The 114,939-nt window shown below is 65.7% G+C and carries 99 protein-coding genes, 3 tRNA genes, 1 pseudogene and 1 riboswitch (2 of these 104 only partly in view); of the genes and pseudogenes, 68 read left to right on the top strand and 35 right to left on the bottom strand.

What is annotated here, in order from left to right; all coding sequences use genetic code 11:
- The 3 genes from Q8Q53_RS16265 to Q8Q53_RS04905 all read left to right on the top strand — a co-directional run.
- Positions 1–125, top strand: the final stretch of a protein-coding gene (locus Q8Q53_RS16265) for a glycine zipper 2TM domain-containing protein (RefSeq protein ID WP_371136507.1). The gene continues 1,252 nt to the left of window position 1, outside the view; the window shows 125 of its 1,377 coding nt (coding positions 1,253–1,377); its start codon lies off the left edge, out of view; it ends in the stop codon at positions 123–125.
- Between the two features lie 293 nt (positions 126–418).
- On the top strand, positions 419–1,444 hold the full coding sequence (locus Q8Q53_RS04910; protein ID WP_305700630.1) for a sensor histidine kinase: 1,026 nt from the start codon (positions 419–421) through the stop codon (positions 1,442–1,444).
- A 148-nt stretch (positions 1,445–1,592) separates the two neighbouring features.
- The gene (locus tag Q8Q53_RS04905; protein ID WP_305700629.1) at positions 1,593–1,988 is read left to right on the top strand and encodes an RcnB family protein; all 396 of its coding nucleotides are present in this window, start codon (positions 1,593–1,595) and stop codon (positions 1,986–1,988) included.
- Here the strand turns inward: Q8Q53_RS04905 and Q8Q53_RS04900 are convergent.
- From Q8Q53_RS04900 to Q8Q53_RS04890, 3 genes are all read right to left on the bottom strand, one after another.
- Positions 1,985–2,767 (bottom strand): sensor histidine kinase, encoded by a 783-nt coding sequence (locus tag Q8Q53_RS04900; RefSeq protein WP_305700628.1) that lies wholly within the window; start codon positions 2,765–2,767, stop codon positions 1,985–1,987. The genes Q8Q53_RS04905 and Q8Q53_RS04900 overlap by 4 nt on opposite strands.
- A 66-nt stretch (positions 2,768–2,833) precedes the next feature.
- Entirely contained in the window at positions 2,834–3,421 is a 588-nt protein-coding gene (locus tag Q8Q53_RS04895) for a sigma-70 family RNA polymerase sigma factor (protein ID WP_305700627.1), read from the bottom strand.
- Between the two features lie 5 nt (positions 3,422–3,426).
- Entirely contained in the window at positions 3,427–3,582 is a 156-nt protein-coding gene (locus Q8Q53_RS04890; protein WP_305700626.1) for a hypothetical protein, read from the bottom strand.
- 154 nt (positions 3,583–3,736) lie between these two features.
- Here Q8Q53_RS04890 and Q8Q53_RS04885 point away from each other — a divergent pair, with 154 nt between their 5' ends.
- From Q8Q53_RS04885 to Q8Q53_RS04875, 3 genes are all read left to right on the top strand, one after another.
- Positions 3,737–4,513: a response regulator gene (locus tag Q8Q53_RS04885; protein WP_305700625.1), complete on the top strand. Its 777-nt coding sequence runs from the start codon at positions 3,737–3,739 to the stop codon at positions 4,511–4,513.
- 142 nt (positions 4,514–4,655) lie between these two features.
- A complete protein-coding gene (locus Q8Q53_RS04880) occupies positions 4,656–6,917 on the top strand; it encodes a TonB-dependent receptor domain-containing protein (RefSeq protein WP_305700624.1) in 2,262 nt (753 codons plus the stop codon).
- Positions 6,918–7,035: 118 nt separating this feature from the next.
- Complete coding sequence (locus Q8Q53_RS04875) at positions 7,036–8,724, top strand: alkaline phosphatase (RefSeq protein ID WP_305700623.1); 1,689 nt, start codon at positions 7,036–7,038, stop codon at positions 8,722–8,724.
- A gap of 212 nt (positions 8,725–8,936) precedes the next feature.
- On the opposite strand, the gene Q8Q53_RS04870 is transcribed toward Q8Q53_RS04875, so the two are convergent.
- Together Q8Q53_RS04870 and Q8Q53_RS04865 are read right to left on the bottom strand one after the other, a co-directional pair.
- Positions 8,937–9,809 carry a tyrosine-type recombinase/integrase gene (locus tag Q8Q53_RS04870; protein ID WP_371136506.1) on the bottom strand — a complete coding sequence of 291 codons (873 nt, stop codon included), beginning with the start codon at positions 9,807–9,809 and terminating at the stop codon, positions 8,937–8,939.
- A 349-nt stretch (positions 9,810–10,158) separates the two neighbouring features.
- A tRNA-Gly gene (locus tag Q8Q53_RS04865) sits at positions 10,159–10,232 on the bottom strand.
- Between the two features lie 72 nt (positions 10,233–10,304).
- Here Q8Q53_RS04865 and Q8Q53_RS04860 point away from each other — a divergent pair.
- Entirely contained in the window at positions 10,305–11,102 is a 798-nt protein-coding gene (locus tag Q8Q53_RS04860; protein ID WP_305700621.1) for an enoyl-CoA hydratase/isomerase family protein, read from the top strand.
- A gap of 34 nt (positions 11,103–11,136) precedes the next feature.
- Here Q8Q53_RS04860 and Q8Q53_RS04855 read toward each other — a convergent pair whose 3' ends face one another.
- The 3 genes from Q8Q53_RS04855 to Q8Q53_RS04845 are packed head-to-tail and all read right to left on the bottom strand — an operon-like array spanning position 11,137 to position 13,650.
- The gene (locus tag Q8Q53_RS04855; protein WP_371136505.1) at positions 11,137–11,913 is read right to left on the bottom strand and encodes an enoyl-CoA hydratase; all 777 of its coding nucleotides are present in this window, start codon (positions 11,911–11,913) and stop codon (positions 11,137–11,139) included.
- Positions 11,914–11,927: 14 nt separating this feature from the next.
- Positions 11,928–12,716, bottom strand: a complete 789-nt coding sequence (locus Q8Q53_RS04850; protein ID WP_305700619.1) for an SDR family NAD(P)-dependent oxidoreductase — start codon at positions 12,714–12,716, stop codon at positions 11,928–11,930.
- Between the two features lies 1 nt (position 12,717).
- Positions 12,718–13,650: a nitronate monooxygenase family protein gene (locus Q8Q53_RS04845; RefSeq protein WP_305700618.1), complete on the bottom strand. Its 933-nt coding sequence runs from the start codon at positions 13,648–13,650 to the stop codon at positions 12,718–12,720.
- 102 nt (positions 13,651–13,752) lie between these two features.
- Here Q8Q53_RS04845 and Q8Q53_RS04840 point away from each other — a divergent pair, with 102 nt between their 5' ends.
- Positions 13,753–14,937, top strand: coding sequence for an acyl-CoA dehydrogenase family protein (locus tag Q8Q53_RS04840; RefSeq protein WP_305700617.1), 1,185 nt, complete (start codon positions 13,753–13,755; stop codon positions 14,935–14,937).
- Positions 14,938–15,056: 119 nt separating this feature from the next.
- Here Q8Q53_RS04840 and Q8Q53_RS04835 read toward each other — a convergent pair whose 3' ends face one another.
- The 3 genes from Q8Q53_RS04835 to Q8Q53_RS04825 form a co-directional block, all read right to left on the bottom strand.
- Positions 15,057–15,659: a 2-hydroxychromene-2-carboxylate isomerase gene (locus Q8Q53_RS04835; RefSeq protein ID WP_305700616.1), complete on the bottom strand. Its 603-nt coding sequence runs from the start codon at positions 15,657–15,659 to the stop codon at positions 15,057–15,059.
- 26 nt (positions 15,660–15,685) lie between these two features.
- Complete coding sequence (locus Q8Q53_RS04830) at positions 15,686–16,132, bottom strand: hotdog fold thioesterase (protein WP_305700615.1); 447 nt, start codon at positions 16,130–16,132, stop codon at positions 15,686–15,688.
- Positions 16,133–16,332: 200 nt separating this feature from the next.
- On the bottom strand, positions 16,333–17,871 hold the full coding sequence (locus Q8Q53_RS04825) for an NAD(P)/FAD-dependent oxidoreductase (protein WP_305700614.1): 1,539 nt from the start codon (positions 17,869–17,871) through the stop codon (positions 16,333–16,335).
- A gap of 225 nt (positions 17,872–18,096) precedes the next feature.
- Between Q8Q53_RS04825 and Q8Q53_RS04820 the strand changes: the two genes are divergently transcribed.
- The 12 genes from Q8Q53_RS04820 (at position 18,097) to Q8Q53_RS04765 (ending at position 30,562) form a co-directional block, all read left to right on the top strand.
- Entirely contained in the window at positions 18,097–18,849 is a 753-nt protein-coding gene (locus tag Q8Q53_RS04820) for a DUF2059 domain-containing protein (RefSeq protein WP_305700613.1), read from the top strand.
- Between the two features lie 79 nt (positions 18,850–18,928).
- Positions 18,929–20,110 carry a lycopene beta-cyclase CrtY gene (gene crtY, locus Q8Q53_RS04815; RefSeq protein WP_305700612.1) on the top strand — a complete coding sequence of 394 codons (1,182 nt, stop codon included), beginning with the start codon at positions 18,929–18,931 and terminating at the stop codon, positions 20,108–20,110.
- Positions 20,107–21,609 carry a phytoene desaturase gene (locus tag Q8Q53_RS04810; RefSeq protein WP_305700611.1) on the top strand — a complete coding sequence of 501 codons (1,503 nt, stop codon included), beginning with the start codon at positions 20,107–20,109 and terminating at the stop codon, positions 21,607–21,609. The genes crtY and Q8Q53_RS04810 overlap by 4 nt, the downstream gene beginning before the upstream one ends.
- Positions 21,606–22,202 carry a TIGR00730 family Rossman fold protein gene (locus tag Q8Q53_RS04805; RefSeq protein ID WP_305700610.1) on the top strand — a complete coding sequence of 199 codons (597 nt, stop codon included), beginning with the start codon at positions 21,606–21,608 and terminating at the stop codon, positions 22,200–22,202. Before Q8Q53_RS04810 ends, Q8Q53_RS04805 begins: the two co-directional genes overlap by 4 nt.
- Positions 22,203–22,226: 24 nt before the next feature.
- Positions 22,227–23,174, top strand: coding sequence for a phytoene/squalene synthase family protein (locus tag Q8Q53_RS04800; RefSeq protein ID WP_371136504.1), 948 nt, complete (start codon positions 22,227–22,229; stop codon positions 23,172–23,174).
- Between the two features lie 12 nt (positions 23,175–23,186).
- Positions 23,187–24,095 (top strand): prephenate dehydratase, encoded by a 909-nt coding sequence (locus tag Q8Q53_RS04795; protein ID WP_305700609.1) that lies wholly within the window; start codon positions 23,187–23,189, stop codon positions 24,093–24,095.
- 230 nt (positions 24,096–24,325) lie between these two features.
- Entirely contained in the window at positions 24,326–24,961 is a 636-nt protein-coding gene (locus tag Q8Q53_RS04790; protein WP_305700608.1) for a hypothetical protein, read from the top strand.
- Positions 24,958–26,262, top strand: coding sequence for a DUF4350 domain-containing protein (locus Q8Q53_RS04785; RefSeq protein ID WP_305700607.1), 1,305 nt, complete (start codon positions 24,958–24,960; stop codon positions 26,260–26,262). Before Q8Q53_RS04790 ends, Q8Q53_RS04785 begins: the two co-directional genes overlap by 4 nt.
- A gap of 17 nt (positions 26,263–26,279) precedes the next feature.
- Entirely contained in the window at positions 26,280–27,236 is a 957-nt protein-coding gene (locus tag Q8Q53_RS04780) for a MoxR family ATPase (RefSeq protein WP_305700761.1), read from the top strand.
- 4 nt (positions 27,237–27,240) lie between these two features.
- A complete protein-coding gene (locus tag Q8Q53_RS04775; RefSeq protein ID WP_305700606.1) occupies positions 27,241–28,575 on the top strand; it encodes a DUF58 domain-containing protein in 1,335 nt (444 codons plus the stop codon).
- Positions 28,575–29,633, top strand: coding sequence for a stage II sporulation protein M (locus tag Q8Q53_RS04770; protein WP_305700605.1), 1,059 nt, complete (start codon positions 28,575–28,577; stop codon positions 29,631–29,633). Before Q8Q53_RS04775 ends, Q8Q53_RS04770 begins: the two co-directional genes overlap by 1 nt.
- Positions 29,630–30,562 (top strand): RDD family protein, encoded by a 933-nt coding sequence (locus Q8Q53_RS04765; RefSeq protein ID WP_305700604.1) that lies wholly within the window; start codon positions 29,630–29,632, stop codon positions 30,560–30,562. Before Q8Q53_RS04770 ends, Q8Q53_RS04765 begins: the two co-directional genes overlap by 4 nt.
- Before the next feature lie 126 nt (positions 30,563–30,688).
- On the opposite strand, the gene Q8Q53_RS04760 is transcribed toward Q8Q53_RS04765, so the two are convergent.
- Complete coding sequence (locus Q8Q53_RS04760) at positions 30,689–31,621, bottom strand: isoaspartyl peptidase/L-asparaginase family protein (RefSeq protein WP_305700603.1); 933 nt, start codon at positions 31,619–31,621, stop codon at positions 30,689–30,691.
- Between the two features lie 128 nt (positions 31,622–31,749).
- Between Q8Q53_RS04760 and Q8Q53_RS04755 the strand changes: the two genes are divergently transcribed.
- The 7 genes from Q8Q53_RS04755 (at position 31,750) to Q8Q53_RS04725 (ending at position 36,662) form a co-directional block, all read left to right on the top strand.
- Complete coding sequence (locus tag Q8Q53_RS04755; RefSeq protein WP_305700602.1) at positions 31,750–32,214, top strand: GNAT family N-acetyltransferase; 465 nt, start codon at positions 31,750–31,752, stop codon at positions 32,212–32,214.
- Positions 32,214–32,738 (top strand): GNAT family N-acetyltransferase, encoded by a 525-nt coding sequence (locus Q8Q53_RS04750; RefSeq protein WP_305700601.1) that lies wholly within the window; start codon positions 32,214–32,216, stop codon positions 32,736–32,738. Before Q8Q53_RS04755 ends, Q8Q53_RS04750 begins: the two co-directional genes overlap by 1 nt.
- 44 nt (positions 32,739–32,782) lie before the next feature.
- Positions 32,783–33,922, top strand: a complete 1,140-nt coding sequence (ispG, locus tag Q8Q53_RS04745; protein ID WP_305700600.1) for a flavodoxin-dependent (E)-4-hydroxy-3-methylbut-2-enyl-diphosphate synthase — start codon at positions 32,783–32,785, stop codon at positions 33,920–33,922.
- A gap of 92 nt (positions 33,923–34,014) precedes the next feature.
- Entirely contained in the window at positions 34,015–34,473 is a 459-nt protein-coding gene (locus Q8Q53_RS04740; RefSeq protein WP_305700599.1) for a TIGR02281 family clan AA aspartic protease, read from the top strand.
- A 31-nt stretch (positions 34,474–34,504) separates the two neighbouring features.
- The gene (locus tag Q8Q53_RS04735) at positions 34,505–35,419 is read left to right on the top strand and encodes an EamA family transporter (RefSeq protein WP_305700598.1); all 915 of its coding nucleotides are present in this window, start codon (positions 34,505–34,507) and stop codon (positions 35,417–35,419) included.
- A complete protein-coding gene (locus tag Q8Q53_RS04730; RefSeq protein ID WP_305700597.1) occupies positions 35,416–35,913 on the top strand; it encodes a GNAT family N-acetyltransferase in 498 nt (165 codons plus the stop codon). The genes Q8Q53_RS04735 and Q8Q53_RS04730 overlap by 4 nt, the downstream gene beginning before the upstream one ends.
- 41 nt (positions 35,914–35,954) lie before the next feature.
- On the top strand, positions 35,955–36,662 hold the full coding sequence (locus Q8Q53_RS04725; protein WP_305700596.1) for a murein L,D-transpeptidase catalytic domain-containing protein: 708 nt from the start codon (positions 35,955–35,957) through the stop codon (positions 36,660–36,662).
- 46 nt (positions 36,663–36,708) lie between these two features.
- Here the strand turns inward: Q8Q53_RS04725 and Q8Q53_RS04720 are convergent, their stop codons facing one another.
- Entirely contained in the window at positions 36,709–38,139 is a 1,431-nt protein-coding gene (locus Q8Q53_RS04720; RefSeq protein WP_305700595.1) for a L,D-transpeptidase family protein, read from the bottom strand.
- A gap of 268 nt (positions 38,140–38,407) precedes the next feature.
- On the opposite strand from Q8Q53_RS04720, the gene Q8Q53_RS04715 reads away from it, so the two are divergent.
- Positions 38,408–40,234 (top strand): DUF885 family protein, encoded by a 1,827-nt coding sequence (locus tag Q8Q53_RS04715; protein ID WP_305700594.1) that lies wholly within the window; start codon positions 38,408–38,410, stop codon positions 40,232–40,234.
- 76 nt (positions 40,235–40,310) lie between these two features.
- Here the strand turns inward: Q8Q53_RS04715 and Q8Q53_RS04710 are convergent, their stop codons facing one another.
- Both Q8Q53_RS04710 and Q8Q53_RS04705 read right to left on the bottom strand, forming a co-directional pair.
- Entirely contained in the window at positions 40,311–41,537 is a 1,227-nt protein-coding gene (locus Q8Q53_RS04710) for a cytochrome P450 (protein ID WP_305700593.1), read from the bottom strand.
- Positions 41,538–41,540: 3 nt separating this feature from the next.
- Positions 41,541–42,908, bottom strand: coding sequence for an NAD(P)/FAD-dependent oxidoreductase (locus Q8Q53_RS04705; protein ID WP_305700592.1), 1,368 nt, complete (start codon positions 42,906–42,908; stop codon positions 41,541–41,543).
- Between the two features lie 186 nt (positions 42,909–43,094).
- Here Q8Q53_RS04705 and Q8Q53_RS04700 point away from each other — a divergent pair, with 186 nt between their 5' ends.
- Entirely contained in the window at positions 43,095–43,496 is a 402-nt protein-coding gene (locus tag Q8Q53_RS04700; protein WP_305700591.1) for a hypothetical protein, read from the top strand.
- Positions 43,497–43,500: 4 nt separating this feature from the next.
- On the opposite strand, the gene Q8Q53_RS04695 is transcribed toward Q8Q53_RS04700, so the two are convergent.
- Positions 43,501–44,121 carry an SOS response-associated peptidase family protein gene (locus Q8Q53_RS04695; RefSeq protein WP_305700590.1) on the bottom strand — a complete coding sequence of 207 codons (621 nt, stop codon included), beginning with the start codon at positions 44,119–44,121 and terminating at the stop codon, positions 43,501–43,503.
- 27 nt (positions 44,122–44,148) lie between these two features.
- Positions 44,149–44,619, bottom strand: coding sequence for a nuclear transport factor 2 family protein (locus Q8Q53_RS04690; protein ID WP_305700589.1), 471 nt, complete (start codon positions 44,617–44,619; stop codon positions 44,149–44,151).
- A gap of 170 nt (positions 44,620–44,789) precedes the next feature.
- A riboswitch (TPP riboswitch) is annotated at positions 44,790–44,897 on the top strand.
- A gap of 39 nt (positions 44,898–44,936) precedes the next feature.
- Here Q8Q53_RS04690 and thiC point away from each other — a divergent pair.
- The 4 genes and pseudogenes from thiC to Q8Q53_RS04670 form a co-directional block, all read left to right on the top strand.
- Positions 44,937–46,781, top strand: a complete 1,845-nt coding sequence (gene thiC, locus Q8Q53_RS04685; RefSeq protein WP_305700588.1) for a phosphomethylpyrimidine synthase ThiC — start codon at positions 44,937–44,939, stop codon at positions 46,779–46,781.
- A 92-nt stretch (positions 46,782–46,873) separates the two neighbouring features.
- Complete coding sequence (locus Q8Q53_RS04680; RefSeq protein WP_305700587.1) at positions 46,874–48,484, top strand: hypothetical protein; 1,611 nt, start codon at positions 46,874–46,876, stop codon at positions 48,482–48,484.
- Positions 48,485–48,947: 463 nt separating this feature from the next.
- Positions 48,948–50,123, top strand: coding sequence for a hypothetical protein (locus Q8Q53_RS04675; RefSeq protein ID WP_305700586.1), 1,176 nt, complete (start codon positions 48,948–48,950; stop codon positions 50,121–50,123).
- A gap of 6 nt (positions 50,124–50,129) precedes the next feature.
- Positions 50,130–50,363, top strand: a pseudogene (locus Q8Q53_RS04670) (type II toxin-antitoxin system death-on-curing family toxin); the annotation flags it as partial.
- 192 nt (positions 50,364–50,555) lie between these two features.
- Here the strand turns inward: Q8Q53_RS04670 and Q8Q53_RS04665 are convergent.
- From Q8Q53_RS04665 to Q8Q53_RS04655, 3 genes are all read right to left on the bottom strand, one after another.
- Positions 50,556–50,753 carry a hypothetical protein gene (locus tag Q8Q53_RS04665; protein WP_305700585.1) on the bottom strand — a complete coding sequence of 66 codons (198 nt, stop codon included), beginning with the start codon at positions 50,751–50,753 and terminating at the stop codon, positions 50,556–50,558.
- Between the two features lie 331 nt (positions 50,754–51,084).
- Entirely contained in the window at positions 51,085–51,270 is a 186-nt protein-coding gene (locus Q8Q53_RS04660; RefSeq protein WP_305700584.1) for a hypothetical protein, read from the bottom strand.
- 144 nt (positions 51,271–51,414) lie between these two features.
- Positions 51,415–51,582: a DUF1674 domain-containing protein gene (locus Q8Q53_RS04655; RefSeq protein WP_305700583.1), complete on the bottom strand. Its 168-nt coding sequence runs from the start codon at positions 51,580–51,582 to the stop codon at positions 51,415–51,417.
- A 54-nt stretch (positions 51,583–51,636) separates the two neighbouring features.
- Here Q8Q53_RS04655 and Q8Q53_RS04650 point away from each other — a divergent pair, with 54 nt between their 5' ends.
- Complete coding sequence (locus tag Q8Q53_RS04650) at positions 51,637–52,866, top strand: RsmB/NOP family class I SAM-dependent RNA methyltransferase (protein WP_305700582.1); 1,230 nt, start codon at positions 51,637–51,639, stop codon at positions 52,864–52,866.
- Here Q8Q53_RS04650 and msrA read toward each other — a convergent pair.
- Positions 52,863–53,390: a peptide-methionine (S)-S-oxide reductase MsrA gene (gene msrA, locus Q8Q53_RS04645; protein ID WP_305700581.1), complete on the bottom strand. Its 528-nt coding sequence runs from the start codon at positions 53,388–53,390 to the stop codon at positions 52,863–52,865. The two genes, Q8Q53_RS04650 and msrA, sit on opposite strands and share 4 nt — an antisense overlap.
- 130 nt (positions 53,391–53,520) lie before the next feature.
- Between msrA and Q8Q53_RS04640 the strand changes: the two genes are divergently transcribed.
- The 4 genes from Q8Q53_RS04640 to Q8Q53_RS04625 all read left to right on the top strand — a co-directional run bounded on the left by Q8Q53_RS04640 (position 53,521) and on the right by Q8Q53_RS04625 (position 55,866).
- A complete protein-coding gene (locus tag Q8Q53_RS04640) occupies positions 53,521–54,381 on the top strand; it encodes a class I SAM-dependent methyltransferase (protein ID WP_305700580.1) in 861 nt (286 codons plus the stop codon).
- 13 nt (positions 54,382–54,394) lie between these two features.
- Positions 54,395–55,246 carry an N-carbamoylputrescine amidase gene (gene aguB, locus Q8Q53_RS04635; RefSeq protein ID WP_305700579.1) on the top strand — a complete coding sequence of 284 codons (852 nt, stop codon included), beginning with the start codon at positions 54,395–54,397 and terminating at the stop codon, positions 55,244–55,246.
- Between the two features lie 7 nt (positions 55,247–55,253).
- On the top strand, positions 55,254–55,751 hold the full coding sequence (gene folK, locus Q8Q53_RS04630) for a 2-amino-4-hydroxy-6-hydroxymethyldihydropteridine diphosphokinase (RefSeq protein WP_305700578.1): 498 nt from the start codon (positions 55,254–55,256) through the stop codon (positions 55,749–55,751).
- A gap of 39 nt (positions 55,752–55,790) precedes the next feature.
- Positions 55,791–55,866, top strand: a tRNA-Lys gene (locus tag Q8Q53_RS04625).
- Between the two features lie 93 nt (positions 55,867–55,959).
- Here the strand turns inward: Q8Q53_RS04625 and Q8Q53_RS04620 are convergent.
- Both Q8Q53_RS04620 and hemF read right to left on the bottom strand, forming a co-directional pair.
- Positions 55,960–58,050 (bottom strand): bifunctional (p)ppGpp synthetase/guanosine-3',5'-bis(diphosphate) 3'-pyrophosphohydrolase, encoded by a 2,091-nt coding sequence (locus Q8Q53_RS04620; RefSeq protein WP_305700577.1) that lies wholly within the window; start codon positions 58,048–58,050, stop codon positions 55,960–55,962.
- Positions 58,051–58,105: 55 nt separating this feature from the next.
- Positions 58,106–58,963 (bottom strand): oxygen-dependent coproporphyrinogen oxidase, encoded by an 858-nt coding sequence (gene hemF, locus Q8Q53_RS04615; RefSeq protein WP_305700576.1) that lies wholly within the window; start codon positions 58,961–58,963, stop codon positions 58,106–58,108.
- A gap of 44 nt (positions 58,964–59,007) precedes the next feature.
- On the opposite strand from hemF, the gene pdeM reads away from it, so the two are divergent.
- The 3 genes from pdeM (at position 59,008) to Q8Q53_RS04600 (ending at position 61,762) form a co-directional block, all read left to right on the top strand.
- Positions 59,008–59,676, top strand: coding sequence for a ligase-associated DNA damage response endonuclease PdeM (gene pdeM / locus Q8Q53_RS04610; protein WP_305700575.1), 669 nt, complete (start codon positions 59,008–59,010; stop codon positions 59,674–59,676).
- Positions 59,677–59,782: 106 nt separating this feature from the next.
- Positions 59,783–60,304, top strand: a complete 522-nt coding sequence (gene infC, locus Q8Q53_RS04605) for a translation initiation factor IF-3 (RefSeq protein WP_305700574.1) — start codon at positions 59,783–59,785, stop codon at positions 60,302–60,304.
- Between the two features lie 57 nt (positions 60,305–60,361).
- Positions 60,362–61,762, top strand: a complete 1,401-nt coding sequence (locus Q8Q53_RS04600; protein WP_305700573.1) for a DASS family sodium-coupled anion symporter — start codon at positions 60,362–60,364, stop codon at positions 61,760–61,762.
- 196 nt (positions 61,763–61,958) lie between these two features.
- Here Q8Q53_RS04600 and Q8Q53_RS04595 read toward each other — a convergent pair whose 3' ends face one another.
- Positions 61,959–63,131, bottom strand: coding sequence for a serine hydrolase (locus tag Q8Q53_RS04595; RefSeq protein ID WP_305700572.1), 1,173 nt, complete (start codon positions 63,129–63,131; stop codon positions 61,959–61,961).
- Positions 63,132–63,249: 118 nt separating this feature from the next.
- On the opposite strand from Q8Q53_RS04595, the gene Q8Q53_RS04590 reads away from it, so the two are divergent.
- The 7 genes from Q8Q53_RS04590 to glgX all read left to right on the top strand — a co-directional run bounded on the left by Q8Q53_RS04590 (position 63,250) and on the right by glgX (position 75,105).
- Positions 63,250–64,023, top strand: coding sequence for an NYN domain-containing protein (locus tag Q8Q53_RS04590; protein WP_305700571.1), 774 nt, complete (start codon positions 63,250–63,252; stop codon positions 64,021–64,023).
- 164 nt (positions 64,024–64,187) lie between these two features.
- A complete protein-coding gene (locus Q8Q53_RS04585) occupies positions 64,188–66,605 on the top strand; it encodes a glycogen/starch/alpha-glucan phosphorylase (RefSeq protein WP_305700570.1) in 2,418 nt (805 codons plus the stop codon).
- Positions 66,606–66,777: 172 nt separating this feature from the next.
- Positions 66,778–68,943: a 1,4-alpha-glucan branching protein GlgB gene (gene glgB / locus Q8Q53_RS04580; protein ID WP_305700569.1), complete on the top strand. Its 2,166-nt coding sequence runs from the start codon at positions 66,778–66,780 to the stop codon at positions 68,941–68,943.
- 42 nt (positions 68,944–68,985) lie between these two features.
- Entirely contained in the window at positions 68,986–70,257 is a 1,272-nt protein-coding gene (glgC, locus tag Q8Q53_RS04575) for a glucose-1-phosphate adenylyltransferase (RefSeq protein ID WP_305700568.1), read from the top strand.
- Entirely contained in the window at positions 70,257–71,711 is a 1,455-nt protein-coding gene (gene glgA, locus Q8Q53_RS04570; protein WP_305700567.1) for a glycogen synthase GlgA, read from the top strand. Before glgC ends, glgA begins: the two co-directional genes overlap by 1 nt.
- Entirely contained in the window at positions 71,708–73,339 is a 1,632-nt protein-coding gene (locus Q8Q53_RS04565; protein ID WP_305700566.1) for an alpha-D-glucose phosphate-specific phosphoglucomutase, read from the top strand. Before glgA ends, Q8Q53_RS04565 begins: the two co-directional genes overlap by 4 nt.
- A complete protein-coding gene (gene glgX / locus Q8Q53_RS04560; RefSeq protein WP_305700565.1) occupies positions 73,336–75,105 on the top strand; it encodes a glycogen debranching protein GlgX in 1,770 nt (589 codons plus the stop codon). The genes Q8Q53_RS04565 and glgX overlap by 4 nt, the downstream gene beginning before the upstream one ends.
- A 69-nt stretch (positions 75,106–75,174) precedes the next feature.
- Here glgX and Q8Q53_RS04555 read toward each other — a convergent pair whose 3' ends face one another.
- Positions 75,175–78,660: an autotransporter domain-containing protein gene (locus tag Q8Q53_RS04555; protein WP_305700564.1), complete on the bottom strand. Its 3,486-nt coding sequence runs from the start codon at positions 78,658–78,660 to the stop codon at positions 75,175–75,177.
- A gap of 233 nt (positions 78,661–78,893) precedes the next feature.
- Here Q8Q53_RS04555 and Q8Q53_RS04550 point away from each other — a divergent pair, with 233 nt between their 5' ends.
- The 12 genes from Q8Q53_RS04550 (at position 78,894) to Q8Q53_RS04495 (ending at position 92,374) form a co-directional block, all read left to right on the top strand.
- A complete protein-coding gene (locus Q8Q53_RS04550; protein WP_305700563.1) occupies positions 78,894–79,772 on the top strand; it encodes a CoA ester lyase in 879 nt (292 codons plus the stop codon).
- 10 nt (positions 79,773–79,782) lie between these two features.
- Entirely contained in the window at positions 79,783–80,934 is a 1,152-nt protein-coding gene (locus Q8Q53_RS04545) for a CaiB/BaiF CoA-transferase family protein (RefSeq protein WP_305700562.1), read from the top strand.
- Between the two features lie 82 nt (positions 80,935–81,016).
- A complete protein-coding gene (locus Q8Q53_RS04540) occupies positions 81,017–82,564 on the top strand; it encodes an acetolactate synthase large subunit (protein WP_305700561.1) in 1,548 nt (515 codons plus the stop codon).
- Positions 82,564–83,730, top strand: a complete 1,167-nt coding sequence (locus Q8Q53_RS04535) for an L-lactate dehydrogenase (protein ID WP_305700560.1) — start codon at positions 82,564–82,566, stop codon at positions 83,728–83,730. Before Q8Q53_RS04540 ends, Q8Q53_RS04535 begins: the two co-directional genes overlap by 1 nt.
- Positions 83,731–83,732: 2 nt before the next feature.
- A complete protein-coding gene (locus Q8Q53_RS04530) occupies positions 83,733–85,115 on the top strand; it encodes an FAD-binding oxidoreductase (RefSeq protein WP_305700559.1) in 1,383 nt (460 codons plus the stop codon).
- Between the two features lie 93 nt (positions 85,116–85,208).
- Positions 85,209–86,126, top strand: coding sequence for an SDR family NAD(P)-dependent oxidoreductase (locus Q8Q53_RS04525; RefSeq protein WP_305700558.1), 918 nt, complete (start codon positions 85,209–85,211; stop codon positions 86,124–86,126).
- 11 nt (positions 86,127–86,137) lie between these two features.
- Complete coding sequence (locus Q8Q53_RS04520; protein WP_305700557.1) at positions 86,138–87,316, top strand: acyl-CoA dehydrogenase family protein; 1,179 nt, start codon at positions 86,138–86,140, stop codon at positions 87,314–87,316.
- A gap of 4 nt (positions 87,317–87,320) precedes the next feature.
- Complete coding sequence (locus tag Q8Q53_RS04515) at positions 87,321–88,523, top strand: CoA transferase (protein WP_305700556.1); 1,203 nt, start codon at positions 87,321–87,323, stop codon at positions 88,521–88,523.
- Positions 88,520–89,734 (top strand): acetyl-CoA C-acetyltransferase, encoded by a 1,215-nt coding sequence (locus tag Q8Q53_RS04510; RefSeq protein WP_305700555.1) that lies wholly within the window; start codon positions 88,520–88,522, stop codon positions 89,732–89,734. Before Q8Q53_RS04515 ends, Q8Q53_RS04510 begins: the two co-directional genes overlap by 4 nt.
- A 3-nt stretch (positions 89,735–89,737) precedes the next feature.
- The gene (locus tag Q8Q53_RS04505; RefSeq protein ID WP_305700554.1) at positions 89,738–91,351 is read left to right on the top strand and encodes an acyl-CoA dehydrogenase family protein; all 1,614 of its coding nucleotides are present in this window, start codon (positions 89,738–89,740) and stop codon (positions 91,349–91,351) included.
- Positions 91,351–92,202, top strand: coding sequence for a MaoC family dehydratase N-terminal domain-containing protein (locus Q8Q53_RS04500; protein ID WP_305700553.1), 852 nt, complete (start codon positions 91,351–91,353; stop codon positions 92,200–92,202). The genes Q8Q53_RS04505 and Q8Q53_RS04500 overlap by 1 nt, the downstream gene beginning before the upstream one ends.
- Before the next feature lie 34 nt (positions 92,203–92,236).
- Positions 92,237–92,374, top strand: coding sequence for a hypothetical protein (locus tag Q8Q53_RS04495; protein WP_305700552.1), 138 nt, complete (start codon positions 92,237–92,239; stop codon positions 92,372–92,374).
- Here the strand turns inward: Q8Q53_RS04495 and Q8Q53_RS04490 are convergent.
- The 3 genes from Q8Q53_RS04490 to Q8Q53_RS04480 form a co-directional block, all read right to left on the bottom strand.
- Positions 92,363–93,082, bottom strand: coding sequence for a sulfite exporter TauE/SafE family protein (locus Q8Q53_RS04490; protein ID WP_305700551.1), 720 nt, complete (start codon positions 93,080–93,082; stop codon positions 92,363–92,365). The genes Q8Q53_RS04495 and Q8Q53_RS04490 overlap by 12 nt on opposite strands.
- 114 nt (positions 93,083–93,196) lie before the next feature.
- Positions 93,197–95,188 (bottom strand): threonine--tRNA ligase, encoded by a 1,992-nt coding sequence (gene thrS, locus Q8Q53_RS04485; RefSeq protein WP_305700550.1) that lies wholly within the window; start codon positions 95,186–95,188, stop codon positions 93,197–93,199.
- Between the two features lie 130 nt (positions 95,189–95,318).
- Positions 95,319–96,968: an alkaline phosphatase gene (locus tag Q8Q53_RS04480; protein ID WP_305700549.1), complete on the bottom strand. Its 1,650-nt coding sequence runs from the start codon at positions 96,966–96,968 to the stop codon at positions 95,319–95,321.
- Positions 96,969–97,059: 91 nt separating this feature from the next.
- Here Q8Q53_RS04480 and Q8Q53_RS04475 point away from each other — a divergent pair, with 91 nt between their 5' ends.
- The 4 genes from Q8Q53_RS04475 to Q8Q53_RS04460 all read left to right on the top strand — a co-directional run bounded on the left by Q8Q53_RS04475 (position 97,060) and on the right by Q8Q53_RS04460 (position 104,499).
- A complete protein-coding gene (locus Q8Q53_RS04475) occupies positions 97,060–97,806 on the top strand; it encodes an alpha/beta fold hydrolase (protein ID WP_305700548.1) in 747 nt (248 codons plus the stop codon).
- A 17-nt stretch (positions 97,807–97,823) separates the two neighbouring features.
- Positions 97,824–98,690, top strand: a complete 867-nt coding sequence (locus Q8Q53_RS04470) for a hypothetical protein (RefSeq protein ID WP_305700547.1) — start codon at positions 97,824–97,826, stop codon at positions 98,688–98,690.
- Positions 98,687–99,667: an LLM class flavin-dependent oxidoreductase gene (locus Q8Q53_RS04465; protein ID WP_305700546.1), complete on the top strand. Its 981-nt coding sequence runs from the start codon at positions 98,687–98,689 to the stop codon at positions 99,665–99,667. Before Q8Q53_RS04470 ends, Q8Q53_RS04465 begins: the two co-directional genes overlap by 4 nt.
- Positions 99,668–99,801: 134 nt before the next feature.
- Positions 99,802–104,499, top strand: a complete 4,698-nt coding sequence (locus Q8Q53_RS04460; RefSeq protein WP_305700545.1) for an NAD-glutamate dehydrogenase domain-containing protein — start codon at positions 99,802–99,804, stop codon at positions 104,497–104,499.
- Between the two features lie 3 nt (positions 104,500–104,502).
- Here Q8Q53_RS04460 and Q8Q53_RS04455 read toward each other — a convergent pair whose 3' ends face one another.
- Positions 104,503–105,009, bottom strand: a complete 507-nt coding sequence (locus Q8Q53_RS04455; RefSeq protein WP_305700544.1) for a hypothetical protein — start codon at positions 105,007–105,009, stop codon at positions 104,503–104,505.
- Between the two features lie 51 nt (positions 105,010–105,060).
- On the bottom strand, positions 105,061–106,131 hold the full coding sequence (gene queG / locus Q8Q53_RS04450) for a tRNA epoxyqueuosine(34) reductase QueG (protein WP_305700543.1): 1,071 nt from the start codon (positions 106,129–106,131) through the stop codon (positions 105,061–105,063).
- Positions 106,132–106,177: 46 nt separating this feature from the next.
- Here queG and Q8Q53_RS04445 point away from each other — a divergent pair, with 46 nt between their 5' ends.
- From Q8Q53_RS04445 to Q8Q53_RS04435, 3 genes are all read left to right on the top strand, one after another.
- The gene (locus Q8Q53_RS04445; RefSeq protein ID WP_305700760.1) at positions 106,178–107,161 is read left to right on the top strand and encodes an ABC transporter ATP-binding protein; all 984 of its coding nucleotides are present in this window, start codon (positions 106,178–106,180) and stop codon (positions 107,159–107,161) included.
- Positions 107,161–108,423, top strand: coding sequence for an ABC transporter permease (locus Q8Q53_RS04440; RefSeq protein WP_305700542.1), 1,263 nt, complete (start codon positions 107,161–107,163; stop codon positions 108,421–108,423). Before Q8Q53_RS04445 ends, Q8Q53_RS04440 begins: the two co-directional genes overlap by 1 nt.
- Positions 108,424–108,518: 95 nt before the next feature.
- Complete coding sequence (locus Q8Q53_RS04435; protein WP_305700541.1) at positions 108,519–109,856, top strand: cytochrome P450; 1,338 nt, start codon at positions 108,519–108,521, stop codon at positions 109,854–109,856.
- Between the two features lie 83 nt (positions 109,857–109,939).
- On the opposite strand, the gene Q8Q53_RS04430 is transcribed toward Q8Q53_RS04435, so the two are convergent.
- The 5 genes from Q8Q53_RS04430 to Q8Q53_RS04410 form a co-directional block, all read right to left on the bottom strand.
- Positions 109,940–111,718, bottom strand: coding sequence for a hypothetical protein (locus Q8Q53_RS04430; protein WP_305700540.1), 1,779 nt, complete (start codon positions 111,716–111,718; stop codon positions 109,940–109,942).
- Positions 111,715–112,143, bottom strand: coding sequence for a GtrA family protein (locus tag Q8Q53_RS04425; protein WP_305700539.1), 429 nt, complete (start codon positions 112,141–112,143; stop codon positions 111,715–111,717). Before Q8Q53_RS04425 ends, Q8Q53_RS04430 begins: the two co-directional genes overlap by 4 nt.
- A 15-nt stretch (positions 112,144–112,158) precedes the next feature.
- Positions 112,159–113,769: an NAD(P)/FAD-dependent oxidoreductase gene (locus Q8Q53_RS04420; RefSeq protein ID WP_305700538.1), complete on the bottom strand. Its 1,611-nt coding sequence runs from the start codon at positions 113,767–113,769 to the stop codon at positions 112,159–112,161.
- A gap of 48 nt (positions 113,770–113,817) precedes the next feature.
- Complete coding sequence (locus Q8Q53_RS04415) at positions 113,818–114,483, bottom strand: PilZ domain-containing protein (protein ID WP_305700537.1); 666 nt, start codon at positions 114,481–114,483, stop codon at positions 113,818–113,820.
- Between the two features lie 143 nt (positions 114,484–114,626).
- Positions 114,627–114,700 (bottom strand) — tRNA-Gln (locus Q8Q53_RS04410).
- Between the two features lie 134 nt (positions 114,701–114,834).
- Here Q8Q53_RS04410 and Q8Q53_RS04405 point away from each other — a divergent pair.
- Positions 114,835–114,939, top strand: the beginning of a protein-coding gene (locus Q8Q53_RS04405) for a Ppx/GppA phosphatase family protein (protein WP_305700536.1). 1,134 nt of this gene lie beyond the right edge of the window; the window shows 105 of its 1,239 coding nt (coding positions 1–105); it begins with the start codon at positions 114,835–114,837; its stop codon lies off the right edge, out of view.

Below are 114,939 nucleotides of genomic sequence, written 5' to 3'. Positions count from 1 at the left end.
CCATCCGCAAGCTTGAAAAATCGCGCCGCCACGATCGCAACGGCAATCTTTCCATTCGTGATGAGGCCGCCCTTCAGCTGCGGATCGATCGCCTCAGTAACCGGCTGCGGATTGGTTCACGCTGAACCGCCAGCCTCCGGTGATGTGTCTGCATTGTCAAATCCCCCTGCCGTTGCAGGCACACGACTGACCCGCCGTCTCCTTTCAGGAGGCGGCGGGTCTATTTCTGGCTGATGAACGAGACTGCGGATCGAATCGCGCAGGCCGGACGATTGCATGCCAGCCTTCGGGTTGCGCCGTGATACAGCGGCTTAACGCCGCATTGGTCGCAGTGCGCTGGCTTGGGGAGAACCGGAACGAATCCGGAGCCGGGACCGGTTTGCACTTTGTATGTTGACCGACCAAGTAGGGGACAATCATGAATAGCGCCTATCCCCCAGTCACCGCTTCGGCCGGAACGCTGGCGATGGCGCTGATCATTTCGTCGCAGGCACCGCTGGTGCTGCTGGATGGCGACCTGACGGTCGTGGCGGCCAGCGCTTCGTTCTATCGCCGGTTCGGCCTGATGCGGACCGGGCCGGGCCGCGACCGCTTCGCCGACCTCGGCGGCGGCGAATGGAATGTGCCGCAATTGCTGGTGCTGCTGAAGGCCACTGCGGCCGGACGCCCCGAGATCGAGGCCTATGAGATGGATCTGGTCCGCCCGGGCCAGCCCGTCTGCAATCTGGTGCTGAGCGCGCACAAGCTGGATTATGACGCCGCCGTGGGGGAACCCCGGATCGTCCTGGCGATCACCGATATCACCGCCGCGCAGCTGGCCAATCGGCAGAAAGATCAATTGCTGCTCGAAAACCGCATGCTGATGCAGGAACTGCAGCACCGGATCGCGAACAGTTTGCAGATCATCGCCAGCGTGCTGTTGCAAAGCGCCCGCAAGGTCAATTCCGAGGAAACGCGCAACCACCTGAAGGATGCGCACCACCGGGTCATGTCGATTGCCACCCTGCAAAAGCAGCTGGCCACCACCCAGGACGGCGACGTTGTGCTGGGCAGCTATTTCGCCGAGCTGTGCGAGAGCATTGCCGCATCGATGATCGCCGATACCGATAACTTTACGTTGCGCGCCGATGTCGATGACAGCGTGGTCGATGCGCGCGTATCGGTCAGCCTGGGGCTGATCGTGACCGAACTGGTCATCAATGCGTTGAAACACGCATTCACCGACAATCGCCCAAGCGGCGCAATCGTGGTGTGGTTCCGGTCGACCGACACCGGCTGGACGCTGCGGATCGAAGACGACGGGGGTGGTTTTGCAGCCGACGTGGAATCCAGCCTGCCGGGACTGGGCACCGGCATTGTCGAGGCTTTGGCCAGTCAGCTTGACGCAACCGTGACTACCATGACCACCAGCGCCGGAACGCATGTTACGATCAACAAAGGCTGACCGGGATCGGGGCCTGACCTGCATCGGGGCTGACTGGCGTCACAGCCTGACTGGCGCGGAACTTTCAGATGGCCCGGTGGTTCTCTACAGGCACTGCGGACATTCCGCCGTGCGCCGTGGCGCTGGTTCGCGCCATCAGGAAATGTCCATGAAACGACTGATGATCGGGGCGGCCTTGATCGCCCTGCTGGCAAGTCCGGTTGCCAGCGCAAAGTCAGACAACAGCCGCAGCCCGCGCGCCGAAACCCAGCAGCGCCAGGATAACCGCCAGTGGCATCCGCAAGGCAGCCGCGCGGACAAAGGGCACTGGGATAACGGACGCCACCTGGGCTGGGGCCGCGATCGCGGCAACAAGGCCCGTTGGGGCCGCGGCCAGCAACTGGGCTATAACGACTGGCGCAATGCGCGCCGGATCGATTACCGCCGCTATAACCTGCGCCAGCCCCCGCGCGGCTATGAATGGCGCCAGATCAACGACCGTTACGTCATGGCATCGACCGTCAATGGCATGATCGTGTCCGTCATCCTGCGCGGCGGCCGTTAGGCAACGCAGCTGGGCCTGCCGGGCGCAAGATCGTGTCCGGCAGGCCCGGCGCCATTCAGGTCCAACCCGGTTCGGGCCAGCTGCGGATAATCCAGCCGCGCTTCGGTGCCGGTCGCAGGGGAACTGACAATCGTGAACGTGCCGCCCAATTGCTGCGCAAAGCCCTGCATCAGCTCGCGCCCCATCGAATAGCCAGGTGTCGAACTGTCGAACCCCGCCCCGTCATCGACCACCCGCAAGCTGGCCTGCCCATCGGGCAGCAGGCAGAACGTCATCCGGATCGTACCACTGCGCCCGTCCGGAAAGGCATAGGCATAGGCGTTGGTCAGCGCCTCCACGGCGAACAGGGCCAGCGGCAGCGCGCTGTCGAGCAGAATAGGCAGCGGATCGGCCTGACAGCTCATGGTCACTTCCCCGCGTTCGCGGTTCCACAGCCGGAATTGCGCGCACAGGTCAGCCACCAGCCGCCCGACGTCCAGCGCGGCAATGCTGCCGTCATCGTCCTCTTCATACAGGATCCGGTGAATCAGCGCGAGCGCACCGATCCGCGCCCTGGTCTGCCCCAGCGCTTCGCGCGCTTCGGGGTGGGTAGCCCGGTTGGATTGCATGTTGAGCAGGCTGGTGATGATCTGGAGGTTGTTCTTGACCCGGTGATGGACTTCATGGGTCAGCGCCTTGCACACCGCCTCGCGCCGTTCGATCAACCCGGCCAGATCGTCCAGATCACGGCTGAGATCGGCCAGCCCGGCCGGTGCGCGGGTCAGTGCCGGGGAACCCACAACATAGACTCCGCTGGCAATTTGTGCAGCTTGCTCACGCAATTTGGCGACCCAGAAATCCATCCGTCAGGCCACCCTGTCCAGCCAGGAATCGTCGGGCGGACCATCAATCAGCAGCGCCAGCGCCTTGCGCCCGCGGGCCAGACGGCTTTTGATCGTGCCGACCGCGCAGCCGATGATTTCAGCCGCTTCCTCATACGTCGCGCCGTTTGCACCGATCAGCAGCAACACCTCGCGTTGCTCAGGCGGCAACTGCTGCAACGCCCGGGACACGTCGGCCAGGTGGATCGCATCCTGCTGCGAAGGAGACTCGACCAGCACCCGTTCGGCCACTTCGGGATCCCAGCTGGTCATCCGCTTGTCGCGGCGGATGGTCGAATAGAACTGGTTGCGCAGGATCATGAACATCCACGCGCGGAAATTGGTGCCGGGGGTGAAACTGGCCCGCGCCGCCCAGCCGCGCAGCATTGCGTCCTGCACCATGTCATCGGCGATGTCGCGCCAGCCGCACAGGCCGCGCGCGAACGACCGCAGCGACGGGAGCAACGCGACCAGCTGATCGCGGAACAGCCGATCGGCAGCCGCCGTTGCCGGGGTGACCGGCGGGGGCGCGACATCTTCGGTCGGTCTGGGAGGCCCGGCTGCTGCGGACACTCCGGTCATTGCGAGGGCCGACTCGTCGCGGCGGCAATTTTCGCATCGATCTCGTCCAGGATGCGCATGAAGTCTTCGGGCAGTTCCTCGCTGGCAACGTCCTGGTGCAACTGCTGCAACGCGGCGGAAACAGGATCGAACGCGGTATTGATGCGGCGCATTCGCTTGCCTTTCGGATTATGATTGTCGGCCATGCAGTCCTGCTGAAAGCGGTGTGAATTGCGGAGAGAACCAGCGATAACGCAAAAAGTTTCATCGCCGGGGGAACTTTATTGCACCGATGCAGTTTTTACGTTGCCGACCCAAGGAGTGCACATGTCTCTGAAAGACGAACTGGGGCATCAACTGCCCTACTTGCGCCGTTATGCGCGCGCGCTGACCGGATCACAAACCCGTGGCGATGCGGCGGTGCGCGATGTGCTGCAAACCGTGCTGGCGGCTCCGCAGCATTTTGATCTTGCCTGCCCCCCGCGTGAGGAGCTGTTCCGCATGTTTCACCGGCACTGGACCGGTGCTGCTGCGGGCGATGGCGGCGACGGGCCGGTCGGGCACCTGGCCATGCATCCGCGTCAGGCCTTGCTGTTGACCGCGATGGAGGGTTTTTCGGTTGCCCAGACGGCGGAAATCCTGGGCTGCCCGGTGGCCGATGTGGCCGCCGAAATCGACGCCGCCCGCGAGGCGATTGCCGACAGCCTCAAATCGCGCGTGATGATCATCGAGGATGAGGCGATCATCGCGATGGACTTGCGCTCGATCGTCGAGGACCTGGGCCATACCGTCGCCGGGGTGGCCCGGACGCGGACGCAGGCGGCCGCTCTGGCCAACGCCACCCGGCCCGAACTGGTGCTGGCGGACATCAGTCTAGCTGACGGCTCCAGCGGGATCGATGCCGTGAAGGACATTCTGGAGGCGATGGATGTGCCGGTGATCTTCATCACGGCATTTCCGGAACGGTTGCTGACCGGCGAACGGCCAGAACCGACCTATCTGATCACCAAACCGTTCGCTCCCGAAACCGTGGCAGCAACAATCGGCCAGGCTTTGCTGTTCCACCGCGAGTCGGCGGCGCTGGAGATCGAGGCGGTCGATTGAGGCGAATCCGCCTGATCCCGCCCGTTCCGGCCAGTTCTGCGACGGGTTGATCGCAATTCAGTCACGTGAGTTTCACAAAAGTCGCATCGCCCTGTAACAGGCGCTGCCTATTCGCCCCCGGACGTTCAAACCGGGGGTACCCATGCATAAGTTGACTGCTTTCCTGCTGACCAGCACCGCGTTCTTCGCCGCGCCGGCATTCGCACAATCCGCCATTCCCGCCGCTGACGAGACGGTCGCCGAAGCCGATGCGATCGTCGTGTTCGGCAAGGGCGAGACCCGCCAGGTGCAGGAAGTGAAGGCGGCCGATATCGCCGTCATGCTGCCTGGCACCAGCCCGATCCGCGCGATCGAAAAGCTGCCCAGCGTCAACATCCAGTCGGCTGACGCGTTCGGCAACTATGAATGGTCGACCCGCGTCACCATCCGCAGCTTCAACCAGAATCAGCTGGGCTTCAACTTCGACGGCATTCCGCTGGGCGACATGAGCTATGGCAACCACAACGGCCTGCACATCAGCCGCATCGTCAGCCCGGAAAACATCGGCGTCGTGCGCGTTTCGCAAGGTGCGGGCGCGATCAGCACGCAATCGACCAACAACCTGGGCGGCACGGTCGAATCGTTCTCGATCGATCCGCTGGACCGCGCTGCAGCGCAAGTGAACGCCACTTATGGCAGCAAGAACACGGTGCGCGGCTTCGCCCGCCTGAACCTGGGCACTGCCGATGGCGTGCGCGGGTTCGTGTCGTACGGCTTCGGCTCGACCGACAAGTACAAAGGGAGCGGCGTGCAGGACCAGCACATGGTCAACGCCAAGCTGGTGGCCCCGCTCGGCGCGGCCACGCTGGACGCATGGTTCAGCTATTCCGACCGGCGCGAGCAGGACTATCAGGACATGTCGCTCAGCATGCTGACCCGGCTTGGCCATGACTGGGACAACACCTACACCGACTATGCCCGCGCGATCCTTTATGCCGATATCGGCAACAATCGCGGTGAAACCGGCGCGCCGATTTCCAACGCAGCGGCGGGGACCGTCTATCCGGGCGGCGTGACTTCGGCCGACGATGCCTATTATGACGCCGCCGGCCTGCGCAAGGATACGGTTGCGGCCATCGGCATCAAAAGCCCGCTGGGCGAGAACGTCGACGTCGCGCTGCGCGGCTATTACCACCACAATCGCGGCATGGGCCTGTGGGCCACGCCCTATGTCGCCAGCCCGAACGGCACGCCGATCTCGATGCGCACGACCGAATACCGGATCAACCGCGGCGGCCTGTTCGGTTCGGTCAAGCACACCACCGACAACAACACGCTGACCGTCACCGGCTGGTGGGAAACCAACAAGTTCAACCAGGCCCGCCGGTTCTATGACTTCAAGAGCCGCACCGAAGCCGGTCGCGATTTCCGCGAATATCCGACCAACCCGTTCTTCACCCAGTGGGAATTCGATTTCGATACCACCACGCTGCAATACTCCGTCGAAGACCAGATCAAGCTGGGCCAGCTGAAGCTGAACTTCGGCTGGAAGGGCTTCAAGGTTTCCAACGAAGCCACGGCTGTCGTCCGCGCGAGCTTCCCGCAGGGCAAGATCGACGCGACCGACTGGTTCCAGCCGCACGCCGGTATCGCCCTGTCGATCACCGAACAGGCCGAAGTGTTCGCCGGGTTCACCCAGGCAACCCGTTCGTTCGCATCGGCCACCACCGCCGGTCCGTTCTCGACCAACCAGACCGGGTTCGATTCGATCCGCACCACGCTCAAGCCGGAAAGCTCGGACACGTATGAGCTGGGCGCGCGTTACAACGATCCGGTGTTCAACGGGGTGATCGGGGTTTACCTGGTCAACTTCCACAACCGCCTGCTGGCCGCGGCCAGCGGTCCCAGCATCGTCGGCAGCCCGTCGGTGCTGCAGAACGTCGGTTCGGTCCGCTCGGTCGGGTTCGAAGCGGCGGGCGACGTGAAGCTGGGCGGCGGGCTGAGCCTGTTCGCATCCTACAGCTACACCGATGCAAAGTATCGCAACGACGTGTTCAACCTGTCGGGCGTGCTGCTGGCCGCGATCAAGGACAAGACCGTGGTCGACAGCCCCAAGCACATGCTGCGCGGTGAACTCAGCTATGATCAGGGTCCGGTGTTCGGGCGGATCGGTGTGAACTACATGTCGAAGCGGTTCTTCACTTATACCAACGATCGCTCGGTCCCCGGCCGCGCGATTGTCGATGCGTCGCTGGGCTATCGCCTGACCGACGGGATCGAACTGCAGCTGAACGCCACCAACCTGCTGAACAAGCAGTATATCGCGACGATCGGTTCGGGCGGGTTCGGCAACAGCGGGGATCGCCAGACCCTGCTGGTCGCCGCGCCGCAGCAGTTCTTCGCCACGCTGAAGGCCGGGTTCTGATCCCAGCTTTGGCAGTGAAACAAGGGGCGGCAGGTGCAAACGCGCCTGCCGCCCTTTTGCCTGACAAGTCCCTGTTCGCGTGGCACCACTTGCGTGCCGCCAATTTTCGGAGCCGACCATGACCGACGCATTTGCCATCACCCGCCGCACGACGCTGGCCGGCCTTGCCGCTGGCACTGCGCTGACGCTGACCGCAACCGGGGTGCGCGCTGCTGAACCGGCGAGCCATGGGCTGTTCCGGCACGGCGTGGCGAGCGGCGATCCCGATGCCACCAGCGTAGTGATCTGGACCCGGATCACCGCCAGCGTGCCGACCCCGGTCGAATGGGAAGTGGCGCACGACGCCGATTTCAAACGGCTCGCCGCATCCGGCCGGGCCGAGGCGCATGGCGATGCGGACTACACCGTGAAAGTGCTGGTCACCGGGCTGCGCGCGGGCGGGCGTTATCATTACCGGTTCCGGGCAGGCGGCATGATCTCGCCCGCCGGGCGCACCCGCACTTTGCCGACCGGACGGCTTGACCGGCTCGGCATCGCGCTGGCCAGCTGCTCCAACTATGCCTTCGGGTTCTTCAACGCCTACGCCGCCATCGCCCGCGACAGCGGGGTCGATTTCGTGCTGCACACCGGCGATTACATTTACGAATACGGAGCCGATGGCTGGGGCGCGGACACTGCCCGCAAACTGGGCCGGGTTCATCAGCCCGCCCATGAAATCATCAGCCTAGCCGATTACCGCACGCGCCATGCGCAGTATAAAACCGATGCCGGCGCCCAGGCGATGCACGCCGCGCATCCGCTGCTGGCCTGCTGGGATGACCATGAAAGCGCCAACAACCCGTGGATCGGCGGCGCGCAGAACCATCAGCCTGACACGGAAGGCGATTGGGCGGCGCGCCGCGAAGCGTCGATCCGGGCCTATTTCGAATGGATGCCGGTGCGCGAACCGGTGGCTGGCCGGACCCGCGCGCAGTTCTGGCGCGGTTACAGCTTTGGCGATCTGGCCACGCTGTTCACGCTTGAAACCCGCCACACGGGCCGCGCCGAACAGGTCGATTATCTTCCCTACGCCGACAAGTTCACCAGCCGCGCCGATGCCGAGCAGATGGAGCGCGAGGCGATCAATGCCCCCGGCCGCGCGATGCTCGCCGCGGAACTGGAAGCCGATCTGGACGCCGCGCTGCGCCGCTCGGTCACGCAGCGTCAGCCGTGGCGGCTGATCGGCAACCCGATGCCGATTGCCCGCACCCGCGTGCCCGATGTCGTCGCTCAGGGCCTGATGCCCGATCCCTTCACCACCCCCGGCGCATCCGACGATGCCAAGATCCTGGCGTGGAAAGGCAAGTGGAACCTGCCGTTCTATCCCGACACCTGGGACGGCTATGAATGGGCGCGCGAACGACTCTATGCGCTCAGCCGCAAGGCCGGGGCGGGCGATCTGGTGTTCCTGACCGGGGATAGCCACAGCTTCTGGGCCAACCGGCTGGCCGATGCGGCAGGCCGTCCGGCCGGGATCGAACTGGGCACGGCAGGCATCACCTCGCCCGGCGATTTCATCGGCAGCGGATTTGCACCGGACCTCTCCGAAAAGCTGGACCGCGCGTTCGAGGCGCACAATCCCGAAGTGGTCTGGACCGACAACCTGCATCAGGGTTACGTCCGGCTGGCGCTGCGCCGCAGCGCCGCACTGGCCGAATTCATCGCCGTCGACACGATCACCACGCTGTCGGACCGCACCAGCCCGCTCAAGCGGTTCGGGATTACCCGGCGCGGCAAGGCGCTGCGAATGGAGGAGCGCCCCGCCTGATCACCCACCCGGCGCGCATAAACCCGCTGCTCCTGACGGCGTTTTCGTGAGGGTCTGGGCCCCATGAGTGCGGCGCTGGGGCGACTGCGCGGGTTTTTGGGCAACGCACTGCTGGTTCCCGCAGGCCGCCGGATGGTGCCCACGGCCTTCGCCCATGGCCGATGTGCCCTTCGCTGCTTAAACGGGGGAAGGTGATGCAATGGCTGCTGCTCTCATCGAGCCGCTCGCGTCGGCATTGGCACAATATCCGCGCCTTTGCGCAGTACATCAAGGTGGCCGCTCCACCATTGAGACATTGCCACACGCTCATTCCAGTGCGCGCCCCGGTGATAGGCAGCGCCCACCTTGTCGGTGTCACTCTCATCACTCGCGTAACCCAGCCGCCGCAAACCCGCGTTGACTGTGATCTCACTCATGGGCCGCGTGCGGGTGCGGATGGAAGGGAACACGTAGCCATTCGGCCCGGTGACAGCCTGCACTTGCCGGAACAGCTCTACGGATTGCCTCGATAAGGGGACATGATGCGCCTTACGCATTTTCATCTTGCCCGCCGGGATTATCCACAGCGCGCCGTCCAGATCGAACTCGTTCCATTCGGCGTGGCGCAACTCGCCGGGACGGACGAACACGTGCGGCGCAATCTGCAACGTCAGCTTTGTCATGCCGCTGCCATCATATTCGTCGATGGCGCGCAGCAACGGCCCGACCTTCTTTGCATCGGTGATAGCGCCATAGTGCGTGACGATCAGCGCGGTCAGCGCGCCGCGCAAATCGCGGGTAGGGTCGGACGCCAGCCGCGCAGTCGCCACGGCATAGCGGAACACCGCGCCCGCCAGTTGCAGGCTTCGCCGCGCGCTTTCCAGTTTACCTTTGCCTTCGATCCGGCGAATGGCCGTCAACACGTCCGCTGGTTCAATCTCGCCGATGGGCAATTTGCCGATGGAGCCGCAAACCAGCGAAAGCAGATATTCGCCGCGAATCGCTGTGGCGGGTGCCCAGCCCCTGAAACCGTCGCGCCTGCGCTTGGCGCAATACTCGTCGGTGATTGCCTTGAACGTGTCCGCCGCCTGTATCCGGGCGCGCACCTTGTCGCGCTGCTTTTCGCGGGACGGGTCTTTGCCAAGGACGATCAGTTCCCGCGCTTCCTCCCGCCACCATCAGCCAATCTGACCGCCTTCGCGCCGGGCTTGGCGTTGCGGCTTGCGACATCAGTCAAAGCCAAGGTTTACCTAGCCTCTCCGGGGGTCCGTACCCCCAATATACCCCCAGCGTGGGGGTGTCGAGTTAGCCGTTTTGCATATACCCCCCAATCATGCCCCCAGCGACTGGTGGCTTACTGTTAACACGAGTGAACGCGTGCGGCCTGATAGCCACTGAATACCTTGGGTTTTTGGGGTTTGCCCAGCTGCCCACGAACATCGGCGGACAGGGAAATGGAGCGGGTGAAGGGAATCGAACCCTCGTATTCAGCTTGGGAAGCTGCTGCTCTACCATTGAGCTACACCCGCTCGGGCGGGAAGGCCCTTGCCACGGTGGGGATTGGTGGTCAACTGGCCGCAAACTGAAAACGAGGATGCGGCATGACGGAACACGTGATTACGATTGAGAACCGGGGCGCGATCGAGGTGGTCAGTCTGAACCGGCCGGATCGCCTCAACGCGATGAACGAACCGCTGATTCAGGCGCTGCTGGATTACTTCACCGGCCTGAACCAGCGCACCGACGTGCGCGTGGTGATCCTGCGGGCAGAGGGCCGGGCGTTTTGCGCCGGGCTGGACCTGACCGGGTGGAGCCGCGATGAAGATGCCGGGCCGATCCATCAGGGCTGGCGCACCCAGCGGCTGATCGCGGCGGTAATGCAGGCGATGCGCAAGTGCCCGCAACCGATCATCGCCTGTGCGCAAGGGGCCGCGTGCGGGGGCGGGTTCTCGCTGCTGCTGTCATCCGACGTGCGCTATGCCGCGCCGGACCTGCGGATGAACGCGGCCTATATCAAGATCGGTCTTGGCGGGTGCGACATGGGGGCGAGCTATTTCCTGCCGCGCCTCGTCGGCAGTTCGGTGGCCAGCGAATACCTGCTGACGGGCCGGTTCATGACGGCCGACAAGGCGGCGGCCTGCGGGCTGTTCTCCGAAATCGTGCCGCACGAGGCGTTGCTGGACAAGGCGCTGGCGCTGGCCGGGGAAATGCTGCTGACAGCGCCGATGGGCCTGCGGCTGACCAAGGACGCGCTCAACCTCAACATCGATGCCGGGTCGATGGAGCACGCCTTTGCGCTGGAGGACCGCCAGCAGGTGATGCTGGCGCAGACCGCCGATTCGCACGAAGCGCGCGTCGCCTTCTTCGAAAAGCGCGATCCGCGCTGGGCCAACAAGTAAGCGGGCGCGCTGGATGCGCGGCTACACCTGCGGCCTACACCTGTGACCGCCCGCGCTCCATCACCGCGCGGCGGCGCGCTTCGACTTCATCGGCGCTGACCTGACCATTGGCAGCGCTGGAGCGGGTATGTTCCAGCGCCATCCCGGCACCAAACGGCTGCGCATAGCCATCGTCGATCAGCGCCTTGTAAGCGCGGATCATGCCCGGATCGGCGGTGGCGATTTCCCCGGCCAGCTGCTTGGCGGCTGTCAGCAGTTCATCCGCTGCAACCACGCGGTTGACGAGGCCCCACGCGCAGGCCGTTTGCGCATCGAGGAAATTGCCCGAGAACGACAGTTCCTTTGCGCGGCTGATCCCGATCATCCGCGACAGCTTTTGCGACAGCCCCCAGCCCGGCATGATCCCGACCCGCGCGTGGGTATCGGCAAAGCGGGCGTTTTCGGATGCGATCAGGATATCGCAGGCCAGCGCGACTTCGAACCCGCCGGTAATCGCGACGCCGTTGATCGCGCCGATCACCGGTTTCCTGCATTGTTCGATGGCCTTGACCGGATTGGCCAGCGCATCCTCGGCATTGGCCGCGCCGAGGTTTGAGGTGTCGGCCCCCAGTTCCTTGAGGTCCAGCCCAGCGGTGAACGCGCGCGTCCCCGCGCCGGTCAGCACCACGGCGCGGATGCTATCGTCATCGTTCACGTCCAGCATCGCCGCCGCCAGCTGCGCCCGCAGCCCCCTGGACAGCGCATTCATCGCTTCCGGGCGGTTCATCGTTACCACTGCGACCGGACCGTCGCGCTCAATCGTTACCAGCATTGCCATTGCTCCTGTCACATCCGCGTCCGCGCGCTCTGCCCGTCGTCGATCCGGATCGTCGCGCCGGTCACGCATTCGCTGGCCGGAGCAACGAGGTAAAGCAGCGTCGAATCCATCTGTTCCGGCACCGGCACCCGCTTGCGCGGCAGATGGTCCGCCGGGTTACCGCCCATCCGCGCAAACATGCCGTCGGTCATTTCCGAGACAAACATGCCCGGCGCGATCGCGTTGACGTTGATGTTGTAGTGCGCCCATTCGACGGCCAGTGCCTCGGTCATGCGGGCAATCGCGGTCTTGGTCACGGCGTACAGCGCCGCGCCGCCGCCGTCATAGCGGAAGTGCGCGACCGAGCTGATGTTGACGATCCGGCCGGGCTTTTTGGCCGCGATCAGCCGCCGCGCGACTTCGCAGGCCAGAATCCATGGCCCGCGCAGGTTCACCCCCAGCACCTGATCGATCAACTCAACGCTCATCTTGTGGGCGCGCTGGGCATCGGGCATCCCGGCGTTGTTGATCAGGATATCGACCGTGCCGAACGCGGCTTCGGCGGCGGCGACGGCGGCGATCACGGAATCGGCATCGGTCGCGTCCATCTGAACGGCCAGCGCCTGTCCGCCCGCTGCATTGATTTCCGCCGCCAATGCTTCCAGCCGGTCGATCCGGCGGGCGCAGAGCGCCACCCTGGCGCCTTTCGCGGCCAGCACGCGGGCAAAGCGCGCGCCAAGGCCGGACGAAGCGCCGGTGACGAGGGCGACGCGCCCGGTCAGGTCGTCACTGGTGTAAGGCAGGGGATATTCGCTCATGTCAGTTGCTCCATTGGGTTTCGATGGCCGCCAGCCGCCCGCGCCAATCGAGCTGCGGGGCGAGCGCGGTGAATTCCTGCGCCAGCCGCGCGGTCAGGTCCGCCACGGGTTCGACGGCGTCGATCAGCGCCACGCTTTGTCCGGCGCTGAACGTATCGCGCCAACCGCGCACGCCTTCGGGCATCGGGATTTTCCCGCCCGCGATCTGCTCTGCATCAAGGCCGACGGCTTCGAGCGAATCGCGGATCCAGTTGGCGGGTATGCCGTTGATCGCCGCCGACACAACGATCCGGTCAATCCCCGTGCCTGCGATCATGCTGCGATGGCCCGGCACCACGCCGCTTTCGGGCGTCGCGATGAACCGTGTACCCATGCAGGCGATATCCCCGCCCAGCGCCAGCGCGCCGTAAATGCCCGCCGCATCGGCAATCCCGCCCGCGACGATCAGCAGGCCGTCGTAAACCCGCCGCACCGCCGGAACGAACGCAAACGGGGTGAGGAACCCGGTATGACCGCCCGCGCCGCTGCACGTCACCATCAGCCCGTCGACACCGGCTTCCAGCGCCTTTTCGGCGTGGCGCATCGTGGTAACGTCCTGCACCACGCGTCCGCCCCAGCCGTGGACCCGCTCCACCAGCCGCGACGGATCGCCCAGGCTGGAAAGCACCAGTGGCGCAGCGTATTTTTCGAGCAGCGCCAGCTTGGCCTCGCCCGTTTCCACCGTCGCGATCCGGCTGGGCAGGTTGACAATCGGCGGCGCGCCGCGGGTTTCTGCCAAGGCCGCCAGATACCGCTCGAATTCATCGAGCGGCGTATAGATCCCGCCCTGCCAGCCCGCGATCACGCCCGCGTCCGCGCAGGCCACTGCCAGCGGCACGGATGAGGCAAAGCTCATCGGTGCGCACATCAGTGGCAGGGCCATTTTTTCGAACATGCTGGATTTCCCCGTCCGGTTGTGCTTGGCGAAAATTCAATCGCGCGGTTAAATTGCACGATGAACGGCCAGACCGGCCTTGGCAAGCAGGGGAATTGAGCGATGAGCACGCCGCGCGCACTGGAAATCGGGGAACGGGTCGAACGCTTCGTGCGGGACGTGGTGATCCCTTATGAAACCGATCCCCGGCGCGACCACCACGGCGCGCCGCTGGACGAGCTGGTCTATGAAATGCGCGAAAAGGCCCGCGCGGCTGGTGTGCTGACGCCGCATGTCTTCCCCGATGGCGGCCACCTGACCCAGCTGGAAACGGCTTATGTCCTGCAAAAGTCTGGTCTTTCGCCGCTGGGGCCGCTGGCGGTCAACACGATGGCGCCGGACGAGGGCAACATGTACCTGCTGGGCAAAGTCGGCAGCCCGGAAATCAAGGACCGGTTCCTGAAGCCGCTGGTCGATGGCACGGCTCGCAGCGCCTTTTTCATGACCGAACCGGCGCTGGAAGGCGGCGCTGGCAGCGACCCGTCGATGATGCAGACCACCTGCCGGCTTGATGGCAACCACTGGGTAGTGAACGGCCGCAAGGCGTTCATCACCGGGGCCGAGGGGGCCAAAGTGGGTATCGTCATGGCCAAGGCGGACGATGTGGTCGCAGGCGGCGGGGCCTGCATGTTCCTGGTCGATCTGCCCGACCCGGCAATCCGGATCGAACACGTCCCCAACACCATCGACAGCTCGATGCCCGGCGGCCACGCGACCGTTGTGATCGACAACTTGCGCGTTCCGGCCGACCAGATGCTGGGCGAGGCCGGCGAGGGGTTCAAGTATGCGCAGATCCGGCTGTCCCCCGCGCGCCTGTCGCACTGCATGCGCTGGCACGGCTGCTGCGAACGCGCGCACGAAATCGCCAGCGACTATGCCAACCGTCGCTCGGCCTTTGGCAAGACCCTGATCGACCACGAAGGCGTGGGCTTCATGCTGGCGGAAAACCTGATCGACCTGAAGCAGGCCGAACTGATGATCCAGTGGTGCGCCGGGGTGCTCGACACCGGCTCGCTCGGCACGGCGGAAAGTTCGATGGCCAAGGTCGCCGTGTCCGAGGCGCTGATGCGGATCGCGGATCGCTGCGTACAGGTGATGGGCGGGATGGGTGTGACCGACCACACCATCGTCGAACAGATCTTCCGCGAGGTCCGCGCGTTCCGGATCTATGACGGCCCGACCGAAGTTCACAAGTGGAGCCTGGCCAAGAAGATCAAGCGCGACTGGAAAAACGCGCAAGCCCACTAACCACTCTTCCATCCCCATCTCCGTTCGTGTCGAGCGAAGTCGAGACACATTGGCACTGCGCGCGCGTGTCTCGACTTCGCTCGACACGAACGGGGGGACCGCGGGGGTAGGTTAGCGGCTTAACCGCCCGCCGCTTCGACCGCGTCGCGCAGGCGCTCCTTGCCGAACCACATTTCCGAACCCAGGAAAAAGGTCGGTGAGCCGAACGCCCCGCGCGCGACGGCGGCTTCGGTGTTGGCGACCAGCCGGGCCTTCACCGCCGGATCGGCGGCCAGATCGGCCAGTTGTCCGGCGGGCAGGCCCACGGCGGTCAGCGCGCGGTCCCACACGTCGGGCAGGTCCAGTTTCAGGCCTTGCTCCCACATGCCCTTGAACATCGCGTCGTTATAGGCCCGCGCGCAGCCCAGTTCCTGCGCTGCCACCGCGCCGCGCATCATCAGCAGGGTGTTGACCGGGAAATGCGGGTTCATCACGAAATTGGTGATCCCATGCGCGGCCATGAAGCGCTGCATTTCCAGGCGGTCATACGCCACTTTCGCGCCGATGTGGCCATAGGCGGCCATGGGCGACTGATTGCCGATCGCCTTGAAGATGCCGCCCAGCAGCACCGGGACATAGCGGAACGCAACCTTGCCGCCCGCCACTGCCGCCGGAATTGCGCGGTGGACCAGATAGGCGTTGGGGCTGCCGGTATCGAACAGGAACTCAATCTCGCGCGCCATCACCAATTCTCCCCGGCTGTGCAGGTTTACTTGCGCTCCAGCGCGATCACGGCGACCGTAAAGCGTGACAGGCAGACCAGCTTGCCGCCCTCATCCTCGATCCGGATCGTCCAGACCTGGGTGGTGCGGCCCAGCGATTCCGCCCGCGCCGTGGCAAAGACAAACCCGTCATAGGCCGGGCGAATGTGGTTGGCGTTGATTTCCATGCCCACGCCCACAAACCGGGTGCGGTCCACGCACCAGCCCGCCGCGACCGATCCGACCGTTTCGGCAAAGGCCACCGAAGCGCCGCCGTGCAGCCGCCCGAACGGCTGGCGGGTGCGTTCATTGACCGGCATCCGCGCGCGGATCCAGTCATCGCCGCAGTCGATGAATTCGATCCCCAGCCAGCCGTTCATCGAACCGGCGCCGCCCTGGGTCATGGCTTCAAGATCAGGGCGCGTCCCGCCCCACCAGATTGATGCGTTGCTCATGGCAGCGACCTCTGGCGGAAAGCGGAACGCGTGTAAACGGGATCAGAAGTTGAACCGAAGCTCGCGAAAGAGCGAATTTCGGGTTCGGCACCGGCCCGTTCCCCCGCCCGGCCACCCAACGAGATTGTATGCTCTGGGTGGCCGGGCGGGGGAGCGGGCTGGTGCCGAACGATCCGAAACGACCGTTTCGGATCAACAAGTTACGCCGCGACCGGCTCCTTGGCCTTGGTGCCAGCCCGAACCCCGTCATAGAGGAACTCGCTGCCTTCCAGATCGGTCTTGGGAATCTGGTCCTTTTCGGCCCAGTAATCCTGGTTGTGCCGCCATTCGGGCTTGTCACCGCGGCGCGGCAGCTGATCCAGCCCGCGCATCAGGTAGCCCGGATTGAAGTTGTCCGTTTCAATCCACGGGGCCAGTTCCATGCCCTGATCCTCATCACGCAGCGCGACCTCGACGCGTTTGACGCCCTTTGCGTCCATGTGATTGAGCAGGTTGCAGACGAAATCGCCCAGCATATCGACCCGCAGCGTCCAGCTGGCGCGGAAATAGCCCATCACCCAGACCAGGTTGGGCACGCCGGTGAACATCATCCCGCGATAGTTGATCGTCTTTGACCAATCGACCGGGGTATCGTCAACGCTGAACGGAATGTCGCCCATCACCGACAGGCGGAAACCCGTGCAGGCGACGATGATGTCGGCCTCGATCTCATCGCCCGAAGCGGTGCGCACGCCCGTTTCGGTGAACGTGTCGATCGTGTCGGTATAGACCGTCAGCTTGCCCTGTGCAGCGGCCTGGAAGATGTCGCCGTTGGGGCAGAACGCCAGCCGCTGCTGCCACGGGCGATACTTGGGGATGAAGTGCGGTTCGAACGGGAAGTCGGGCTTGCCGCTGAACGCGCGGACCAGTTCCTTCAGATCTTCGAACACGGCATCGGGTTCCTCGATGCAGCGCTTGGTCATCTGATCCTGATCGTACATGATCTGCTTGCGCACGACATGGTGGATGACTTCTTCCTCAACCCCCACTTCGCGCAGCCGGTCAGCCAGTTCGTTCTTGTTTTCGCTACAGAAGAAATAGGTCGGCGAACGCTGGAGCATCGTTACGTGGGCGGCCTTTTCGGCAAACGCCGGGATGACCGTGGCCGCCGTCGCGCCCGATCCGATTACCAGCACGCGCTTGCCGGTATAGTCGATGGCCGGATCCCACTGCTGCGCATGCACGAGCAGCCCCTTGAAGCGGTCCATTCCGGCCCAGTCGGGCGTGTAGGGCTTTTCGTGATCGTAATAGCCCTGGCACATCCACAGGAAGTTGGCGGTGAAGGTCACGCTGGCCCCGTCAGACTTGCGCACGGCCTGCACGGTCCACAGGTTGTCCTTGCTGGACCAGCTACAGCCGGTGATCCGGTGGCCGTAATGGATGTGTTCGCCGATCCCGTTTTCTGCGATCACATCGCCCATGTATTTCAGAATTTCTTCGGCGCTGGCAATCGGCGCACCGACCCACGGCTTGAACCGGTACCCGAAGGTGTAAAGATCGGAGTCTGAGCGCACGCCGGGATACTTGTGGGTTTCCCAGGTGCCGCCAAAGGTGTCCTTCATTTCCAGGATGGCATAGCTCTTGCCGGAGCATTGCTGCTGCAGGTGATAGGCCGAACCGATGCCCGAAATCCCCGCGCCCACGATCAGCACATCGACGTGGCTGGACGTATCGGGGGCCTGAACTGCTGCTGTTGCCATCATCTACTCTCCGGTTTTGCTTTGCGCCGACGCTGTTACGCCATTGAAGTCAGTTTCGACTCGAAACGCGATTGAAACATTGACCGCGATCAAGCGCAACAACCAACCGTAATTGGCAAGCGCAACCGGTTCGCGGTTTCGCCGCTTCGCCGCAGCAAAATGCTTGGCAGGGCAGGCACTTGTGTTAGCAGGGGCGATTGCTTGCTGGTGGAGCCTTACCTGCCCATGTCTCGAATCGCCGTCGCCGCTGTCCTGCTGTCGCTCGCTCCACTGATGGCGGTTCCCGTCCAGGCAGCCGATGCGCCGGTGGCCGCGCCGGTGGCGGTCGATCCGTTCGAGGACATCTATGCCGCGATCCAGGAATCGGCCGATATGGAGCGGCAGCTGGACCAGCTGTCCACCACCATCGCCCAGCAGATCGCCAGCGCCGATACCAGTCTGGCGATTGCCGAGGCGCGCTATCCCGGCCTGTCACAGGCGCTGGTCACAGGCTTCCGGCCGGTGCTGTCCGGCTATTCTGCGCGGGTCCGCGAAGCGTTTCGCCCGCGCATGGTCGCGGTGTTCCGCGCCCAGCTGAACGCGGGCGAGGCGCACGATGTGGCCGCGTTCTATCGCTCGCCCATGGGCAAGCGGCTGCTGGGCGGGGTGATCGAAAGCTTCGACGCCAAGGCCACGATCACCAGCGCACTGAGGGACAAGGAAGTCAGCGCCGATGCGGTCAGGGCCGATACCGATGCGGCGGTGCGCGGCGCGCTGGCGCAGTTCACCCAGGATGATTTCGCCGCGCTGGGCGCACTGGCGCAGCGCCAGCCCGGCCTGCTGAAGCTCGGCGCGATTGGCGAGGCTCTCGGCCCGATCCGCGCAGAGATGGAAAACCAGCCATTGACCGAGGCTGAGCAGCAAGCGCTGAGCGATGCGATCGTCACCTCGCTCGACAAGCATATCGCGGCGGCGACGCGCAAACCGGCGGAAAAATAGCAGGCCGGCTGGGCTTGGCCCCAAATGCGGTAGCGCTATGGATTGCGGCAAATCGCGCCAGCGCCTAAGTCTGCGCGCGATGAACGGTGCCAGGCATGATTTCGCGATATTGGGCGGCGGGCTTTCAGGCGGCCTGACGGCGCTGGCGCTGCACCGCGCACGGCCCGACCTGTCGCTGTGCCTGCTGGATCAGGGCGAGGCGCTGGGCGGCAACCACCGCTGGAGCTGGTTTGGCAGTGACTTGTCCGATGCCGGGACGCAGCTGCTGTCCGGGCTGCGCCAGACCCGCTGGGATCAGGGTTATGACGTGCGTTTTCCGGCCCATGCACGCACCTTGCAGGCGCGCTACAACTCGCTCTCGTCAGAGGACTTCGACGCCGGGTTGCGGCGCGAACTGCCCGACGGCACGATCCGCACCCGTGCCATGGTCGAAACGGTCGATGCGGGCGGCGTGCAACTGACCAGCGGAGAGACGATCCGTGCCCGCGCGGTGATCGACTGCCGGGGAATCATCGCCGCGCCGGACCTGACCGGCGGCTGGCAGGTGTTCATGGGCCGCCACTTGCGCACGGCGCGCCCGCACGGGCTGACCCGGCCGGTCATCATGGACGCGGCCGTCGCCCAGCACGGGGCCTACCGGTTTGTCTATGTCCTGCCGCTGGGGCTGGATGAGCTGTTCATCGAGGATACCTATTACGCCGACAGCCCGGTGCTGGACCGGCGAATGCTGGCCAGCCGGATTCAGGCCTATTGCGATGCGCAGGGCTGGGACGGGGAAATCCTGGGCAATGAAACCGGGGTGCTGCCGGTGGTCACCGGGGGCGATTTTGCCGCGTTCCAGGCCGCGCACCGCAGCCCCGGCGTGGCCGTGGCGGGCGCGCGCGGCGGGTTCTTTCACCCGCTCACCAGTTACAGCCTGCCGCAAGCGGTGGACACGGCGCTGGCCATCGCGGCCGATGCCGATCTGCCCGGCGCGCAACTGGCCGCCCTGCTTGAAGCCCGCGCGCAGGCCCATTGGCGCGGCACCCGTTTTTACCGCCAACTTGGCACCATGCTGTTCGGAGCAGCCCTTCCAGAGGAACGTTACCGCGTGTTCGAACGCTTTTACCGCCTGAGCGAACCCCTGATCGAGCGGTTCTATGCCGCCCGCTCCACCCCGCTGGACAAGGCCCGCGTGCTGTGCGGCAAACCGCCCGTGCCGATTGGCCGCGCGCTCCATGCGCTGCGCACCCCCGGCGCCCGGCTGGAGATCGCGGCATGAGCGCGCTCGATCCGCTTGCCCCGCGCCGCGCCTGTGTGATCGGGGCCGGGTTCGGCGGCCTGGCGCTGGCGATCCGGCTGCAATCGGCCGGGATCCAGACCACGATCGTCGAAGCCCGCGACAAGCCCGGCGGGCGCGGGTATCACTGGGAAAAGGACGGCTTCACGTTTGACGCCGGGCCGACCGTCATCACCGATCCGCCGTGCCTCCAGGAACTGTGGGCGCTATCGGGCCACGACATTTCCGAAGACGTCGAACTGATGCCGGTCATGCCGTTCTACCGGCTGAACTGGCCGGACGGCACCAACTTTGACTATTCGAACGACGAAGCCGGCCTGGCCAGGGAAATCGCCCGCGTCGCCCCCGGCGATCTGGCCGGTTATGAAGAGTTCCTGCGCTATTCCGCCGGGGTCTGCGAAGAAGGCTACGTCAAGCTCGGCCACGTGCCCTTTCTGGACTTTGCCAGCATGATCAAGGCCGCGCCCGCGCTGGCCAAGTATCAGGCGTGGCGCAGCGTCTATTCGATGGTGTCGAGCTTCATCAAGAGCGAGAAGCTGCGCGAGGCGCTGAGCTTTCACACCTTGCTGGTCGGCGGCAACCCGATGACCACCAGCGCGATCTATGCGCTGATCCACACGCTGGAAAAGAACGGCGGCGTGTGGTGGGCCAAGGGCGGCACCAACCAGCTGATCGCCGGGATGGTCCGCCAGTTCGAACGGATCGGCGGCACCGTGCGGATGCATGACCCGGTGGTCCACATCCACACGGTAGGCAACCGCGCGACCGAGATCGAAACGCAAAGCGGCTGGAAGGAACGGTTCGACGCGGTCGCCAGCAATGCCGACATCATGCACACCTACCGCGAACTGCTGTCCGGCAATCCGCGCGGGGCGCAGGCGGCGCGCAGTCTGGCGCGCAAGCGGTTCTCGCCCAGCCTGTTCGTGGTCCACTTTGGCCTCGAAGGCACCTGGCCGGGCATCCCGCACCACATGATCCTGTTCGGCCCGCGCTATAAGGGTCTGCTGGACGACATCTATGAACACGGCGTGCTGCCGCAGGACTTCTCGATCTACCTGCACCACCCGACCGTGACCGATCCTGGCATGGCCCCGGCGGGCAAGTCCACGTTTTACGCGCTGATCCCGGTCGCCAATCAGGGCAAGCTGCCGATTGACTGGGAAACCGTCGGCCCGATGCTGGAAAAGCGCATCCTTGATGAAGTCGGGCGGCGGTTGATCCCCGATATCCACGACCGGATCGTGACCAAGTTCCACTATAGCCCGCGCGATTTCGGGCTGGATCTCAACGCCTATCTCGGCAGCGCGTTCAGCCTGGAGCCGATCCTGACGCAAAGCGCGTGGTTCCGCGGCCACAACCGCGATGACAAGATCGGCAACCTCTATCTGGTCGGTGCGGGCACGCATCCGGGCGCTGGGATTCCGGGCGTGGTTGGCAGCGCCAAGGCCACGGCCAAGCTGATGCTGGAAGACCTGCAATGAAACGGATCGCGGTCTATTGCGGCTCCGCCTCACCCGAAGATCCGCGCTATCTCCAGCTGGCGCATGACGTGGGCCGGACGCTGGCGGAGCGCGGGATCGGCGTCGTCTATGGCGGCGGGCGGCTGGGCCTGATGGGCGCGGTCGCCGCCGGGGCACTCGGCGCGGGCGGCGAAGTGATCGGCGTCATCCCCGAAGCGCTGGCCGGGGCGAGCGGCAAGGGCGGCGAAGTCGCCAACCATGACTGCACCGAACTGCACGTGGTATCGGGCATGCACGAACGCAAGCTGGCCTTCACCAACCTGTCTGACGGGTTCCTGACGATCCCCGGCGGGGTCGGCACGATGGACGAATTGTGGGAATCGGTCAGCTGGGCGCAGCTGGGCTATCACGCCAAGCCGGTCGGGCTGCTGAACGCCTTCGGCTTTTACGATCACCTGCTGGCCTTCAACCGCCACATGGTCGACGTGGGGTTCATCCGCCCGGCGCACCAGGGCATCCTGATCGCGGAAGCCGAGCTGGACCTGCTGCTGACCCGCATGGCCGCGCACGAACCGCACACGCCCATTTTCGCGATGAAAGTGACCGATCTGTGAGGCGAGCGCGGGCGGGCCAAGCCCGTGGTTAACCGCACCGCGCTGGTCGCGCAGGCGCGCGATTCGATCATGCGCGGGTCGAAAAGCTTTGCCGCCGCATCGCGGCTGTTCGATCCGCAGACGCGCGAACGGGTCTGGCTGCTTTATGCCTGGTGCCGCCGCTGTGACGATCTGGCCGACGATCAGGACCATGGCGGCACGCTGGGCCCGGACGCAGGGGCGCAGGACCGGCTGGCGACGATCCGCACGCTGACCGAACTGGCCTTTGCCGGTGAGGCGACCGGCGATCCCGCATTCGACGCGCTGGGGCTGGTCGCGCGTGAAACCGGGCTGACCCGCGCGATGGCCGACGATGTGATCGGCGGCTTCGCGCTGGATGCCGATGGCTGGCGGCCGCGCAGCGAGGCCGACCTGCTGCAATACTGCTTTCACGTGGCCGGCGCAGTCGGCGTGATGATGGCGGTGGTGATGGGCGTGGCCCCGGATGACGAGGAAACGCTCGACCGCGCCTGCGATCTGGGGCTGGCGTTCCAGCTGGCCAACATCGCCCGCGATCTGGACGAGGATGACGCGGCCGGGCGCAGCTATCTGCCGCTCGACTGGCTGGTGGAAGCAGACATTCCCCCCGGCGAACACATGAAGCCGCATTTCCGCCGCGCGCTGGTGCCGATTGTCGCGCGGATGTGTGCGCTGGCGCAGGATTACGAAGTGTCCGCCCGGATCGGCGCGGCCCGGCTGCCGCTCCGTTCGCGCTGGGCAGTGCTGTCGGCTGCGGGCATCTATGGCGCGATCGGGCGCGAAGTGGCGCGCGCGGGCGAACACGCCTGGGATCACCGCGTCAGCACCAGCACCGCGGCCAAGCTGGGGTTCGTGGTCAAGGCGCTGGGGCGGTGCCTGCTGCCGCCGCCGCGCCGCGCGCCTGCGCTGCCGTGGACACGCCGCCAGCTTGCGCAGCGCGCGCGCGCGGCCTAGGGGCTTGGCCCCATGCACAGCTATCCCGCCCCCGCCCAGGCCCGCGTTCAGGAAATGGTTCAGGCCGCCGCTGCCGATCCGGCGCGCGCGGTATCGTTTCAGGGCGCGCCCGGCTGCAACGGCCACCGCGCCGCGCTGGAATACGATCCCGCCTGCCTGCCGCTGCCGTGCTTCAGTTTTGAAGACGCGCTGGACGCAGTGAAGGACGGCAGCGCCGCCCGAGCGATCATCCCGATTGAGAATTCGCAGCACGGGCGCGTCGCCGATATCCACTTCCTGCTGCCCGAAAGCGGGCTGAGCATCGTCGGCGAACACTTCATGGCGATCCGCCACAGCCTGATGGCGCTCCCAAATAAGGATGGGGGTCAGGGTCCGTTTGCCGCCGCCTATTCGCACCCGCAGGCGCTCGGCCAGTCGCGCGTGTTCCTGCGCACGCGCGGGATCGTGCCGATGGCTTATGCCGATACCGCCGGGGCCGCCGCCTATGTCGCGGAAATGGGCGATCCCGCCGCCGCTGCGATTGCGCCGAAAATCGCCGCCGAACTCTATGGCCTGACAATCATCGCCGATGATGTGCAGGACGCATCGGACAACATGACCCGCTTCGTCGTGCTGGCCCCCCAGCCGCTCGACACTGCCGGTCTGGCCGGGCAGGCGACGATGACGACGTTCGTGTTCGAAGTGAAGAACATCCCCGCTGCGCTTTACAAGGCGCTGGGCGGGTTCGCCACCAACGGCGTCAACATGACCAAGCTGGAAAGCTACCAAAAGGGCGCCAGCTTTTCCGCGACCACGTTCTATGCCGACATCCTCGGCGCACCGGGCGACCCGGCGGTCGACCGCGCGCTGGAGGAACTGGCATTCCACTGCAAGGAATTGCGGATGCTGGGCACCTACCCACAGGAACGCGGGCGGGGTTGAGCGGCCTATTCTCCCAATTTCGTCATGCTGAACTTGTTTCAGCATCCATCTACCCGCAGCCACGGAACTAACCGGCGGTGCGCTGCCCGTCAGGTCGCGAATGGCAGGCATCTCTCCGCGCCGGGGGCATCATGGATGCTGAAACAAGTTCAGCATGACGTGTTTGGTGGCGGGTTTGGTCCGAATTTCCCCGCTTGCTCCGCCGCTTGCACCGTGCAACGAGTGCCCACGTGACAATTCAGGGAGCACAGGCCGCACAGGACGCTGCGCGCGATTGGCAGGCCGTGCGGGCCGATGGCTCGATCCAGTATGCCCCCGTGCCCATCCCCGACAAGCCGGTCAACGAACCACCCGAATGGCTGAAGGCGCTGGCCGAATGGCTGGAGCCGCTGGGCCGCGCGCTGGGGATGAACTGGCACGTGCTGCAATGGATTCTATTGGGCATCGCGGTGCTGGCGGTGATCTGGCTGGTCTGGCGAATGGTGGAGCCATGGCTGGCCCGCGTCCGTCCGCCTGCTGCCGACGCCGTGCCCGACTGGACGCCCGACCGCGAGGCGGCGCTGGCCTTGCTGGGCGATGCCGATGCGCTCGCCGCCGCAGGCCAGTTTGATGAGGCCGCGCACTTGCTGCTGCGGCGCAGCGTCCACCAGATCGCCGCCGCCCGGCCAGACTGGGTCCACCCTGCCAGCACCGCGCGCGAACTGGCCGCCCTGCCCGCCCTGCCTGACCGCGCCCGCAGCGCCTTTGGCCTGATCGCGGCGCGGGTGGAGCGCAGCCGCTATGCCTTGCGCGCGCTCGACGCCGCCGATTGGCAGGCCGCGCGCGAGGCCTATGCCGCCTTTGCGCTGGAACGGATCGCGGCATGAGCGCGCGAAGCGACAGCCCGTTTTCGTCCCGCACCGTACTGGGGCTGGTGGTGATCGGCGGCCTCGCGTTTCTGGCGTTCCTGTGGCTGATCGGCGCGGGACTGACCGGGGGCAATCCCAACGACGGGCAGGCCAGTGTCGGCGGCAAGGGGCTGAACGGCTATGCCGCGATGGCGGATTATCTGGAGCGACGCGGCTACGGCGTGTCGCGCGTGCAATCGCTCGCCAGCCTGAAGCAGCCGGGCCTGCTGATCCTGACCCCTCCCGCCGATGCCGATGGCAAGGACATTGCCGAAATCGTCACCCGCCGCCGCGTGATCGGCCCAACGCTGATCATCCTGCCCAAGTGGGACGCGGTGCAGGTCAGCCAGCTGACCACTGGTGCGAAGCCCGGCTGGGTCACGCTGGACGGGGTGCAGGTGCCGAACTGGACGGAGTTTTACGACGATATCAGCCTCGACCTGAAACCGATGCGCGCGGGCGGCAAGGTCGCCAGCTGGCGCGGGCTGGGGACGGGCGGCGACCTGCAATCCAGCGAAAACGTGCTGTCCGGCGCGGGCGATGCGCTGGTGCCGCTGGTAGTCGGGACCGAGGACGGGCGGGTGCTGGCGGGCTATATCGACGATGGCGATTACCCCGCGCTGCGGGACGTAGCGGAAGGGTCTGCGCCGGAACCCGATCCCGATACGGTCAATGATACGCTTTATCCGCTGGTCATGGTGTTCGAGCCGGACCTGCTCAACAATCAGGCCTTTGCCGATGCCGCCAACGCCGTGCTGGCCGAAGCGCTGGTGCGCGAAGTGCTGGACGGCGGGGACAAGGTCGTCGCGTTCGACCTGACGCTCAACGGCTATGGCCGCTCGCAAAACCTGCTGACACTGGCGTTCACCCCGCCGTTTCTGGCCGCCACGCTGTGCCTGCTGCTGGCCGTGCTGGTGGTTGGCTGGCGGGCGTTCCACCGGTTCGGGCCGCCACTGCTGGCGGGGCGAAGCATCGCGTTTGGCAAGCGCGCGCTGGTGTCGAACGCCGCCGCGCTGGTGCGCCGGACCCGACGGCTGCACCTGATCGGCGCGCCTTATGCCGATGCCGCGCGCGACCGGCTGGCCCGCGCGCTGGCCCTGCCCCACCGGCTGGACGGCCCCGCCACCGAAGCCGCGATTGACCGCGCGCTAGCGGCGCGCGCGCCAGACCTGATGCCGTTTTCCGCCGCCGCCGCCGCCCTGCGCGCCGCGCGTCGCCCCGCCGACTTGCTGCGCGCTGCGCAGACACTTCATTCGCTTGAAAGGACTCTCACCCGATGACTTCCCCGATGACCACGATGACACTGGCGGACGTCAGCACACTGGCCCGCGCGATCCGGGCCGAAGTGGGCAAGGCCGTGGTCGGTCAGGCCGGTACGGTCGATGCGCTGCTGGTCGCGCTGCTGGCGCAGGGCCACGTTTTGCTGGAAGGCCCGCCGGGCACCGCCAAGACGTTTCTGGCGCAAAGCTTTGCCGCCAGTCTGGGCCTCGATTTCGGGCGGATCCAGTTCACGCCCGACCTGATGCCGGGCGACATCCTGGGATCGAACCTGTTCAACTTCCAGACCAGCCAGTTCACCCTGACGCGCGGGCCGATCTTCTGCGAGCTGCTGCTGGCCGACGAAATCAACCGCACCCCGCCCAAGACGCAGGCCGCTTTGCTGGAAGCGATGCAGGAACGCCGCGTCACGCTGGACGGCACCGCGCACCCGCTGCCCGCCAGTTTTCTGGTCGTGGCGACGCAGAACCCGATCGAGAGCCAGGGCGTCTATCCCCTGCCCGAAGCGCAGCTGGACCGGTTCCTGTTCAAGCTGCTGGTCCCCTATCCCAGCGCAGCCGAAGAAGCGCGGATCGTGGCGACCTTTGGCGAACGCGCCGGACCGTCGCGCCCGGCCGACCTGGGGGTCAGCGCGGTGGCCAATGCGGCAGTAATCGCGGCGGCGGCGCAGGCGGTAAAGGGCGTTACGCTGGCCGACAGCGTGGTCGATTACATCGTCCGCCTGATCCGCGCGACGCGGGAAAGCGCGGACCTGTCATCCGGGGCCAGCCCCCGCGCTGCCGTGCTGCTGGCCAATGCCGCCCGTGCCCGCGCGGCGGTGGATACGCGCGAATACGTGCTGCCCGATGACGTAAAGGCGCTTGCCCCCGCCGTCCTGCGCCACCGCCTGCTGCTCTCGCCAGCGGCAGAGATCGAGGGCAAGCAGGTGGAAGCACTGGTCGCCGATCTGATCGCCGCGACGGAGGCACCGCGCTGAGCCGATGACCTTGCGTCCCGCCCTGATCCCCACCCCGCGTGCGGGCTGGCTGGTGGCCGGGGCCGCCCCGGTCGCGCTGCTGATCGGCACGCTTGCACCGGGGGCGTGGGTGATCGCGCCGGTGATCGGATTGGCGCTGGTGCTGCTGGTGCTGCTCGACGCGCTGCTGGCGGGACGGGTGGAAGACGTCGCGCTGGCCCTGCCGGGCGACAGCGAAGTCGGCGAAAGCAGCTGGCTGACGGTTGACGCAGCGTTCGGGCAAGGCCGCCCGCGACTGGTCGAGGCGGCGCTCGCCACCGATGGGCGGCTGCTGTCCGGCGGGCGCGGAACCGTTGCGCTGAGCGAACCGGAGCAGGCGGGTGCGCCGTGGAGCGGGACCCTGCACTTTGCCCCAAACCGGCGCGGGACCGGCGCGGTGGAGCGGCTGTGGCTGCGCTGGACCGGGCCGCTCGGCCTTGGCGCGCGGCAGGTTTCGCGCGGCGTGGCGGCGCAGATGCGGGTCTGGCCGAACCTCGCCCCGGTGCGCTCCCCGGCGATGCAGGCGTTCCTGAAGGACGCGCAGTTCGGCCTGATCGCGCGGCGGATGCGCGGTGAAGGCACCGTGTTCGAGGCGCTGGCCGAATACCAACCGGGCATGGACCGCCGCCGGATCGACTGGAAATCCAGCGCCCGCCACGCCCAGCTTTACGCCAAGGAGCATGAGGCGGAGCGCAACAACCAGATCGTCTTCGCGTTCGATTGCGGACAGGCAATGTGCGAGCCGGTGGACGGGCTGGCCCGGATCGACCGCGCGGTCACCGCCGCGCTGACCACCGCCTATGTCGCGCTGAAGGCGGGGGACCGGATCGCGCTGTTCGGGTTCGCCGCCCGGCCGGAAGTGTTCACGCCGTTCGTGACCGACGCGCGCGATTTCCCCCGGCTGCAATCCGCCGCCGCCGCGCTGGATTACCACGCGCAGGAACCCAACTTCACCCTGGCCCTCGCAACGCTCGCCGGGCGGCTGAAGCGCCGCAGTCTGGTGGTGGTGTTTTCCGACTTTACCGACCCGACCAGCGCGGAATTGATGATCGAGAGCATCGGGCGGCTGACCGCGAAGCATCTGGTGCTGTTCGTGACGCTGGCGGACGCCGAACTGGACGGGATCGCCGCGCACCGCCCGGACGACATGCAGGATCTGGCGATGGCCGCGACCGCCGACGCCCTGCTGCGCCAGCGCGCGCTGGTGCTGTCGCGCCTGCGCGCACTGGGGGTGGACGTGATCGAAGCCCCGCATGACCGGATTGGCACGCGGCTGATCGACGCCTATCTGGCGATCAAGCGCAAGGGAGCGATTGGCTGATGGCGTTCTTCGGACTGCTGGGCGGAGAAGCCGCCGCCAGCGATGCGGCGATCGAAGCCGCCGCGCTGCGTTCCGACCGGTTCCGGCAGGAGCGCGAGGGCGACTGGAAGCGGCTGGAAGCCATCGTCACCCGGATGGAAGCGGGCCGCTGGCGCAGGCTTTCGGACGCGGACGTGCTGGCGCTGCCGGTGCTCTATCGCACGGTTGCTTCCAGTCTGTCGGTCGCGCGGGAAACCTCGCTCGATGCGGCTACGCTGGCTTATCTTGAAGCACTGGTGCAGCGCGCATGGTTCCTGGTCTATGGCCCGCGCACCACGCTTGCGGGCTGGCTGGCGCGGTTTCTGGGCGGGGAATGGAGCCGGGCGGTCCGGGCAATCTGGCCGGAACTGCTGGTCGCGTTCACGGTGATGGCGGTCGGCACGCTGGTCGGCTGGCTGCTGGTGAGCAGCGATGCGGACTGGTATTACGCTCTCGTTCCCGGCCAGTTTCAGGATGCCCGCGTGCCCGGTGCCACGCGCGAAGTCCTGCGCGATACGCTGTTTGGCAGCGCGCAGGATGACGGGCTGTCGATGTTCGCGGCCTATCTGTTCAGCCACAACGCCGGGGTGGCGATCATGTGTTTCGCGCTGGGCTTTGCGTTCGGCGTGCCGCCGCTGCTGCTGCTGGTGCAGAACACCGCGACGCTGGGGGCGATGGTCTGGCTCTATCACGACAAGGGGCTGGCGACGGAGTTCATCGGCTGGCTTTCGATCCACGGCACGACCGAGCTGCTGGCAATCCTGCTCGCGGGCGCGGCGGGGCTGCACGTCGGTCGGTCGATGGCCTTTCCCGGCACACGCGGGGTTATGCAGGCCGTGGCCGAGGCAGGCCAGCGCGCCGCCGTGGTCATGGCGGGCGTGGTGCTGATGCTGGTGATGGCCGGGATGCTGGAAGGGTTTGGGCGGCAGCTGGTCGACGATACCACTGGGCGCTACATCATCGGCTATTCGATGCTGGCGATCTGGCTGGCGTACTTCTTCGCCTTTCGCCGCACACCATCGGGCAGCGAGGCGGCATGAGCGCGGCGCGGGCCATGCCGACGGCGAAGAACGACCGGCGGCGGGTGATGATCACGCCAGAGGGGATCGCTCTGCCGATCGTGGTCGGCAGCCGGGGCAGCCGGTTCGGGGCGCTGCTGCTCGACCTGCTGTTCATCGTGGTGCTGATGATTTCGACCACGCTGCTGCTGGCCTACCTGGGATCGGGCGTGGGCGATTTGCGGAGCGAGGCGCTGGCCAAGGGCGACAAGGCGATTGCGCGGGCCAGCGAATTTCTGGTGGTGCTGTGGATCGCGGTGATGTTCCTGTTCCGCCACGCCTATTTCCTGTTCTTCGAACTCGGCCCGCGCGGGGCGACGCCGGGCAAGCGGCTGACCGGCCTGCGGATCGCCGCGCGTGATGGCGGCCGCCTGACCACCGAAATGGTGCTGGCCCGCAACCTGCTGCGCGATATCGAGCTGTTCCTGCCGATTGCGATGATCGTCACCAACAGCGGCGCGGACAACATGGGCGCGGCGGGGCTGGCGGCGACCGTGTGGTTCCTGGTGTTCGGGCTGTTCCCGTTCTTCAACCGTGATCGGCTGCGCGCGGGCGATCTGGTGGCGGGCACCTGGGTGGTCGAGGCCCCCCGGCGCAAGCTGGAAGCGGTGCTCTCTACCACCCGCACCGCCGCCAGCGGCCACAGCGCGGCGACCGGGGTGCACTACCGGTTTGGCGAGGCGGAACTGGCGATCTATGGCGAGTTCGAATTGCAGACGCTGGAGCGCGTGCTGCGCGAGGACCAGCCCGAAGCGCTGGTCGCGGTCCACACCGCGATCTGCCGCAAGATCGGCTGGGAACCCGGCGCAGGGGATGAGCGGGCGTTTCTGGAGGCGTACTACACCCAGCTGCGCGCGCGGCTGGAATCCGGCATGCGGCTGGGCCAGCGCAAGGCCGACAAGCACGGGTAGCGCGGGGGAGCACTGCCCCTCAAACGCCCATCCTGCTGAACTTGTTTCAGCATGACGGTTTAGACTTTACGGTGGCGAAGGGGATAAGCGCCAAACAAGTTCAGGGTGACGGTTGGGAGGGGCGCATCAGTCCCGGAACACCGCCACTTCATGAACGCCCGCGCTGGTGGCGCGGCCGCGGTACATGCCGGGCGTGTTGAAGCTGAAGATCGCCTCGCCTTTCGGCGTCACGACAATCACCCCGCCATCCCCGCCCAGCGCAGCGACATCGGCCATCACAGTGTCGGCGGCCTGCTGCGGCCCTTCGCCGGTAAACCGCATCCGCGCGCAGATTTCGTGCGCCACGCCTTCGCGGATGAAGAATTCGCCCGCGCCGGTCGCACTGATCGCGCAGGCGCGGTTGTCGGCATACGTGCCTGCACCGATAATCGGGGAATCGCCGATCCGGCCCCAGCGCTTGCCGGTCAGCCCGCCGGTGGAAGTCGCGGCGGCGACATCGCCCGCCCCGTCCACCGCGACCGCGCCGACCGTGCCGTATTTCAGATCAACGTCGAACCAGCCGAGCTTCTTGGCCTTCAGCTCTTCCAGCTGGCGCCAGCGTTCGGGGGTGGCGAAGTAATCGGGATCGACCATTTCGAGCGCCTGTTCGCGCGCGAATTCCTCGGCCCCTTCGCGGGACAGGAACACGTGCGGGCTTTTTTCCATCACGGTGCGCGCGGCGGTGATCGGGTGCTTGATGTGGGTGACGCCGGTCACCGCCCCGGCGGCGCGGGTGCGCCCGTCCATGATCGCGGCGTCCAGCTCGTTCACCCCGTTATAGGTGAACACCGCGCCGCGCCCGGCGTTGAAGTGGGGGTCATCCTCCAGCACTTTGACCGCCGCTTCGACCGCATCGAGGCTGGTCCCGCCCTCGCGCAGCACTTTGCTGCCCGCTTCCAGCGCGAGCGCCAGTGCGGCCTTGTATTCGGCCTCGATCTGCGGCGTCATCTTGTCACGTGACATCGTGCCCGCGCCGCCGTGGATCGCCAGGCTCCAGGTGGGGGCGGCTGGTGTGGTCATTCTGGTTCCTTCTCCGGCCTTGGCCACCGCCGGAAATGCGGCTCCCAGCGCCATGGCCAATGCTGCGATTCCCAGTGCCCTGCGGCTCATGCTTGTCATCATGGGGCGAGTCATAGCAGAACCCGCGCATGAAAGAATATTCCATTCGCGAAGACGATCTGACCGGGGCCGGGATTGCCGCATTGCTGCGGCTGCACCTGTCGGAAATGCACCAGTGGTCGCCCGTGTGCAGTGTCCATGCCATGCCGATCGAGCGGCTGCGCGCGCCCGACGTGACGTTTTATACCGCGTGGGACGGTGACCGGCTGGCCGCGTGCGGCGCGATCAAGCAGCTCGACGCGCACCACGGTGAACTGAAATCGATGCGCGCCGATCCGGCCTATCGCGGGCAGGGAGCGGGGCGGGCGATACTGGAACACCTGCTGGGCGTGGCGCGGGCGCGCGGCTATACCCGCGTCAGTCTGGAAACCGGGCGGGCCGATCCGTTCCTGCCCGCGCGCAGGCTTTACGAAGCGAACGGTTTCCGCGAATGCGAACCCTTCGGCGATTACGTCGCCGACGATTTCAGCATCTGCATGACCAGGGAACTGTGATGGAACTTATCCTGCGCGCCGCCACTCCGGCCGATATTCCGGCGCTGTCGCGGCTGGCGACCGACAGTTTCATCGCCAAGTTCGGACAGCTCTACAGCGCCGAAAACCTCAACGCGTTCCTGGCCGAATGCCTGTCCGAAGCGGCCATCGCGGCGGAACTGGCTGACCCGGCGCGAATCTACCGTCTGGCCGAGGCCAGCGGGCGGCTGGTGGGGTATTGCAAGATCGGCCTGACCTGCGGCTTTCCCGACCATGCGCGCGGGTCCAACGTGATGGAGCTGAAGCAGCTCTACACCGATCCGGATGCAACCGGTATGGGCATCGGCGGGGCGCTGATGGACTGGGCAATGGGTGAATTTGCCGCACGGGCCGCCGATGAAGTGCAGATTTCGGTCTATGCCTATAACGACGGGGCGCACCGGTTCTATCGCCGGTACGGGTTCGACAAGGTGGCCGACATCACGTTCCGGGTGGGCGATCACATCGATCCGGAATTCCTGTTCGCGCAGGTGTTCCAGGTCTGAACTCCCCGTTTGCGCGAAGCCGCTGCGCAACCTATATCGCGCCCATGTCATCGATCAGACCCTGGCGCGATATCGCGCGGCGCACGTCCCGGCAGATCATGGTGGGCGCCGTCCCCGTCGGCGGTGATGCGCCGATCACGGTGCAGACCATGACCAACACGCTGACGTCCGACGCGGTGGCGACGATTGACCAGATCCGCCGCTGCGAGGAAGCCGGGGCCGACCTGATCCGCGTGTCCTGCCCGGACGAGGACAGCACCGCCGCCTTCCGCCAGATCGCCAGGGCCGCGCGCGTGCCCCTGATCGCGGACATCCATTTCCACTACAAGCGCGCGCTGGAAGCCGCCGATGCGGGCGCGGCCTGCCTGCGGATCAATCCCGGCAACATCGGTTCGGCGAGCCGCGTCGCCGAAGTGGTCCGCGCGGCCAAGGCCAACGGCTGCGCGATCCGGATCGGGGTGAACGCGGGCAGCCTTGAGAAAGACCTGCTGGAAAAATACGGCGAACCCTGCCCCGAGGCGCTGGTCGAAAGCGCGCTCGATCATATCAAGCTGCTGCAGGATCACGATTTCCACGAATACAAGGTGGCGGTGAAGGCCAGCGACGTGTTCCTGGCGGTCGCGGCCTATATGGGGCTGGCCGACGCGGTCGATTGCCCGCTGCATCTGGGCATTACCGAAGCGGGCGGGCTGATCGGCGGGACGGTGAAATCCTCCATCGGCATCGGCAACCTGCTGTGGGCCGGGATCGGCGATACCATCCGCGTCTCGCTGTCCGCCGAGCCCGAAGAAGAAGTGCGCGTCGGCTATGAAATCCTCAAAAGCCTGGGCCTGCGCACCCGCGGTGTCCGGGTCGTTTCCTGCCCCAGCTGCGCGCGGCAGGGCTTCGACGTCATCCGCACCGTCCAGAAGCTGGAAGAGGCGCTTGGCCATATCAAGACGCCGATGAGCCTGTCGGTGCTGGGCTGCGTGGTCAATGGCCCGGGCGAAGCACGTGAGACCGACATTGGCGTGACCGGCGGCGGCAACGGCAAGCACATGGTCTATCTGCGCGGGGTTACCGATCACCATGTCCAGGACGATGGGATGATCGACCACATCGTCCGGCTCGTCGAGGAAAAGGCGGCCGAGATTGAGAGCGGCACCGTTCCCAGCATGGATAGCCTGCACGGCAAGACGGCCTAGGCAGGCCAGTCGTTCGCAAAGCGGTAATATCTGCCTGATATGCCGGGGGAATGTACCGGCTTCTGGCCATTGCCCTGTCCGCCATCGGCCTGATGGCACTGCTTGCCTTGGTCGTGCCCCGGCCAGACGCGAACGCGCCGGTCGCGCAGGCCCGCGCGGCGACGGATAGCGACAGCGCGGGCAGCGCCTATGTCACCGTCATCCGCCGCGATTCGTCCGGCCAGTTCCACACCACTGCACTGGTCAACGGGCAGGACACCCGGTTCCTCGTCGATACCGGGGCCGACATGGTCGCCCTGACCGAGGAGGACGCCGAAGCGCTGGGGATCAGCGTCGATCCCGACAGCTTCGTGCCGATGCTGCAAACCGCGTCCGGCCCCGGCTATGGCGCGCGCGTCATGCTCGATACATTGGCGCTGGGCGAGACGGAGTTCACCCAGGTGCCCGCCGTGGTCGTGCGCGGGCTGGGGGTGAACCTGCTGGGCCAAAGCGTGCTGGGCAAGCTCGGCAAAGTCGAATTGCAGGGCGACGAGATGGTAATCCGCCACTGACAGCGCCGCAGCGGCGCGCTAAGGCCCGCACATGACTGCCGCCAACCGTTCTGTCCTGCCGCCGCTGCACTTGCTGCTGGCGCTGACCGTGATGGCGGTTTGGGGCACCAATTTCGTCGTGATCAAGCTGGCGCTGGCGCACTTGCCGCCGCTGACGCTGGCAGCGCTGCGGTTTACCTTCGCGTTTCTGCCGCTGGCGTTGTTTATCCCGCGTCCGGCGGTGTCGTGGCGCAATCTGGCGACCTATGGCGTGCTGATTGGGGCCGGGCAGTTTGGCCTGCTGTTCACCGCGATGCGCGCGGATATCACGCCGGGCCTGGCTTCACTGGTGGTGCAGACTCAGGCGTTCTTTACCATCGCCTTGTCGATGCGGCTGACCGGGGAGCGGGTTGCCCCGTTCCAGATCGCCGCGCTGGCGCTGGCGGTGGGCGGGTTGGCGATTATCGCGCTGCACACCGACGGCAGCGCCACCCCGCTGGGGCTGGCGCTGGTCGTCGGGGCGGCGCTGTGCTGGGCGCTGGGCAACATGACCTCGCGCGCTGCGGGGCCGGTCAACATGCTGGCCTATGTCGTCTGGTCCAGCGTGTTCGCGGTGCCGCCGCTGCTGGCGCTGGCGCTGCTGACCGAAGGCTGGGGCGCGATCTCTACCGGGATCGCGAACGCCGATGGCATGACCTGGGCAGCGGTGGCATGGCAGGCGGTGGGCAACACGATGTTTGGTTATGGCGCGTGGGGCTGGCTGCTGGGCCGCTATCCCGCTGCCAGCGTTGCGCCGCTGTCGCTGCTGGTGCCGGTGTTCGGCCTTGGCGCGTCGGCGCTGTGGATGGGTGAGGCGCTGCCCGGCTGGAAGCTGACCGCGTTCGCGCTGGTCATGGCGGGCCTGACCCTTGGTATCCTGTGGCCGCGACTGGCGGTGAAATTTCTGGCCGGGAGAAAACCTGCATGACCCTTTCGATCCGTCCCGCAACCCTTGCCGACCTGCCACTGATCGCGGAACTGATCCGCGAACTGGCCGAATATGAAAAGCTGGCCCACGAAGTGCGCTTTGACGAAGCCGTGCTGGCAGCCAAGCTGTTCGGCGCGCGGCCCTATGCCGAAGTGGTGATCGGCGAGCTCAGCGGCATTCCGCAGGGGTTCGCGCTGTTCTTTCACAACTTCTCGACCTTTGAAGGGCGGCCGGGGATTTATCTGGAAGACCTGTTCGTGCGGCCTTCGGCGCGTGGGTCCGGGCTGGGCAAGGCGCTGCTGGCGCATCTGGCCGCGCTGGCGGTTGAGCGGGACTGCGCGCGGCTGGAATGGTCGGTGCTGGACTGGAACGCGCCCGCCATCGGGTTCTATCAGGCGCTGGGCGCGCGCTCGATGGACGGGTGGACCGTGATGCGGATGGATGGCGCCGCTCTCACACGGCTTGGCGCTGCTGCGCGCGGTTCTGCCGATTGAGGCTTGGCGACTCGCCGCGCTTTGGGTTATCCACAGTGCCTATGTCGCAGCCGCTTAATCGACGCAGTCTGATCCGGGGGTCGCTGGCCGTGGGCGCAGTGCTGGCCATGCCGGGCCGCGCGCTGGCGCAGTCGCTGGGTGATGCATTCGATTCCGCAATGGGCGTGGCCCCGCCGGTCCCGGCTGTTCCGGTTGAACCGGTGCTGCCTACCACTGTTGCCTCCAACCCGGCCTATGACCGCAAGCTGATGGAAACCGCCAAGCGCGAACTGGAACGCGCCGGGACTGCCGTGTGGCGGCATGACATCGTCGGCATTTCCGATTTCGCCCGCCCGTCCAGCCTGCCCCGGTTCCATTTCGTGAACCTGGAACGCGGCGATATCCGATCGTTCTACGTCAGCCACGGACGCGGATCGGACCGCGATCACAGCGGGTTCCTGCAGGACTTCTCCAACGTGCCGGGTTCGGAAGCGACCTCGCGCGGGGCGTACCTGACCTGCGAATGGTACAAGGGCAAGTATGGCACCTCGATCCGGCTGGAAGGGCTGGATCACGACAATTCGAACGCGCTGGACCGCGCGATCGTGATGCACCCGGCGACTTACGCCTCGCCCACGTGGATTTCGAAACAGGGCAAGCTGGGGCGCAGCGAAGGCTGCTTTGCGATGGCGCCCGATCAGTTCAACGAGGCGCTGTGGCACCTCTCCGGCGGTCGCCTGCTGTTTGCCGACCGGATCGATATCGCCTGACCGGATAACCTGACCGGGCAAGGCACGGCCCCGCCCGGCATGCTGGTTACAGCGGGTTGTCCAGCTTGATAAACGCCTCGGTGCTTTTGCGCTTGCCGTCCCAGGCCTTGCGCGGGGCATTCAGCGCCGCCACAACCGGCGCGTCGCGGCCATACAGGTCGGCAAACTGGCCCAGCGTGCCCGAAATGTCCGACGCCATGGTGAAATAGGTCAGGTAAACGGGGAATGTCCGGATCATCGGCACGTTGGTGTACTGGGCCGACTTGACGATTTCGACCGCCTGCTCCTTGCTCAGCCCACCGCCCAGAATGCCCATCGTGATCGCCAGTTCCAGCGCCCGTTCGGTGCGGATGCACCCATGGCTGAGCGCGCGGGCGGATTGGTTGAACAAGTGCCGACCGGGCGTGTCATGCAGGAAGATCGCATGCTCGTTCGGCATGTCGAGCTTCATCAGGCCCAGCGCGTTCTTCGGCCCCGGCTGCTGGACGACATAGATCGTGCCATCCTTGGCCTTGGTCACCTTGTAGTTTTCGCGCACGGCGCGGGCCGGGTTGGCCAGCAGTTGCGCGCCCAGCCCTTCACCCTTCACGATCGATTGCGGCACGGTCCAGGTGGGATTGAAAATAACCCCCCGCACGATTTCGGCCAGCTGCGGCGTGGCGGTGCGGCCCGGCTTGCCGACAATCGTGCGATAGCTGCGGATGATCTCGTTATCGACCGTCAGGCGCAGCTGGAACTCTGGCACGTTGGTCAGCAGATAGGCCTTGCCCAGATCGCGCGGCAGCCACCGCCAGCGGTCCAGATTGACGCGCAGCGTATTGCGGGTTGCCTTGTTCGCGGCCGGGGTCACGGCCAGCGTGGCTTTCAGCACGGCATAATCGGGATGGGCCGGGGCCAGCGCTTCGACCACGCCCGCAATGTCACCGCTGGCGAGGGCCTGCGTCATGATCGCTTCGGTGGGCGAGGCGTCCACATCGGGATCGACCACAAACCACTGGATGCGCGCGTCCATCCGGGTGCGGCCATCGCGCATATCCTCGACCAGCCAGGTGAAACTGCGGCTCGCCTGCGCATCCAGCGCCGCGCCGGGACCGGCAGCAATCGCGGCGCGCAGCTCGGTCAGCTGGTAATCCGCCGGGACCAGTCCATGGGCATCGAGCTGTTCAATCACGCCAACCAGCGCCTGCGCGTTGGCCGTGGTCCAGCTCATCACCGGTTCGATCACCGGACCCACGGGCAATGCCGGGGCTGCTGCATCGGTCGGCACCGCAACCGGCAGCGCCGGGATGGTTGGAACAGCGGGCTGGGTCGGCGCAGGAACCGGTGTCGGCGCCGGGGTGGGCAGGATATTTTCCGGTGCTCCGGCTGATTGGGCAACCGCCGCGCTGGCACCCAGCAGCAGCGAAATCATCATAAGGGTCCGGCCCGCTTCGCGCACCCGGCCATCCCTGGCCTTAAACTGCCCCGCAACCTGCATCATCAACTCCATCGGCCAGTCGGCCCGAAACTTCGCTCAGGCCATCTTTTGCCTGCTACCGCCCCTGCCTTCAAGCATCGCGCCTTGCGGAAAGCTGAATTGCCCCCGGCAATTGCGCGCGTCCATCGAAGCGGGGACGCGGTTCATCGACCATTGCTGCCCGCGCCGCGCGCGTGAGTTAAGCACCGTCAACGCGGCATCCTTGCCAGCAGCGCCAACTGTGTTATATGCACAATACAGTTAGTCCCGATCAGGAAAGTTTCGATTTATGACCCAGTTCCGCCCCGTGCTGCTCGCCGCCCTGCTGGCCGCCGCCGCGCCGCTGCCTGTGCTTGCCCAGACGGCCGAAGCACCCGCTGCCACCGTTCCTGCCCAAACCGGCCATGAAAAGCTGTTCGCACTGTTCGCCGCATCCGACGAAGCCAGCATGAAGCGCAACCCGATCGGCGCGCTGTTCCGCGGCGATATGCGCTATGCCGACCGGCTGGGTGATTACCTGACGCCGGAATACAACGACGCCGAACGCGCCGCGGCTACCGATGAACTGGCGCAGCTCGGCCGGATCGACCGCGCCAAGCTGTCCGCGACCGACCAGATTGCCTATGACGTGTTCAAACACGACCGCGGCGAAATGCTGAAGGGCCTGACCCCCGAAATCCTCGCGCTGACCGAAGTGCGCCCGATCAACCACTTCTTCGGGTTCCACACGTTCTATCCGACGCTGGCCAGCGGCAAGACCGGCATCCCGTTCAACACGGTGACCGACTACGAAAACAACCTGAAGCGCCACGCCGACTACGTCCGGCTGATGGATCGTTCGATCGCCAAGTTCAGGGAAGGCCAGAAGACTGGCGTCGTCGAGACGAAAATGACGATCCGCAACGTGATCGAGCAGCTCGATACCCAGCTGAAAGCCCCGGTCGAGGAATCGCCGTTCTGGGAACCGGTGAAGAAGTTCCCCGACAGCTTCACCCCGGCGGACAAGGACCGGCTGACCGCCGAATATCGCAAGGTGATCGCCGAGCAGGTCTATCCCGCCAACGCGCGCCTGCGCGATTATCTGAAGAACGATTACCTCGCCAGCGCCCGCGACAGCTTTGGCCTGTCGCAGATGAAGGGCGGCGTGAAGCTGTATGACCAGCAGATCGCCAACACCACGACCCTGCCGATGAAGCCCGCCGCGATCCACAAGCTGGGCCTGTCGGAAGTGAAGCGCATCCTGACCGAGATGGAAAAGGTGAAAGCCGAGGTTGGCTTCAAGGGCACCCTGCCTGAATTCTTCAACTTCATCCGCACCGATCCGCAGTTCAAGCGGGAAAGCCGCGAAGCGCTGACCCAGCGCTATTACGATATCGGCAAGCTGGTGGACGCGCAGGTCGGCAACTATTTCAAGGTCCTGCCCAAATCGCCACTGCAGATCCGCCCCTATGAAGAGTTCCGCGAGAAGTTCGAGGCCGGTGGTTCATATCAACAGGGCACGCCCGATGGCAGCCGCCCCGGCACGTTCTATTTCAACGCCTATGACCTGCCCAGCCGGACCACGCCGGGCGAAGTGACGCTGTACCTGCACGAAGGCGCACCGGGGCATCACTTCCAGATCAGTCTGGCCCAGGAAAACACCGCGCTGCCCGCGTTCATGCGGTTCGGCGGCAACACTGCCTATGTCGAAGGCTGGGCGCTCTATTCCGAAACGCTGGGTTACGAGATGGGGTTCTACAAGGACCCCTATGCGCGGATGGGCACGCTCGACGATGAAATGCTCCGCGCAATGCGGCTGGTGGTCGATACCGGCCTTCATTCCAAGGGCTGGAGCCGCGATTCTGCGATTGCCTACATGCTGGCCAATTCCAGCATGGGCAAAACCGACGCCACCGCCGAAGTCGAACGCTATATCGCGATTCCCAGTCAGGCGCTGGCCTACAAGATCGGCGCGCTGACGATCCAGCGGCTGCGCAAGCAGGCCGAAGCACAGCTCGGAACCAAGTTCGACATCCGCGAATTCCACGATCAGGTGCTGAACACCGGCGCGCTGCCGCTGCCGGTACTGGAAGCAAAGATCAAGACGTGGATCAAGGCGGTCAAGGCTGCGAAGTAAGTAACTGGGAAGTAAGTAATTGAGGCCCCCGCGCAAGCGGGGGCCTCAGCCCGGCAAGGTGCCGCGAAGCGCTCGTTTACAGCGGCTCGATCCGCACCGGCATGGCGGTGAAGCCGTGCAGGAACGGACTGGGCAGGCGATCCGGTGTGCCTTGCGGCACGATCCGGATCTTGCGGTCGACGATTTCCCCAATCAGCGTGGCCAGCTGGTTTTCGGCCAGCTTTGCGCCGACGCAGCGGTGAATGCCGTGGCCGAACCCCAGGTGACGCCGCGCGTTGCTGCGGCCCACGTCAAAGCGTTCGGCATCCGGGAACACGCTCTCGTCGCGGTTGGCGGAAATGTACCACATCACGATCTTTTCGCCCTTGCGGATCGTCTGCCCGCCCAGCTCGGTATCTTCCAGCGCGGTGCGGCGCATATGCGTGACCGGGCTTTGCCAGCGGATGATTTCCTGCGCGGCATTGGGGATCAGCGTGCGGTCAGCGCGGAGCCGCTCCAGCTGATCGGGATACTTGTCGAATGCCTCGACCAGCGCGGACATAGAATTGCGGGTAGTGTCGTTACCGCCCACGATCAGCAGCGCGATATTGGCGATCCGCTCCATCGGCGCCATGTGGCCCATCGCTTCGGAATGGACCATCCGGCTGAGCAGGTCGTCGGTCGGCGGCTTGCCCCGGCGGTCCTCCAGTTCGCGGTCGAACCGGGCCAGCATCTCGCCCATTTGTGCCAGGAACTGCGTCCGGTATTCTTCGGTCAGGTTCTCGGCCGAGATCGAACTGGCCCAGTCGGACCAGCGTTTGATATCGCGCCATTCGTCAAACGGCATGTCGAACAGGATGCACAGCATCCCCAGCGTCTGCGGGATCGAGACGCGCTCCACCCAGTCGAACGGCTCGCCGACCGGCAGGCCGTCCATCAGCATTTTCGTGCGTTCGCGCACTTGTTTGTCCAGCTTCAGCATCTGGCTGGGTGAAAAGGCCGGGGCGATTACGCGGCGCTGGGCGGTGTGGATCGGCGGGTCCTGCGCGATGAAATTGGGAAAGCCTTCGCCGTTCACGGCCTCGGCAATGGTGATGTTGCCCATGTCCCAGCGGGATGAGAACACATCGTGGCGCAGTTCCACTTCCTGCACCAGTTCGTGGGTCACCGCTGACCAGTATGATCCGAACGGGCTTTCTTCCCGCCACGACAGCGGCATTTCGGCGCGCAGCTGCGCAAACGGTTCGCGCCAGCGATCCTCGACATAGAGCGCGTCCTGGCTGACATCGAGCGGGGTCAGTGGGCGGTTCGGGGCAGTTGCCATGGGTTATGCATCCTCCAGTTCGCGGGCCGGCACTGGCAGTGCCTTGCCCGCAGCCGCCGCGCGTTTTGCGCCCTTGGCCAGTTCCTTGTTCAGCGCGCGGACGTAGTGATCGAAGTCCAGCTGGATCGTATGACGCCGCGCGGCGTAATACTGGCCGGTGTAGTATTCCTCGTCCGCCGCGATCACCCGCTCCATCTCGGCCGGATCGGGCGGAAGGTAATCCCCCGCGAGATAGGCCGCGACCAGCTTGGACTGCTGCTCGGCAAAGTTGACCAGGGTCGGCAGCGGCTGGGCCAGCCCCATGTAGAACAGGTCCGGCACCCCCGGCTTCATGATCCGCTTGTAGAGCGGCGGCGGGCGGTTGTTGGTATCGGCGGTAAAAGCCGGGTCCCTGAAGAACGGGAACCTGATGTCATACCCGGTGGCCCAGACGATCACGTCCACTTGTTCCCGGCTGCCATCGGTGAACACCACGCCGTCACCGTCCAGCCGTTCAACCGCCACTTTCATGGTCAGATCGCCCGATCCCGCGCGCAGCAGGAATTCGCCCGATACCGTGCCGTGGCTTTCGAACGGGCTGATTTCGGGTTCGGGCAGGCCATAGTCGCTCATCCTGCCAACCAGCTTCCTGATCATCCGCCCGCCCAGCCACTGCTTCAGCCCCTTGGGTAGCCAGGCCGGGGCCGGATTCTTATCGAGCGGCTGGCCCTGATAATACTTCGGGAACACCCACACCCCGCGCCGGGTCGAGACGAACAGTTTCTGCGCCATTGGCCGCTGCGACAGCTCGCTGGCGATATCCATCGCGCTGTTGCCCATGCCCACCACCAGCACGCGCTGGTCGATGCAGTCCACCGGTTCAAACGGAGTGCGGTACTGGTGCGAATGGATCTGCATGCCGTCAAACGTGCCGGGATATTCCGGGATGCGCGCGGCCCAGTGGTGGCCGTTTGCCACGGCCAGCGCGTCATAGTGCAGGACTTCGCCGGTCGACAGCGTCACCGCCCAGCCGCCGCTGGCCTCGCGCGTCGCATCCTCGACCCGCGTGTTGAAGCGGATGTGTTCGCGCAGGCCGAAATGATCGACGTAATCGTGGAAGTATTGCAGCAACAGCGAATGGTGCGGATAGTCCGGCCAGTCCGCCGGGACCGGATAATCCTCAAACGCCAGCCGCCACTTCGACGTGTCGATGTGCAGGCTCTGGTAACAGGCCGACATGCCGTTGGGGTTGTTGTAATACCACGTGCCGCCGATGTCGTCGGACGCTTCGAACACGTCGAACGGGATGCCGCGATCCTTCAGCCGCTTGGCCGTGGTAAAGCCGGAACAGCCCGCGCCGATGATGCAGACTTTGGGCAAACGTGATGCCATCGCCAAAAACTCTCCCATGCCCCGAACTCGGGGATGCCCGTTTGCGGGCCTTGCGGCAGAGTATGTTTAAGCGATCGATTAAAGTCCAGCGGGGAAAGCGGCGCTGGACAACGTTGCCAACACTGCGCATTCTGGCACAAAGATAAACCTCCGGGGAGAACCACCTGGGCTGGAGGGAATTGACGGATGACTGGGACTTTCGATGCCACGGCGTGGACCGGGCTGCTGTTGGGCGCGACCGCGCTGTTCGCGGGGATCGGCGCGCTGCGCAAACCCGGCGCGTGGCGCACCATGATCGAGGAAGTGGAACGCTCTCCCGCGCTGCAATTCGTGTGCGGGATGCTGGAACTGCTGATCGGCGCGCTGGTCTATCTTTCCAACCCGTGGATTCCGTCTGACCTGCTGTCCTGCACCCTGAAAGCGCTGGGCGGGCTGATGATGTTCGAAGCGCTGGCGATCCTGGGCTTCTGCGATATCTACACCCAGTTCTGGCTGCGGACGCTCGCGCATATGCACCGCGGCTGGGCCGCCAGCACGGCGCTACTGGGGATCGTACTGATGGTGCCATCACTCATGCGGTTCCAGTAGGCCGCTACCGCTCCAGCATTTGCGAGGATGAATAGGGCGCGATCAGATCCCGCGCCTGCTTCCAGTCGCCGTGCAGCCACAGCTGCCATGCCGCTGGATCGGGCGGCAGGATCACCGGCATCGCATTGCGCCCGGCATACCGCAGCGCCGCGTTCGGCTCGCACGTCAGCAGGGCAAAGCTGGCCACTTCGCTGTCCTTCCACACCCCACCAAAGGCGAACAGTGCCTGATCGGCACAGGCAAACCAGTGCTGGCGGCGCTTGCCATCGCGGTCGGTTCCCTTGCCCCATTCCATGAACGCGGTCGCCGGAATCAGGCAGCGAAACTCGCTGTTGCGCAAGTTGCCGATCCAGAACGGGCTGTCGGGATTGCGCACGCTCAGCACGCCCGGCCGGGCCGCATCGCCAGCCGACGGCGGCGGCGGCACGCCCCACAGTCGCGGGATCAATCGGCGCGGCTGACGCCCGGTTCGCGCACCCGCGATAAACTCCCGCCCCGCCGTGATAACCGGCGCAAACGCCCCCGGCGCAACATGCCCGCCCGCCCACGGATCGCGCCCCGCGTCCGCGCCAAAGTGGCGGGCGATCTGCGGCGCGGCGGCATCAAGGCGGTAGAGCATGGTCATCTGCCCTACCGCCTAGCTGCATCGCGCCTACTTGCCGAGCGAGAACCCGGTCGTGGCGAGGTATTTCCATACGCCGCCGGTGCGGACCAGCGTTTCGACGACCGCTTCCTTGGACGATTCCGGCTTGTCGGTCCCGCGCTGGCGGACGATGGCCAACGAGTACGTCGCGACCGCCGCGTTGCCGCTGATCGCGATGGCTTGCGGGGTAATCTCGTACTGGATCGTCTTGCCCTGGCCTTCGTTGAAGCGCGCCCACCTGGTGATCGCATCCTTGCCGCGCGGGGCGGGGTGCTCGCTCGACCAGGCGATCATTTGCGGATCGGCATAGCTGCCCGGCCATTTGCCGTTATGCGCCACATCGTCGACCCAGCTGGCCTCGACCACGGCCCAGACGGCCTTCTGCTCGGCGGACCAGGTCGGCATCTGGGCATAGGCTACCTGCGCCGACGCACACGCCAGCGCGACCGCCAAAGTGGCGGACCATTTGCGATTCTGCATTGGTACTCTCCCGATAGCGCCGCGACGAACACCTGTATTCAATCGTGCTCTGCATCGTATTCGGGGCGGCGGACTCTGTACGGCCCGGCGGGAATTAATCATGCGAACCCGGCATCGGCAAGGTAATTCACCGCACGGCTGGACGCGCCCATCCGCAGGCCCTATCTATGCCCCATCCACCGGGGAGCGCGCTTGCGCTGAGAGGGGCGGTTAGCATCGCCCGACCCGTTGAACCTGAACCCGTTAGCACGGGCGGAGGGAGTGGCCCGGTGAGTAGAACCCCCGTGCCGCCCCTGCGCCCGCTTGAAGGAGCGCCCATGGCCGACATCAACAGCAAGCTCGAAATCGGTGTCACCACCGGCCCGATCCGGGGATCGAAGAAGATCCATGTCGGCCCGTTCAAGGTTGCCATGCGCGAAATCTATCTGGAACCGTCCAGCGGCGAAGCGCCGGTGCGGGTCTATGACACCTCCGGCCCTTACACCGATCCCGCCACCACGATCGACATTGCCGCCGGCCTGCCGCAGCTGCGCCGCGAATGGATCACGGGCCGCGGCGATGTCGAGGATTATCAGGGCCGCGCGCAGAAGCCGGAAGACAACGGCCAGCTGGGGCCAGACCGCTCCGGCGGCGTGCCCCCCTTCCCCAAGGTCGTCCAGCGCCCGCTGCGCGCCAAGGCGGGCATGAACGTCAGCCAGATGCACTATGCCCGCAAGGGTATCATCACGCCCGAAATGGAATATGTCGCCACGCGCGAAAACCTCGGCCGCGAAATGCTGAAGGAATACAAGCGTGACGGGCAGGACTGGGGGGCATCGATCCCCGATTACGTGACGCCGGAATTCGTCCGCGATGAAGTCGCGCGCGGCCGCGCAATCATTCCCAGCAACATCAACCACCCCGAAGCCGAACCGATGGCCATCGGCCGCAACTTCCTGGTCAAGATCAACGCCAACATCGGCAATTCCGCCGTCGCATCGGATGTCGCCGCTGAAGTGGACAAGATGGTCTGGTCGATCCGCTGGGGCGCGGACACCGTGATGGACCTGTCCACGGGCCGCAACATCCACGACACCCGCGAATGGATCCTGCGCAACAGCCCGGTGCCCATCGGCACCGTGCCGATCTATCAGGCGCTGGAAAAAGTTGGCGGCATTGCCGAGGAACTGACCTGGGAAGTGTTCCGCGATACGCTGATCGAACAGGCCGAACAGGGCGTCGATTACTTCACGATCCACGCGGGCGTGCGCCTGCCCTATATCCCGCTTGCCGCCAAGCGGATGACCGGGATCGTCAGCCGGGGCGGCAGCATCATGGCCAAATGGTGCCTGGCGCATCACAAGGAATCGTTCCTCTATGAACGGTTCGACGAGATTACCGAGATCATGAAGGCCTATGACGTCGCCTATTCGCTGGGCGATGGCCTGCGTCCCGGCAGCATCTATGACGCCAACGACGAAGCCCAGTTCGCCGAGCTTTACACGCTGGGCGAACTGACCAAGCGCGCCTGGGCGCAGGACGTTCAGGTGATGATCGAAGGCCCCGGCCACGTGCCGATGCACAAGATCAAGGAGAACATGACCAAGCAGCTTGAGGCCTGCGGCGAAGCGCCGTTCTATACCCTCGGGCCGCTCGTCACCGATATCGCGCCGGGTTACGATCACATCACCAGCGGCATCGGCGCGGCCCAGATCGGCTGGTACGGCACCGCGATGCTGTGTTACGTCACGCCCAAGGAACACCTTGGCCTGCCGGACCGCGATGACGTGAAAGTCGGCGTCGTCACCTACAAACTGGCCGCCCACGCCGCCGACCTCGCCAAGGGCCACCCTGCGGCGCAAGTCCGCGACGATGCGCTGAGCAAGGCCCGCTTCGAATTCCGCTGGCGCGACCAGTTCAACCTCAGCCTCGATCCCGATACGGCCGAACAATACCACGACCAGACGCTCCCGGCGGAAGGCGCGAAAACCGCGCACTTCTGCTCGATGTGCGGGCCAAAGTTCTGCTCGATGAAGATTTCCCAGGAAGTGCGGGAATTTGCGGCGAAGCAGAACGCCGGGGTGGAAACGTTCGTGGCCGCCGATGAGGCCGAGCAGGGAATGGCCGAGATGTCCAAGGTCTACAAGGACAAGGGCAGCGAGCTTTACCTCCCGGCGGAGTAAGCTAATACGACACTCACCATTCATCTGATTTGGAGTGCAATAGGCATGGCCAGCAACAGCACTTGCTTCAAGACGAAGCCTCTTCAAGTATGATGGAGAAAGATTCCGCTTACGAATCCTGGCTTGAGATCTGGACTTCTCAGGATTTTAGCTGGGAAGGCTTGAGCAAAAAGCCACCGATGTTTGATGGTATCGGCGAAAATTTGCAATCCGAGATTAGAAAATTCTCAGGGGGATTGAGTGACGAAGACCTCATTAATCAAGGCTTTATCTTAGAATTAGGCGGTCACGGATATTACCATGTGCTTTTTGCTCCCGATAAATGGGTGAAGGATTATTTAGGCGATAATTTACTGCAGACATGCTTGCACCTTAAGCATGATATTTGGTCTAACCGAATAATGCCCTCGATCAATAATTTTTTGTCAAAAGGGGTATTGTCTGGATTTAACTTCACAAAATTGATGTGGGACTCATCATTGGGAAAAATACACGAATTTGCATTTGTGAATTTTTCTGATGAAATCACAACTCTTCCATTTATACAAGAAATTACATTTTATCAATGCAATATAAATGGTGTTAAACTCGTCGAATTCAATTTAGTTTTACAAAGGCCTTCATTAGTCAATTTCAGCAGATGCGTTATATCTGGATTCCATATCAATAATTATTCAAATAATTTCACCAAGATTATTTTCTTTGAGTGCCCAAATATAGAACAAATAAGAATATTTGGACATATCAATTCCGATATTCAAATACAATCGTCCAATATCGGAAAACTTGAAATTTCTTCATCCGAAATATTAGGGGCTTTTTATATATCCGGATCTGTTATTGATTATATATCTATAACATCATCAAGATTTAATAAAATAGTTCAAATCATCACTTCTAATGTTAAAAAATCGTTTCGAGTTGATGGTTGTGATTTTCTTGAGAGAGTCGTTATAGCAAACATCGAATGGCCTTCCCCGAGGTGGCTCAGTGCAAGCGGATCGGGATCTGTATTTTTCAAGATGGTTTCTATTGGCGGCGATACTGAACCGTCCATCCATTTTTTTGATGGAGCAAATTTCACGAATGGCCTAGTTTTGCCAAGAATTGATTTTAAAAAGTGGCATGCCGCAATAAATCGAGATATCGAAATACCGCAAGTTGAATTCGTGAATCCTGACTTTTATAAGAGGCAACACTTGCAGGCGGTAGAAGGTGGATGCCGAACACTTCGAAATTTATATCAAGCTACCGGCGATACGGTATCTGAACAATTTTGGCATAAAAGTGAGCTGATATCCCGTCATGCGAAAGGAAGTGATAAAAGTATCGAATCATGCTTATCGATATTATATGGCTGGACAGCGGATTATGGAATGTCCGTAAAGCGACCGTTTATCAGCCTGTGCTTGACTTGGTTAATATTCGCACTGACCTACGCTTACTTGAGCGGTACTGAGTGGATCAGCGCTGAAGTAAGCTGGAAGGATATTTTAGAAGGATTCAGCTTATCATTCAATAGGACATTACCATTTGGTGCATTTGACGCGGATGGAAATGCATGGCGAGAAGCACTACTCGGTGATGGCGGAAGCTCGCCGTCAATTTTTGTTCGATTATTGAACGCGATACAGTCTATAATGTCAGCTATTTTTTTATTTCTTCTCGTTATGGGAATTAGGCGGAAATTTAAGATATCCTAATCGCATAATTAGTTCCGGTGGCAGTATACTTAACTCACCTCGTTCCCCCACGCTGCCACTACTTTTGCTGGCGACTTCACGCTGCCCGCGCGCCGGGCCGGTTCGTCCGTCCAGGCCTTGGTGCGAACGCAGCCTGAGATGATTTGGTTCACACGAAGACACGAAGATGTCGCGGCTTCACGTGCAGCGGCAGTGTGCTGACCGCCATCACCGCTCCTGCTCGCCCGTAACAAAACATAACGCAAAGCCGCGATGGCGCGATGGGGTTGTGTTTGGCCGCTCGCCACGGGGGTTGATCCCGGCGATGGGCTGGCTGGCTGGAGCGGCGGCTTCGCGACGTTGCATAAGTTCCTGTCTGCTTGCCCTGCGGCGCAGCCTCTTCGTGGCTTGGTGTGAACCAATATCCTTGCTCCATTCCGGTAGCGCCGCCGGGATGACACGGATCAAGGACAGGCCCTTGCGAATGGCCCATCTGCACGGCACACAGATGCCGCATGATGGGGGCAAGGACGCGATGAACAAGCTGCGCGGGATACACTGGCTGGCGGCATTGGCCGGATTGGCGGCGATCACGCTGCCGGGCCGGGCCGCCGCGCAGGATGGCGCCACGCCGTTGGGGGCGACGGCAACCGGGCAGACCACGTTCGGCGCTGACGTCGGGCGGATCGAGGCGCGGTTGCTGACCGGGGTGGTCGTGAAGCAGGCCGCCAGCCGGATCGTCGATGCCATCGGCACGGACTTTTCATCGCTGACGATGGTCGTCCTGCCAATCCCCAAGGAGGCTCAGGATTCCGCCAGCACAGTGGGCGGAATGGGTTGGGACGTGTTGCAAAGCGCTGACCGGTTGCCCGTGTTCGACGACATGATCCGCGTGCGCGAGGGGCTGACCCGGTTCAGCCAGCGCTATGACGCAATTGCCGCTGCCGGGGCGAAGGCCTGCCGTGTGAACGTGCAGGGCGAACTGACCGACAAAGGCGTGATCGACCGGCTCGGCTCGATCACCAGCGTGCTGAATGCGGCGACCCCGCTGCTGAACCTGTTCAAGCAGGATTTCGTCTATCAGGGCCTCAGCACGCGGGTGCGCGAAGGCATGCTGGTCACCGCTGTGCGGGGCGAGATTGCCGCGCGCCGCAAGCCGCCGGTCAGGGCGGCAGCGGGCGGGCCGCAGAACTTGCGCGAAGCGGTCGCCGCGACCCAGCGCCAGCTGGCAGCTCTGCCCGCCGCCGCCACGTGCGGCGAAAGCGATGGCGGCGCTGAAACCGCCCGGATCGCACTGGCCGGTGAATTCGGCGCATTCCTGGGCGAGCTGTCCGGTCCCGGATCGCAGCCCGGCACCAGCCTGATCGGCGCGGCGGAAGACCAGTTGCGCCGGTTCGGCCCGCGTCCGGCCACGCTGGTTCTGGCGATCGACGCCGACGGAGCATCGCTGGTCAAGCGCAGCAATCTGGTCACGATGTTCGGCGCGGAATCGACCACCGTGTCGAGCGGGATCGTGGTGTCATATGAATTCTACGAACCGCAATCGGGCGGAATCGGCGCGCTGAAGGCCGCTGGTGTGCTCAGTTGCGTGTCGGGCGCCGTGGGCATCCGCGCCATGCACAACGCTGACAAAATTCGAACGCGCGCAATCTGCTATTGAGGCCCTGCACCCGCGCCCGCCGCCGCTTATGCCTTTGGCATCGCCCCCAACCATCCCTTCGTGGACGGGAACAAGCGCACAGCGGCAGTGGCCGGTGAAACATTCCTGATGCTCAATGGCTATCACCTGACTGCCAGCGACGCCGAAGTGGTGGTGGCCTTCGTCGCCCTCGCCACCGGGGACCTGCCCGAGGCCGAGCTGGCCGACTGGTTCCGCACGCATCTGGCGGTGACTGGCTGATGCTGCGGCGCGGGCGGCCGGGGCTTGCAGCCGAAAGGTGCCAGCCGCCAAAGCCACGAAGCTTGCGTCCAGCCACTTCGTGCCTGTGTGTGAAACCTTCCCATTGATACACACCGATCCGGCAGCTGGGAGTGATGGCCAATCCATCACCCCGAAACTGCGCCGCGATCAGGCGCGGGCAAGCGCCAATGTTCAACGTTTGCGAGTATCGCCTCGCTCAATTCGCGTGCTGGTCTGGCCGGCCTTTTTCAACGTCGTGCCGCCATTTGGCTGCTTGATCAGGCGCCTTGGGTCCTGGTTGAGCGTGGGAACCATGGCTGCGGGACAAACCAGTTCGCCCATCACGCCGTCGCAGCGCGTATTGCCTTTCTGCGGCCCGTTCTGAACCACGGCCCATTCCACGCGGCAGGTTCGCGTGCAGCAGTTTTCATAGACTCAGATGTTTTCGGCATAGGCCGGTGTGGCAAGGACCGCGAGAGACAACGCGATTCCGATTGTTGCTTTATGCTTGACCATGCCCTGAGTTCCCCATCATCCAGAGGGCAACCATATCACGACATACTGAAATGAAGATCAAAATATTATTTCACAAATTCAATAACTTCGAAGCACGTGCGCTATCAAAATCAGTCGCAGTAAGGCACCGTTCTGGCCGTCACAGGTGAACGGACTGACCAATGGCCCCGGCTTTATTGCCCGTAACAGCGCCGATGACGAAACTTTACCCGCGCTTCATGTTGTCGAGACCAGCGATGATGCCGGGTTTGACCGAGGGGTTGGATGCGTTCAGCTTTTTGGGCTTTTCCGCTTTGGGCTTGCGAACTTCGCGGCTCGACTTTTTCTGGCTCTTGGCCATTGGCAATTCCTTCGCGGGGCAGATCGCCCCGTCCGGTGCCATACGCCTCATTCGCGCAGGCAGCGGCACGAAATCACTGCAAGCCGGGAATTGGGGGCAACTGCTGCACGCCGCCGGCCACCAATCTGGGCAAGGTGGCCAAGGTGGCCAAGGTGGCCCAAGCGTGGTTCAATTGTCTGAGCGCCGGGCAAGGCCCTAAAAGTCGATCGCGATCCCGTTCTTCACCCAGTCGCCATAGCGGGTGGGGGACAGTTCGGCCGGATCGTCCGCCAGCTTGGGTTCGGCCGGCTTAGGCGCAGGGGTATTGGTCCAATGCGCGGGCTTGGTGAAGGGCTGGGGCCGCTGGGTGGCACGCTGGGTCATCACGGCTCAATGCGCCCGCTGGCCCTGCGATGCAATCCCGCCTAAGGGCCGGGAATGGATATACCGGGCCTCCCCGCGCGCAAGGCCGCGCTGAAACTGACCGATGCCGTGCTGCGGCGAGGTGAAACGCTGGATCAGGCCGCGAACGGCGCGTTGCAGGGCGTGCGCGGACAGGCCGACAAGGCGCTGGCCCGGGCGCTGGCGGGCGAAGTGCTGCGCTGGCTGGCCGATCTCGATGCGCTGATCGACAGCGCGACCCGGCAAGTGCTGCCCGACGATGCCAAGCCGCGCGCGGTGCTGCGGATCATGCTGGCCGGCTGGCTGCGGCTGGACACACCGCCGCACGCGGTGATCGCGACGGGCCTTGAACTGCTCAGCGGCGGACCGCGCCGTCTGGCGCACGGGGTGTTCTCCACGCTGGTCAAGCGCGCGGTTGCCCTGCCCGCCGCGCCGACCCTGCCGCTGCCGGTGGTGGAGCGCTGGGGCGCGCGCGCAGAAGCCATCGCCGCCGCGCTGGCCCAGCCGCCGCCGCTGGACCTGACCTTGCGCGATCCCGCCGCGACGGCGGAGTGGGCGGAAAAACTGGCCGGCCTCTCGCTCGCCCCCGGCCACATCCGCCTGCCGCGCGGCAACGCGGTCGAGAATATCGAAGGCTTCGACGCGGGCGAGTGGTGGGTGCAGGATCTGGCCGCCAGCCTGCCCGCCCGGCTGCTGGGCGCAGGCGGTGGCCGCCGCGTGCTCGACCTCTGCGCCGCGCCGGGGGGCAAGACGCTGCAACTCGCCGCTGCCGGGTGGCAGGTCACCGCGCTCGATGCCCGCGCGAAGCGGCTGGAGCGGATGCAGGCCAATCTGGACCGCACCGGGCTCAGCGCCGATCTGGTCACCGCCGATGCGCTGACCTGGGAACCGCCCGAACCATTCGATGCCGTGCTGATCGACGCGCCCTGCACCGCCACCGGCACCTGCCGCCGCCACCCCGATGTGCTCCACCGGATCGGCCCGCGCCAGATTGCGGAACTGGCCGAGCTGCAAGCCGCGCTGCTGGCGCGGGCGAGCGCGTGGATGAAACCCGGCGGCCAGCTGGTCTATGCCGTGTGCTCACTGGAAGAGGCCGAGGGCGAGGCGCAGGCCGCGTCCGTGGCGCTAACGCCCGATCCGATCCGCGCCGACGAACTCCCCGCCGGGATTACCCCCACGGCGGCAGGCTGGGTCCGCACCGATCCGGCGATGCTGGACGGGGCGGGCGGGCTGGACGGATTCTTCATCGCCCGCTGGCGCGCCTAGGACTTCACCCGCCCGGCAAAGCTTTTGCGCAGCTTCATCAGCTTGGGCGGGATTACGGCCAGGCAATAGGGATTGCGCTGGCCTTCGCCGTCCCAGTATTCCTGATGGTAATCTTCCGCCGGGAACCACTCAGCCGGGCCTTCGATGGTGGTGACCACCGGTTCGCTGCGGTCCCGCCGGGCGCGGATGATCCCGGCTTCGGCTTCGGCGCGCTGGGCATCGTCCAGCGGGAAAATCGCAGAGCGATATTGCGTGCCGATATCTCCACCCTGCCGGTTCAGCTGGGTCGGATCGTGGATCGCGAAAAAGATGTCGAGCAGATCGCCATAGCCGATCACCGCCGGATCGAACGTCAGCCGCACCGCTTCGGCATGGCCGGTATCGCCGCCGCAAACCTGCTTGTAAGTCGGGTTGGGCACCGCCCCGCCGATATAGCCGCTTTCGACCTCGCTCACCCCGATCACATCGCGATAGACTGCTTCGGTGCACCAGAAACAGCCACCCGCCAGAATTGCCTGCGCCATCAAAATATCCCTTCGGTCATGTTTCACCGCAATTCAGTGCCGATAGCAAATAGGCACAAGGGTGGTGCTTGTCATCGGCCTGCGCTGCCCTAAGTTGGTGGGCAGAACAATTCCCCACGGAGAGACCCTCATGCGCCTTATCGCCGCTCTTGCCGCCAGTGCCATTGCCCTGGCCGCCGCCCCCTCGCTTGCCCAAACTGGCGGGCATGCCCATCACGCCATGAAGATCGACGCCAAGGCCGCACTCGCCGCCGCCGTCGCCAGCCCGCTGCGCGACAAGGACCGCGCCCGCGACCAGTATCGCCGCCCGGCTGAAACGCTTAACTTCTTCAAGGTCGAACCGACGATGAAGGTGGGCGAATACGCCCCTGGCGGCGGCTGGTATTCGCGCCTGCTCGGGCTGTATCTGGGCGAACATGGCAAGTTCGTCGGGCTGTTCTTCGATCCCACGTCGGGCGCGTTCAACGAAAAGAGCCAGCAGGGCATCCGCGACGGCGTGGCGAAGTTTCCGGGTGAAGTGGCGGGCTGGTCCGGCCTGCCGGCCGAACGCTTTGCCGCCCATTCCCTCGATGCTGTTCCCGCCGCCGAAAAGGGCACGTTCGACCGCATCCTGATCATGCGGATGATGCACAACCTGACCCGCTGGAACATCGCCGACCGCGAAATCAAGGCGATGCGCGATCTGCTCAAGCCCGATGGCATGATCGGCATCGAACAGCACCGCGCCAAGGCAAGCGCCCCCTACAGCTACACCGATGGCAGCAAGGGCTACATGCGCGAGGCTGACATCATCAAGTTCATGGAAATCAACGGGTTTGCGTTTGTTGGCAAAAGCGAAGCCAACGCCAACAAGAAAGACCCCGCCAATCACGAAAACGGCGTCTGGACCCTCCCGCCATCGCTGCGCGGCGCAGCCGAGGCGGACAAGCCCCGCCTGACCGCGATTGGCGAATCTGACCGGATGACGCTTTTGTTCCGCAAGCGCCCCTGATACTGCGCGGCGGATGAGCACACTCCGCATCTCCGCGCTGCAACTGCCGCTGGGCAGCGCTGACGAACAGGCCAACATCGCCGCCGTTTCCGCTCTGGTGGAAGCGGCGGCAGCGGACGGCGCGCAAGTGATCCTGCCGCCCGAACTGTTTTCCGGGCCGTATTTCTGCAAGGTCGAGGACGAGGCGCTGTTTGCGCTGGCCCGACCGGTGGCGCAGCACCCCTCGGTCATCGCCATGCGCGCACTGGCGGCAAAGCTGAACGTCGCAATCCCGACCAGCTTCTTCGAGCGTGACGGGCACCACTATTACAACACCCTTGCCATGATCGGCCCCGACGGGGATGTCATGGGCACCTATCGCAAAAGCCACATTCCCGACGGTCCGGGGTATGAGGAAAAGTACTATTTCCGCCCCGGCAATGACGGGTTCAAGGTCTGGGAGCTGTTCGGCCACAAGCTGGGCGTCGGGATCTGCTGGGACCAGTGGTATCCTGAATGCGCGCGGGTGATGGCGCTGCTCGGGGCCGAAGTGCTGCTTTACCCCACGGCCATCGGCACCGAGCCGTATGACGCCAGCCTCGACACCAGCCGGATGTGGCGCCGCGCGATGATCGGCCATGCGGTATCGAACTGCATGCCGGTCATCGCCGCCAACCGGATCGGCACAGAGGACGGCCAGCGGTTTTACGGCCACAGCTTCATCAGCGACGAATGGGGCGATCTGGTGGCCGAATACGGCGCGGCCGAAACCGGCGTGCTGACCGCGACGCTCGATCTGGCCCGCGCCGCGACGCACCGCGCCGGCATGGGCTTCTTCCGCGATCGCCGCCCGCAGCTTTACACCCGGATTGCGCAGGACATCTGACCCGCCGATGGGCGAACGCTATCTGATCGCGCTCGGCTCCAACCAACGCCACGTTCGCCACGGCGCGCCCGAACGCGTGCTGACGGCCGCGCTGGCCGGGCTGGAGCAGGCGGGTATCCGCGTGGTCCGCACCGGTCCGATTGTCCGCAGCGCCCCCATCGGCCCCTCGCACCGCCGCTATGCCAACAGCGCCGCGGTGGTGGAAACAGACCTGCGCCCCGATGCGCTGCTGACCGCGCTCAAGCAGATCGAGCGCGCGTTTGGCCGCACCCAGCGCGGTCAGCGCTGGTCTTCGCGGGTGCTGGATCTGGACATCGTGCTGCGGCGCGGCGGGGCGTGGTCCTCCCCCGGCCTGACCGTCCCGCATATCGCCTATCGCACCCGTGATTTCGTGCTGGCCCCGGCCCTGCCAATCGCCGCCGACTGGCGCGATCCGCTGGGCGGCGGCACGATCCGCCAGCTGCACCGCCGCCTGAAGCGGGCAAAGGCAATCACACCCGCTTGACCGCAAGCGCCCACCCCCCTAAGCGCGCCCATGTGGTCGGGGCCCTTAGCTCAGTCGGTAGAGCAACTGACTTTTAATCAGTAGGTCGCTGGTTCGAACCCAGCAGGGCTCACCACGTTTTCAACAGGTAACAGCATTGGCTGGCGATGTGGCTGGCTTTGGCGTCGGGCGCTTGCACAGGCCGGGAACCGGGCGTGCCAACCCGCCATCAGATACGGTCAGCCTGTGCCACCGCATCACTGGCGCGCAGCGCGCTGACGATGCGGGTGAGGTGGGCCAGATCGGTCACTTCCAGGTCCACTTCATAGCCGCCGAACAGTTCGTCGCGCTGGGTCATTTCCAGCGAGACGATATTGGCCTGGTTGCCCGCGAAGATGCCGGTGGCATCGGCCAGGGTGCCGGGGCGGTTATAGAGTACCATCCGCAGTCGCCCGACCGCGCCGGTGGTGCGATCGCCCCATGACAGGTCGAGCCAGTCGGTATCGACCCCGGTGGCCAGGGTCATGCAGTCGATCGAGTGGACTTCCACGCCCTTGTCGGGCTGGCGGATGCCGACGATCCGGTCGCCCGGCACGGGATGGCAGCATTCGGCCAGCTGGACGCCCACGCCCGGCGTCAGCCCCCGGATCGAGATCGCGCGTTCCTGTCCGGTCCACTGATCCGGCTTGGCGAGGCCCGCAGCGCTGCCGGGAACAAGTGCCTCCATGACCTGCCGGTCATCCAGCTTGGCCGTGCCGATGGCGACCATCAGCTCTTCCTCGCTGGTCAGGCCCAGCCGCTTGACCGCATCGCGCACCGCCTTCTTGCCGATCTTCGAGGGCAGGTGCTCGACGATCTGGTCGAACAGCTGGCGGCCGATTGCCGCAATTTCCTGTTTCTCCTTGGCGCGCACCGCCCGGCGGATTGCGGCGCGGGCCTTGCCGGTGACGACAAACCCCAGCCACGCGAGTTGCGGCGAGGCCTTGCGGCTCTTGATGATTTCCACCACGTCGCCGTTGCTGAGCGTGGTGCGCAGCGGCATGTGCCGCCCGTTGATCTTGGCCCCCACGGCAAAGTTGCCGAGGTCCGAGTGGACCGAATAGGCGAAATCGACCGGGGTCGATCCCTTGGGCAGCTGGTGCAGCGCGCCCTTGGGCGAGAACGCGAAAATCCGGTCCTGATAGATCGCCAGCTTGGTGTGCTCGAGCAGTTCTTCGGCATCGTGGCTGGCATCGACGATCTCGATCAGGTCGCGCAGCCAGCCAACCTGCCCGTCGGGGCGGTCGCCCTGCTTGTAGGCCCAGTGCGCGGCCAGCCCGAATTCGTTGGTGTTGTGCATTTCGTGCGTGCGCACCTGCACTTCCATCCGCATCGAGTTTTCAAAGATCAGCGCAGTGTGGAGCGACCGATAGCCGTTCGACTTGGGCGTCGAGATGTAATCCTTGAACCGCCCCGGAATCATCTGCCAGGTGGTGTGCAGGATGCCCAGCGCCTGATAGCTGTCGGCGACGCTGTCGGTCAGCACACGGAACGCCATGATATCGGTGATCTGTTCGAAGGTCACATGGCGCTCGGCCATCTTCTTCCAGATCGAATAGGGGTGCTTCTCGCGGCCTGACACTTCCACGCGCAGGCCTGCTTCGGCCAGCGCCTGCTTGATTGACAGCGCAATGGAATCGACCTGTCCGCCCTCGCTGCTGCGGATCTGGGTCAATCGCCCGGTGATCGTGGCATAGCCTTCCGGCTCCAGCTGCTCGAACGCCAGCAGCTGCATTTCGCGCATATATTCGTACATCCCCACGCGCTCGGCCAGCGGGGCATAGATTTCCATCGTTTCGCGGGCGATCCGGCAGCGCTTTTCCTCGCTCTTGATGTAGTGGAGCGTGCGCATGTTGTGCAGCCGGTCGGCCAGCTTGACCAGCAGGACGCGCAAGTCCTCGCTCATCGCCAGCAGGAACTTGCGCAGGTTTTCCGCCGCGCGTTCACTTTCGGTCATCGCCTCGATCTTGGACAGCTTGGTCACGCCGTCGACCAGCCGGGCGACTTCGGGGCCGAACAGGCGTTCGATCTCCTCGGTCGTGGCAAGGGTATCCTCGACCGTATCGTGGAGCAGCGCGGTGATGATCGTTTCCTGATCGAGCTTCAGCTCGGTCATCAGGCCCGCCACTTCGACCGGGTGGCTGAAATAGGGATCGCCGCTGGCGCGCGTCTGGGTGCCGTGTTTCTGCACGGTATAGACATAGGCACGGTTGAGCATCGCTTCGTCCGCATCCGGAGCGTAGCTCATCACCCGTTCGACAAGTTCGTACTGGCGCAGCATTATCAGCCTAGATGGGCAGACATGCGGGACAAGGGCAAGGCCCTTGCCGAATAAATCAGCGCCACACCGCTTCCGGCGGCAGGCTCATCAGGATCGCGTCGATATTGCCGCCGGTCTTCAGGCCGAACAGCGTGCCCCGGTCATAGACGAGGTTGAACTCGGCATAGCGGCCGCGCCATTCCAGCTGCTGCTGCTTTTCGGCCGGTGTAAAGTCCAGCCCCATCCGGCGGCGGACGAGCTGCGGGAACACGTCCAGAAACGCCTCACCCACGTCGCGGGTGAAGGCAAAGCCCGCATCCCACTGCGCTTCGTCGGCGCATTCCAGATGGTCATAGAAAATCCCGCCGACGCCGCGGTGGACGCCGCGGTGCGGGATATAGAAGTAATCGTCCGCCCAGGCCTTGAAGCGGGGATAGTAATCCCCGTCGTGCGCATCGCAGGCGGCCTTGAACGCGGCGTGGAACTCATCCGTATCCTGCGGGTAGGGGATCGGCGGATTGAGATCGCCGCCGCCGCCGAACCACGCCTTGCCGGTGGTCAGGAAACGGGTGTTCATGTGCACGGCGGGAACATGCGGGTTGGCCATGTGCGCGACCAGGCTGATGCCCGTGGCGGTAAAGCCCGGATTGTCCGCGCCTGCGCCGTGGATCGTGCCTGCAAATTCAGGCGCGAAAGTGCCGTGAACGGTCGAGACGTTGACGCCCACTTTCTCGAACACTTTGCCCTTCATCACTCCCCGCACGCCGCCGCCGGGGTTGGGATTACCGGCTTCCTCGCGCGACCACGGGGTATATTCGAACGCGGCGGCGCTGCCCGCTTCGCGCTCGATGTCCTCGAACGCGGTGCAGATGCGGGTGCGCAGGGCTTCGAACCAGTCCTTGGCGCGGGCGGTGTGGGCAGTCCAGTCGGTCATCACTCGCCCTTGCCAAGTGAAACTGCTTCCGGCAAGAAAAAGCCATGGTTCCCTTTTCGTTCGCAGGTCAGGAATTGATGCTGGTCGGCCAGCGCGCGCTCTACTGGCCGCGCGAGCGGGCGCTGCTGGTGGCGGACCTGCATCTGGAAAAGGCCAGCTTCTTTGCCCGGTTCGGGCAGATGCTGCCGCCTTATGACAGCCGCGAAACGCTCGAACGGGTCGCGCTGGCCGTGCGCGAAACGGGCGCGCGGCGGGTGCTGTGCCTGGGCGACAACTTCCACGATACCGAAGGCGCGGCGCGGCTGGAACCGCACGCGGCGGGGATGCTGGCGGCGCTGACCCGCGCGACCGACTGGGTCTGGATCACCGGCAATCACGACCGGGGCGAAGTGGGCGAAGGCACCGCGCTGCCCGAACTCGAACTCGCCGGACTGGTGCTGCGGCACGAGGCGCTGGCGGGCGAGACGCGGGGCGAATTGTCCGGCCATTTCCATCCGAAACTGCGCGTCACCGCGCGCGGGCGGCACATTTCCCGGCCCTGTGCAGTGCGGTCTGAAACCCGGCTGATCCTGCCCGCGTTCGGCGCGCTGACCGGGGGGCTGGATGCATCTGATCCGGCGATCATCGCCGCGCTGCAACCCGCGCGCGCCGCCGATGCCCTGCTCAGCGCACGCGGCAAATTGCTGCAATACCCGCTGTGGCGCGCCAAATAGGCGCTTTTGGCGGGAAATCGCACCTTTTCCCGGCGCGCGATTCAGACTAAGAGCCGCCGCACAAGAGTCTTGAGGAGTCCCGACTATAGCACCCCCACCCCGGCGCATGATGACGCCCCCCGTCAAGAGCGGGCCGCGCTACAATAACATGATCACCTCGGACAAAGTCCGCGTCATTGACGAAAGTGGTGAAAACATCGGCGTGATGTATACGCGCGAAGCCATTGAGCAGGCGGCAGGAGTCGGCCTTGATCTGGTGGAAGTGTCGCCGAACGCCGACCCGCCAGTGTGCAAGTTCCTCGACGTCGGCAAGTTCCGCTACGAGGCGCAGAAAAAGGCCAACCTGGCCCGCAAGACCCAGAAGACGCAGGAGATCAAGGAGATCAAGATGCGTCCGAACATCGACGACCACGACTATGACGTGAAGATGCGGGCGATGCACAAATTCATCGGTGAAGGCGACAAGGTGAAAGTCACCCTGCGCTTCCGTGGCCGCGAATTGTCGCACCAGCAGCTGGGCATGAACCTGCTGCGCCGCGTGCAGGAAGACATCGCCGAAGTCGCGAAGGTCGAAGCCTATCCGCGCATGGAAGGCCGCCAGATGCTGATGGTGGTGTCGCCGAAGTAAAGCATTCGGGCAGCGCCCGCCGTAAGGCGCGGGCGTGCCTGCTGGGGGAAAACCGGGATGACCGCACGCCGTATCGGCTTCTGGGTGGGCATCGCCGGGTTCCTTGCCACGCTGATCCTGCCTGCCCCTGCCGGGATGCCCGCCCCCGCCTGGCCCGCTGCCGGGCTGGTCTGGATCATGGCCGCGTGGTGGATGACCGAGGCGCTGCCGCTCTCGGCCACCGCGATCCTGCCGTTCCTGGTCCTGCCGCTGACCGGCGTGGCCGATGCCAACAAGACGGCGGCGGCCTATTATTCCCCGATCATGTTCCTGTTCATCGGCGGGGCGTTCCTGGCGCTGGCGATCGAGCGGACCGGACTGCACCGGCGCCTCGCGCTGTTCATCATGCGCCGTGCCGGATTGACTTCGGGGCGCTTGCTGCTGGCGGTGATGGCCGCGACCGCGATCCTGTCGATGATGATTTCCAATACGTCCACCGCGCTGATCATGATGCCGATGGCCCTGGCGATGCTGGCCGCAGGCGGGGTGAAGGACGGCGAAACTGGCGGAATTGCCGGGGCCCTGCCGATGGGGATCGCCTTTTCCGCGTCGATTGGCGGGCTGGGTACGATGGTCGGCACGCCGACCAATGCCATTGCGGCAGGCCTGCTGGAAAAGTCGCTGGGCCTGAAGATCACGTTCCTGGAATGGAGCATGTTCACCATGCCGATCGTGCTGATCGGGGTGCCGCTGGCCGCGCTGATCATCGCGCGCGTGCAGAAACTGGGGCAGGACGGCTTCGATCCCGCCGCCGCGCGCGCCGCGATCAGCCATTCGGATGCATGGACCATCCCGGAACGGCGGCTGGTGCCGGTGGTAGCGTTGGCATTTCTGGCATGGATGACCCTGCCCTGGCTGGAAGGGCTGTTCCCCAAGGGCGGGCTGACCGACGGGACGATCGCGGCGATCGCGGGCCTCGCGCTGTTCATGCTGCCCGACGGCACCGGGCGGCAGATGCTGACCTGGAACGAAGCCAACCGCGCGCCGTGGGACGTGGTGCTGATGTTCGGCGGCGGGCTGGCCATGGCGATGGGGATGACCGAATCCGGGCTGGCTGCCTGGCTGGGCCAGATGCTGCTGCCGCTGGCCCACGTGCCGCTGCCGATTGTCGCGCTGGTCGTGGTCGCGTTCGTGATCCTGGTGACCGAATTTGCCAGCAACATCGCCACCGCCAGCGGCATCCTGCCGGTGATCGCCGCGCTGGTCGTGGCGCTGGGGGCAGACCCGATCCTGCTCGCCCTGCCCGCCGCGATCGCATCGACCTGGGGCTTCATGCTGCCCGCCGGGACCGGTCCCAACGCCTTTGCCTGGGCGACCCGCCACATCGCAATGGGCAACATGATCCGCGCCGGGTTCCTGCTGGACCTGACCGGCGTGATCCTGATCGTCGGCGTGGTCTGGGGGATCGCCCTGATCTGAGCGCCAGAGAAACTGGTCCTCCGGACCAAGGCTTGGCGCCCTGGTCCGGGGGACTAGCCCGTCAGCGAATACGCCGTCCGTTTCCTTCGAGGCGACCCGAAGGAGCCACGCAGCTTTTGCTTTATGACCCCAGCCTTATATAAGGACTGGTCAATATTGCAACGCCTGAGCGGCTTCTGGCGACAATTTGTAAGCGTTACTTACCTGCGTCGATAAGCGCCTGAACCTGCTTGTAAAACGCATCGCGCGCGTCCGGTTCAGGCCCTTTGGTAGCGCGGGTCCAGTTGGCATTGGACGCGATCACCAGCCGCCGCTTGGGGTCGATGAAGATGCCCTGCCCGAAGATTCCCTGCGCTGCGACCGAGCCGTCGTCATAAGTCCACCACTGATAGCCATAGCCGCGCCCCGGCTCGCCAATGTCCTTCTGCTTCACGGTCGCCTGCGCAAACCAGTCCGTCGGCACGATCTGCTGACCTTGCGGAGTTTTGCCCCCTCCCAGCACGAACAGCCCGAACCGGGCAAAATCGCGCGTGGCGGCCTGCAAACAGCATCCGGCGATTTCGTGGCCCGTCTTGCCCTTCAGCCAGGTCGCGGGCGCTTCCATCCCTGCTGGCTGCCAGACCTTTTCCTGCAGATACTGCGCCAGCGGCTTTTTCGTGGCAGACGATACCAGCACCCCGATCAGGTTGGTTTCGCCGGTGTTGTAATGCCACACTTCGCCCGGCGGATGGGCGCGCGGCAGCTTGCGCAAGTAACTGACCGTCGCATCGATGCCGGGATCGGGCGCGACCACATTGAACTGCGCGACATCGGCCTTGGGATCTTCGTAATCCTCGTTCCAGCGCACGCCCGAACTCATCGTCAGCAATTGCCGGATGGTCACATCGTCATAGGCTGAACCGCGCAGGTCCGGGATGTATTGGCTGACCTTGTCGTCCAGGCTTTTGATCGCCCCGTCCTGCACCGCTGCGCCGACCAGTGTCGAGGTGAACGACTTGGCGACCGAAAAGCTGGTCCAGCGGCCCTTGGCATCGAACTCCAGGCCATAGCGTTCCAGCCGGACCTTGCCGTCCTGCACGATCACGATCCCGGCGGCGCGCTGCTGCGCCAGATACTGGTCGATCCCCGGCACTTCCAGCGGCTTGCCCGCAGGCAGTGGCAGCGGCGTGGCGGACGGCGCAATCGTGTTCGCCTCGGCCAGCACCGACAGGCGGTCCATCCCCCGGAACGCTGCATCGCGCTGGTCCTGCGACCAGGCCAGCACATCGGCATTGGTCGGCAGCGCCGCCAGAATGCCGCGCGTTTCCTTGTCGAGGCTGACATACCAGCCTCCGCCCGCCAGCAAGACCGCGCCGAGCGCCCCCAGCATAATCGTCCGTTTGCGCAAATTCCCTCTCCTGTTTCCTGTTGTGGGGCGCAGCATAGAGCGCTTCGCAATCAGGAAAAGGGGGCATGGCGGTTCGGCCCCAGCCCTGCCATAAGAGGCCATGGCAACCCATGAAGATCGCACCCGCAAGCTGGCCGTCCTGATCGACGCCGACAACGCCTCACCCCGGATCGTGACCGGCCTGTTCGAGGAAATCGCCACCATCGGCGAGGCCAGCGTCCGGCGCATTTACGGCGACTTTTCCGGCACCCGGCTGAAGGGCTGGGCCGATGTCCTGTCCCCCCATGCGATCATGCCGCACCAGAACTTTGCCAACACCGTGGGCAAGAACGCATCCGACATCGCGCTGGTGATCGATGCGATGGACCTGCTCCATTCCGGGCGGTTCGACGGGTTCTGCCTGGTGTCGTCCGACAGCGATTTCACCCGGCTGGCCGCGCGCATCCGCGAACAGGGCGTGGACGTGTACGGATTTGGCGAACAGAAGACGCCCGAAAGTTTCCGGCAGGCGTGCAAGCGGTTCATCTATACCGAAAACCTGCTGCCGCTGGCCGCAGTGGTTGAGGCTGATGCCAGAGCCGGGCCGGACAAGGCCGCTGCCGCCACCATCCTGCCGCGCCGGTCGGCGTCCGCCGCAGTGCCGATGATCCGCATTGCGCTGAGCCAGCTGGACGATACCGATGGCTGGTTCCCGCTGGGCGTGGTCGGCAAGCGGCTGAGCGTGCTCAATTCCGACTTCGATCCGCGCACCTTCGGCCATGCCCGGCTGAGCGATCTGGTCGACAAGACCGGCGCGTTCGATGTCGAGCGAAGGTCCGGCAGCGGGGTCTATATCCGCCTGAAGCCGACCCGCGCCAAACCGGCGGCAGGCTGACTTAAGCCAATGAATTGGTTTGCGTTGCAAATGCACCCCTTGCTTCGCAACTGCACAATGGCCTAACCCTGTCTCCCGGAGGCATGGTGGGAGGAACGGTTGCCCGGCGGCGCGCAAGCGCCCAGCCGTCGGCCGATAGTTCTATTCAGGGGAGCCCACCGTCCGTGCCAACCACTCGCAGCGCCGAATTCACCCAGATCAGCGACCGCATCGTCGAAGTGCTGCGCCGCCGCGTCGGCAAGGACGAGCGCGCCGCCAAGCCGCACGACTGGTATACCGCCGCCGTCTATACCCTGCGCGATGCGGTGATCGACCGGTGGATGGATTCCACCCGCCGCACGTATGAAACCAAGGGCAAGCGGGTTTACTACCTCAGCCTGGAATTCCTGATCGGGCGGCTGCTGCGCGATGCGCTGTCGAACATGGGGCTGACCCGCGCGATGGAACAGGCGCTGGCCGAACACGGTTTCGATCTGGCCGCGCTGGAGGAACTGGAACCCGATGCCGCACTGGGCAACGGCGGGCTGGGGCGGCTGGCGGCATGCTTCATGGAAAGCCTCGCCAGCCTCGACATCCCGGCTTACGGCTATGGTATCCGCTATGTGAACGGGATGTTCCGCCAGCGGATCGACGATGGCTGGCAGGTGGAGCTGCCCGAAACCTGGCTGGCGCACGGCAACCCGTGGGAATTTGAGCGCCGCGAAAGCGCCTATCGGATCGGGTTCGGCGGCGAAATCGTGATGCAGGGTGACCGCGCGCAGTGGAACCCCGGCGAACAGGTTGAGGCGGTCGCGGTCGATACCCCGGTGGTCGGCTGGCGCGGCAAGCGGGTCAACACCCTGCGGCTGTGGACCGCCAACGCGATCGATCCGATCAAGCTCGACGCGTTCAATGCGGGCGATCACTTCGCCGCGCTGGCCGATGACTTGCGCGCCAGCAGTCTGGTGCGCGTGCTCTATCCGGCGGATTCGAGCGCGGCCGGGCAGGAACTGCGCTTGCGGCAGGAGTATTTCTTCACCTCCGCCTCGATCCAGGACATTCTGCGCCGTCACGTGCAGTTCCACGGCGATGTCCGCACCCTGCCCGATCAGGCCGCGATCCAGCTGAACGACACCCACCCCGCGGTCGCCGTGGCCGAACTGATGCGGCTGCTGACCGACCTGCACGGCCTGGGCTTTGACGAAGCATGGGACGTCACCCGCCAGACCATCGCCTATACCAACCACACCCTGTTGCCCGAAGCGCTGGAGAGCTGGCCGCTGCCGCTGTTCGAACGGCTGCTGCCGCGCCATATGCAGATCATCTATGCCATCAACAGCCGGGTGCTGCGCGAAGCGGGCAAGGCGGGGCTGGACGGCGCGGCCATCGCCGCGATCTCGTTGATTGACGAGGGCGGGGAACGCCGGGTGCGGATGGCCAACCTGGCCTTTGCCGGCGCGCACAGCGTCAACGGGGTGGCCGCGCTCCACACCGACCTGATGAAAAGCACGGTCTTTGCCGACCTGCACAAGCTCTATCCCACCCGCATCAACAACAAGACCAACGGCGTCACCCCGCGCCGCTGGCTGCAACAGTGCAATCCGGGGCTGACCGCGATCCTGAAGGACGCGATCGGCGACAAGTTCCTGGATGACGCGGCGCTGCTGACCGACCTGAACGCGCTGGCCGATGACGCCGCGCTGGGCGAACGCGTGGCCGAGGTAAAGCGCGCCAACAAGGTCGCGCTGGCCGCGCACCTCAAGGACCTGACCGGCATCCGGCTCGATCCCGATGCGCTGTTCGACGTGCAGATCAAACGCATCCACGAATACAAGCGCCAGCTGCTCAACCTGATCGAGACGGTCGCGCTCTATGATCAGATCCGCAGCCACCCGGAACGCAACTGGGTGCCGCGCGTCAAGATTTTCGGCGGCAAGGCGGCATCCAGCTATCACAACGCCAAGCTGATCATCAAACTGGCCAATGACATCGCCAAGCGGGTCAATTCCGATCCATCCGTCGGCGGGCTGCTGAAAGTGGTGTTCGTGCCGAACTATAACGTCAGTCTGGCCGAACGGATCATTCCGGCGGCGGACCTGTCGGAACAGATTTCGACCGCCGGGATGGAGGCATCGGGCACTGGCAACATGAAGTTTGCCTTGAACGGCGCGCTGACCATCGGCACGCTGGACGGCGCGAATATCGAGATCAAGGATCACGTCGGTGACGACAACATCGTGATCTTCGGCCTGACCGCCGATGAAGTGGCCGAGCAGCGCGCCGGGGGCTACAACCCGCGCGCCGTGATCGAAAAGAGCCGCGAACTGCGTCAGGCGGTCGATGCGATTGCGTCGGGCGTGTTCTCGCCCGACGATCCGCAACGCTATGCGGGGCTGATGGGCGGGCTTTACGACCACGACTGGTTCATGGTCGCCGCCGATTTCGACAGCTATCACGCCGCCCAGCGCAGCGTCGATCTGCGCTGGCAGGATCAGCCCGGCTGGCGCGCCAGCGCGATCCGCAACATCGCCAATGTCGGGTGGTTCTCATCCGACCGGACCATCGGCGAATATGCCCGCGAGATCTGGGGGGTACTCAAGTAGTCCCGGCCCCTGAAAACGCCCCCGAAAACGCCGATGAAAGCGCCAATGAAAGCGCCAATGAAATCGAATGCGCCAACCCATCGCCGCATACGATTTCCCTGTATCTTCCGGGGGCCAAGCAGGGCTAGGTAAGGATGCCCGGAAACGTCCGGAGAACTGACAGGGGGAATGCTTGAAGCCGACAGGTGCCGCAATTTCCGCCTTGCTTGAAGGCCGTCACGCCGATCCCTTTTCCTTGCTGGGGCCGCATGCCGGACCGGGTGGAACATTTGCCCGCGCGGTCCTGATCGGCGCGGAAACCGCCGAAGCATTCAGCCTGGGCGGATCGAGCCTGGGCAAGCTGGCGCAAGTCGATCCGCGCGGCCTGTTCGAAGGCCAGCTGCGCGGCACGCCGCAACCGCTGCAATACCGCTGCACGGCGGGCGGCCACGAATGGTGGCTGACCGATCCCTACAGCTTTGGCCCGGTGCTGGGGCCGATGGATGACTTCCTGATCGCGGAAGGCACGCATTTCCGCCTGTTCGACAAGCTCGGCGCGCACCGGATCGAGCATCAGGGCGCACGGGGCGTGCACTTTGCGGTCTGGGCGCCCACTGCCAGCATGGTCCGGCTGGTCGGCGATTTCAACGACTGGGACGCGGCCCGCCATCCCATGCGCCGCCGCGCCGATATCGGCGTGTGGGAAATCTTCATACCCGACATTGGCCTTGGCCGCGCCTACAAGTTCCACATCACCGGCCCGGACGGCACCGTCCTGCCGCTGAAGGCCGATCCTTATGCCTTCGCCGCCGAACTGCGCCCCAGCACCGCATCGCTGATTGCCGAACCGGGCAAGGGCGAATGGGGCGATGCCGCGCACCGCGACCACTGGGCCAGCGTCGATCCCCGGCGCGAGCCGATGGCGATTTATGAAGTCCACCCCGGATCGTGGCAGCGCGATGAAACCGGCTGGTTCCTCAGCTGGGATGAAATGGCCGCGCGGCTGATCCCCTATGTTACCGACATGGGCTTTACCCATATCGAATTCCTGCCGGTGGCCGAACACCCCTATGACCCCAGCTGGGGTTACCAGACCACCGGGCTGTACGCCCCCACCGCCCGGTTCGGCGATGCCGCCGGGTTCGCCCGGTTCGTCGACGGTGCGCACCGCGCGGGGGTGTCGGTGCTGGTCGACTGGGTGCCCGCGCACTTCCCGACCGACGCCCACGGCCTTGCCCACTTCGATGGCACCGCGCTGTACGAACACGAAGACCCGCGGCTGGGCTTCCACCCGGACTGGAACACCGCGATCTATAACTTCGGCCGCCGCGAAGTGGCCGCGTTCCTGATCAACAACGCGCTGTTCTGGGCTGAAAAATACCACATTGACGGGCTGCGGGTCGATGCGGTCGCCTCGATGCTCTACCGCGATTATTCCCGCAAGGCCGGGGAATGGATCCCCAATGCCGAGGGCGGGCGCGAGAACTGGGAAGCGGTCGATTTCCTGCGGGCCATGAACCGGGCGCTCTACAGCACCCACGCCGGGGTCATCACCATTGCCGAGGAAAGCACCGCCTGGCCCGGCGTCACCCTGCCCGCGTTCGATGATGGGCCGCGTTCCAACCTGGGCTTCGGGTTCAAATGGAACATGGGCTTCATGCACGACACGCTACAATACATGGCGCGCGACCCCATCCACCGCCGCCACCATCATGACGAAATCACGTTCGGCCTGATGTATGCCTTCAGCGAAAACTTCGTCCTGCCGCTCAGCCATGACGAGGTGGTCCACGGCAAGGGATCGCTGCTGAACAAGATGAGCGGCGACGAATGGCAGAAATTTGCCACTTTGCGCGCGTATTACGGCCTGATGTGGGGCTATCCCGGCAAGAAGCTGCTGTTCATGGGGCAGGAGTTTGCGCAGGTTCGCGAGTGGAGCGAGGAACGCAGCCTGGACTGGGAACTGTGCGATACCGCGCCGCACGCCGGGGTTCAGGCGCTGGTCCGCGATCTCAACCGGCTCTATACCGGCCGCGCCGCGCTCCATGCCCGCGATTGCGAGGGCGAAGGGTTCGAATGGCTGGTGGCGGACGATGCCCAGGCTTCGGTCTTTGCCTGGCTGCGCAAGGCGCCGGGTGCGCGGCCCATCGCGGTGGTCAGCAATTTCACCCCGCAGGTTCACGGGTCTTATCGCCTGCCGCTGCCGCATGACGGCGTGTGGCGCGAAGTGCTCAATTCCGATGCCGCGATCTATGGCGGCAGCGGGCAGGGCAATCTGGGCACGGTCACGGCCCATGACGGCGCGGCGCAAGTCGTGCTGCCGCCGCTGGCGACGGTGATGTTCGAATACGAGGGATAATCCGCAAGACACGGCATTTTGGGGCAGGAGAAGTTGACGATGATGGCAAAACGGCAGGCATCCCCGGCACGGCCGCTGGCGCGCGATGCGATGGCCTATGTTCTGGCGGGCGGGCGCGGCAGCCGGTTGATGGAACTGACCGACCGGCGCGCAAAACCGGCGGTCTATTTCGGCGGCAAGACCCGGATCATCGACTTTGCGCTGTCCAACGCGCTCAATTCGGGCATTCGCCGGATCGGCGTGGCGACGCAGTACAAGGCGCACTCGCTGATCCGGCACTTGCAGATCGGCTGGAACTTCTTCCGACCCGAACGCAACGAAAGCTTCGATATCCTGCCCGCATCGCAGCGCGTGTCCGAAACGCAGTGGTATGAGGGCACGGCGGATGCGGTGTACCAGAACATCGACATCATCGAAGGGCACGGCCCGGAATACATCGTCATCCTGGCGGGCGATCACATCTACAAGATGGATTACGAGTTGATGCTGCAACAGCACGTCAACCAGGGCGCCGACGTGACCGTGGGCTGCATGGAAGTGCCGCGCGCCGAGGCCAAGGGCTTCGGCATCATGGCGGTCGACAAGGACGACCGGATCACGCAATTTGTGGAAAAGCCGGAAAATCCCCCCGCGATGCCGGGCAAGCCGGACGTCTCGCTCGCGTCGATGGGGATTTACGTGTTCACCACGAAGTTCCTGTTCGAACAGCTGAACCGTGATGCCGCCGATCCCGATTCGACCCGCGATTTCGGCAAGGATATCATCCCCTTTCTGGTGGAACACGGCAAAGCCGTGGCGCACCGGTTCTCTGACAGCTGCGTGCGCGGCAAGGACGAAACCGGGGTTTACTGGCGCGATGTCGGCACGCTCGATGCCTATTGGGAAGGCAACATCGACCTGACGCACGTCATCCCGCAGCTCGATATGTATGATCGCGACTGGCCGATCTGGTCACACGCGGAAATGGTCCCGCCCGCCAAGTTCGTCCATGATGAGGACGGCCGCCGGGGTGAGGCAGTGTCATCGCTGGTATCGGGAAACTGCATCATTTCCGGCAGCCACGTGAACCGCAGCCTGCTGTTCACCAGCGTGCTGGCGCGCAGCTGGAGCCGGGTGGAAGAATCCGTCATCCTGCCGTGGTGCGATATCGGACGCGGCGCGCAGCTGAATAAGGTCGTGCTGGACCGGGGCGTGAAAATCCCGCCGGGGCTGGTGGTGGGCGAAGACCCGGTGCTGGATGCCAAGCGGTTCCGCCGCACCGACAAGGGCGTGTGCCTGATCACCCAGCCGATGATCGACAAGCTGGACCTGTAATGCCGTTATCTGTCCTGTCCGTCGCATCCGAAGCCGTCCCGCTGGTCAAGACTGGCGGGCTGGCCGACGTTGCCGGCGCGCTGCCCGGCGCGCTCGCCCAGCAAGGCATAGCGGTTACCACGCTGCTGCCGGGGTTCCCCTCGGTCATGGCGGCGGTGAAGCGCGGCAAGGTGCTGCACAGCTATGACAGCCTGCTGGGTGAACCGGCCCGACTGATCGCGGGCAAGCTGGGCGACGCGGCCCTGATCGTGCTCGACGCGCCGGGGTTCTTTGCGCGCGGCGGCAGCCCCTACGCCGATCCGGGCGGCAAGGACTGGGCCGACAACTGGCGCCGCTTTGCCGCCTTCGGGCGCGCGGCGGCGGATCTGGCGGGCGGGCTGGTCAAAGGGCGCCGCTTCGATCTGGTCCACGCGCACGACTGGCAGGCGGCGATGGCGCTGGCCTATCTGCGGTTCGCTCCGCTGGCGGGCAGCACCCCGGTGCCGTCGGTGATGACGATCCACAACATGGCGTTCCAGGGCTATTTCGGCGCGGAGATTTTCAGCGGTCTGGGCCTGCCCCGCGCCGCGTGGAGCATCGACGGGGTTGAAAGCTATGGCGGCGTCGGCTTCCTGAAAGCGGGGATGGAGTCCGCCAGCGTCATCACCACCGTCAGCCCGACATACGCCCGCGAAGTGCGCGAGGCCGAGTTCGGGATGGGGCTTGAGGGCCTGATCCAGAGCCGGGGCGAGCGGGTGCGCGGGATCGTCAACGGGATCGATACCGGCGAATGGAACCCGGCCAGCGATCCCCACATCGCCCAGACCTTCACCGTCCGCACGCTGGCCAAAAAGGCCGCGAACAAGCGCGCGCTGGAGGCCGAGTTCGGCCTGGAACCCGGCGACGGCCCGCTGTTCGTCGTGGTCACCCGGCTGACCTGGCAAAAGGGCATGGACGTGCTGCTCGAAGTGTTGGACCATCTGGCCGGGATCGGCGGGCGGCTGGCACTGCTGGGCAGCGGCGATCCGGCGATTGTCGAAGGGCTCCACGCCGCCGCCGTGCGCCATCCGGGACGGATCGCGGTGCGGATCGGCTATGACGAGGCGCTGTCGCACCGGATGCAGGCCGGCGGGGATGCCATTCTGGTGCCCAGCCGGTTCGAACCGTGCGGGCTGACCCAGCTTTACGGCCTCGCCTATGCCTGCGTGCCGATCGTGGCGCGCACCGGGGGGCTGGCCGATACGGTGATCGACGCCAACCTGGCGGCGCTCAACGCGGGCGTGGCCACCGGGGTGCAGTTTACCGGGGTCAGCTATGGCGCGCTGACCGGCGCGATTGACCGCGCGATACGGCTTTATCACACGCCGGGGGCGTGGCAGATGTTGCAGCGCAACGGCATGAAAGCGGATTTCAGCTGGAACAACAGCGGGGCAGCGTATGCCGCGCTCTATCGGGAACTGACAGGCACACAATGACGGTAAGCACGCACGCCACTACGCCATTCGACGGGCAAAAGCCGGGCACATCGGGCCTGCGCAAGAAAGTGCGGGTGTTTGCCCAGCCGAACTATGCGGAAAACTTCGTACAGGCGGTGTTCGACGTGGTGGAGCGCGCGCCCGGATCGACATTGGTGGTCGGCGGCGACGGGCGCTATTACAACCGCACCGTGATCCAGCAGGTGATCCGCATGGCCGCCGCCAATGGCTATGGCCGGGTGCTGGTCGGGCAAGGGGGTATCCTCTCCACCCCGGCGGCCAGCCACGTGATCCGGAAATACGGGGCCAGCGGGGGGCTGATCCTGTCGGCCAGCCACAACCCCGGCGGGCCGGATGAGGATTTCGGGATCAAATACAACATCGCCAACGGCGGCCCCGCGCCCGAAGCCGTGACCGAGGCGATCTTTGCCCGGACCCTGACGGTCGACCGCTGGCTGGCGGAAGACACCGCCGACATCGACCTCGACACCATCGGCACCGCGCAAGTGGGCGCGCTGACGGTCGAAGTGATCGATCCCGTCGCTGACTATGCCGCGCTGATGGAAACACTGTTCGATTTCCCCGCGATCCGCGCCGCAGTGGCAGGCGGGCTAACCATGGCGTTCGACGCGATGAGCGCGGTGACCGGGCCTTACGCGACCGAGATTCTGGAACGGCGACTGGGCTTCCCCGCTGGGACTGTCCGCAATGGCGTGCCGCTGGAGGATTTCGGCGGGCATCATCCCGATCCCAATCTGGTCCATGCGAAAGACCTGTACGATCTGATGATGGGCCCCGCCGCGCCGGACTTTGGCGCGGCATCGGACGGGGACGGCGACCGCAACCTGATCATCGGGCGCGGCCGGTTCATCACCCCGTCGGATTCGCTGGCGATGCTGGCCGCCAACGCAACCCTTGCCCCCGGTTACGCAGGCGGGCTGAAAGGCATCGCGCGGTCCATGCCGACCAGTGCGGCGGCGGACCGGGTGGCGGCGGCGCTGGGCATTCCCGCGTTCGAAACGCCGACGGGCTGGAAGTTCTTCGGCAACCTGCTCGATGCGGGGCAGGCGACGATCTGCGGTGAGGAAAGCGCCGGGACCGGATCGGACCATGTGCGCGAAAAGGACGGGCTGTGGGCGGTGCTGCTGTGGCTCAACGTGCTGGCGGTGCGCGGCATATCGGTCGATGCGCTGGCGCGGGAACATTGGGGGCAGTTCGGGCGCAACTACTATGCCCGCCACGATTACGAAGCCCTGCCGACCGACGTGGCCAATACGCTGATCGCGGAATTGACCGCCGCGCTGCCGACGCTGCCGGGGCAAGCATTCGGCCCGCTGACGGTCGCAGGCGCAGACAGCTTTTCCTACCTCGATCCGGTCGATGGTTCGGCCAGCGCCAATCAGGGGCTGCGGGTCCTGTTCGAAGGCGGATCGCGGATCGTGTTCCGCCTGTCCGGCACCGGCACCGAAGGCGCGACGCTGCGGGTCTATCTGGAGCGTTATGAACCGGCGAGCGGCGATCTCGACGCCGAAGTCGGCGTGATGCTGGCCGACCTGATCGCGGCGGCAGAGGCGATTGCCGGGATCACCCGCCACACGGCCCGCACCGCGCCCGACGTCATCACGTGAGGTTGGGCGCATGGGTCGAGGCGGGCGAAACCCGCTTCGCCGTCCGTTCACCCCATGCTGCCGGTGTCGATCTGTGCTTGTTCGATGGCACTGTCGAAACCCGCCTGCCGATGGCGCGCGCGGGCGATGAATGGACCTTGGCCCTGCCCGGCGACCTGTCCGGCACCCATTACGGCTACCGCGCATCGGGCGATTGGGCACCGGAACGCGGGCGCTGGTTCGATCCCGCCAAGCTGCTGGTCGATCCTTATGCGATCGAACTCGACCGGCAGTTCACCTATGACCCGCGCCTGTCGGAATACGGCGCGGATACCGCCGATCTGGTCCCGCGCGGCTTGGTGCAGGGCGCGCTGCGGCAAGTGCCGCTGGCTCCGCCCCGGTTTCAGTGCGGCGGGCTGATCTATGAACTGAACGTGCGCGCCTTCACCATGCTCCACCCGGATGTCCCGGCCCGGCAGCGCGGGACGGTGGCGGCGCTGGCGCATCCCGCCGTCATCGCGCACCTGCAAAAACTGCATGTCAGCGCGGTCGAGCTGATGCCGGTCACCGCGTGGATCGATGAACGGCACTTGCCCCCGCTGGGGCTGACCAACGCGTGGGGCTATAACCCGGTCGCGCCGCTGGCGCTCGATCCCCGGCTGTGTCCCGGCGGGGTAGCGGAACTGCGCGAGACGGTGGCGGCGCTGCACGCGGCGGGGATCGGCGTGCTGCTCGATCTGGTGCTGAACCACACCGGTGAAAGCGATGTCCACGGCCCGGTGCTGTGCCTGCGCGCCCTGGACAACCCGGCCTATGCGCATGAACCGGGCGGCGCGCTGATCAACGACACCGGCTGCGGCAACACGCTGAACTTTGGCCATCCGGCGGTGCGGGCGCTGGCGCTGGCTACGCTGCGGCACTTTGTGCGGCACTGCGGGGTGGACGGGTTCCGGTTCGATCTGGCCCCGGTGCTGGCGCGCGGACCGGGCTTTGACGCCCATGCGCCGTTTTTCGCCGAACTCGCCGCCGATCCGTGGCTGGCCGACCGGGTGCTGATTGCCGAGCCATGGGATATCGGCCCCGGCGGCTATCAACTGGGGAACTTCCCGCCCGGCTGGCTGGAATGGAACGACCGCTTCCGCGATGATGTGCGCCGGTTCTGGCGCGGTGATGTCGGCGTGGGCCTGCTGGCAACGCGGCTGGCGGGATCAGCTGACCTGTTCGGGCCGGACTGCCGCAGCGTGAACTTTCTGGCCGCGCATGACGGCTTCACGCTGGCCGATTGCACGGCCTATGAACACCGCCACAACCACGCCAACGGGGAAGACAATCGCGATGGCCACGGCGATAACTTCAGCTGGAACCACGGCTGCGAGGGGCCGAGCCATGACCCGCAGGTCAACGCCCGCCGGGCCGAGGACTTGCGCGCCATGCTCGGCACGCTGTTCGCATCGACCGGCACGGTGATGCTGACGGCGGGGGATGAATCTGGCCGCACCCAGCACGGCAACAACAACGCCTATTGCCAGGATAACGCCGCGTTCTGGCTGGACTGGGACGGGCGTGACACCGCGCTGGAAGACCATGTCGCCGCGCTGTCCGCCGCGCGCGCCACCCGGCTGGCAGAGTTCGCGCAGTTCCCGCAAGGCGGCGAATGGCTGGCCCCATCGGGCCTGGGCATGACAGCGGATGACTGGGAAGACCCGGCCTGCGGCGGGTTCGATTACCACGTGAATGCCGCACTGCATTTCCGCATCCGGCGCGCCGAGCGCACCGCCGCGATCTAGGGTCCAAACGAGAGCGGGCCTCCCTCCGCACCGGAGGAAGGCCCGCCCTGTCGCAGCAATCGCCGCCGCTTAGAAGCGGAACGAGACCGAGGCGCGATAGGCCTGGTTCTTCACGTCGTCGCGGGCGATGGTGGTATCCGCGCTGAGCGAGATGTCCACATTCCCGGTCGTCAGGGTCAACCCGGCGGCGGCTTCGATCCAGTCCTTGTCAAACCCGGCCAGCGCGAACCCGGGGTTGACCCCCTGCAGCCCACCAACGAACCGCGCGGCCAGCGAGGTCGGCTGATCGCGGAATTCGTGGACATAGTTGACCGATGCGGTCGGCCGGATCTTGCCCACGCCGTTGAGCACGAACCCGCCGCGGCCCTGCACGCTGCGGGCGTCGAACCGGTCATAGACCAGCGCGGTCGGACCGCCCGTTTCGACCGACCGGCCGAAATCGAACCACCCGGCGCGCAGCCCGATGCGCGGGCCGAACTTGATCGCTTCGCCAAACTCTGCGCCGATGTTCACTTCGGCGGCCAGCGCCATCACATCGTCCTTGGAATTGAGGCGATAGGTGTTGCCCGGCAGGCTCCCATCCCGGCTGGCGTCCGTGCGGAACAGACCGGCCGACATCTGGGTTTCCCCATAGAGCACCCCAAATGACCGCTTGGCATAGAGCGTGCCCTGGATCAGCTGACCCTTCACCGTGCCGCCGCCAACGCCGGTCTTGCCATCGACATCGGTGTAAGACAGCGCAAAGCCGATCAGGCCCGTGCTGCCCAGTTCCGCTTCGATCCCGCCGGCCAGATACCAGCCGTCAAACTGGTCGTTCCCGCCCAGCGGCAGGGCGGTCGCCATCGGGCGGCTTTCACCGTCCAGATAACCACCGGCCAGAAACGCGCTCATCGTTTCGGGCAGGCGCCCTTCGGCAGTGCGGGTTTCGGTCATCCCGCCATCCGGCCCCTGGAAGTGCTGGATGCCGCGATTGAGGTTGCCGACATAGGCCAGGGTCTGCACCGGACGCCCGACATAGGCGACCGTGCCGCCCAGGCTGCCCGGCTTCAGCGTGCCGAGCCGCTGCCGGATCAGGCGCGAGGTGTTGTCGAGCGCGACAGTGCCGATTGACGAGCGCAGCGTTTCGGTGCGCGGAGCCAGCGCATCCAGCGTGGCGCGGATCGTTCCGGCCGACTGGAGGTCAAGCACGTCATACAGCCCCGGCATTCCGCCGATTGTGCGGTTCGCGTCGAGCAGCTGGGCATAGGCCACCTGCACGGGCGAGCTGGTCGACACGACGCTGGCATAGCTGGCGGCATCGATCCGCAGCTGCACCGCGTTGCTGGTGTAGAGCGCGGTCGGACGCAGGATCGCGCTGAGCGCCGCCGGGCTGCTGAACGTGCCGGTCACGCCGCCTTCGGCCGACAGGATCGTGTAGCGATCGCCATAACGCACGGTGGTGCCCGCCAGCGGGCTGATCCCCAGCGCGCCGCCGATATTGGCTGCGCCCAGACTGGCGCCGTGGGCGACCACGCTGATCCGGTCGGACGTGCCGTTCGGGCCGAGGTTGATCAGGTAACCGGTGGCCGACGACATGATCAGGTTTCCGCCGAACGTCAGCGTGCCGATGCTGGTGGTGGTGCCGGGCGCGATCTGGCCCATCACGCTGGTCACGAACGGTGCGTTGATCCGGCCCGAACCGAACAGCGCCCCGCCGAGCAGGCTGTAATCGCCGACCGAGGTAAAGGTGCCGTTGACGGTGTTGGTGCCCGCGAACTGGGTCGTGCCCATCAGCGTGGTCAGCGACGCGCCACTGGCCACGACCAGGTTGGCCGCAGCCGTGCCGATGGTCAGCCGGTCAATCGTGATGTCCGCGCCGGACAGCGTGGTGGTGCCAGCGGCCGTCAGCGTGACGTCGTAATACTGCGCCCGCGTACCGGTTTCGCGCACGGGATCGGCATTGTTGGGCACAAACCCGGTCGCGCCGGGCAGGCCATTGGCCAGCGTTGCGGCGGGCAGGACCGGCGTGGCTTCGGCCTGCGATTCCAGCATGACTTCGCTGAATACGCGGGTTTCGATTCCCTGGGTGCCGGCGCTGTTTTCGGCAATGGTCGCCGTGGCGGCGTTGTTTTCAGCCGCGGCAGCCGGGGGGTTGGTGTTGATCACCGCGCCGGTGGCCGTGTCGAGGCATTCGCTCGAACCGAAGAAGGTCGATTCAAAGCAGACCTGGCCGAAATCGCCGCTGGTGCCGTTCTTCTGTTCGCCCGGCGTGGTCGGCAGGCCGTTGACCAGCGAGCCGCCCGACAGGATCATGTAAGCCGGATCAAGCGTGGTCAGCCAGTGGTTCGGATCGGTCCACGACCCGTTGCCCGCCTTGGCCGAGACATAGTGATACGGGTTGTTCGCCGCGATCCAGTCCCAGTAGAGGTAGAGCGGCTGATAGAAGTTGGCCGTGCCATAGCTGTTGGCGGGCTGGCCGTTAAAGAAACGGGTATAGCCGCCCGACAGCACGCCGATCACGACCTGCTTGGCAAAGTTCTGGAGGATCAGCGGACCGCCGGAATCGCCGCTGGACGTGGTCCCTTCGCTCGGCACGCCATCCTTGATCCGGGCGGGATCGCGGAATGCGTTGAAATCGAAGATGCTCGCGCCGGGGGTGCCGCGCAGCGGATCGTCGAAGTCCATGAAGTAAAGGTTCTGCTTCAGCCCGTTGGCCGGACCGCCGAACAGAAACGATTCGAACGTTTCCAGATCGGTCAGCGCGCCGATCATGTTTTCAGCCGAACGGCGGCGGAAATCGATCGAAGCGCCAGCCCCCGTCGAGCCGGTGCCGTTGCGGCCATAGCCGGTGATCGCGACGTTATAGCCGGTGCCAGCCGCCCCGATCGCGCCCGGATCGGGCAGCGGCGAGAACAGCAGCGCCCAGGTCGGGATATCGGCCGCCGGGGTATCCAGCGTGGCCAGCGCAACGTCGCCATAGAGGAAGCTGGCCGCGTCCGGTTCCAGCGAGAAGTCGTTATAAACCACCTGGTTCACGTTGTAGACGGATGAGGCGATGTTGGTCTTGCCCGCCAGCGCTCCGAACAGCCATTGCAGCAGTTCGTCCGGCGCCCCCGGCGCTTCGGCGCGCAAGTTGGCTTCGAACCCGAACATGATCGGTGTGCCGCCGGTGCTGCCGCCGTAAGCCGTGGCGGCGCGGGAATTGACGCAGTGCGCCGCAAAAATGACCGTGCGCGGGTTGATCAGCGTGCCAGTGCACAGCCCGACCGTACCGCCGCCGTTGTTGATCACCATCTGGCCGACGCCGGTGATGTTGGTGGCATCGCGCGCGGTGGTCGGCGTGCCGGGGTTGGAAATCAGGATTTCCGGTTCCGGGCTGACCGAAACAATCTTCGGGCCGGCCTGCGCTTCGGGCGCGGTCGCCTCAACCTTGCCGGCGCTGCCTTGCGCTTCGGGCGTGCCGCTGGGCGCGCCGGGACCGGTCACGACCTGAGCCTGGGCAACCTGTGCGCCCGCAAACAACAACGCAGTGGACGCCAGCAGCCCCGCACGGCGCAGCGACCGATTCAATTTCAACGAATGCATAGAAACCCCCATTTCGATATGGCGGCGTGATGCACTATCCGAGGGATGATTAAAAGCCCCAAAGTCTTGAATAGTTTGGTAATTTTTAAAAACTCATACTCAATTTTTGAGCAATTTAATTATATGCGTAGGCTTGGCATACAATTCTGATCGCCTGTCTCCGGCCTTGCCCGCTGCGGCCTGCCCGGATTAGGGTCCGCCCCGCAACCCTTGCCGGAGCCGTGATGACCCTTGCCAGCCGCCCGCGCCGCAGCGCGCTCTATCTGCCCGCCTCCAACCCGAAAGCGCTGGCCAAGGCCCGCACCTTGCCGTGTGATGTAGTCATCCTCGACCTCGAAGACGCGGTCGCCCCGGAGCTGAAGGACGAAGCGCGCGACGCCGCCATCGCCGCCGTGTTCGAAGGCGGGTTCGGGGACCGCGAACTGGTGATCCGCGCCAATGCGCTGGATACCGAATGGGGCGCGGCGGATCTGGCCGCGATCGCCGCCGCCGGACCGGATGCGGTGCTGGTGCCCAAAGTCAGCAACCCCGCCGACATTCGCGCCTGCCATGCCGCGCTGGCCGATGCCCCGCCGCACACGCAGCTGTGGGTGATGATCGAAACGTGTGCCAGCGTCGCCCAGCTGGACGCGATTGCCGCCTGCGCCGCCGACACCCGGCTGGCGCTGTTCGTGTTGGGGACCAACGACCTCGCCAAGGAAATGCGCGCCCGCCTGACCCCCGGCCGGGCGCCGTTCCTGCCGATCCTGACGCTGACCGTCGCGGCCGCGCGCGCCCACGGCGTGGCGGTGCTGGACGGGGTGTGCAATGAGTTCCGCGATCTGGCGGTATTCCGGGCCGAGGCCGAGCAGGGGCTGGACTGGGGCTTTGACGGCAAGACCCTGATCCACCCGGACCAGATTGCACCCTGCAACGACGTGTTCACGCCCAATCGGGCGGAAGTCGATTGGGCGCGGGCGATAGTCGCCGCGTTCGACCTGCCCGAAAACGCGGGCAAGGGCGCAATCAAGGTGGACGGTAAAATGGTGGAGCTGCTCCATCTGGAACAGGCCCGGCAAGTGCTGGCCATCGCCGACCAGATCGCTGCAAGGAACCAGGGCTGAGGGGCAAGACATGCTGAACGGGATCAAGGTCATCGACCTGACCACGGTGGTATTCGGGCCATATTGCACGCAAGTGCTGGCCGATCTGGGCGCGGACGTGATCAAGATCGAAACGCCGGGCAGCGGCGATACGTTCCGCTGGGCGGGCACCTCCGCCGCAACGCCGGGGATGGGGCCGCAGTTCATGGCGCTCAACCGCGGTAAACGCTCGATCGCGCTCAACCTCAAGGATGACGCTGACAACGCGGTGATGCGCGGCCTGCTGGCCGATGCCGATGTGCTGGTGGTCAACGTGCGCGGCAAGGCGCTGGAACGGCTGGGGCTGGATTACGCTGCGGTGCGCGCGCTGCGAAGCGACATCATCTATGTCCACTGCGTCGGGTTCGGGCAGGACGGCCCTTATGCCGATCTGCAAGCCTATGACGACGTGATCCAGGCCGCCAGCGGCACCGCCACGCTGCTGCCGCGCGTCGATGGCGATCCGCGCCCGCGCTATCTGCCCTCGCTGGTGGCGGACAAGGTCGCCGGACTGCACGCCGCCTATGCCGCGCTGGCCGCGCTGTTCCACCGCGAGCGCACGGGGGAAGGCCAGCGGGTCGAAGTGCCGATGCTGGAAGTGTTCACCAGCTTCATGCTGCTGGAGCATCTGGGAGGCCAGACCTTCGATCCGCCGACCGGCCCGGCCGGTTACGAACGCCAGCTTGATCCCGATCGCCAACCCTTCCCCACCAGCGACGGCGCGGTCAGCATTGTCGCCTATACGTTCGAGGCGTGGGACCGGATCTTTGCGCTGCTGGAAGACCCGGACTTCATCACCGCCGAACGCTTTGCCACCCCGCGCGGACGGTTCGAGCATTCGGCGGAACTCTATCGGCACATCGCCGCGCTGACCCCGAACTTCACCACCGCAGCAGTGGTGGAACGGTGCCACGCGGCGCAGATCCCGGCCCAGCCGGTGCGCGATCTTTCAGCTGTGATGGACGATCCGCACTTTGCCGCCACCGGGTTCTTCCGCCGCCGCGAGCATCCCAGCGAAGGGGCCTATTACGAAGTGCCGCAGCCGCTGAAATTCGGCGCAATGCCGAATGCACCGCGCGCGTTCCCGCCGCGCATTGACGAACACGGCGCGGAAATTCGCAGCGAAGTCGAACGCCGGGATTGACTCGGACGGACAGGTCTTCAACCTGCAACTGAACGCGGCGCGCCAGACGCCGCCCGCACCAGTTGCAGGAAGGATGCATACGATGAACGGGGCCGAAGCCTTTATCCAGACGCTCAAGCTGTGCGGGGTGGAAGTCTGCTTTGCCAACCCCGGCACGTCCGAAATGCAGCTGGTTGCCGCGATCGACCAGACCGATGGAATGCGCGCGATCCTGGGCCTGTTCGAAGGCGTGGTGACCGGCGCTGCGGATGGCTATGGCCGCATGGCCGACAAGCCCGCGGTCACCCTGCTGCACCTTGGCCCCGGCCTGGGCAATGGCCTCGCCAACCTGCACAATGCGCGCCGCGCCGGATCGCCGGTGATCAACATGGTCGGCGATCACGCGACCTATCACTTGCACTACAACGCGCCGCTGACCTCGGACGCGGCCGGGGTGGCGCGGCCGATGTCGGACTGGGTGCGGGTTTCGCAGTCGGAACGCGATCTGGCGCAGGCCGGGGCCGAAGCCTTTGCCGTCGCGCAAAGCTATCCCGGCAAGATCGCCACGGTAATCGTGCCGGCCGATCATGCCTGGACCGAAGGCTCCGCCGCCGTCGCTCCGCCCGCGCTGGCCGCCGCGCCGCAAGTTCCCGCTGAAGCCATCGCGCAGGCCGCCGCCGCGTTGAAGGACATCGACGGGCCGAAATGCCTGTTCCTGGGCGGCCGCGCGCTGCGCGAAGACGCGCTGGTGCAGGCCGGACGGATCGCGGCGGCCACCGGCGCGCGGCTGATCTGCGAAACCTTCGCCGCCCGCCACCAGCGCGGCGCAGGCCGGGTCGCGGTCGAAAAGCTGCCCTATTTCGGCGAAATGGCCGAGGCCTATCTGGCCGATTTCAAGGCGATCGTGTTCGTCGGCACCGAACGGCCGGTGTCGTTCTTTGCCTATCCCGGCAAGCCCAGCTTCCTCTCCCCGGCCGGCGCGGCGCTGGTCCGGCTGGCCTCACTGCGCGAGGATGCGCTGGCCGCGCTGAGCGGCCTGGCCGATGCGCTCGACGCCCCGGCAGAGCCGGCGCTGGTGCAGGCGCCGACCCGTTTCCCGGCCGAACCGGGACGGCTCAATTCCGCCAACCTCGGCGCGATCCTGGCCGAATTGCTGCCGGACAACGCGATTGTGTCCGACGAAAGCGCAACGTCGGGCGGGGCGGCCTTTGCGATGTGCGCCGGTGCGGCGCGGACGGACTGGTTGCAGCTGACCGGCGGCGCAATTGGTCAGGGGCTGCCCGTGGCAGTCGGCGCGGCAGTCGCTTGCCCGGACCGCAAGGTGATCGCGCTGCAGGCCGATGGCAGCGGCATGTATACCAATCAGGCGCTCTGGACGATGGCGCGCGAGAAGCTGGATGTGACGACGATCCTGCTCAACAACGGATCCTACGCCATTCTCAACATCGAACTGATGCGGGTGGGCGTTCAGAATCCGGGGCCGAAAGCGCTGTCGATGCTCGATCTGAAGCACCCGGAAATCAACTGGGCGGAAATTTCCACCGGCATGGGCGTGCCCGCCGTCCGGGTCTCGACCGCAGAGGAGTTCCGTGAAGCGCTGGCAGATGCACTCGCCGCGAAAGGTCCGCACCTGATCGAAGCGCTGCTCTGATGGGACAATCGCTCAACCTCCTGCCCGCCTCGGTCGAGGATTTCCGCAGGGTGGCGGAGCGGCGCCTGCCGCGCTTCCTGTTCGATTACATCGACGGCGGTTCGGGCGCGGAAGTGACCTTGCGGCGCAACACCGCCGACTGGGAAGCGGTGCGGCTCAACCAGAAAGTGCTGGTCGATGCCTCGCGCATGGACACTTCGGTCGAACTGTTCGGGCAAAAGCTGGCGCTGCCGCTGGTGCTCGCCCCGGTCGGCATGGGCGGGATGACCACGCGGCGCGGCGAAGTGCAGGCCAAGCGTGCGGCGGACAAGGCGGGCATTCCGTTCTGCCTGTCCACCGTGGGCATCTGCCCGATGGAGGAAGTGGGGCAAGTGTCGTCCGCGCCGTTCTGGTTCCAGCTCTATATGCTCAAAGACCGGGGCATCGTGCAGGACATCCTGAACCGCGCGGCGGCGCACGGGGTCGATACACTGGTGTTCACGATTGACCTGGCGGTGCTGGGCACGCGTTACCGCGATATCCGCAACGGCATGGCCGGCGGGCTGGGTCCGTGGGGGCGGCTGCGCTCCGGCGTGATCGACTATATGCTCCATCCGCGCTGGGCGTGGGACGTGGGCCTGCGCGGCGGGCCGCACGGGTTCGGCAACATCGCGGCCTATGTGCAGCAATCGAAGAACCCGCGCGATTATCTGCACTGGACCGGCACCCAGTTCGATTCATCGGTCAGCTGGGCGGATATCGAATGGCTGCGCAAGATCTGGCCGGGCAAGCTGGTGCTGAAAGGCATTCTGGACGTGGCCGACGCGCGCGACGCGGTGCGCGTGGGGGCAGACGGGCTGATCGTATCGAACCACGGTGGCCGTCAGCTCGACGGGGTTGCCTCAACCGCGACGATGCTGCCGCGCATTGCCGCTGCGGTGGGCGATCAGACCACGCTGCTGGTCGATGGCGGCATTCGCTCCGGGCAGGATCTGGTCCGCGCGCTGGCGCTGGGGGCGAAAGCCGCGCTGATCGGGCGGCCATGGGTGATGGCGCTCGCCGCCGGGGGTGAGGCTGCGCTGACCCGGATGCTCGGCCTGATGAAGCAGGACATGCGCACCGCGCTGGGGCTGACCGGGATACCCCATGCCCGTGATGTGAACCGCACCGCACTGCTGGAGGACTGACGATGGACCTGCTGGATGAACTGCGCGGCATTGTCGGCGATGGCGGCGTGCTGACCGGCGATGACCTGGCCACCCGCGCCGGGGACTGGCTGGGGCTGTCGACCTGTCAGGCCAAGGCCGTGATCCGCCCGCGCAGCACCGCCGAACTGTCCGCCGTGATGCAGCTGTGCCACGCCGCGCGCCAGCCGGTGATCGGCACCGGCGGGCTGACCGGGCTGGTTCACGGCACCGATGCGGCGGGCCATGAACTGCAAATCTCGTTTGAGCGGATGCGCAGCGTGATCTCCGTCGATCCGGTCGGGCGGACCATGCTGGTCGAAGCAGGCGCGCCCTTGCAGGCCGTGCATGAAGCGGCGGCGGCGCATGGCCTGCTTTATCCGGTCGATCTGGGCGCGCGCGGATCGTGCACGATCGGCGGCAATATCTCGACCAACGCAGGCGGCAACACCGTGGTGCGGTACGGGATGACCCGCGACAACGTGCTGGGGCTGGAAGCGGTGCTGGCCAACGGCACGGTGATCTGCGCGCTCAACACCCTGCTCAAGAACAACGCGGCCTATGACCTGAAGCAGCTGTTCATCGGCAGCGAAGGCACGCTGGGGCTGGTGACGCGCGCGGTGCTGAAGCTGCACCCCCTGCCCGCGAGCGAGGGGACCGCCATTGTCGCGCTGGACAGTTTCGATGCGCTGCTGCGGTTCTTCGCGCACTGCGGGCGGCGGCTTGGAGGCCTGCTATCCTCGTTCGAGGTGATGTGGCAGGACCACTACGAGCTGATCGGGGTGAACAGCGGCCGCCACAACCCGCCGCTCCCCGCCGGACACGCCTTCTACGCCATCGTCGAGGCGACCGGCACCGATCCGGACCGCGACGCCGCACTGTTCGCCGAAGTGCTGGGCGAGGCATTGGAACAAGACCTGGCCAGCGATGCCGTGATCGCCGCCAGCAAGGCTCAACGCGCCGCAATCTGGGGCATTCGGGAAGATATCGAAGGGCTGTTCCTGGCCGTGCTGCCGGGCTGCACGTTCGACGTCAGCCTGCCGATCGCGGCGATGGACCAATACGTCAAGGCGCTGACCGCCGCTGCCCGGACCGAATGGGGCGCGGACACGCGGGTGGTGGTGTTCGGCCATCTCGGCGACGGCAACCTGCACATCCTGGTCGCCCCGCGCCCGTGGAGCGAGGATCTGCGCCGCCGGGTCGAGGCGCTGGTTTACGAGCCGCTGCGCGCGCTGAACGGGTCGATCTCGGCTGAACACGGCATCGGGCTGGAAAAGCGCGACTGGCTGGACGTTTCGCGAACTCCGGCGGAAATCGCGCTGATGCGCACGCTCAAGGCCGCGCTCGATCCGCTCGGGCTGCTCAATCCGCGCAAAGTGCTGGCCTGATATTTTTCAGCATACTGAAAAGTACTGCGCAATGTTGAAATAACCGGGCACGCCCGATAGGCCGACCGGAACGATTCCGATGGGAGACAGGCGATGAGCGGGATGCTCGAAGGCAAAGTCGTAGCGATTACCGGTGCCGGGCGCGGCGTGGGGCGTGAAATCGCACTGCTTTGTGCCAAACACGGCGCGGCGGTGGTGGTGAACGACCCGGGCGTGGGCGGCGGCGGCGATGGCGGCGATGCGGGTCCGGCGCAGGACACCGTGAACGATATCGTCGCGGCGGGCGGCAAGGCCTGGGCGAACCTGGCCAGCGTGGCCGATCCGGTCGGCGCGGTCAGCATCATCGAGGATGCGGTGCAGCGGTTTGGCCGGATCGACGCGGTGGTCAACAACGCGGGCATCCTGCGCGACACGATCTGGCACAAGATGAGCCATGAAGACTGGCGCGCGGTGATCGACGTCAACCTCAACGGCCCGTTCAACGTCTGCAAGGCGGCGACCCCCTATTTCCGTGAGCAGCAATCGGGCAGCTTCATCCACTTCACCAGCACCAGCGGGCTGATCGGCAACATCGGACAGGCGAATTACAGCGCGGCCAAGCTGGGCCTCGTCGCGCTGTCGCAGTCGATCGCGCTCGACATGGCGCGGGCCGGGGTGCGCTCCAACTGCATCGCGCCCTTCGCGTGGAGCCGGATGACCGCCTCGATCCCCGCCGAAACGCCCGAACAGCAGCAGCGCGTCGAACGCCTCAAAACGATGAGCGCGGACAAGATCGCCCCGCTGGTGGTCTATCTCGCCTCGGACGCCTCGAAGGAGGTCACCAACCAGATCTTCTCGGTCCGCAAGAACGAGATCGTGCTGTATAACAAGCCGCGCCCGATCCGGTCGATGACCAAGCTGGAAGGCTGGACGCCGGAGACAATCGCGGACGAGCTGATCCCCGCGTTCAAGCCCAGCTTCGCCCGCGCGGACGAAATTTCGGCGCACGTCTTCCCTTACGATCCCATCTGAGGACCCAGCCCATGAGCACCGCAAACCCCGGCATGGACGCCGACGTCTTTGAACAGTTCATCGAACAGCTGCACCGCTATGTGCGGGACCGGCTGATCCCGGCTGAGCGCGAGATCATCGAAACCAACCTGATCCCCGACGATATCCTCAATGAAATGCGCGACATGGGCCTGTTCGGCCTGACCATGCCGGAAGAATTCGGCGGCGCGGGGATGAACGTCACGCAGTATGCGCAGACGATCCTGACGCTGTCCTATGCGATGCCCGCGTTCCGCTCGATCATTTCGATCAACATCGGCATGGTTTGCTCCGCGCTAAAGAACGGCGGGACCGAGGCGCAGAAGGCGCAGTGGCTGCCGCGCCTCGCCGCCGGGGAAATCGCCAGCTTCGGGTTGACCGAGCCGGGTTCGGGATCGGATTCCGCCGCGATGCAGACGATGGCGGTGCGCTCCGGCAACGGCTGGGTGCTCAATGGCACCAAACGCTACATCACCAACGCGCCGTTTGCGAAGGTCGCGCTGATCATGGCCCGCACCAACAAGGAAGCCCTGCCCAAGAACGCCCACGTTTCGGCGTTTCTGGTGCCGATGGATACGCCGGGCGTTTCGGTCGGCAAGTCGGACAAGAAGATGGGCCAGTCGGGCAGCCATATCGCCGACATCGTCATGGAAGACGTCCACCTGCCCGCCGACGCGCTGCTGGGCGACACCGAAGGGCGCGGCTTTGTGACCGCGATGCAGAGCCTCGACAACGGCCGCATCTCGGTCGGCGCGGCGGCGACCGGCTATGCCCGCCGCGCGCTCGACAGCGCACTGCGCTATGCCAACGAACGCAAGGCGTTTGGCGAGCCGATTGCCCAGTTCCAGCTGATCCAGCAGATGCTGGCCGACAGCGAGATCGAGATCTACGCGGCGGAATCGATGCTGGCCGACGTCACCGCGCGCGCCGACCGGGGCGAAAACGTGCTGCGCAAGGCCGCTGCGTTCAAGGTCTTCGCGTCCGAAATGTGCGGCCGCGTGGTCGACCGCGTGGTGCAGGTGTACGGCGGGGCGGGTTACCTCGCCGAATATGACGCCGAACGCTTCTTCCGCGATTCGCGCATTTACCGCATCTACGAAGGCACGACGCAGATCCTCCAGCTCCAGATCGCCAAGCACATGCTGCGCGAATGGGCGGCAGGGCAGGGCTGAGGCGATGTACCAGCTCCTCTCCGGGCTGTCGGTGATCGAGGCGTCGTCGTTCGTCGCCTCGCCCACGGCGGGGCTCTATTGCGCGCAGTTCGGGGCGGAAGTGATCCGGGTCGATTCCGTCGGCGGTGGGCCGGACTATCGCCGCTGGCCGGTGACGGTTGAGAACAGTTCGCTCTACTGGGAAAACCTCAACCGCGCGAAAAAGTCGGTCGCGCTCAACCTTGGCGTGCCCGAGGGGCGCGAGCTGCTGCAGGACCTGGTCCGCGCCACCGGCCAGTTCATCACCAACTTCCCGGCTGAGGGCTTCCTCAGCCACGCCAGGCTGGCCGAGGGCCGCGCCGATCTGGTAACGGTGCGGGTAATGGGCTGGGCCGATGGCGCGCCCGCGCTTGATTACACGGTCAACAACGCTGTCGGCTATCCGATGCTGACCGGGCCGGGACCGGACCCGGTCAACCACGTGCTGCCGGCCTGGGATCTGCTCTCGGGCGCCTATGCCGCCTTCGCGCTGCTCGCCGCGATCCAGCGCCGCACGGCGACGGGCGAGGGCAGCGAAGTGCGCATCCCCCTGTCCGACGTTGCCATCGGCACGGTCGCCAACCTCGGCGGGATCGCCGAAGTGCTCTACACGGGCGAGAACCGGCCGCGTCTTGGCAATGCGGTTTACGGCCTGTTCGGGCGCGATTTCGTGACTGCTGACGGCCAGCGCACGATGATCGTGGTCGTTACCCACCGCCAGTGGGCGAACCTGATCGCAGCGCTTGGTCTGAGCGATCAGATCGCCGCAATCGAGGCCGCACGCAGCGTCAGCTTCGCCGCCGACGACGGGCTGCGCTATACCCACCGCGATGCGCTCTATCCGCTGTTCGAAAGCGCCATCGGAGCGCACAGCCATGCCGATCTGGCCGCTGCGCTCGATGCCGCCGGGATCGTCCATTCGGCCTACCGCACCATGCACGATGCCGCGCAGGATCCGCGCCTGGTTGGGGGCAACCCGATGTTCAGCGCGTTCGACGCGAACCCATCCGGCTTTGCCTATCCCGCCGCCGGGGCTTTTGGCACCGTGCCGCAGCAGGAACGCGGCGCGCCTCAACCTGCCCCGCGCAATGGCCAGCACAGCGAAGAAGTGCTGACCGAGCGCCTCAAGCTCTCCTCGGGCGAAATCGCCCGCCTGATCGACACCGGAATCGTAGGAACCAGCCAATGACCCAGCTTCGCCGCGCAGCCATCGTCTCGCCCATCCGCACGCCTGTCGGCAAGTTCGGCGGGGCGCTGTCGTCCATGACCGCTGGCCAGCTGGGCGCGGTGATCCTGAAGGCGCTGATGGCGCGCACCAGGATCGATCCGTCGCGCGTGGACGACGTGGTGTTCAGCCAAGGCTATGGCAACGGCGAAGCGCCCTGCATCGGCCACTGGGCATGGCTGCTGGCCGACCTGCCGCAGGAAGTGCCCGGCTATCAGCTGGACCGGCGCTGCGGATCGGGCCTGCAGGCAATCATCAACGCGGCGATGATGGTCCAGACCGGCATGAGCGACGTGGTCGTCGCGGGTGGCTGCGAGAGCATGTCCAATGTCGAGCATTACACCACCGACATCCGCAAGGGCGTGCGCGCGGGCAACCTGACGCTGCATGACCGGCTGACCCGCGGCCGGGTGATGAGCCAGCCGATCGAACGCTATGGCGTGATTTCGGGCATGATCGAAACGGCCGAAAACCTCGCCACCGACTGGGCGATCAGCCGCGAGGCCTGCGATGCCTATGCCGCGCGCAGCCACCAGCGTGCCGCCGCCGCGTGGGAAAACGGGCTGTTCGCCGATGAACTGGTGCCGGTCGCCGTCCCGCAGAAAAAGGGCGATCCCGTCCTCTTCGCCCACGACGAAGGCTACCGCGCCGATGCCACGCTGGAATCGCTCGGCAAGCTGCGCCCGCTGGAAGGCGGCGTGGTGACGGCGGGCAACGCCAGCCAGCAGAACGATGCTGCTGCTGCGTGCCTGATCGTGGCGGAGGACAAGCTGGAGGAACTGGGGCTGGAACCCATCGCGTTCTTCCATTCGTGGGCGGCCGCCGGGTGCGATCCCAGCCGGATGGGTTACGGCCCCGTCCCCGCGACCGAACGCCTGTTCGCCCGCAACGGGCTGTCGTTCAGCGACATCGGCCTGATCGAGCTGAACGAGGCGTTTGCCCCGCAAGTGCTGGCCTGCCTGAAGGGCTGGGGCTGGTTGGACGATGACAGCCGCCACGATATCCTGAACGTGAACGGCTCGGGCATTTCGCTGGGCCATCCGATTGGCGCCACCGGGGGCCGCATCCTGGCCAACCTGACCCGCGAAATGCAGCGCCGCGACGTGCGCTACGGCCTTGAAACGATGTGCATCGGCGGCGGTCAGGGGATCGCGGCGGTGTTCGAGAAGGCCTGAACCATGCGCGACGCCATCGATCTGGCCCATGTCCTCGGCGCGGCACAGGCCTATCGCGCCGCCGCGCTGGACGCGCTGGCGCAGCGGCTGGCAACCCGCCGGATCGATGACGAACAACGCGCCGCGCACGGCTTTGCGTGGATCGCCACGAGCATCGCCGCATTGGAAGCGGTGCAGGATTGGCGGGCGGCGAACGGCGATGCCAACCCGCTCGACGCGCAAGTGGCCGAACTGGCCTTTGCCGAAACCGTGGCGCAACTGGTCGGCGGGCTGCCGATGGGGCAGAATGAGCTGGCCCGTCCGGCGGACCTGGGCCTGTCCCACGCCGCGCGCGATCTGGCCCATGCGGCCCGCGACCTGATCGAGGTGGACCATGCCCCCCTGCGCGCTGCCATTGCCGCCGCGCTCGCCAGCGGGCACTGGCCCAGCGAAACGCTGCACGACGCCGAACTCGACGCGATCCGCGACCAGTTCCGCAAGTTTACCGATGCCGAAATCCTGCCCCACGCGCACCAGTGGCATCTGGCGAATGACCTGATCCCCGATGCCACCGTGGCGGCAATGGCCGATCTCGGCACGTTCGGGGTGTGCATTCCGGAAGAGTTCGGCGGGCTGGGGCTGTCGAAACTGGTCATGTGTCTGGTCACCGAGGAACTGTCGCGCGGATGGATCGGCGCAGGATCGCTGGGCACCCGCAGCGAGATCGCGGGCGAGCTGATCGCGCTGGGCGGCACGGCGGAGCAGAAAGCGCACTGGCTTCCGAAAATCGCCAGCGGCGAAGTGCTGCCGACCGCCGTGTTCACCGAACCCGACGTTGGCTCCGACCTTGGCAGCCTGCAAACCCGCGCGCGGCGCGATGGGCCAGACAGTTCGGGCGACTGGGTCATCACGGGCTCGAAAACGTGGATCACGCACGCCAGCCGGTCCGACCTGATGACGCTGCTGGCGCGCACGCTACCGGATGCCAAGGGCTACTCCGGCCTGTCGATGCTGCTGGTCCCCAAGCCGCGCGGGACCGAGGCTGATGCCTTCCCGGCGGACGGCATGGCGGGGAGCGAGATCGAAGTGCTGGGCTATCGCGGGATGCGCGAATACGCGCTGTCGTTTGACGGAATGCGCGCGCCCGCTGACGCGCTGCTGGGCGGCGAACAGGGCCAAGGCTTCAAGCAGCTGATGCGCACGTTCGAAGGCGCCCGGGTCCAGACCGCCGCCCGCGCCGTCGGCGTGGCCCGCCGCGCGCTGGAACTGGGGCTGGACTATGCGCTCAACCGCAAGCAATTCGGCCAGCCCATCGCCGCCTTCCCGCGCGTGGCCGATAAACTGGCGATGAGCCTGTGCGACCTGATCCTGAGCCGCGAACTGACTTACGCCGCCGCCCGCGCCAAGGATTCCGGCAAGCGTTGCGACATCGAGGCCGGGATGGCCAAGCTGCTCGCCGCGCGTGCGGCGTGGAGCAATGCCGATGCCAGCCTGCAAATCCACGGCGGCAACGGTTACGCGCTGGAATACGAAATCAGCCGCGTGCTGTGCGATGCGCGTATCCTCAACATCTTCGAAGGCGCGGCAGAGATTCAGGCGCAAGTGATCGCGCGCGGGCTGGTGGGTGGACGCAACTGATGAGCGAATGGAACGACTGGATCGGCCGCACCGAAACCCGCATGGACCGGGTCGATCCGGGCATGGTCACCCGCTGGCTGGCCACGCTGGACCGCGCGGCACCCGCTGACGAGAGCGCGCCGCAAGGGCTGCACTGGTGCCTGTGCCTGCCCGATGCACCCACTGCCGCGCTGGGACCGGACGGCCACCCGCGCCGCGATGACAGCCCCGACAGCTTCCTGCCGCCCGTTCCCCTGCCGCGCCGGATGTGGGCGTCGAGCAAGGTCGAGTTCCACGCCTCGCTGCACCCCGGCGACAGCGTGACCCGCACCTCGCGCATCGCGTCGATCACCGACAAGCGGGGCGGTTCGGGCCGGCTGGTGTTCGTCGAGGTGGAGCATGAAACGCACAGCGCCAGCGGCCTGGCCGTGCGCGAGGTTCAGTCGATCGTCTACCGCGATGCCGCCGCCCCCGGCACGCCGCCCGCGCCGCCGCCGCCGGGGGATGGGCAGTTCGATCCCGCGCCGTGGGACGCGCACCGCGCGCTGACCCCGACCGAACCGCTGTTGTTCCGGTTTTCCGCGCTGACCTTCAACAGCCACCGCATCCACTACGACCTGCCCTATGCCACGGCCGAGGAAGGCTATCGCGGGCTGGTGGTCCACGGCCCGCTGACCGCCACCTTGCTGCTCGATCTGGTGCAGCGAGAGTTTGGTGACAACGCCATCAAAAGCTTCAGCTTCCGGGGGCTGTCGCCCGCAATCTGCGGCGAAATGCTGCACCTCGTGCTGCGCAGCAAAGATGGCGCAGCAGAGCTTGGCGCGTTCGCGGCGGACGGCCGTCAGGTGATGAGCGCCAGCGCCGCGGTTTAACCTTTGGGTAAGGTTCCGGTGCGATAAGCACCACATGGCCAAAGCCCTTGCCCTTGCCGCGAATCGGATCGCCCTGCCCGCCCCGGCGGAAGTGCTGCGTACCGGGATCGTCTGTGGCTGCGCCCTGCTGCTGATCGCGGCTGGACAGGCCCTGCCGGCCCTAGGCCTGTAACAGCCGCCACAGCGCGGCCAGCGCCGATACCCCCAGCACCGCGCCGGTAAACGTGCGCCACGCCGTATCGCTGACTTTGCCGAACGCGTGATTTCCCAGCCAGTTGCCCAGCAGCACCGCCGGGAACAGAATGAACGCCAGCACCGGTTCGCGCACGGTCGCCACCCCCAGCAAGCTGGCCGAAGCCACCCCGGCAACGCTGGTCGCCATGAAAATCGTCATCATCGACGCGCGGGCCAGTTGCGGCGAAATCTGGCGGCGCAGGTAATAGGGCACCACCGGCGGCCCCGGCATCCCGGCAAACCCGGTCAGTACGCCCGATGTGATCCCGGTCGTCCCGGTTTCCAGCGCGCTGGGTGCGTGATGTTCCGCCCGCTTGGGCAGCAGGACCAGCACAAATGATGCCAGGGCGATCAGCGCGATTCCCAGCCGCGCAATGGCGGGATCGGTGATGGCGAGCAGGTACACCCCCAGCGGGGTGAACAGCATCGCCAGACCGCCGATCACGTAAGCCGACTTTTCGCTGGTGCCCAGAATCTTGCGAATCCCGACCAGCCCGATCAGCACGCCGAGCCAGTTCGACACCACCACGGCTTCGGATGGCGGAACCGCCAGCCCCAGCACCGGGACCAGCAGGATCGCCATGCCGAACCCGGCCAGCCCGCGCACAAACGCCGCCGCCAGCGCCGCCGCGAGCGCGATGGCCATTTGTTCAGGCGATAGTCCGGCCAACAGCATCCCACTCTCCGTTCGTGTCGAGCGAAGTCGAGACACTTGCGCGCCGTGTCTCGACTTCGCTCGACACGAACGGGCGGGGGAGGGTTAACGCAGGTCCGGCGGGGTGGCTTCGCCCTTGAGCATGGCAATCGCTTCGGCCAGCGGCATGAAGCGCTGGCGTTCCTCGCCCAGCGTGCGGATCGCGACGGTGCCTTCCTCGGCCTCGCGCTTGCCGACCACCAGCAGGTGCGGAACCTTCTGCAGCGAGTGTTCGCGGACCTTGTAGTTGATCTTCTCGTTGCGCAGATCGGTTTCAACGCGGATGCCAGCGGCTTTCAGCTGCTCGGTCACGTCGCGGGCGTAATCGTCCGCGTCGGACACGATGGTCGCTACGACGGCCTGCACCGGGGCCAGCCACACCGGCAGCTTGCCGGCGTAGTGCTCGATCAGGATGCCGATGAAGCGTTCGTACGAACCGAAGATCGCGCGGTGCAGCATGACCGGGCGGTGCTTGCCGCCGTCTTCCGCGACATAGCCCGCGTCCAGCCGTTCGGGCAGCACACGGTCCGACTGGATCGTGCCGACCTGCCAGGTGCGGCCAATCGCGTCGGTCAGGTGCCATTCCAGCTTGGGCGCATAGAACGCGCCTTCGCCGGGGAGTTCTTCCCAGCCGTAGTGCTCGGTCGCCAGCCCCGCCTTGACCACCGCTTCGCGCAGTTCGGTTTCGGACTGATCCCACATTTCCTCGCTGCCGAAGCGCTTTTCGGGGCGCAGCGCCAGCTTGATCGCGTAGGTGAACCCGAAGTCCTGATAGATCCGGTCGGCCAGTGCGCAGAACGCCTGCACTTCGTCGACGATCTGGTCTTCGCGGCAGAAGATGTGCGCATCATCCTGCGTGAACTGGCGCACGCGCATCAGCCCGTGCAACGCGCCGTGCGGTTCGTTGCGGTGGCAGCAGCCGTTTTCGTAAATGCGCAGCGGCAGGTCGCGGTACGACTTGATCCCCTGACGGAAGATCAGGACGTGCGCCGGGCAGTTCATCGGCTTGAGCGCCATCCAGTCCGCTTCACCCGAAATCACCGGCCCTTCGTCATCGACGTTGGGCACTTCATCGGGGATCACGAACATGTTTTCGCGGTACTTGCCCCAGTGGCCGGACTGCTCCCACTGGCGCGCGTCCATGATCTGCGGGGTCTTCACTTCGCGGTAGCCCGCGCCATCGATCGCGCGGCGCATGTAGGCTTCCAGCTCGCGCCAGATCATGTAGCCCTTGGGGTGCCAGAACACGCTGCCGTGGGCTTCCTGTTGCAGGTGGAACAAGTCCATTTCCCCGCCCAGCTTGCGGTGATCGCGCTTGGCGGCTTCTTCCAGCCGGTGGAGGTGTTCTTCGAGCTGCTTCTTGTTGAGCCAGCCGGTGCCGTAGATCCGGCTGAGCATCGCGTTGTTCTGATCGCCGCGCCAGTATGCGCCCGACACGCGGGTCAGCTTGAAGGCATTGGGGTCCAGCTTGCCGGTCGCGGGCAAGTGCGGCCCGCGGCACATGTCCAGCCAGTCATCGCCCGACCAGTAGACGGTCAGCGTTTCGGCGTCGGGCAGTTCGGCGGCCCATTCGGCCTTGAAGCTTTCGCCCTGCTGCTGCCAGCGCGAAATCAGCTGCGCGCGGCTCCACTCCTCACGCCGCAGCGGCTTGTTCGCGGCGATGATCCCTCGCATCTGCGCCTCGATCGCGGGCAGGTCTTCGTCCGTAAAGGGCCGCTCGGCGGGCGCGAAATCGTAATAGAAGCCATCGTCGGTCGACGGGCCGAACGTGATCTGCGTGCCGGGAAACAGCGCCTGCACCGCTTCGGCCAGCACGTGGGCAAAGTCATGCCGGGCAAGGTCCAGTGCGTCCGCCTCGTCCTTCGCCGTGACCAGCGCCAGCGTGCAATCGCCGTCAAACGGCCGGGTCAGGTCGCGCAGTTCGCCATCGATGCGCGCGGCCAGCGCCGCCTTGGCAAGGCCGGGGCCAATCGCGGCGGCGACATCCGCCGGAGTCGACCCCACCGGCATTTCGCGGACGGAACCATCGGGCAGACTGATCTTGAGAAGTTGAGACATGACCCGCCCTTAGAGCATCGCGCCGAAAAGTGGGAACCGGTTTTCGGCAAAAAAGCGATGCGGCAGCGAAAAAACGCCGGGGCCAGGGGACGGCGCGCGCGCTTCCCCCAACCACTAGCCGAACGCGGCATCAGCTGCCCTGGAATTTCCGTTGCCCGGCCAGCACGGTCATCCGCTTTGATCCCGCCAGCGCCGTGCCGCGCTGGCGCACCGTTTGCAGGAACCGCCATTCGCTGTGCGCCGCCGTGGGGGTCAGTTCGACCGCCATGTAGCCGCGCTGGGCGGTATCGCACCATTGGAGCTGCGGGTTGGTCTGCACCGCGATCCGCGCCAGATCGGCGGGCTGTTTCCAGGCGACCGAGCTTTCCGAACCCGGCGAGGTGACGCTGTGCCCGGCCATTTCCACGCCCACGCGGGCGCCCTTGTGATCCAGGTCGAACGCCCAGGCATTGTGGCTGTCCCCGGCCAGCACCAGCAAGTTGGCATCGGCGGCCAGCGCCGCGCCGAACACCCGTTCGCGCGCGGCGGGATAACCGTCCCACGCGTCCATGTTCAGTGGCAGCCCCAGCTTGCTGCCTGCCACGGACGCCTGGATGCGCTGCTTCAGCCAGTCCGGCGCGGCCGACGACATCCCCTCGGCCACTTCCGCGCCCATGCTGAGCGAACCCATGATGATCTGCTGCGCCAGCACTTGCCATGGCTTGCGCGCGCGGGTCGATGCCTTGAGCCCGGCCGCCAGCCACGCCTCTTGCGTGGTGCCCAGCAGGGTGCGCGCGGGATCGCGCCAGGCCCCGTCGCGCAGCGCGGTCAGCGCGGCGTCGGTCTGCTCCGGCGCGGCGCTGCGGAACGCAGCCTGCAGATCGAGCGGCCTGGTCCGCGCGGTGTGGCGCGTTTCCAGCTTGAAGATCGTGGCCAGATTGCCGATTTCGTATGCGGCCCAGTCATCATCCGAAACCGGCATCCATTCACGCCAGGCGCGGTGCGATGCGGCCTTGCGCACGGCCCAGTCGCCTTCGCCGGGCTGGTGGTTTTCCGCGCCGTTCTGCCAGGCATCGTTGGCGGATTCGTGATCGTCCCACATCACCACCATCGGCAGGATCTGGTGAATCCGCTGCAAGTCCGGGTCGGACCGGTACGTCGCCAGCCGCTCGCGGTATTCGGCCAGCGTCACCGCTTCGGTCACCGGCAGGATGCGGCCCGGCTGGGTCTGCTTGGCGGTCGGATAGGTGCCGCGCTGATATTCATAGAAATAGTCGCCAAGGTGCAGCGCCAGATCGAAATCGGCATTTTCCGCCGCATGGGCATAAGCGTTGAACCAGCCAAAGCCATAGTTGGAGCAGGAAAACACCGCCATGCGAAAGCGCGGCACCCGGCCGACCGGCAAGGTCCGCGTCCGCCCGATGACCGATCGCGCGCCCGATGGCGCGACGAAGCGGTAGTAATACCACTTGCCCGGCGCCAGCCCGCGCACCCACGCTTTTACGCAGCCGTCGTTGGCGGGCGATGCGATCACGTCCCCCGCCGCCACGACTTTTGCAAATTCGGTGTCTTCGGCCACTTCCCAGACCAGCCGGGTATCGGCGCTGGCACCATAACGGGTCCACAACAGCACTTGCTGCGGCCCCGGTTCACCGCTGGCCACCCCGTGCGTGAATTCTCCCCCGCCAGTCGCGGCGGCGAGCGAGGCGGACACCCCCGTCAGCCCGATGGCACCCAGTTTCAGGATCCCCCGGCGGCTGACATGGGTCAGCGGGGCGCGTTCGGGCAGCGGCAGGCTCATCGACTTCTCCCTGATCGGTCGCGGCGGAAGTTATCCGGGTTTCGTGACAGCGCAATGGCATATCCCCGCCGGATGCGGCATGCTACGCGGCATGACTGAACCCCGCTTTCACGCTCTGCCCGATGGCCGCCGGATTGCCTGTCGGCACACGCCCGGAACCGGCCCGGCGCTGGTGTTCCTGCCCGGATACAAATCCGACATGGCGGGGAGCAAGGCCTGCGCGGTGTTCGATTGGGCGCGGGCGCAGGGGCGCGCCTGCCTGCTGCTCGATTATTCGGGCTGCGGACAAAGTGCCGGCACAGACTTCGGGGGCGATTTTGCCGATGGCACGCTCAGCCGCTGGCGCGACGAAGTGCTCAGCCTGATCGCGGCGCATTGTCCGGGGCCGGTCACGCTGGTCGGATCGTCGATGGGCGGATGGCTGATGCTGCTGGTCGCGCTGGCAATCCCCGGCCAGATCCACGCGCTGGTCGGGATTGCCGCCGCGCCCGACTTTACCGACTGGGGCACATCGCCGGAACGGCAGGCCGAACTGGCCGCGGGCCGGCGCGTGTTCGCGGACAATCCCTATGGCACGGAGCCGACCCCGACCCACCCCGGCTTCTGGGCCGATGGGCAGGCGCAGCGGCTGCTGGGCGGCGACATTGCGCTGACCTGCCCGGTGCGGCTGCTCCACGGCCAGCAGGATCTCGACGTGCCGTGGGACGTGTCGTTGCAGCTCGCTCAGCGGCTGTGTTCAGACGATGTGCAGGTGACCCTGATCAAGGACGGCGATCACCGCCTCAGCCGCGAGGCGGACATTGCGCTGCTGCTGCGGACCGTCGCAGCGCTGCCTTAGCATCTGCCGGAGACCCCATGGCCCCGCCCCTGATTCTGACGTCCCTGATCCTGCTGCCCCTGTTTGCCCCAGTTGGATTGGCGCAAGTCGGCCCCGGCCCGGCGTTGCCGCAGGCCCCGCTGGAGATCAAACGCAAGCCTGACCGGGTGATCGATACCCCCGCCCTGCCGCCCAGCCGGATCACCCAGTGCCTGACGCTGGCGCGCAGCGATCCGGCCGGTGCGGCGGAACAGGCGGAAACCTGGCTGGAAACCGCCACCGGATCGGCCCGGATCGAACCGGGCCACTGCCTGGGCGTGGCGCTGACCGGGCTGGGCCAGCTGGGCGAAGCCGAAGCCGCGTTCCTGGCCGCGCGGGACGATACCCCGGCGATGGAGCGTGCCAACCGCGCGCGACTGGGGACGATGGCGGGCAATGCCGCGCTCGCCGCTGGCTCTCCGGAACGGGCGCTGGCCGCGCTCGACGCCGCGCATGGTGAGGCGCTGGGGGCGGGCAACCCCAACCTCGCGGGCGAAATCTCGATCGACCGCGCCCGCGCGCTGGTCCTGCTGAAGCGCGAAGGCGATGCCGCCGCCGCGCTCGCCTCGGCGCGCACCAATGCGCCGGAAAACCCGGCGGGCTGGCTGCTGTCGGCCACGCTGTCGCGCCGTCAGGGCAATCTGGCCGAGGCGCAGGCCCAGATCGAACTGGCGGCGCAGCTGCTGCCGGTCGATCCCGAAATCGGGCTGGAAGCAGGCGTGATTGCCGCGCTGGCCGGGCGGGACGATGCCGCGCGGCGCAGTTTCCAGTCCGTCGTGCGCGCCGCGCCCGGCAGCCCGGCGGCAAAAGCCGCGCAAGGATACCTTGACCAACTGGGTCCGGACACGACACCATCGGGTCGATGACCGACTTATCCGTTCTTGACCTCGTCCCCATCCGCGAAGGCGGGACCGTTGCCGCAGCCATGACCGATGCCGCCGCGCTGGCGCAGTGCGCCGAACGCGCTGGATACAAGCGGTTCTGGGTGGCCGAACACCATGCGATGGACGGGATCGCGGGCGGGGCGGCAGCGGTCGTGCTGGCGCATATCGGCGCGGCGACCTCGACCATCCGGATCGGATCGGGCGGGATCATGCTGCCCAACCACAACCCGTTCGTGATCGCAGAGCAGTTCGGCACGCTCGATGCGCTCTATCCGGGGCGGATCGACCTGGGGCTGGGCCGCGCACCGGGAGCGGACGGACGGCTGGGGCAGGCGCTGCGCAAGGACCTGATGCGCGCGGCGGAGTATTTCCCCAACGACGTGGTCGAACTGCGCGCGCTGTTCACCGGCGATCTGGACTTGCCCTTGCGGGCAACGCCGGGTTACGGCGCGAACGTTGAATTGTGGATTCTGGGGTCCAGCCTGTTCGGTGCAAGCCTCGCCGCCGCGCTGGGCCTGCCTTATGCCTTCGCCTCGCACTTCGCGCCCGATTACCTCGATCAGGCGCTGGAACTCTATCGCAAGCAGTTCCGCCCCTCGGCCGCGCTGGACCAGCCGCACGCGATGGCGGCGATGACCGTGATCGCGGCGGATACCGACGAGGAAGCGGTGCTGCTCGCCTCGTCGATGGACCAGAGCTTCGTCGCGCTGCGCAGCGGCACACCGGGGCGGCTGAAGCCCCCGGTCCCCGGCTATCGCCAGACCCTGCCGCCGCAGTCGCTGGCGATGCTGGAACATATGCGCCAGGCCGCCGCCGTGGGATCGCCCGACACGGTGCGCGAAAGCATCGGCCGGTTCGTGGAGCGAACCCGCGCCGATGAGCTGATCGTGGCGGGCGCGACGTTCGATCCGGCGGCGCGGCACAAGTCACTTGAATTAACAGTCAAAGCGCTGGGTTAAGCTTAGTTCCCTAGGGGCAAACTGGTTGCAGCGGAGACCGCTTCGCTCTACATTGCGCAAATATGCTACGTCAGATAGCAATATTATAACACGCAGGAACTGGTGGCGCTGCCCACCGGAGGAGAGCGCATTTCATGGTTTCGAAGCCCGTCCATACCGCTGCCGATACGGCTTTGACCGCGGCCCTCGCCGACCGTCTCAGCGACGCCATTCTTCCGGGCGAGGCGCCCTTCACGCCCGATGACCTGTCGCGGGCCGCCGCCTTTATGCTGGCCGCAGCGGGCGTGCGCAGCGGCGGCGATCCGGAAATCGTGATCGAATCGGTCTCGGGCGCGGCGAACGAACGGTTCATGCGGGTCGCGGTGATCAACGACGATATGCCGTTTCTGGTCGATTCGATCGCGTCGACCATCGCCGCCCACGGGCTGGCGATCGACCGGCTGGTCCACCCCGTGCTGCCCGTGCGGCGCGCTGGCGATGGGCGGCTGACCGCGATTCCTGCTGGCGATGCGACGGGCGAAAAGCGCGAATCGATGGTCTATCTGGAAACCCCGCGCGCCGATGCCCGCCAGCGCCGCACGCTGGAACAGGCACTGGCCGCGACGCTGGCCGATGTCCGCGCCGCCGTGGGCGATTGGCCCGCGATGCAGGCCGCAATGGCCGCCGATGCCGATACCGCCCCCGACAGCGAAGGCGCGGCGCTGCTGCGCTGGTTCAAGGACGGGATGCTGACGCAGCTGGGCCATGTCGTCCGCCGCCGCGACGGCAGCCAGACCGGGGCACTGGGCATTTGCCGCAAGAGTGCGCAGAACCTGCTCAGCCAGATTTCCTATGGCCGCGCGTTTGCCTGGTTCGATGGCCAGAAAAAGGGCGTGCGGGTGCCGCTGGTGGTCAAATCCAACCAGATCAGCAATGTCCACCGCCGCGCCCCGCTGGACCTGTTCATTCTGCCCGTGCTGGAAGGCGGGCAAATCGCGGCGCTGTCGGTCCATGCAGGGATCTGGACCAGCGCGGCCATGACCGCCACGCCGCTGCAGATTCCGCGCCTGCGCTCGCAGTTGGCCGACATGACCGCGCGGTTCGGGTTTGCCCCGCACGGTCACGCGGGCAAGGCGCTCGTCCACGCGCTGACCGCACTGCCCAACGATGTGCTGGTCTCGCTGGCCGATGCCGATGTGGAACGCATCGCCACCGCGATGATGAGCCTGACCGACCGGCCCCGGCCCAAGCTGGCGCTGGTCCCCGCCGCACTGATGCGGCACCTGTTCGCCTTTGTCTGGCTGCCGCGCGATATCATGTCGACCGCGACCCGGCTGCAGGTTCAGGCCATGCTGGTGGAAGCCAGCGGTGCGCCGGTGCTGGACTGGAGCAACCAGATCGACGGTCAGCTGGCGCTGATGCGGTTCGTGCTCGATTTGCCCGAAGTGGCCAGCTTGCCCGATGAAGCCGCGCTGGATGCGCGCCTGCAAGCCATGCTGCGCGGCTGGTCCGAAGCGGTCGAGGCGGAACTCGCCGCCAGCGAGGAACCATCCCGCGCCGCCGCCATCGCCGCCCGCTTTGCCGACGCCTTCCCGCTGGCCTATCGCAGTGCCAACGGCCCGGCCGAAGCGGCGCTGGACATTGCGCGTCTGCGCAAGCTGGCCGGTGAAGGCGATTCCGGCCCGCATCGCGGCGTGCGGCTGCGCGGCACGACCGGGGAAGACGCCGGCACGCTGCGGCTGAAGCTGTATCAGCGGCACGGCGCGCTGGCGCTGTCCGATGCCGTTCCGGCGCTGGAGAACTTTGGGTTCCGGGTGATCGAGGACGATCCGACCGATCTGGACGAAGGTCGGTCGGGCACGATCCACGATTTCCTGCTGGCCATTCCCGCCGGACAGGAACCGGCCGCGCTGCTGGCGCGCGCCGAGACGATCGAGGCCGCACTGGCAGACGTGCTGAACCATCAGGCCGAGGATGATCCGTTCAACCGCCTGATCACGGCCACGGCACTGTCTGCGCAGGAATCCAACTGGCTGCGCGCGTGGTATCGGTATCTGCGCCAGGCCGGGCTGAACTATACCGTGGCAACCGCCGTCGACGCGTTGCAGAACGCGCCGGTCGTCACGCGCGGGCTGATCACGCTGTTCACTGCACGCCACGATCCGGCGTTCAAGGGTGACCGCAGCGCCGCCGAGAATGCGGCCCAGACCACGATCCGCGACGGGCTGGCGAACGTGTCCGCAATCAACGACGATCGCCTGCTGCGCCAGTACCGCGCCGTGGTCGAAGCCATGCTGCGCACCAACGCCTTTGCCCCCGCCGGGGCCGATGCGCTGGCGTTCAAGCTGGATTCCGCGCTGGTGCCGGGCCTGCCCAAGCCGCTGCCGTGGCGCGAAATCTTTATCTATTCGCGGCGGGTCGAAGGCATCCATCTGCGCTCCGGCCCGATTGCGCGCGGCGGCCTGCGCTGGTCCGACCGGCGCGATGACTTCCGCACCGAAGTGCTGGGGCTGATGAAGGCCCAGCGGGTAAAGAACGCGGTGATCGTGCCGACCGGCGCGAAAGGCGGGTTCTATCCCAAGCAGCTGCCCGACCCCGCGCGCGACCGTGATGGCTGGCTGGCCGAGGGCAAGGACAGCTACAAGCTGTTCATCCGCACCCTGCTGTCGATCACCGACAATATCGTTGACGGCAAGGTCGTCCACCCGCGCGCCGTGACCATCCGCGACGGCGAAGACCCCTATTTCGTGGTCGCCGCCGACAAGGGCACCGCGACGTTCTCTGACACTGCCAATGCGCTGGCCGCGGAGCGCGATTTCTGGCTGGATGACGCCTTCGCCAGCGGCGGGTCGAAAGGGTACGACCACAAGGCGATGGGCATCACCGCCAAGGGCGCGTGGCTGTCGGTCCAGCGGCACTTCCTGGAAATGGGCGTCGATGTGCAGACCGATCCGGTCCGCGTGGCAGGCTGCGGCGATATGTCGGGCGACGTGTTCGGCAACGGCATGCTGCTGTCAAAATCGATCCGGCTGGTCGCCGCGTTCGATCACCGCCACATCTTCCTCGATCCCGCGCCCGATGCCGCCGCCAGCTGGGCCGAACGCGCCCGGATGTTCGCGCTGCCGCGCTCCAGCTGGGACGATTACGACAAGGCGCTGATTTCGGACGGCGGCGGCGTGTTCGCGCGCAGCCTGAAGGAAATCCCGCTGTCGGCGCAGTTACGCGAAATGCTGGGCCTCAGCGTCGACGCCATCGATCCCGACAGCCTGATCACCGCGATCCTGAAGGCCGAGGTCGATCTGCTGTGGTTTGGCGGAATCGGCACCTACATCAAGGCCGCGCATGAAAACAACGTCGCGGTGGGCGATCCCGCCAACGATGCGCTGCGGATCGACGGCGCAGACGTGCGCGCCCGCGTGATCGGCGAAGGCGCGAACCTGGGCTGCACCCAGGCGGGGCGGATCGAGTTTGCCCTGCACGGTGCGCAAGGGCGCGGCGGGCGGAACAACACCGACTTCATCGACAATTCCGCCGGGGTCGATTGCAGCGACAACGAGGTCAACATCAAGATCGCGCTGGCCGGGGCCAAGCGCGCCGGGCGGCTGGACGAACCCGCGCGCGTCGAATTGCTGACCGCGATGACCGACGAAGTGTCGGCGCTGGTGCTGGAAGACAACCGCTTGCAGGCGCTGGCGCTGTCGATCGCGCAGGCTGGCGGCGCGCAGGCCACCGCATCGCACATCCGGCTGATCGAAACGCTGGAGGCGGGCGGGCAGCTGGACCGCAAGACCGAAGGGCTGGCCGACAGCGATGTGCTGGCCCGCCGCGCGGCGGACGGGCGGGGGCTGACCCGGCCGGAACTCGCCGTGCTGCTGTCCAGCGCGAAACTGGTGTTGCAGGACGCGCTGGAAAATTCCGCCGTGGTGGATGATCCGGGGCTGGCGGATGAACTGCTCGCCGCGTTCCCCGCGCCGATGCGCGAAACCTTTGCGCAGGACATTCTGGACCACCGGCTGCGGCGCGAAATCATCGCGACCAAGCTGGCCAACCGGATGGTCAACCGGCTGGGGCTGATCCACCCGTTCGAACTGGCCGAGGAAGAAGGCGCGACGCTGGCGCAGGTCACCGCCGCGTTCATCGCCGCCGAACGCCTGCTGGGCATGGGCGCGGTGTGGCGCGCCATTGAAACCGCCGCAATGCCCGAAGCGGCCCGGATCGCGCTGTTTGACCGCGCGGCAGCGGGCATGGCCGATCACATCGCCGACTTGCTGCGGGTCTGCGGCGGATCGACCGAGCCGTCGAAAGTGGTCGCGGACCTGTCCGCCGGGGTCGCCGAACTGCGCGCCGAAGCGGCCGGACTGCTGGCCGGTGAGGCGCTGGCGCAGTCCACCCGGATGCGCGCCGAACTCGCCGCGCTGGACGCGCCCGAAGCGGAAAGCGCACTGGTCGCGACCTTGTTCGATCTCGACGGCACGATTGGTCTGGCCCGCCTGTCGCGTGACAGCGGCGTCAGCGCACGCGCCATCACCGCCGCCTTCACCGATCTGGGCGCACAGCTGGGGCTGGACTGGGCGCAGATGACCGCCGCGCGGATGAACCCGTCCGACCCGTGGGAACGCCTGCTGGTCAACGGCCTGGCGCGTGATTTCCAGCAAATGCGGCTGGACTTCCTGCGCCGCGCCATGGGCACATCGGGCGATGCCGGGGCAGCGGTTGCGGCATGGACGGCCACGCAAGGCCCCGCGATCCAGCAGTTCCGGCAGATGGTAACGCGCGCGCAAGGCGCGGTGCCGGTGGCTCCGGCGATGCTGGCGCAAGTCGCCAGTCAGGCCCGGAACCTGCTGGGGCGGTAAAGGCTATCCACTTTCGCTTGCCCAGTGGGCAGTCAACAGGCGTGCCTGCTCTTGCTGACTCTTCACAAAAGCGATCGCATCGTGCCCAACATCAGCACCCAGCGCCTTGGCCTCATTGTAGATGTTGCTGACCGCTTCATCGGAATGATTGCGTGTACTGGATCTGACGACCAGCGTGGAAATAATCGGTAGTTTGTTGTCGATACAATAGGCGATCACGCGGCCAAGGGCGTTTGCAATCTCTGCCCTAGGGGCATTCCCTGTCCAAACCTTATCAGGCCGAAAGTTTTGCCAAACTTCCTTGTAGGTTACAAATCCATCGTGACTATTTTTCGCCAGCCTCACGATTGTTTTGGCAGTCCGTTCAGGCGGGAAAGGAGATACTATGCGCCGCTTTTTCTCAAGCAATAGTTCAGAAAGTGGAAATTTTCCGCCAGTTTCTTTGCCATAAGCCTTGTAGTTATCGATAAAAACATCGATTTGCCGGTCGCTCAATTCATTGATTTCCAATTTCTTTACTCCGGCATCAGTGCGCTAAAAATCAAAATTGCAGTTGGCTTCCTAAACATCAAGCGCATTCAGCGCCCACCGCGCCGCGTCAGCCACAGCTGCGTCGGGATCGTCCAGCAGCGCGCGCACCGGTGCAATCAGCGCCGGATCGGCGCTGTTGCCTGCCGCGTAGAGGCAGTTGCGCACCATCCGGTCACGCCCGATGCGCTTGATCGGGCTGCCGGAGAACAACCGCCGGAACCCCGCATCATCCAGCGCCAGCAACTCGCCCAGCCGGGGGGCGACCAGTTCCGCGCGCGGCAGGAACGCCTGCATCCGCGCGGCGCTGTCGGCAAACTTGTTCCACGGGCAGACTGCCAGACAATCGTCGCAGCCGTAAATCCGGTTGCCCAGCGCCTTGCGGAATTCCAGCGGCACCGGGCCTTTCAACTCGATCGTCAGGTAGGAAATGCAGCGCCGCGCATCCAGCTGATAGGGCGCGGGGAATGCCGCCGTCGGGCAGGCGCGCTGGCAGGCATCGCACGATCCGCAGCGGTCCCGCCCCGGCGGGTCCGGTTCGAACGCCAGGGTGGTATAGATCGCGCCGAGGAACAGCCAGCTGCCATGCGCGCGGCTGACCATGTTGGTATGCTTGCCCTGCCAGCCGAGGCCAGCGGCGGACCCCAGCGGCTTTTCCATCACCGGGGCGGTATCGACGAACACTTTCACGTCCGCGCCGCCCAGCCCGCGCTTGTCCGCCTCTGCCACCAGCCAGCGGGCGAGCGCCTTCAGCGCCTTTTTCACCGTATCGTGGTAATCCTGCCCTTGCGCATAGACCGAAATCCGGCCCCGGCCCGGCGCGGCGGCCAGCGCCAGCGGATCGGCGGCGGGGGCATAGCTCATCCCCAGCGCGATCACGCTTTGCGCCTCTGGCCATAGCCCTTGCGGGCTGCGGCGGTGGTGGGCGCGGTCGTGCATCCAGGCCATATCGCCGTGGCGTCCTTCGGCCAGCCAGGCATCCAGCCGGGCGGCGCGCAGCGCATCCTCTGCCGCCGGGGCAATCCCGCAGGCGACAAACCCCAGCCGCCGGGCCTCGGCGGCCAGATCATGCTTCAGGGCCTTGATTTCAGCGGCGTTAACCAAACTTGCTGTTGCTCCTGTTCATGGCGCTGCCATACCTGCCTTGACCATGAAATTAGGGGAAGCACCAGTGGTGAGCAACGCGGGCATAGCCGCAAATCGTCCGCTGGCGATCGAGGCGCGCGGGATCGTCAAGCGGTTCGATGGCTTCACGGCGGTCGACGGCATCGACCTGACCGTCCCTGAAGGCGCGATCTACGGCATTCTGGGGCCGAACGGCGCGGGCAAGACCACGACGCTGCGGATGCTGCTGGGGATCATCGACCCGGACGAAGGCGTGCGCCGCATTCTGGGCCATGATCGCCCGCACGAAGTGGCCCACACCATCGGCTACCTGCCCGAAGAGCGCGGGCTGTATCCCTCGATGAAGGCTTATGAGGCGATTGCCTTCATGGGCGCGCTGCGGGGTCTGCCGCTGGCCGAAGGGCGGCGGCGCGGGCGCGAACTGCTGGAACAGCACGGCCTGGGCTATGCCATTGACCGCCAGATCCGCCAGCTGTCCAAGGGGATGGCGCAGCAGGTCCAGCTGCTCGGCACGCTGGTCCACAACCCTCGGCTTGTGGTGTTCGATGAACCGTTTTCCGGCCTCGACGCGCTCAACCAGGGCAAGCTGGAACGGATGATCCGCGAACTTTCGGCGAACGGCACAACGGTGATCTTTTCGACCCACGTGATCGCCCATGCCGAACGGCTGTGCGACGAAGTGGCGATCATCGCCGGAGGGAAAGTCCCGTTCGCCGGGCCGGTGGACGTCGCGCGCGACCGCATCCGCCCGCAAGTGCGGCTGGAAACCCGCGCGAGCGATGGCCCCTGGCGCGCCGCTCTGCCCGCCGAGGCCCGCCATGAAGGCAATTACTGGCTGTTCTCGCTGCCTGAAACCGGGATCGAGCCGCTCCTGCGCGCGCTGATCGAAGGGGAGGCGGGGATCCTCTCGCTCTCCATCGAACGCGCCGGGCTGCACGATGCCTTCGTCGCCATCGCGGGCGAAGCTGCGGCCCGCGCGCTGGAAGAATCGCCTGAGGAGGTCCGCTGATGTCCGCTGCTCCCGTATCCGGCCGCCTCTCCACCCTCGCCGCCGCGCTGGTGATTGCGCGGCGCGATTTCACCGCGATCCTGTTTTCGCGCAGCTTCTTTTTCTTCCTGCTGGGGCCGCTGTTTCCGCTGATCGTCGGCGGACTGGCCGGCGGGATCGGCGCAAGCGTCAAGGAAACAACCGCCCGCCCGGAACTGGGCATCGCGATGAGCAAGGCCGATGTCGCGGCGATGTCCGCCGCCTATCACCAGTTGCAATCGCGGCTGGTCTATCTGCCCGATCTGGTGGTGGTGGACGAACTGCAACCCGGCGAAGCCTTCGACGCGGGCGCCGCCGTGGGCAATCGCAAGCTGAACCTGGCCGCCGTCATCACCGGCACGCCGGAAAAGCCGGTGCTGACCGGCACGCGCGACCTGATCGAGCGCTGGCAGGGACCGGTATCGCTCGCCGCCGCGCAGGCGCTGGGCAACGCTCCGGCAACGTACCCCAACGTCGAACTGTCCAATCTGGCAACCAAGACCACGGCGGATGAAAACCGCAGCCGGGTGATGACCGCCCAGCTGGGGCAAACGGTGCTGTTCCTGCTGACGATGCTGCTGGCGGGCATGGTGCTGTCCAACCTGGTCGAGGAAAAGGGCAACAAGATCATCGAAATCCTGGCCGCGGCGATCCCGATGGACGCGGTGTTCCTGGGCAAGCTGTTCGCGATGCTGGCGGTATCGTGGGTCGGGATCAGCGTGTGGGGCGTAACCGGAACGGCGGTGTGGCTGGCGGCGGGCAATTCGCTGGCGGATTATCCCGCCCCGGCGGTTGGCTGGCCGATGTTCTTCGCGCTGGGCGTGCTCTATTTCTCGATGGGCTATCTGCTGCTGGGGTCGCTGTTCCTGGCGATCGGGTCGATGGCCTCGACCGTGCGCGAAGTGCAGACGCTGTCGATGCCGGTGACGATGCTGCAATTGCTGAACTTCTTCTTCGCCAGCTATGCCATGGCCAAGCCCGGCACCATGATCGAGATCGCGGCGACGATCGTGCCGTTCAGCAGCCCGTTTGCGATGCTGGCCCGCGCCGCGCAGGACCCGCGCCTGTGGACGCACGGGCTGGCGCTGGCGTGGCAGGTAATCTGCGTGGCGGTGTTCGTGAAGGCCGGGGCCACGCTGTTCCGCAAGTGGGTGATGAAGAGCGGCCCCGCGCGCAGCGGCCCGAAACGGCGCTGGTTTGGCCAGAGCTTCGGGCGGGGCACAACGGCAGAAAAAGCAGTTTGATCCAAAGCGGACCGGCTATTGACTCTCTGGTAAGTAACGCGGGATAAGTCCTTAAGGGCAACGTATCAAAACCTGCGTGCCGGAGAGGATTATTCATGGCTACCCAATCGCTTAACGCCGCGACTCCCTTTACCTATCGCCGCTCGCCCTCTGCGACCGATGCGTTTGAGGCATGGCTCAAGGAGCATGGCCAGGAACTGCCCAAGCACACCCATCCGTGGGACGTGTCGCGGTCCGATATCTATGTCGAGGATCGCTGGCAGCCGATCTTTGCGGAGATGCGCGCCAAGGCCCCGATCAACAAGGTGCCGGAATCGCCCTATGGCACGTACTGGAACGTCACCACGGTCAAGACCATCCAGCACGTCGAATCGCTGCCCGAGCTGTTCTCGTCATCGTGGCTGCATGGCGGCATCACGATTGGCGACCCGCCGGCCGACATCGACCCCGCCGTGCTGGAAGAACGCCGCCTGCCGATGTTCATCGCAATGGACCGGCCCGAACATACCGGCCAGCGCCGCACTGTCGCCCCGGCCTTCACGCCGGGTGAAATCGACAAGATGGCCGCCGAAGTGCGGATGCGCACCCAGGCCGTGCTCGATTCGCTGCCGTGGGATGAAGAGTTCGACTGGGTCGACAAGGTCTCGATCGAACTGACCACTGGTATGCTGGCGATCCTGTTCGGCTTTCCGTGGGAAGACCGCCGCCTGCTGACCTTCTGGTCGGACTGGGCGGGCGACGTGGAACTGGGGCTGGCACGCGGACTGGAAGACCTGCGGTTCGGCATCCTCAGCGAAATGGCGCATTATTTCCAGCAGCTGTGGATCCAGCGGATGGGCGCCGCGCCCAGCCGCGACCTGATCTCGATGATGATCCATTCCGACGCGATGAGCCGGATGAGCCCGCAGGAGTTCATGGGCAATCTGGTGCTGCTGATCGTCGGCGGCAACGATACCACCCGCAACACCATGTCGGGCATCGTCCACGCGCTCGACAAGTTCCCCGATCAGCGCACGATTTTCGAGGCGGACACCTCGGTCATCCCGAACACGGTGCAGGAATGCATCCGCTATGTCACGCCGCTGGCCCACATGCGCCGCACCGCGACCGAGGACGCCGACCTGTTCGGCAACCCGATCGCCAAGGGTGACAAGCTGGTCATGTGGTATCTTTCGGCCAACCGCGATGAAACGGTGTTCGAAAACCCCGACAAGCTGATCGTGACGCGTGAAAACGCGCGGCGGCACCTGTCGTTCGGGTATGGCATCCACCGCTGCATCGGGGCGCGGCTGGCGGAATTGCAGCTGAAGATCCTGCTGGAAGAAATGCATGAGCGCCGGATGCGCGTGAACGTGACGGGCAAGTCCCAGCGCGTCCGCGCCAACTTCGTCCATGGCTTCCGCCGTCTGGACGTGACGCTGACGAAGTTCTGATGGCAGCGGGCCTCTCCCGCCGCCGGATATTGGGCCGAATGCTGGGCCGAATGCTGGGCCGAATGCTGGCATAATCGCAGGCTTCAGTCCCAGCGGACTTCCCACAGTTGCAATCCGGTCTGGCCGGGCAGCGTCACCGGGCGCAGCCAGTCCGGCGCGCGGTTGGTGAGCAATCGCGCCATCAGGCCATCCGGCGCGGCGCGCTGGTAATTGCCCGCCTCGATCAGGCCGGGGCAGATCATCACATAGCGTGCGCCGCGCTGGGTCACGATCGCCTTTGCCGCGTCCGGCTGGGCAATGAACGCCGCGATCACATCGTGCAGTGCCTGCGGTGCGCGGTGGTGCGCGGTCGCGATCACGCTGTGCCGGGTCTGGGCCAGCAGGACCGGGCCGATATCGATCGGCGCAAAGATCGTGGCCGGGGCCAGCGCGTTGAGCGCGGGCGCGGCGGCGCGGATGTCGCAGGCCAGCTGGGCCGAAGCGGTCGGGGCCATACCTTGCGCGGCAGGCGCCGTCAGCTTGCTCAGGGCGATCAGCGGAACTCCCGGCATGACCACGGCGGCAATCGCCAGCAGGCCCATGACGCGCGGCAACGGCCGTTTGAAGGAGCGCACCCGGCGGTGCCATTCACGCACCTGCCAGGCCAGCGGCACGGCCGCGATGGCACAGGCGAACGCGGACGACCGCGCCACGACTACCGCCAGCAGGATCGTGCCCGCCAGCAGCAGCGTGTAATCGCCCCAGAACCGCCGCAACCACCCTTGCGCGCCCAGCCACAGCCGGACAGCGCCATAAAGACCCGCAAGCGGCACCGCGATCATCTGCGCGATCACGGCGGGTTTCTGATACCACACCGGCATCCCTTCATGGACATTGCTGTACCAGAAGCTGCGCACCAGCGGGTCGAGCGCGGCGAACGGCCCGCCCGCGCAGTGCGGGGCCAGCGCCAGAATGGTAACGCCCGCCAGCGCCGCACAAGCGCCAAGGCCCAGCGCCCGCGCCAGCACCGGCAAGGGCGGCAGCGCGGCCAGCACGGTCGCCCCCAGCGCGGCGACGGTCAGCCCGGCGAGGTAGGCCGGGGACAGGCTGTCGCAGTGGTTGACCATGTCAGCCAGCCCATGCGTCCCCAGGAACGCCACAACGCCGACAATCGCCAGCGCTTGCAGGAACCCGGCCGGGCCGCCGCGCGCAGCAGGATCGATCACCGCCCGCAAACCCAGCACCGCGCCAAACAGCGCGGCGATCGGCAGCAGTTCCAAGCTGATCGTCATGCCCAGCGCCAGCGCCGCACCGCTCAGCCAGCCAGCCCGCCACGCGGTCCGCGCGGTCAGCCCGTTGAGCGCGGCCAGCACGGCGACGATCTGCCAGCCATGATGGTCGATCCGCAGCGGCTGCAACTGCGCGGTCAGCGGGGTGGCCAGCGCCAGCAGAAGAATCGTGAAATAGATCAGGTTTTCATCCACCAGCCGCCACGCCAGCCGCGCCGCCAGCAGCATCGCGGCCCCCAGCGTCAGCAGCGGCACCAGCACCAGCGCGGCGTGCTCTGCCAGCGCCGCGCCCAGCAGCGGGCGCAGCACCAGCTGCACGGCGGCCAGTGGCAGGTCGACCAGCCGCGACCAGTGCATCAGCATGCCTTGCGGCGGGTCGATCCGGTATTGGTGAAGATCCCAGAACCCTTGCCCCGCCAGCAGGTCGCGCACTTGCACCATGCGCAGCGTGTCATCGGCATCGGGCAGGTTCAGCGCGGCAATCGCGGGCCACTTGGTGATGACATAGATCGCGCAGACGATCAGCCAGACCAGCCCGACCCGAAGCGTAAATTCGGCGGGAAAGGGCGGGCGGCGGCGCTCGCCGATCCTCACGAAGCGTGGCCCGCAGCGGTGTCCTGCGGGCGGAAGATCACTTTTTCACGCAGCAGCCAGGTGGCGGTAAAGCTCGCCGCGATCGCCAGCAGCTTGGCGAGGCGCGGATCGCTGCCCAGCGCCTCTCCGGTGCCAACGATGGCCGTGGTCAGCGCCAGCCCGAACAGCGCAGAACCGACGAACATCGCCTTCTGCCGGGTCCGTTCCGGTCCGCGTACAGCCACGCCTTGCTGGAACACCGCACGGCTGGACAGCAGCCAGTGCGCGGCGATTCCCGCCGTATAGCCCGCCGCCGCAGCCGCGGCACCCGGCACGCCCAGCGCCAGCAGCGCCAGGAACGCCCCGATATCCACCCCCAGCGCCAGCGCGCTGGCCGCCAGATAGCGCAGCAGGACCACGTTCTTGAGAGCGGCGATGCGTTTCATGGCGAGCGGGCCTTCTTACGCGGCGTCGCGCTTGTCGGGCGCGGCGATCCGTTCGGGCACCTCGCGGACCGACGCCAGCGCAGCGGCCTGATCCTCGCTCACGTCGCGGCGCGTGGTTGGCAGCGCGGACTGTTCGCCCTCATCGCCAGCCTCGTGGTATTCGGCGTCCTCGTTCACGCACCACACGTCATAGACGCGCGCGCCTGCGATGATGTTGTCGACCGTCAGCATCGCGGTCATCATCGCGTGATCCTGATTGTTGTAGCGGTGCATCCCGTTGCGCCCGACCATGTGCAGCGACGGATGCGCGGCTTCCAGTTCGCGGCGCATCGCATCGACGTGCGCGGCATAGTCCTCGTCATAGACCGGATAGGCCTTTTCCTGCCGGACCACCGCCCCGCCGATCACCTGTTCAGCCGAAACCAGCCCCAGGATCGCCAGTTCGCGAGTGGCGAGCTCGACCAGATCGTCATCCGCCATCGACCACAGCCCGTCGCCTTCGAAGCAGAAGTATTCCAGCCCGACACAGGCGACGCTGTCATCCGGCACCATTTCGGGCGACCACGAACGGAAGTTCTGGATCCGGCCAACCTTCACCTTGCTGTCGTGGATGTAGATCCAGTTGTCGGGGAACAGGTCGTCCGATTTGATCTTGAGCGCGACAGTCAGGAAATCACGATAGCGCAGCTGCTTGGCGTTCAGGCTGGTCTGCGGCAGCGGATGGAGCCGCGCGGCCAGTTCGCGCAGCGGCGCGGAACTGATCGCGTGGCGCGCGCGGATCAAGGTTTCGCCATGCTCCCCCGTCGCCGTCATGCGCCAGCCGCCGTTGCCATCGCTGGCGAGCTGCTTCAGCGCATGGCCCATCAGCACTTCGCCCTTGCCGGTCGCCACGATCTTGTCGCGCGCGGCGTCCCACATCATGCCGGGGCCAAGCCGCGGATAGCGGAAGGTTTCCAGCAGCGTCTTGGTCTGCATCCCGTCGTTGGGCGCCTTGTTCAGCCCCAGGCTGCGCTTCAGCCCGTCGATCACCGCGCCCCACAGCGACAGGCCCTTGATGCGCTGCGCCGCCCAGTCGGCGCTCATTTCGTTGCAGGGCATGCCCCAGACCTTCTCGGTATAGGTCTTGAAAAAGATCGAATAGAGCTTCTGGCCAAAGGCGTTGACGGTCCAGTCCTCGAAGCTTTTGATGCGCTTGTTGGGGAACGCCCTGGCCTTGGCAAAGCTGACCATGCACAGCGTCGAGCGCACGATCCCCAGGTTCCACAGCGCTTCGAACGCGCGCAACGGATAGCTGTAGAACTTGCCCTCGTAATAGATCCGGCTCATCCGCGGGCGCTGGATGAAATCATCCGGCAGGATCTCGTTCCACAGATCGACGACCGCCGCGCTTTTCGAAAAGAACCGGTGCCCGCCAATGTCGAACCGGTATCCTTCGTGCTCCACCGTCCGGCTGATCCCGCCGACGTAGTGCGCGTCCTTTTCGATGATCGCCACCGACAGCCCCGCCTTGGTCAGCAAGTAACCGGCGGTCAGGCCCGCTGGGCCAGCTCCGATGATCGCAACATCGACGGTCTTTTCATGATTCGGCGTCGCACCATGCGCACCGGGAAGTCCTGCAACTGACATTATGCCCCCGCTTGAAAGCTTGCCGCAGGAGTGAAGGAAAATGCCTAATCATTGGTTAATGCGCCAGTGGATTGGCCCCGATGCGGCGGCCAGCCCATCGCCCTGCAACCGCGCGGCGAGCACGGCCAGTTCATCCAGCCGGAACGCGTGGTGGAACACCAGCCCATGCGCGGTGCCGCGCCGCCAGAGCACGCGGGCATGGCGCAGCGGCAGCCCCGGCGCCTCGACCCGCACCAGCTGGCGCAGTGCGAGCGGCGGATCGGCTTCAACCTGCGCGCCCAGTTGCGACACGTCGCACAGCCGCCCGGCGCGCGCTGCGCCATCGGCCCACAGCATGACCGGCAGTTTCAGCCGCAGCCGGATATGACGCTTGGGGAACGGTCCCGCATCTTCATCCATCAGCCGGTGCGGATCGACCGGAGCATCGCCAAAGCGGAAGCCCGCGTAGCCATCCGCCTGCCAGACCGGCTCCAGCGAATGGCGCGCACCGCTGCCCAGTTCCAGCTGCCAGTCGGCGACGTCGGGCAGGGCGTGGAACAGCCGCGCTTTCAACCCGGTGGCCGACAGGTCGCGCAGGATGCACAGGAATTCACCCACCGGGGCGACCAGCTTGGCCGTCAGCAGCAAGAGCGTAAAGCGCTGCGCTGCCCGCTGATCGGCCTGCTGATCAGGCCGCGCCGCGCTTGCCTGCGCCGATTCTCCATCTCCGGCCATCCGCTTGCTCCCAGGACACCCGCCCGGACATAGTTTCCGGGTCAGCCTCAAGCATTAACCGATGACTGTTAACCGTCCGTTAAACCACGCATAGGGGGTCGCCCGCAGCTGGCGCGGCGCGACGATTCAAGGCTGAAGGAAGGTGGATGCCCCGCGAGGATTCGAACCTCGATAGACGGAATCAGAATCCGTAGTCTTACCATTAGACGACGGGGCAACAGGGGCGTGCCTCTAGGGTGGGTTCGCGCGCGCGTCAACCCACTGCACTTGCCCCGCACGGCAACTCGCTCTACGCATGGGGCAGGTACTCGCCGCGCTCGGCGGGAAAACGATAAGAAATGCAGGCAAGCTATGGCGGTAGAGTTCCCGCCGGCAGTGTGTGAAGTTCAGAAGTCGAAGCTGGACGGGGAGTTGCAGGATCGGAGCGATCAGTCGCCGCCCTGTTCCGCTTCCCAG

Source organism: Novosphingobium sp. (assembly GCF_030699305.1).
GTDB lineage: Bacteria > Pseudomonadota > Alphaproteobacteria > Sphingomonadales > Sphingomonadaceae > Novosphingobium.
Note: the sequence above shows the minus strand (reverse complement) of the source record. Positions and strands in the feature narration are given on the sequence as shown.

Excerpts from the sequence above, each read along its gene's own strand:
- Q8Q53_RS04710 (WP_305700593.1), bottom strand. The coding sequence starts at position 41,537 with ATGGCAACTGCCCCGAACCGCCCACTGACCCCGCTCGATGTCAGCCAG.
- Q8Q53_RS04715 (WP_305700594.1), top strand. The coding sequence starts at position 38,408 with ATGACCCAGTTCCGCCCCGTGCTGCTCGCCGCCCTGCTGGCCGCCGCC.
- Q8Q53_RS04705 (WP_305700592.1), bottom strand. The coding sequence starts at position 42,908 with ATGGCATCACGTTTGCCCAAAGTCTGCATCATCGGCGCGGGCTGTTCC.
- Q8Q53_RS04695 (WP_305700590.1), bottom strand. The coding sequence starts at position 44,121 with ATGACCATGCTCTACCGCCTTGATGCCGCCGCGCCGCAGATCGCCCGC.
- Q8Q53_RS04845 (WP_305700618.1), bottom strand. The coding sequence starts at position 13,650 with ATGTTCGAAAAAATGGCCCTGCCACTGATGTGCGCACCGATGAGCTTT.
- Q8Q53_RS04880 (WP_305700624.1), top strand. The coding sequence starts at position 4,656 with ATGCATAAGTTGACTGCTTTCCTGCTGACCAGCACCGCGTTCTTCGCC.
- Q8Q53_RS04725 (WP_305700596.1), top strand. The coding sequence starts at position 35,955 with ATGTCGCAGCCGCTTAATCGACGCAGTCTGATCCGGGGGTCGCTGGCC.
- Q8Q53_RS04545 (WP_305700562.1), top strand. The coding sequence starts at position 79,783 with ATGCTGAACGGGATCAAGGTCATCGACCTGACCACGGTGGTATTCGGG.
- thiC (WP_305700588.1), top strand. The coding sequence starts at position 44,937 with ATGGCCGACATCAACAGCAAGCTCGAAATCGGTGTCACCACCGGCCCG.
- Q8Q53_RS04420 (WP_305700538.1), bottom strand. The coding sequence starts at position 113,769 with ATGTCAGTTGCAGGACTTCCCGGTGCGCATGGTGCGACGCCGAATCAT.
- Q8Q53_RS04775 (WP_305700606.1), top strand. The coding sequence starts at position 27,241 with ATGACCTTGCGTCCCGCCCTGATCCCCACCCCGCGTGCGGGCTGGCTG.
- Q8Q53_RS04765 (WP_305700604.1), top strand. The coding sequence starts at position 29,630 with ATGAGCGCGGCGCGGGCCATGCCGACGGCGAAGAACGACCGGCGGCGG.
- Q8Q53_RS04720 (WP_305700595.1), bottom strand. The coding sequence starts at position 38,139 with ATGCAGGTTGCGGGGCAGTTTAAGGCCAGGGATGGCCGGGTGCGCGAA.
- Q8Q53_RS04465 (WP_305700546.1), top strand. The coding sequence starts at position 98,687 with ATGACCGACTTATCCGTTCTTGACCTCGTCCCCATCCGCGAAGGCGGG.
- Q8Q53_RS04760 (WP_305700603.1), bottom strand. The coding sequence starts at position 31,621 with ATGACCACACCAGCCGCCCCCACCTGGAGCCTGGCGATCCACGGCGGC.
- Q8Q53_RS04890 (WP_305700626.1), bottom strand. The coding sequence starts at position 3,582 with ATGCGCCGCATCAATACCGCGTTCGATCCTGTTTCCGCCGCGTTGCAG.
- Q8Q53_RS04470 (WP_305700547.1), top strand. The coding sequence starts at position 97,824 with ATGGCCCCGCCCCTGATTCTGACGTCCCTGATCCTGCTGCCCCTGTTT.
- Q8Q53_RS04660 (WP_305700584.1), bottom strand. The coding sequence starts at position 51,270 with ATGAGGCGTATGGCACCGGACGGGGCGATCTGCCCCGCGAAGGAATTG.
- Q8Q53_RS04780 (WP_305700761.1), top strand. The coding sequence starts at position 26,280 with ATGACACTGGCGGACGTCAGCACACTGGCCCGCGCGATCCGGGCCGAA.
- Q8Q53_RS04520 (WP_305700557.1), top strand. The coding sequence starts at position 86,138 with ATGAGCACCGCAAACCCCGGCATGGACGCCGACGTCTTTGAACAGTTC.
- Q8Q53_RS04785 (WP_305700607.1), top strand. The coding sequence starts at position 24,958 with ATGAGCGCGCGAAGCGACAGCCCGTTTTCGTCCCGCACCGTACTGGGG.
- crtY (WP_305700612.1), top strand. The coding sequence starts at position 18,929 with ATGAACGGTGCCAGGCATGATTTCGCGATATTGGGCGGCGGGCTTTCA.
- Q8Q53_RS04540 (WP_305700561.1), top strand. The coding sequence starts at position 81,017 with ATGAACGGGGCCGAAGCCTTTATCCAGACGCTCAAGCTGTGCGGGGTG.
- folK (WP_305700578.1), top strand. The coding sequence starts at position 55,254 with ATGGGCGAACGCTATCTGATCGCGCTCGGCTCCAACCAACGCCACGTT.
- Q8Q53_RS04770 (WP_305700605.1), top strand. The coding sequence starts at position 28,575 with ATGGCGTTCTTCGGACTGCTGGGCGGAGAAGCCGCCGCCAGCGATGCG.
- Q8Q53_RS04550 (WP_305700563.1), top strand. The coding sequence starts at position 78,894 with ATGACCCTTGCCAGCCGCCCGCGCCGCAGCGCGCTCTATCTGCCCGCC.
- Q8Q53_RS04620 (WP_305700577.1), bottom strand. The coding sequence starts at position 58,050 with ATGCTGCGCCAGTACGAACTTGTCGAACGGGTGATGAGCTACGCTCCG.
- Q8Q53_RS04795 (WP_305700609.1), top strand. The coding sequence starts at position 23,187 with ATGCACAGCTATCCCGCCCCCGCCCAGGCCCGCGTTCAGGAAATGGTT.
- Q8Q53_RS04840 (WP_305700617.1), top strand. The coding sequence starts at position 13,753 with ATGAGCACGCCGCGCGCACTGGAAATCGGGGAACGGGTCGAACGCTTC.
- Q8Q53_RS04830 (WP_305700615.1), bottom strand. The coding sequence starts at position 16,132 with ATGAGCAACGCATCAATCTGGTGGGGCGGGACGCGCCCTGATCTTGAA.
- Q8Q53_RS04690 (WP_305700589.1), bottom strand. The coding sequence starts at position 44,619 with ATGCAGAATCGCAAATGGTCCGCCACTTTGGCGGTCGCGCTGGCGTGT.
- Q8Q53_RS04535 (WP_305700560.1), top strand. The coding sequence starts at position 82,564 with ATGGGACAATCGCTCAACCTCCTGCCCGCCTCGGTCGAGGATTTCCGC.
- Q8Q53_RS04595 (WP_305700572.1), bottom strand. The coding sequence starts at position 63,131 with ATGCTGGGGGCGCTCGGCGCGGTCTTGCTGGCGGGCGGAGGCTGGTAT.
- pdeM (WP_305700575.1), top strand. The coding sequence starts at position 59,008 with ATGGTTCCCTTTTCGTTCGCAGGTCAGGAATTGATGCTGGTCGGCCAG.
- Q8Q53_RS04825 (WP_305700614.1), bottom strand. The coding sequence starts at position 17,871 with ATGGCAACAGCAGCAGTTCAGGCCCCCGATACGTCCAGCCACGTCGAT.
- Q8Q53_RS04460 (WP_305700545.1), top strand. The coding sequence starts at position 99,802 with ATGGTTTCGAAGCCCGTCCATACCGCTGCCGATACGGCTTTGACCGCG.
- Q8Q53_RS04755 (WP_305700602.1), top strand. The coding sequence starts at position 31,750 with ATGAAAGAATATTCCATTCGCGAAGACGATCTGACCGGGGCCGGGATT.
- Q8Q53_RS04820 (WP_305700613.1), top strand. The coding sequence starts at position 18,097 with ATGTCTCGAATCGCCGTCGCCGCTGTCCTGCTGTCGCTCGCTCCACTG.
- Q8Q53_RS04835 (WP_305700616.1), bottom strand. The coding sequence starts at position 15,659 with ATGGCGCGCGAGATTGAGTTCCTGTTCGATACCGGCAGCCCCAACGCC.
- Q8Q53_RS04640 (WP_305700580.1), top strand. The coding sequence starts at position 53,521 with ATGCGCCTTATCGCCGCTCTTGCCGCCAGTGCCATTGCCCTGGCCGCC.
- Q8Q53_RS04805 (WP_305700610.1), top strand. The coding sequence starts at position 21,606 with ATGAAACGGATCGCGGTCTATTGCGGCTCCGCCTCACCCGAAGATCCG.
- Q8Q53_RS04740 (WP_305700599.1), top strand. The coding sequence starts at position 34,015 with ATGGCACTGCTTGCCTTGGTCGTGCCCCGGCCAGACGCGAACGCGCCG.
- ispG (WP_305700600.1), top strand. The coding sequence starts at position 32,783 with ATGTCATCGATCAGACCCTGGCGCGATATCGCGCGGCGCACGTCCCGG.
- Q8Q53_RS04910 (WP_305700630.1), top strand. The coding sequence starts at position 419 with ATGAATAGCGCCTATCCCCCAGTCACCGCTTCGGCCGGAACGCTGGCG.
- infC (WP_305700574.1), top strand. The coding sequence starts at position 59,783 with ATGATGACGCCCCCCGTCAAGAGCGGGCCGCGCTACAATAACATGATC.
- Q8Q53_RS04700 (WP_305700591.1), top strand. The coding sequence starts at position 43,095 with ATGACTGGGACTTTCGATGCCACGGCGTGGACCGGGCTGCTGTTGGGC.
- Q8Q53_RS04600 (WP_305700573.1), top strand. The coding sequence starts at position 60,362 with ATGACCGCACGCCGTATCGGCTTCTGGGTGGGCATCGCCGGGTTCCTT.
- Q8Q53_RS04475 (WP_305700548.1), top strand. The coding sequence starts at position 97,060 with ATGACTGAACCCCGCTTTCACGCTCTGCCCGATGGCCGCCGGATTGCC.
- Q8Q53_RS04650 (WP_305700582.1), top strand. The coding sequence starts at position 51,637 with ATGGATATACCGGGCCTCCCCGCGCGCAAGGCCGCGCTGAAACTGACC.
- glgC (WP_305700568.1), top strand. The coding sequence starts at position 68,986 with ATGGCAAAACGGCAGGCATCCCCGGCACGGCCGCTGGCGCGCGATGCG.
- Q8Q53_RS04510 (WP_305700555.1), top strand. The coding sequence starts at position 88,520 with ATGACCCAGCTTCGCCGCGCAGCCATCGTCTCGCCCATCCGCACGCCT.
- Q8Q53_RS04655 (WP_305700583.1), bottom strand. The coding sequence starts at position 51,582 with ATGACCCAGCGTGCCACCCAGCGGCCCCAGCCCTTCACCAAGCCCGCG.
- Q8Q53_RS04675 (WP_305700586.1), top strand. The coding sequence starts at position 48,948 with ATGGCCCATCTGCACGGCACACAGATGCCGCATGATGGGGGCAAGGAC.
- Q8Q53_RS04440 (WP_305700542.1), top strand. The coding sequence starts at position 107,161 with ATGTCCGCTGCTCCCGTATCCGGCCGCCTCTCCACCCTCGCCGCCGCG.
- Q8Q53_RS04505 (WP_305700554.1), top strand. The coding sequence starts at position 89,738 with ATGCGCGACGCCATCGATCTGGCCCATGTCCTCGGCGCGGCACAGGCC.
- Q8Q53_RS04850 (WP_305700619.1), bottom strand. The coding sequence starts at position 12,716 with ATGAGCGAATATCCCCTGCCTTACACCAGTGACGACCTGACCGGGCGC.
- Q8Q53_RS04875 (WP_305700623.1), top strand. The coding sequence starts at position 7,036 with ATGACCGACGCATTTGCCATCACCCGCCGCACGACGCTGGCCGGCCTT.
- hemF (WP_305700576.1), bottom strand. The coding sequence starts at position 58,963 with ATGACCGACTGGACTGCCCACACCGCCCGCGCCAAGGACTGGTTCGAA.
- Q8Q53_RS04480 (WP_305700549.1), bottom strand. The coding sequence starts at position 96,968 with ATGAGCCTGCCGCTGCCCGAACGCGCCCCGCTGACCCATGTCAGCCGC.
- Q8Q53_RS04525 (WP_305700558.1), top strand. The coding sequence starts at position 85,209 with ATGAGCGGGATGCTCGAAGGCAAAGTCGTAGCGATTACCGGTGCCGGG.
- Q8Q53_RS04905 (WP_305700629.1), top strand. The coding sequence starts at position 1,593 with ATGAAACGACTGATGATCGGGGCGGCCTTGATCGCCCTGCTGGCAAGT.
- msrA (WP_305700581.1), bottom strand. The coding sequence starts at position 53,390 with ATGGCGCAGGCAATTCTGGCGGGTGGCTGTTTCTGGTGCACCGAAGCA.
- thrS (WP_305700550.1), bottom strand. The coding sequence starts at position 95,188 with ATGTCTCAACTTCTCAAGATCAGTCTGCCCGATGGTTCCGTCCGCGAA.
- Q8Q53_RS04565 (WP_305700566.1), top strand. The coding sequence starts at position 71,708 with ATGACGGTAAGCACGCACGCCACTACGCCATTCGACGGGCAAAAGCCG.
- aguB (WP_305700579.1), top strand. The coding sequence starts at position 54,395 with ATGAGCACACTCCGCATCTCCGCGCTGCAACTGCCGCTGGGCAGCGCT.
- Q8Q53_RS04810 (WP_305700611.1), top strand. The coding sequence starts at position 20,107 with ATGAGCGCGCTCGATCCGCTTGCCCCGCGCCGCGCCTGTGTGATCGGG.
- Q8Q53_RS04515 (WP_305700556.1), top strand. The coding sequence starts at position 87,321 with ATGTACCAGCTCCTCTCCGGGCTGTCGGTGATCGAGGCGTCGTCGTTC.
- Q8Q53_RS04530 (WP_305700559.1), top strand. The coding sequence starts at position 83,733 with ATGGACCTGCTGGATGAACTGCGCGGCATTGTCGGCGATGGCGGCGTG.
- glgA (WP_305700567.1), top strand. The coding sequence starts at position 70,257 with ATGCCGTTATCTGTCCTGTCCGTCGCATCCGAAGCCGTCCCGCTGGTC.
- Q8Q53_RS04730 (WP_305700597.1), top strand. The coding sequence starts at position 35,416 with ATGACCCTTTCGATCCGTCCCGCAACCCTTGCCGACCTGCCACTGATC.
- Q8Q53_RS04425 (WP_305700539.1), bottom strand. The coding sequence starts at position 112,143 with ATGAAACGCATCGCCGCTCTCAAGAACGTGGTCCTGCTGCGCTATCTG.
- Q8Q53_RS04860 (WP_305700621.1), top strand. The coding sequence starts at position 10,305 with ATGACGGAACACGTGATTACGATTGAGAACCGGGGCGCGATCGAGGTG.
- Q8Q53_RS04680 (WP_305700587.1), top strand. The coding sequence starts at position 46,874 with ATGGAGAAAGATTCCGCTTACGAATCCTGGCTTGAGATCTGGACTTCT.
- Q8Q53_RS04495 (WP_305700552.1), top strand. The coding sequence starts at position 92,237 with ATGGCCAAAGCCCTTGCCCTTGCCGCGAATCGGATCGCCCTGCCCGCC.
- Q8Q53_RS04735 (WP_305700598.1), top strand. The coding sequence starts at position 34,505 with ATGACTGCCGCCAACCGTTCTGTCCTGCCGCCGCTGCACTTGCTGCTG.
- Q8Q53_RS04885 (WP_305700625.1), top strand. The coding sequence starts at position 3,737 with ATGTCTCTGAAAGACGAACTGGGGCATCAACTGCCCTACTTGCGCCGT.
- Q8Q53_RS04500 (WP_305700553.1), top strand. The coding sequence starts at position 91,351 with ATGAGCGAATGGAACGACTGGATCGGCCGCACCGAAACCCGCATGGAC.
- Q8Q53_RS04435 (WP_305700541.1), top strand. The coding sequence starts at position 108,519 with ATGGCTACCCAATCGCTTAACGCCGCGACTCCCTTTACCTATCGCCGC.
- Q8Q53_RS04445 (WP_305700760.1), top strand. The coding sequence starts at position 106,178 with ATGAAATTAGGGGAAGCACCAGTGGTGAGCAACGCGGGCATAGCCGCA.
- Q8Q53_RS04490 (WP_305700551.1), bottom strand. The coding sequence starts at position 93,082 with ATGGCCATCGCGCTCGCGGCGGCGCTGGCGGCGGCGTTTGTGCGCGGG.
- Q8Q53_RS04855 (WP_371136505.1), bottom strand. The coding sequence starts at position 11,913 with ATGCTGGTAACGATTGAGCGCGACGGTCCGGTCGCAGTGGTAACGATG.
- Q8Q53_RS04590 (WP_305700571.1), top strand. The coding sequence starts at position 63,250 with ATGGCAACCCATGAAGATCGCACCCGCAAGCTGGCCGTCCTGATCGAC.
- Q8Q53_RS04415 (WP_305700537.1), bottom strand. The coding sequence starts at position 114,483 with ATGGCCGGAGATGGAGAATCGGCGCAGGCAAGCGCGGCGCGGCCTGAT.
- Q8Q53_RS04750 (WP_305700601.1), top strand. The coding sequence starts at position 32,214 with ATGGAACTTATCCTGCGCGCCGCCACTCCGGCCGATATTCCGGCGCTG.